At 73.7% G+C, this 114417-nt stretch carries 93 protein-coding genes; 33 read left to right on the top strand and 60 right to left on the bottom strand.

Translation table 11 applies throughout. The features are described 5' to 3' along the window. Positions 1–26 precede the first annotated feature (26 nt). Both ABT123_RS17220 and ABT123_RS17215 read left to right on the top strand, forming a co-directional pair. Positions 27–2777 (top strand): alpha/beta fold hydrolase, encoded by a 2751-nt coding sequence (locus ABT123_RS17220; protein ID WP_351314636.1) that lies wholly within the window; start codon positions 27–29, stop codon positions 2775–2777. Beyond that, a complete protein-coding gene (locus ABT123_RS17215; RefSeq protein WP_351314633.1) occupies positions 2774–3706 on the top strand; it encodes an ABC transporter permease in 933 nt (310 codons plus the stop codon). Before ABT123_RS17220 ends, ABT123_RS17215 begins: the two co-directional genes overlap by 4 nt. A 6-nt stretch (positions 3707–3712) precedes the next feature. On the opposite strand, the gene ABT123_RS17210 is transcribed toward ABT123_RS17215, so the two are convergent. Further along, positions 3713–3988 carry an ankyrin repeat domain-containing protein gene (locus tag ABT123_RS17210; protein ID WP_351314630.1) on the bottom strand — a complete coding sequence of 92 codons (276 nt, stop codon included), beginning with the start codon at positions 3986–3988 and terminating at the stop codon, positions 3713–3715. A gap of 105 nt (positions 3989–4093) precedes the next feature. After that, positions 4094–5068 (bottom strand): aldo/keto reductase, encoded by a 975-nt coding sequence (locus ABT123_RS17205; RefSeq protein WP_351314627.1) that lies wholly within the window; start codon positions 5066–5068, stop codon positions 4094–4096. 304 nt (positions 5069–5372) lie between these two features. On the opposite strand from ABT123_RS17205, the gene ABT123_RS17200 reads away from it, so the two are divergent. Beyond that, positions 5373–6467, top strand: a complete 1095-nt coding sequence (locus ABT123_RS17200; protein ID WP_351314624.1) for a substrate-binding domain-containing protein — start codon at positions 5373–5375, stop codon at positions 6465–6467. A gap of 24 nt (positions 6468–6491) precedes the next feature. Here the strand turns inward: ABT123_RS17200 and ABT123_RS17195 are convergent, their stop codons facing one another. After that, positions 6492–7286, bottom strand: coding sequence for a sugar phosphate isomerase/epimerase family protein (locus ABT123_RS17195; RefSeq protein ID WP_351314621.1), 795 nt, complete (start codon positions 7284–7286; stop codon positions 6492–6494). Between the two features lie 36 nt (positions 7287–7322). Next, positions 7323–8105, bottom strand: coding sequence for an MBL fold metallo-hydrolase (locus tag ABT123_RS17190; RefSeq protein WP_351314618.1), 783 nt, complete (start codon positions 8103–8105; stop codon positions 7323–7325). 253 nt (positions 8106–8358) lie between these two features. On the opposite strand from ABT123_RS17190, the gene ABT123_RS17185 reads away from it, so the two are divergent. Further along, positions 8359–9690: a glycoside hydrolase family 18 protein gene (locus ABT123_RS17185; protein ID WP_351314615.1), complete on the top strand. Its 1332-nt coding sequence runs from the start codon at positions 8359–8361 to the stop codon at positions 9688–9690. Positions 9691–9756: 66 nt separating this feature from the next. Further along, positions 9757–10962, top strand: coding sequence for a serpin family protein (locus tag ABT123_RS17180; protein ID WP_351314612.1), 1206 nt, complete (start codon positions 9757–9759; stop codon positions 10960–10962). 16 nt (positions 10963–10978) lie between these two features. Here the strand turns inward: ABT123_RS17180 and ABT123_RS17175 are convergent, their stop codons facing one another. The 3 genes from ABT123_RS17175 to ABT123_RS17165 form a co-directional block, all read right to left on the bottom strand. Continuing rightward, entirely contained in the window at positions 10979–11971 is a 993-nt protein-coding gene (locus ABT123_RS17175; protein WP_351314609.1) for a PfkB family carbohydrate kinase, read from the bottom strand. Next, a complete protein-coding gene (locus ABT123_RS17170; RefSeq protein ID WP_351314607.1) occupies positions 11968–12645 on the bottom strand; it encodes a bifunctional 4-hydroxy-2-oxoglutarate aldolase/2-dehydro-3-deoxy-phosphogluconate aldolase in 678 nt (225 codons plus the stop codon). The genes ABT123_RS17175 and ABT123_RS17170 overlap by 4 nt, the downstream gene beginning before the upstream one ends. 90 nt (positions 12646–12735) lie before the next feature. Further along, positions 12736–15231, bottom strand: a complete 2496-nt coding sequence (locus ABT123_RS17165) for a tetratricopeptide repeat protein (RefSeq protein ID WP_351314604.1) — start codon at positions 15229–15231, stop codon at positions 12736–12738. Positions 15232–15408: 177 nt separating this feature from the next. On the opposite strand from ABT123_RS17165, the gene ABT123_RS17160 reads away from it, so the two are divergent. Together ABT123_RS17160 and ABT123_RS17155 are read left to right on the top strand one after the other, a co-directional pair. Next, positions 15409–17175 (top strand): sigma-70 family RNA polymerase sigma factor, encoded by a 1767-nt coding sequence (locus ABT123_RS17160; protein WP_351314601.1) that lies wholly within the window; start codon positions 15409–15411, stop codon positions 17173–17175. 101 nt (positions 17176–17276) lie between these two features. After that, a complete protein-coding gene (locus ABT123_RS17155; RefSeq protein WP_351314598.1) occupies positions 17277–19850 on the top strand; it encodes a DEAD/DEAH box helicase in 2574 nt (857 codons plus the stop codon). A 281-nt stretch (positions 19851–20131) separates the two neighbouring features. Here the strand turns inward: ABT123_RS17155 and gad are convergent, their stop codons facing one another. Further along, positions 20132–21529, bottom strand: a complete 1398-nt coding sequence (gad, locus tag ABT123_RS17150; RefSeq protein WP_351314595.1) for a glutamate decarboxylase — start codon at positions 21527–21529, stop codon at positions 20132–20134. A gap of 247 nt (positions 21530–21776) precedes the next feature. Between gad and melC1 the strand changes: the two genes are divergently transcribed. Both melC1 and melC2 read left to right on the top strand, forming a co-directional pair. Beyond that, positions 21777–22208: an apotyrosinase chaperone MelC1 gene (melC1, locus tag ABT123_RS17145; RefSeq protein WP_351314592.1), complete on the top strand. Its 432-nt coding sequence runs from the start codon at positions 21777–21779 to the stop codon at positions 22206–22208. After that, a complete protein-coding gene (gene melC2, locus ABT123_RS17140; RefSeq protein WP_351314589.1) occupies positions 22205–23050 on the top strand; it encodes a tyrosinase MelC2 in 846 nt (281 codons plus the stop codon). The genes melC1 and melC2 overlap by 4 nt, the downstream gene beginning before the upstream one ends. On the opposite strand, the gene ABT123_RS17135 is transcribed toward melC2, so the two are convergent. Together ABT123_RS17135 and ABT123_RS17130 are read right to left on the bottom strand one after the other, a co-directional pair. Next, on the bottom strand, positions 23008–23748 hold the full coding sequence (locus tag ABT123_RS17135) for a response regulator (protein ID WP_351314586.1): 741 nt from the start codon (positions 23746–23748) through the stop codon (positions 23008–23010). The genes melC2 and ABT123_RS17135 overlap by 43 nt on opposite strands. Beyond that, the gene (locus ABT123_RS17130; RefSeq protein WP_351314583.1) at positions 23745–25391 is read right to left on the bottom strand and encodes a sensor histidine kinase; all 1647 of its coding nucleotides are present in this window, start codon (positions 25389–25391) and stop codon (positions 23745–23747) included. The genes ABT123_RS17135 and ABT123_RS17130 overlap by 4 nt, the downstream gene beginning before the upstream one ends. A 117-nt stretch (positions 25392–25508) precedes the next feature. Here ABT123_RS17130 and ABT123_RS17125 point away from each other — a divergent pair, with 117 nt between their 5' ends. Then, positions 25509–26909, top strand: a complete 1401-nt coding sequence (locus ABT123_RS17125) for a cation:dicarboxylate symporter family transporter (RefSeq protein ID WP_351314580.1) — start codon at positions 25509–25511, stop codon at positions 26907–26909. Between the two features lie 299 nt (positions 26910–27208). After that, positions 27209–29023, top strand: coding sequence for a S8 family serine peptidase (locus tag ABT123_RS17120; protein WP_351314577.1), 1815 nt, complete (start codon positions 27209–27211; stop codon positions 29021–29023). Here the strand turns inward: ABT123_RS17120 and ABT123_RS17115 are convergent. The 5 genes from ABT123_RS17115 to ABT123_RS17095 all read right to left on the bottom strand — a co-directional run bounded on the left by ABT123_RS17115 (position 29013) and on the right by ABT123_RS17095 (position 33285). Next, positions 29013–30476, bottom strand: coding sequence for an alpha/beta hydrolase family protein (locus ABT123_RS17115; RefSeq protein WP_351314574.1), 1464 nt, complete (start codon positions 30474–30476; stop codon positions 29013–29015). The genes ABT123_RS17120 and ABT123_RS17115 overlap by 11 nt on opposite strands. 87 nt (positions 30477–30563) lie before the next feature. Continuing rightward, positions 30564–31268, bottom strand: coding sequence for a (2Fe-2S)-binding protein (locus tag ABT123_RS17110; RefSeq protein ID WP_351314571.1), 705 nt, complete (start codon positions 31266–31268; stop codon positions 30564–30566). 35 nt (positions 31269–31303) lie between these two features. Further along, positions 31304–31717, bottom strand: a complete 414-nt coding sequence (locus ABT123_RS17105; RefSeq protein WP_351314568.1) for a VOC family protein — start codon at positions 31715–31717, stop codon at positions 31304–31306. 28 nt (positions 31718–31745) lie between these two features. Next, positions 31746–32969, bottom strand: a complete 1224-nt coding sequence (locus tag ABT123_RS17100; protein ID WP_351314565.1) for an MFS transporter — start codon at positions 32967–32969, stop codon at positions 31746–31748. A gap of 7 nt (positions 32970–32976) precedes the next feature. Beyond that, positions 32977–33285: an alpha/beta fold hydrolase gene (locus tag ABT123_RS17095; protein WP_502970977.1), complete on the bottom strand. Its 309-nt coding sequence runs from the start codon at positions 33283–33285 to the stop codon at positions 32977–32979. Positions 33286–33497: 212 nt separating this feature from the next. Here ABT123_RS17095 and ABT123_RS17090 point away from each other — a divergent pair, with 212 nt between their 5' ends. After that, complete coding sequence (locus tag ABT123_RS17090) at positions 33498–34187, top strand: GNAT family N-acetyltransferase (protein WP_351314562.1); 690 nt, start codon at positions 33498–33500, stop codon at positions 34185–34187. A gap of 52 nt (positions 34188–34239) precedes the next feature. On the opposite strand, the gene ABT123_RS17085 is transcribed toward ABT123_RS17090, so the two are convergent. Next, entirely contained in the window at positions 34240–35250 is a 1011-nt protein-coding gene (locus ABT123_RS17085) for a TolB family protein (RefSeq protein ID WP_351314559.1), read from the bottom strand. A gap of 135 nt (positions 35251–35385) precedes the next feature. Between ABT123_RS17085 and ABT123_RS17080 the strand changes: the two genes are divergently transcribed. Continuing rightward, positions 35386–36525 carry an alpha/beta hydrolase gene (locus tag ABT123_RS17080; protein WP_351314556.1) on the top strand — a complete coding sequence of 380 codons (1140 nt, stop codon included), beginning with the start codon at positions 35386–35388 and terminating at the stop codon, positions 36523–36525. Here the strand turns inward: ABT123_RS17080 and ABT123_RS17075 are convergent. Next, positions 36497–38005 (bottom strand): carboxylesterase/lipase family protein, encoded by a 1509-nt coding sequence (locus ABT123_RS17075; RefSeq protein WP_351314553.1) that lies wholly within the window; start codon positions 38003–38005, stop codon positions 36497–36499. The two genes, ABT123_RS17080 and ABT123_RS17075, sit on opposite strands and share 29 nt — an antisense overlap. A gap of 234 nt (positions 38006–38239) precedes the next feature. On the opposite strand from ABT123_RS17075, the gene ABT123_RS17070 reads away from it, so the two are divergent. After that, on the top strand, positions 38240–38527 hold the full coding sequence (locus ABT123_RS17070; protein ID WP_351314551.1) for a chaplin: 288 nt from the start codon (positions 38240–38242) through the stop codon (positions 38525–38527). Positions 38528–38608: 81 nt separating this feature from the next. Here ABT123_RS17070 and ABT123_RS17065 read toward each other — a convergent pair whose 3' ends face one another. The 5 genes from ABT123_RS17065 to ABT123_RS17045 all read right to left on the bottom strand — a co-directional run bounded on the left by ABT123_RS17065 (position 38609) and on the right by ABT123_RS17045 (position 43193). Then, a complete protein-coding gene (locus ABT123_RS17065; RefSeq protein WP_351314548.1) occupies positions 38609–39475 on the bottom strand; it encodes a tyrosinase family protein in 867 nt (288 codons plus the stop codon). 13 nt (positions 39476–39488) lie between these two features. After that, entirely contained in the window at positions 39489–39881 is a 393-nt protein-coding gene (locus tag ABT123_RS17060) for a tyrosinase family oxidase copper chaperone (protein ID WP_351314546.1), read from the bottom strand. 62 nt (positions 39882–39943) lie between these two features. Then, on the bottom strand, positions 39944–41044 hold the full coding sequence (locus tag ABT123_RS17055; protein ID WP_351314543.1) for an acyl-CoA dehydrogenase family protein: 1101 nt from the start codon (positions 41042–41044) through the stop codon (positions 39944–39946). After that, the gene (locus ABT123_RS17050) at positions 41041–42225 is read right to left on the bottom strand and encodes an acyl-CoA dehydrogenase family protein (RefSeq protein WP_351314540.1); all 1185 of its coding nucleotides are present in this window, start codon (positions 42223–42225) and stop codon (positions 41041–41043) included. The genes ABT123_RS17055 and ABT123_RS17050 overlap by 4 nt, the downstream gene beginning before the upstream one ends. Then, positions 42222–43193: an NADPH:quinone oxidoreductase family protein gene (locus ABT123_RS17045; protein ID WP_351314537.1), complete on the bottom strand. Its 972-nt coding sequence runs from the start codon at positions 43191–43193 to the stop codon at positions 42222–42224. The genes ABT123_RS17050 and ABT123_RS17045 overlap by 4 nt, the downstream gene beginning before the upstream one ends. Positions 43194–43429: 236 nt before the next feature. Here ABT123_RS17045 and ABT123_RS17040 point away from each other — a divergent pair, with 236 nt between their 5' ends. Beyond that, entirely contained in the window at positions 43430–44944 is a 1515-nt protein-coding gene (locus ABT123_RS17040) for a serine/threonine-protein kinase (RefSeq protein ID WP_351314534.1), read from the top strand. Positions 44945–45022: 78 nt separating this feature from the next. Next, positions 45023–45976: an SDR family oxidoreductase gene (locus tag ABT123_RS17035; RefSeq protein ID WP_351314531.1), complete on the top strand. Its 954-nt coding sequence runs from the start codon at positions 45023–45025 to the stop codon at positions 45974–45976. Positions 45977–45988: 12 nt separating this feature from the next. Here the strand turns inward: ABT123_RS17035 and ABT123_RS17030 are convergent, their stop codons facing one another. The 6 genes from ABT123_RS17030 to ABT123_RS17005 all read right to left on the bottom strand — a co-directional run bounded on the left by ABT123_RS17030 (position 45989) and on the right by ABT123_RS17005 (position 51798). Further along, positions 45989–46822, bottom strand: coding sequence for an enoyl-CoA hydratase/isomerase family protein (locus ABT123_RS17030; RefSeq protein WP_351314529.1), 834 nt, complete (start codon positions 46820–46822; stop codon positions 45989–45991). Between the two features lie 62 nt (positions 46823–46884). Further along, positions 46885–47655, bottom strand: coding sequence for a PIG-L deacetylase family protein (locus ABT123_RS17025; RefSeq protein ID WP_351314526.1), 771 nt, complete (start codon positions 47653–47655; stop codon positions 46885–46887). A 71-nt stretch (positions 47656–47726) separates the two neighbouring features. Beyond that, positions 47727–49058, bottom strand: coding sequence for an alpha/beta fold hydrolase (locus ABT123_RS17020; protein ID WP_351314524.1), 1332 nt, complete (start codon positions 49056–49058; stop codon positions 47727–47729). Between the two features lie 41 nt (positions 49059–49099). Next, complete coding sequence (locus ABT123_RS17015) at positions 49100–49342, bottom strand: hypothetical protein (protein WP_351314521.1); 243 nt, start codon at positions 49340–49342, stop codon at positions 49100–49102. 383 nt (positions 49343–49725) lie between these two features. Beyond that, the gene (locus ABT123_RS17010; RefSeq protein WP_351314518.1) at positions 49726–50811 is read right to left on the bottom strand and encodes an S-(hydroxymethyl)mycothiol dehydrogenase; all 1086 of its coding nucleotides are present in this window, start codon (positions 50809–50811) and stop codon (positions 49726–49728) included. Between the two features lie 54 nt (positions 50812–50865). Then, on the bottom strand, positions 50866–51798 hold the full coding sequence (locus ABT123_RS17005; RefSeq protein ID WP_351314515.1) for a LysR family transcriptional regulator: 933 nt from the start codon (positions 51796–51798) through the stop codon (positions 50866–50868). A 70-nt stretch (positions 51799–51868) separates the two neighbouring features. Between ABT123_RS17005 and ABT123_RS17000 the strand changes: the two genes are divergently transcribed. Further along, positions 51869–52789 carry a dihydrodipicolinate synthase family protein gene (locus tag ABT123_RS17000; protein WP_351314512.1) on the top strand — a complete coding sequence of 307 codons (921 nt, stop codon included), beginning with the start codon at positions 51869–51871 and terminating at the stop codon, positions 52787–52789. Here ABT123_RS17000 and helR read toward each other — a convergent pair. Then, complete coding sequence (helR, locus tag ABT123_RS16995; RefSeq protein ID WP_351314509.1) at positions 52776–54935, bottom strand: RNA polymerase recycling motor ATPase HelR; 2160 nt, start codon at positions 54933–54935, stop codon at positions 52776–52778. The genes ABT123_RS17000 and helR overlap by 14 nt on opposite strands. A gap of 225 nt (positions 54936–55160) precedes the next feature. On the opposite strand from helR, the gene ABT123_RS16990 reads away from it, so the two are divergent. The 3 genes from ABT123_RS16990 to ABT123_RS16980 all read left to right on the top strand — a co-directional run bounded on the left by ABT123_RS16990 (position 55161) and on the right by ABT123_RS16980 (position 58203). Then, entirely contained in the window at positions 55161–56261 is a 1101-nt protein-coding gene (locus ABT123_RS16990) for an NUDIX domain-containing protein (RefSeq protein WP_351314506.1), read from the top strand. Next, on the top strand, positions 56258–57319 hold the full coding sequence (locus ABT123_RS16985) for a phosphotransferase enzyme family protein (protein WP_351314503.1): 1062 nt from the start codon (positions 56258–56260) through the stop codon (positions 57317–57319). The genes ABT123_RS16990 and ABT123_RS16985 overlap by 4 nt, the downstream gene beginning before the upstream one ends. Positions 57320–57504: 185 nt before the next feature. Next, entirely contained in the window at positions 57505–58203 is a 699-nt protein-coding gene (locus tag ABT123_RS16980; RefSeq protein ID WP_351314500.1) for a transglycosylase SLT domain-containing protein, read from the top strand. A 30-nt stretch (positions 58204–58233) separates the two neighbouring features. Here ABT123_RS16980 and ABT123_RS16975 read toward each other — a convergent pair whose 3' ends face one another. The 3 genes from ABT123_RS16975 to ABT123_RS16965 form a co-directional block, all read right to left on the bottom strand. Continuing rightward, positions 58234–58764, bottom strand: coding sequence for a TerD family protein (locus ABT123_RS16975; protein WP_351314497.1), 531 nt, complete (start codon positions 58762–58764; stop codon positions 58234–58236). 43 nt (positions 58765–58807) lie between these two features. Further along, positions 58808–60406 carry a peptide-N4-asparagine amidase gene (locus ABT123_RS16970; protein ID WP_351314494.1) on the bottom strand — a complete coding sequence of 533 codons (1599 nt, stop codon included), beginning with the start codon at positions 60404–60406 and terminating at the stop codon, positions 58808–58810. An 80-nt stretch (positions 60407–60486) separates the two neighbouring features. Continuing rightward, positions 60487–61587, bottom strand: coding sequence for a hypothetical protein (locus ABT123_RS16965; protein ID WP_351314491.1), 1101 nt, complete (start codon positions 61585–61587; stop codon positions 60487–60489). 152 nt (positions 61588–61739) lie between these two features. Here ABT123_RS16965 and ABT123_RS16960 point away from each other — a divergent pair, with 152 nt between their 5' ends. After that, complete coding sequence (locus ABT123_RS16960; protein ID WP_351314826.1) at positions 61740–62555, top strand: glutamate ABC transporter substrate-binding protein; 816 nt, start codon at positions 61740–61742, stop codon at positions 62553–62555. A gap of 8 nt (positions 62556–62563) precedes the next feature. On the opposite strand, the gene ABT123_RS16955 is transcribed toward ABT123_RS16960, so the two are convergent. Beyond that, complete coding sequence (locus tag ABT123_RS16955; RefSeq protein WP_351314488.1) at positions 62564–64165, bottom strand: beta-N-acetylhexosaminidase; 1602 nt, start codon at positions 64163–64165, stop codon at positions 62564–62566. Between the two features lie 120 nt (positions 64166–64285). Next, positions 64286–65503, bottom strand: coding sequence for an MFS transporter (locus ABT123_RS16950; RefSeq protein WP_351314485.1), 1218 nt, complete (start codon positions 65501–65503; stop codon positions 64286–64288). A 175-nt stretch (positions 65504–65678) separates the two neighbouring features. Between ABT123_RS16950 and ABT123_RS16945 the strand changes: the two genes are divergently transcribed. Then, on the top strand, positions 65679–66131 hold the full coding sequence (locus ABT123_RS16945) for a MarR family winged helix-turn-helix transcriptional regulator (protein WP_351314482.1): 453 nt from the start codon (positions 65679–65681) through the stop codon (positions 66129–66131). Here the strand turns inward: ABT123_RS16945 and ABT123_RS16940 are convergent. From ABT123_RS16940 to ABT123_RS16925, 4 genes are all read right to left on the bottom strand, one after another. Then, positions 66121–66636: a hypothetical protein gene (locus tag ABT123_RS16940; protein ID WP_351314479.1), complete on the bottom strand. Its 516-nt coding sequence runs from the start codon at positions 66634–66636 to the stop codon at positions 66121–66123. The genes ABT123_RS16945 and ABT123_RS16940 overlap by 11 nt on opposite strands. Continuing rightward, positions 66633–67250: an RNA polymerase sigma factor gene (locus ABT123_RS16935; protein ID WP_351314476.1), complete on the bottom strand. Its 618-nt coding sequence runs from the start codon at positions 67248–67250 to the stop codon at positions 66633–66635. The genes ABT123_RS16940 and ABT123_RS16935 overlap by 4 nt, the downstream gene beginning before the upstream one ends. Positions 67251–67347: 97 nt before the next feature. Continuing rightward, complete coding sequence (locus tag ABT123_RS16930) at positions 67348–67770, bottom strand: LPXTG cell wall anchor domain-containing protein (protein ID WP_351314473.1); 423 nt, start codon at positions 67768–67770, stop codon at positions 67348–67350. Between the two features lie 114 nt (positions 67771–67884). Continuing rightward, positions 67885–68859: a helix-turn-helix transcriptional regulator gene (locus tag ABT123_RS16925; RefSeq protein WP_351314471.1), complete on the bottom strand. Its 975-nt coding sequence runs from the start codon at positions 68857–68859 to the stop codon at positions 67885–67887. 107 nt (positions 68860–68966) lie between these two features. Here ABT123_RS16925 and ABT123_RS16920 point away from each other — a divergent pair, with 107 nt between their 5' ends. After that, positions 68967–69416: a DUF3224 domain-containing protein gene (locus tag ABT123_RS16920; RefSeq protein WP_351314468.1), complete on the top strand. Its 450-nt coding sequence runs from the start codon at positions 68967–68969 to the stop codon at positions 69414–69416. Here ABT123_RS16920 and ABT123_RS16915 read toward each other — a convergent pair. Then, a complete protein-coding gene (locus ABT123_RS16915) occupies positions 69397–69765 on the bottom strand; it encodes a YbjQ family protein (RefSeq protein WP_351314465.1) in 369 nt (122 codons plus the stop codon). The two genes, ABT123_RS16920 and ABT123_RS16915, sit on opposite strands and share 20 nt — an antisense overlap. Before the next feature lie 105 nt (positions 69766–69870). Here ABT123_RS16915 and ABT123_RS16910 point away from each other — a divergent pair, with 105 nt between their 5' ends. Next, positions 69871–70917, top strand: a complete 1047-nt coding sequence (locus ABT123_RS16910) for a PHP domain-containing protein (protein WP_351314462.1) — start codon at positions 69871–69873, stop codon at positions 70915–70917. Here ABT123_RS16910 and ABT123_RS16905 read toward each other — a convergent pair. From ABT123_RS16905 to ABT123_RS16870, 8 genes are all read right to left on the bottom strand, one after another. Then, positions 70890–73385 carry a bifunctional serine/threonine-protein kinase/ABC transporter substrate-binding protein gene (locus ABT123_RS16905; RefSeq protein WP_351314459.1) on the bottom strand — a complete coding sequence of 832 codons (2496 nt, stop codon included), beginning with the start codon at positions 73383–73385 and terminating at the stop codon, positions 70890–70892. The two genes, ABT123_RS16910 and ABT123_RS16905, sit on opposite strands and share 28 nt — an antisense overlap. A 6-nt stretch (positions 73386–73391) precedes the next feature. Then, positions 73392–75566 carry a bifunctional serine/threonine-protein kinase/ABC transporter substrate-binding protein gene (locus ABT123_RS16900; RefSeq protein ID WP_351314457.1) on the bottom strand — a complete coding sequence of 725 codons (2175 nt, stop codon included), beginning with the start codon at positions 75564–75566 and terminating at the stop codon, positions 73392–73394. Continuing rightward, a complete protein-coding gene (locus ABT123_RS16895; protein WP_351314454.1) occupies positions 75566–76474 on the bottom strand; it encodes a hypothetical protein in 909 nt (302 codons plus the stop codon). Before ABT123_RS16895 ends, ABT123_RS16900 begins: the two co-directional genes overlap by 1 nt. 47 nt (positions 76475–76521) lie before the next feature. Further along, positions 76522–77034, bottom strand: coding sequence for a DUF6328 family protein (locus tag ABT123_RS16890; RefSeq protein ID WP_351314451.1), 513 nt, complete (start codon positions 77032–77034; stop codon positions 76522–76524). A gap of 41 nt (positions 77035–77075) precedes the next feature. Continuing rightward, positions 77076–77510, bottom strand: a complete 435-nt coding sequence (locus tag ABT123_RS16885; RefSeq protein ID WP_351314448.1) for a rho GDP-dissociation inhibitor — start codon at positions 77508–77510, stop codon at positions 77076–77078. 7 nt (positions 77511–77517) lie between these two features. Further along, positions 77518–78051 carry a type 1 glutamine amidotransferase domain-containing protein gene (locus ABT123_RS16880; protein ID WP_351314823.1) on the bottom strand — a complete coding sequence of 178 codons (534 nt, stop codon included), beginning with the start codon at positions 78049–78051 and terminating at the stop codon, positions 77518–77520. 91 nt (positions 78052–78142) lie between these two features. Further along, on the bottom strand, positions 78143–78355 hold the full coding sequence (locus ABT123_RS16875; RefSeq protein WP_351314446.1) for a bleomycin resistance protein: 213 nt from the start codon (positions 78353–78355) through the stop codon (positions 78143–78145). Next, complete coding sequence (locus ABT123_RS16870; protein ID WP_351314820.1) at positions 78352–78774, bottom strand: VOC family protein; 423 nt, start codon at positions 78772–78774, stop codon at positions 78352–78354. The genes ABT123_RS16875 and ABT123_RS16870 overlap by 4 nt, the downstream gene beginning before the upstream one ends. 80 nt (positions 78775–78854) lie before the next feature. Here ABT123_RS16870 and ABT123_RS16865 point away from each other — a divergent pair, with 80 nt between their 5' ends. Beyond that, positions 78855–79664 (top strand): SDR family NAD(P)-dependent oxidoreductase, encoded by an 810-nt coding sequence (locus ABT123_RS16865; protein ID WP_351314443.1) that lies wholly within the window; start codon positions 78855–78857, stop codon positions 79662–79664. A 9-nt stretch (positions 79665–79673) separates the two neighbouring features. Here the strand turns inward: ABT123_RS16865 and ABT123_RS16860 are convergent, their stop codons facing one another. Next, complete coding sequence (locus ABT123_RS16860) at positions 79674–80066, bottom strand: hypothetical protein (protein ID WP_351314440.1); 393 nt, start codon at positions 80064–80066, stop codon at positions 79674–79676. Between the two features lie 224 nt (positions 80067–80290). Next, positions 80291–82369 (bottom strand): SpoIIE family protein phosphatase, encoded by a 2079-nt coding sequence (locus ABT123_RS16855; protein ID WP_351314437.1) that lies wholly within the window; start codon positions 82367–82369, stop codon positions 80291–80293. Positions 82370–82538: 169 nt separating this feature from the next. On the opposite strand from ABT123_RS16855, the gene ABT123_RS16850 reads away from it, so the two are divergent. The 6 genes from ABT123_RS16850 to ABT123_RS16825 all read left to right on the top strand — a co-directional run bounded on the left by ABT123_RS16850 (position 82539) and on the right by ABT123_RS16825 (position 88188). Further along, positions 82539–83039 (top strand): hypothetical protein, encoded by a 501-nt coding sequence (locus tag ABT123_RS16850; RefSeq protein WP_351314434.1) that lies wholly within the window; start codon positions 82539–82541, stop codon positions 83037–83039. Between the two features lie 114 nt (positions 83040–83153). Then, positions 83154–83657: a (2Fe-2S)-binding protein gene (locus ABT123_RS16845; protein ID WP_351314431.1), complete on the top strand. Its 504-nt coding sequence runs from the start codon at positions 83154–83156 to the stop codon at positions 83655–83657. Further along, entirely contained in the window at positions 83654–84649 is a 996-nt protein-coding gene (locus ABT123_RS16840; protein ID WP_351314428.1) for an FAD binding domain-containing protein, read from the top strand. Before ABT123_RS16845 ends, ABT123_RS16840 begins: the two co-directional genes overlap by 4 nt. Then, entirely contained in the window at positions 84646–86820 is a 2175-nt protein-coding gene (locus ABT123_RS16835) for a xanthine dehydrogenase family protein molybdopterin-binding subunit (protein WP_351314425.1), read from the top strand. Before ABT123_RS16840 ends, ABT123_RS16835 begins: the two co-directional genes overlap by 4 nt. A gap of 154 nt (positions 86821–86974) precedes the next feature. After that, a complete protein-coding gene (locus tag ABT123_RS16830) occupies positions 86975–87790 on the top strand; it encodes a class I SAM-dependent methyltransferase (protein ID WP_351314422.1) in 816 nt (271 codons plus the stop codon). Between the two features lie 89 nt (positions 87791–87879). Continuing rightward, positions 87880–88188, top strand: a complete 309-nt coding sequence (locus ABT123_RS16825; RefSeq protein WP_351314419.1) for a WhiB family transcriptional regulator — start codon at positions 87880–87882, stop codon at positions 88186–88188. Here ABT123_RS16825 and ABT123_RS16820 read toward each other — a convergent pair. Genes ABT123_RS16820 through ABT123_RS16795 form a run of 6 tightly spaced genes read right to left on the bottom strand, consistent with a single transcriptional unit; the run spans position 88179 to position 94548 of the window. Continuing rightward, complete coding sequence (locus ABT123_RS16820; protein WP_351314416.1) at positions 88179–88334, bottom strand: DUF6131 family protein; 156 nt, start codon at positions 88332–88334, stop codon at positions 88179–88181. The genes ABT123_RS16825 and ABT123_RS16820 overlap by 10 nt on opposite strands. After that, positions 88331–88951 carry a hypothetical protein gene (locus tag ABT123_RS16815; protein WP_351314413.1) on the bottom strand — a complete coding sequence of 207 codons (621 nt, stop codon included), beginning with the start codon at positions 88949–88951 and terminating at the stop codon, positions 88331–88333. Before ABT123_RS16815 ends, ABT123_RS16820 begins: the two co-directional genes overlap by 4 nt. Positions 88952–89002: 51 nt before the next feature. Beyond that, positions 89003–90037: an NAD-dependent epimerase/dehydratase family protein gene (locus ABT123_RS16810; RefSeq protein ID WP_351314410.1), complete on the bottom strand. Its 1035-nt coding sequence runs from the start codon at positions 90035–90037 to the stop codon at positions 89003–89005. 45 nt (positions 90038–90082) lie between these two features. Next, positions 90083–91423 (bottom strand): cytochrome P450, encoded by a 1341-nt coding sequence (locus tag ABT123_RS16805; RefSeq protein WP_351314407.1) that lies wholly within the window; start codon positions 91421–91423, stop codon positions 90083–90085. A 9-nt stretch (positions 91424–91432) separates the two neighbouring features. After that, positions 91433–92416 carry a tellurite resistance/C4-dicarboxylate transporter family protein gene (locus ABT123_RS16800; RefSeq protein WP_351314817.1) on the bottom strand — a complete coding sequence of 328 codons (984 nt, stop codon included), beginning with the start codon at positions 92414–92416 and terminating at the stop codon, positions 91433–91435. Positions 92417–92463: 47 nt separating this feature from the next. Beyond that, positions 92464–94548, bottom strand: coding sequence for a SpoIIE family protein phosphatase (locus ABT123_RS16795; protein ID WP_351314815.1), 2085 nt, complete (start codon positions 94546–94548; stop codon positions 92464–92466). Positions 94549–95154: 606 nt separating this feature from the next. Here ABT123_RS16795 and ABT123_RS16790 point away from each other — a divergent pair. Further along, entirely contained in the window at positions 95155–95763 is a 609-nt protein-coding gene (locus ABT123_RS16790; protein ID WP_351314404.1) for a response regulator transcription factor, read from the top strand. Between the two features lie 72 nt (positions 95764–95835). Here ABT123_RS16790 and ABT123_RS16785 read toward each other — a convergent pair whose 3' ends face one another. From ABT123_RS16785 to lanKC, 4 genes are all read right to left on the bottom strand, one after another. Next, the gene (locus tag ABT123_RS16785; RefSeq protein ID WP_351314401.1) at positions 95836–98061 is read right to left on the bottom strand and encodes an ATP-binding cassette domain-containing protein; all 2226 of its coding nucleotides are present in this window, start codon (positions 98059–98061) and stop codon (positions 95836–95838) included. Further along, positions 98058–100070, bottom strand: a complete 2013-nt coding sequence (locus ABT123_RS16780; protein ID WP_351314398.1) for an ATP-binding cassette domain-containing protein — start codon at positions 100068–100070, stop codon at positions 98058–98060. The genes ABT123_RS16785 and ABT123_RS16780 overlap by 4 nt, the downstream gene beginning before the upstream one ends. A gap of 73 nt (positions 100071–100143) precedes the next feature. Beyond that, complete coding sequence (locus tag ABT123_RS16775) at positions 100144–100281, bottom strand: SapB/AmfS family lanthipeptide (RefSeq protein WP_150205781.1); 138 nt, start codon at positions 100279–100281, stop codon at positions 100144–100146. A gap of 36 nt (positions 100282–100317) precedes the next feature. After that, a complete protein-coding gene (gene lanKC, locus ABT123_RS16770) occupies positions 100318–102936 on the bottom strand; it encodes a class III lanthionine synthetase LanKC (RefSeq protein ID WP_351314394.1) in 2619 nt (872 codons plus the stop codon). Between the two features lie 536 nt (positions 102937–103472). Between lanKC and ABT123_RS16765 the strand changes: the two genes are divergently transcribed. Then, on the top strand, positions 103473–105740 hold the full coding sequence (locus tag ABT123_RS16765) for an MMPL family transporter (RefSeq protein WP_351314391.1): 2268 nt from the start codon (positions 103473–103475) through the stop codon (positions 105738–105740). 68 nt (positions 105741–105808) lie between these two features. On the opposite strand, the gene ABT123_RS16760 is transcribed toward ABT123_RS16765, so the two are convergent. Beyond that, positions 105809–114400 (bottom strand): non-ribosomal peptide synthetase, encoded by an 8592-nt coding sequence (locus ABT123_RS16760; protein WP_351314388.1) that lies wholly within the window; start codon positions 114398–114400, stop codon positions 105809–105811. Between the last annotated feature and the right edge of the window lie 17 nt (positions 114401–114417).

Raw genomic sequence — 114417 nt, 5'->3', positions numbered from 1 at the left:
GAGGCGCGCCCCTTTAGGGTTCCTGTATGAAACTCCGATTGCCGCGGCGCCGCCGGCACCGCGCGCTCGCGGGCGCCGCCGCGCTCGCCGTCCTGGCGGGTGCCGGTGCCTGGACCGTCGCCGCCTCCGATGACGCGCCCGCCGTGCGCCGCACGGACCAGGTGCTGGACATGTCCGGCACGGGCATCGACACCTCGTACTTTGTCGCCCCGGGATCCGCCGGCGCGGCGCAGGAGCGGCGGCCGGCCGTGCTGCTCGGCCACGGCTTCGGAGGCTCGAAGGACGACGTGCGGGCGCAGGCGGAACGGCTGGCCCGCGATGGGTACGCCGTGCTGACCTGGTCGGCGCGCGGTTTCGGCGACTCCGGCGGAAAGATCGGCCTGAACGATCCCGCCTTCGAGGTCAAGGACGTGTCCCGGCTGATCGACTGGCTGGCCAAGCGCCCCGAGGTACGGCTGGACGCCGACGGGGACCCCCGGGTGGGCATCGCCGGCGCCTCCTACGGCGGTGCCATCTCGCTGCTCGCCGCCGGCCACGACCACCGGGTGGACGCGATCGCCCCGCAGATCACCTACTGGAGTCTCGCGGACTCCCTCTTCCCCCAAGGGGTGTTCAAGAAGCTGTGGGCCGGGGTGTTCTTCACCACCGGATCGGCCGGCGGGGTACAGCTCGCCGGCCCGCCCTCCGACGGCACCGCCGCACCGCCCGGCGCGGCCCCCGCGGCCCCCGGCTGCGGCCGGTTCCAGCCGGAGCTGTGCGCGATGTACGAGCGGGTGGCGGTGGCGGGGAAGCCCGACGAGGAGGCGCGCCGGCTCCTGGAGGCGCGCAGCCCCTCGGCGGTCGGCGACCGGATCAAGGTGCCCACACTGATCGTGCAGGGCCAGGCCGACTCGCTGTTCCCGCTGGACCAGTCCGACGCCATGGCCCGGGCCATCGCCGCGAACGGAGCTCCGGTCGCCGTCGACTGGGCGGCCGGCGGCCACGACGGCGGTATGCGCGAGAGCGGCCGGATCGAGGCCCGGGTGACGTCCTGGTTCGACCGCCATCTCAAGGGCGACACCTCGGTGGACACCGGTCCGGCCTTCCAGGTCACCCGCACCGGCGGGATCGACACGACCAACGGCGAGATCCAGATCCGGGGGGCGGGCGGCGACCGCTACCCCGGTCTGACGTCCACGCCCCGCCCGGTCGCCCTGGCCGGCCGTGAGCAGAGCTTCGTCAACCCGGCCGGCGGGGCCCCGCCCTCGATGTCCTCACTGCCGGGCATCGGCGCGCAGCTCGGGGCGTTCGGCACCGGTCTCTCCCTCGACTTCCCGGGCCAGTACGCCCGCTTCGACTCCGCGCCCCTGGGCGGCGAACTCCGCATCACCGGCACCCCGACCGTCCGGCTGCGGGTGAAGTCGACGGCGGCCGACGGCTCGGCGGTGCTGTTCGGCAAGGTGTACGACGTGGGGCCCGGCGGGCAGCAGCTGCTGCCCAGTCAGCTGGTGGCCCCGGTCCGGGTGGAGAACGCGCAGAACGGCGCGGAGGTCGAGCTGCGGCTGCCGGCCGTCGACCATGCGGTGGAGGCCGGACACCGGCTGCGCCTGGTGCTGTCCGCCACCGACCTCGGCTTTGCCACGCCGGCGGCCCCGGCCCGCTACTCGGTGGAGGTGCTCGGTCCGCTGTCCGTTCCGGTCGCGAACGGGGTGCGGACCTCGGCCGCCGCGCTGCCCGCCTGGACCTGGGGGCTGCCGGCGGGGGCGGCGGTGCTGGCCGCCGTGCTGCTGACGGTCCGGCGGCGGCCCCGGCCGCGGCCGGGCGGGGCTCCGGCCGCGGGGGTGCGGCCCGGGCCGGACGCGGTGGCCGCGGGGGCCGACGTACCACTGGAGATCACCGGGCTGACGAAGCGGTACAAGAAGTCCAAGGACCGCTACGCGGTGCGGGACCTGTCGTTCCGGGTGGAGCAGGGGCAGGTGCTGGGTCTGCTCGGGCCGAACGGGGCGGGCAAGACCACCACCCTGCGCATGCTGATGGGGCTGATCGCGCCGGATGCCGGGGAGATCCGGGTGTTCGGGCATACGGTCCGCGCCGGGTCGCCGGTGCTGTCGCGGGTCGGCGCGTTCGTGGAGGGCGCGGGGTTCCTGCCGCATCTGTCGGGGCGGGCCAATCTCGAGCTGTACTGGCGGGCGACCGGCCGGCCGGCCGCGGACTCGCACATGGACGAGGCCCTGGAGATCGCCGGGCTGGGCGATGCGCTGGAGCGGGCGGTACGGACGTACTCGCAGGGCATGCGGCAGCGGCTGGCCATCGCCCAGGCCATGCTGGGGCTGCCCGATCTGCTGATCCTGGACGAGCCGACGAACGGTCTGGACCCGCCGCAGATCCGGGAGATGCGGGACGTGATGATCCGGTACGCGGCCGGCGGCCGGACGGTGATCGTATCCAGCCATCTGCTGTCGGAGGTCGAGCAGTCCTGTACGCATCTGGTGGTCATGGACCGCGGGCGGCTGGTGCAGGCGGGTCCGGTGGCCGAGATCACCGGCGGCGGCGACACCCTGCTGGTGACACCGGCGGAACGGGTCGCGGACGTGGTCGTCGAGAAGGTGGCCGCGCTGGAGGGAGTGGGGTCGGTGGCGAGGTCCGAGGACGGGCTCGGGCTGCTGGTACGGCTGGAGGGCGCGAGCGCGAGCGAACTGGTCGCCGAACTCGTCCGGCTGGAAGTGCCGGTGGCCGCGGTGGGCCCGCACCGGAGACTGGAGGACGCGTTCCTCACCCTGATCGGAGGAGCGGCATGAGTACGGTGGAGACACCCCCGACGGCGGGGGCGACGACGGGCGCGGCGACGACGGCCGGGGCGCCCGGGTCGGCAGGGGCCGAGACGGCACCGGGGTACGTGGCGAGCCGGACGCTGCCGCTGCGGGTGGAAGCGCTGCGGCAGTGGCGGCGGCGCCGGACCCTGGTGATGGGCGGGGTGCTGGCCGCCCTCCCCTTCATCCTGCTCATCGCGTTCGCGGTGGGCGGCGGCCCGGAGGACGACCGGAACGGGGGCGGCCGGATCACCCTCATCGACACGGCCACCGCCTCGGCCGCCAACTTCGCCGCGACCAGCCTGTTCGTCTCGGCGGGCTTCCTGCTGGTGGTGCCGGTGGCCCTGTTCTGCGGGGACACGGTGGCCTCCGAGGCGAGCTGGTCCTCGCTGCGCTACCTGCTGGCCTCGCCGGTGCCGCGGGCGCGGCTGCTGTGGAGCAAGCTGGTGGTGGCGCTGGGGTTCAGCCTGGCGGCGATGGTGCTGCTGCCGGTGGTGGCGTTGGGGGTGGGCGCGGTCGCGTACGGCTGGGGTCCGCTCCAACTGCCCACCGGCGGTGCGCTGCCGACCGGGGACATCCTGCCGCGGCTGGCGCTGGTGGTGGCCTTCGTCTTCGTGTCACAGCTGGTGACGGCCGGGCTGGCGTTCTGGCTGTCGACCAGGACGGATGCGCCGCTGGGCGCGGTCGGCGGGGCGGTCGGCCTGACCATCGTGGGCAATGTGCTGGATGCGGTGACCGCGCTGGGCGACTGGCGGGAGTTCCTGCCGGCCCACTGGCAGTTCGCGTGGGCGGATGCGTTGCAGCCGCAGCTGGAGTGGGGCGGCATGGTGAAGGGCACTGCGGTGTCGGTCTCGTACGCGGTGGTGCTGTTCGCGCTCGCGTTCCGGGGGTTCGCGCGCAAGGACATCGTGTCCTAGCGCGAATCAGTCGGAGGCTCCGGCGGCGCGCAGGGCCTCGGCGGTTTCCGGGTGCGGGCCGCGGATCGCCCAGGAGAGGGGGGTGTGGCCGGTGCCGTGGTCCTCGCGGAGGTTGGGGTCGGCGCCGTGCACGGCTGCCGCGTACAGCGGGGTGGTGCCGTCGGGATCGGGCGTCCCGGGCGGTGCGCCGGCCCGCAGCAGGGCTTCGGCCTCGGCGGTCCGGCCGAGCCAGGCCGCGGTGACGAGCCGCCTCGACAGCTTCTTCTGCCGCCTGCGGTTCACGGCACCTCCTGATGCGATGCTGGATGGGGGCGATCGGCCGCCGCGACGCCCCGGAACTCGTCCGGGAGCGCGCGGCGGAGCCGACGATTCGTCACGCGGGATCCGTCAGGCGGCGCCGCGGCCCGGCCCGAAGCCCGCGGCCTCGGCTATCGCGTCGACCGCGGCAAGGAGTTCGGCGTCCAAGGGGCGGTCGGCGACGGCCGCGTTGGCGCGGATCTGCTCGGCGGAGGTGGCTCCGGCGATCACCGAGGCGCAGCCCGGCTGGGCGGAGAGCCAGCCGATGGACAGCTCCAGCACGCTGCGCCCGTACTTCTCGCCGAGGTCGGCCAGGGCCTCGACCACGTCGAGCTTCTGCTCGGTGAGGTAGTCGTCCTCGCCGTGCAGCCGGGAGCCGGCCGGCACGGACGCGCCGCGGCGGATCTTGCCGGTGAGCAGGCCGTTGGCGAGCGGGTAGTACGGCAGCACGCCCACGCCGTAGTGGACGGCGGCCGGTACGAGTTCCCGCTCGGCGGTGCGCTCCAGCAGCGACCACTCGTTCTGCGCCGAGACGAACGGGGCGGCACCAATCTCGCGGGCCAGGTGGGCGGCTTCGGCCAGCTGCCAGCCGCTGAAGTTGGAGTGGCCGATGTAGCGGACCTTGCCCTCGGTGACGAGTTCGGTCAGCGCGGTCAGGGTTTCGGCGAGCGGGGTGGCCGGGTCGGGGCTGTGCAGCTGGTACAGGTCGATGTGGTCGGTGCCCAGGCGGCGCAGGGACGCCTCGACGGAGTGGCGGATGTAGCGCCGGCCGCCGCGGGAGCCGATGGCCGGGCCGTACTCCATGTCGACACCGGCATAGCCGAACTTGGTGGCCAGCACCACCTGGTCGCGGCGGCCCTTGAGGGCCTGGCCGAGGTGGCTCTCGGAGCCGCCGCGGGGGGAACCGTAGATGTCGGCGGTGTCGAGCAGGGTGATGCCGGAGTCGAGGGCCGCGTCGACGACCGCACGGGTGGCGGCGGCGTCGAGGGTCCGGCCGAAGTTGTTGCAGCCGAGACCGACGGCGGACACCTGCAGACCCGAGTGGCCGAGGGGGAGATAGCGCATGGGTGGGTTCCGCTCCTCACGTGTGGATGATCGACACGCTATCCCGTGCCTGTGCGGCGCCTCACCCGTGTTTTCGTCCGCGGGGCGGTCCGCACACCCGGGCGCGCGGCCACCGCCCTCTCGGTGAGGGCGACCGGCAACAGGCGTGACCTCCGCCACAGTTCGCGGTTCATGTCACTACTCGAGGATGACGAGGGTGGGGCGGCCGAGGCCGGGGGTGTCCCGGACCCCTCGACCGCACCGTCAATGACCGCGGTGAACATAATGAGCCGACCGCAGACCGGCAGCCACCCGAGGGGGTCCTTTGAGATCGCGCGTGGATCAGCGCCAGGCACAGGTACTCGCCCTCGTCCAGGTCCGCGGCAGCCTGCGGGTGACCGATCTCGCGGCGGAGCTCGGGGTCTCCCCCGTCACCCTGCGCCGGGACATCGAGGCGATGGCTGCCCGGGGCGAGATCCGGCGGCTGCACGGGGTGATCAGCCGGGTGGAGAGCCGGGTGGAGGGGCGGCCGGCCGCCGCTCCGGCCGGACGGCCCGCCGCGGCCCGGCGGGCCGAGGGCCTGGTGGTGGGCATGGTGGCACCGACGATCGAGTACTACTACGCCGATGTGGTGCGCGGGGCACGGGAGGCGGTCGAGGCGCGCGGCGCCCGGCTGACCGTGGGGCTGACCGGATACCTGCCGGGCGAGGACCGGACCCAGGCGGACCGGCTGCTGTCCACCGGGGCGGACGGGCTGCTGCTCACCCCGAACTGGGAGTCGGGGTCGGCGGCGCCGGGCGAGGGGGCCTGGACCGCGGAACTGCCGGTCCCGACGGTGCTGGTGGAGCGCTCGGCCCCGCCCGGGCACCCGGCCGCGGCCCTGGACCGGGTGACCTCGGACCATGCGCAGGGGGCGGCCCGGGCGGTGCAGCACCTGGCCGGACTGGGGCACCGGCGGATCGCGCTGGCCAGCCGGGAGACCCCGACCACGGCCCGGCTGCGGGCCGGTTACGAGGCGGCAGTGGGCGCACTCGGGCTGGCGCCGGCACCACCCTGGCCGCCGGCCGGAGCGGCCCCGCTGGGCGCGGCGGACCGGTTCGCCCGCACCCTGGCCTATCTGTGCGCGGCCGTCACCGAGGGCGGGGTGACGGCCGCGCTGATCCACAGCGATGCCGACGCGATCATGCTGATCCCGCAGTTGCAGGCGCGGGGCGTGCGGGTGCCGGAGGACCTGGCGGTGGTGGCGTACGACGACGAGGTGGCCGGGCTGGCCGACGTACCGCTGTCGGCGGTGGCCCCGGCCAAGCGCGAAGTGGGGGCGCGGGCGGCGGAACTGCTGCTGGACCGGCTGCTCCACGGGGACCGGAGCCCAGGCCAGCATCTGGAATTGCTGCCCCGATTGACCATCCGGTCGCGCTGATGCCGGACGGAGCCACGCGCTGACCTACTCCGCCTGAGTCTGCCGGGCGAGCTGCGCCAGGTGTTCCCGGCCGCGGGTGAGCTGGCCCGGCAGCTCGGCGGCATCGGGGTACCAGCGCTTCTCGTACTCCCAGCAGAGCCAGCCGTCCGGTGGCACGGCGGCCACCGCCTCGGCGAGCGGCAACACCCCGGCGCCCAGCGCGAGCGGGGTGAGTTCCGTCGCCGAGGCCACGTCCTTGACCTGGACGTATCCCAGGTGACCGGCCAGGGCCTGCCGGGAGTCGTCCGGGGATTCGCCGCCCAGCCAGGTGTGGAGTACGTCCCACAGCGCGCCGGCGGCCGGATGGCCGACCCGGTCCAGCACCCGGCCGGTGGCGGCTCCGGTGCGGTGCGAGTCGTGGGTTTCCAGCAGGATCCGCACGCCGTGGCGTTCGGCGAAGGGGGCCGCGGCGGCGAGCCGCCGCACCGCGTGGGCGTCGGCCTCCGCGCCGGGGAGGTGGCCGCCGCCGGGGAAGACCCGGACGAAGGCGGCGCCGAGGTCGGCGGCGAGGACGATCAGGGAGAGCAGTTCGGCGAGCACCGGGTCGTCATCGCCCGCGGCGGCGACCTTGGCGTACCCGGCGACGGTGAGCACGGTGATGCCGGCCGCGGCGAAGGTCCGGACGGCGGCGGCTCGGTCGGCGGTCGGGGTGCCGGGGTGCATCGGCTCCTCGTGGTGGGCGCGTAGTTCGACGCCGTCGAAGCCGTGCTCGGCGGCGAGGGCGGCGGTCTCCTCGACGGTCCGGCCCGGGACGCCGAGTGTGGAGAAGGCGTACTTCATGATCACTTCCTCGGATGCGGGAACGGCGGGCGGGAATCAGCTGGTGACCGTGCACCTCACCGTGAAGACCCGGCCGGGGGTGGCGTGGGTGACCGGGCCGGGGTAGCGGGTGCTGGCTCGGGAGACGGCCTGGTCCGGGGTGAGGGTGTGGCCGACGTGGGTGACGATCAGCCGGCCGGCACCGGCGGTCGCGGCGGTGTCGCCGGCCTGCTCGGCCGTGTGGTGACCCTCGGGCGTGCCATCGGCCTCGCAGAGCAGGACATCGCAGCCGGCGGCGAGGCCGGTGAGGGCGGGGCAGGGTGCGCAGTCTCCGGAGTAGACGAGGGCTGCGCCGTCGGCTTCGATCCGCAGGGCGAAGGCGGGCAGCCCGTGTTCCACGGCCCGGCTGGTCAGGCGGAGCCGGCCGAGGCTCGCGGTGTGGCCGTCGTACAGCTCGCGGATGGCGAAGGCGGACTCGACCGGGCTGCGGTCCGGGCCGTTGGTGAGGAAGTCCGCGAGCCGGGCGGCGATCCCGGGCGGGCCGAACAGCGGGAGCGGGGCGGCGCGTTCGATGTCGGCGTAGCGCAGGGCGTAGTAGGCGGTGAGGAGGTCGGAGCAGTGGTCGGCGTGCAGGTGGGAGATCCAGATGCCGTCGAGGGTGTCGAGGCGGGCATGCCGTTGCAGGGCGGCGAGGGTGCCGGGACCGGCGTCCACCCAGAGCCGGGTGCCGGCGTGCTCGACGAGGTAGCCGGAACAGGGGTTGTCCGGAGCGGGGTACGGGGTGGCGCTGCCCAGCACGGTGAGGTGGAGGGGGTGCCCCCCGGGAATCGGCGCGCTCATCGGCAGACTCCGTTCGGGACGAGGAGGCAGGACGCGGACACGGGACGCGGACACGGAACATGAGACCACGACGGGCGGGGCGCTGGGCCCGGCGACCCGTCCGAAGTCACCGGTCCGCTCTGGCCAGGCGGTCAGGCGGTGTGGAAGGGGAACCGCCCTCTTGACCCCCGCTGGTCCAGACCAATAGTTTCCGGCGTGGACCTTGCAACGCCCGCACGACGCATACTCCCCGCATCCTCAGCAAAGGAAGCCCATGCGCCGCAGCATGCTCGGCAGGCTGGCCGTCGCCGCCTGTTCCCTCTCCCTGCTGGCCGCCTTCGCGCCCGCCGCCAGTGCCGATGCCGGCGACGCCGAGGGAGCCGGCCACGGCCGCTCCCTCAAGCGCGTCGGCTACTTCACCCAGTGGGGCGTCTACGGACGCGACTTCCAGGTGCAGGACCTCGACACCAGCGGCACCGCCGCGAAGCTCACGCACATCAACTACGCCTTCGGCAACGTCGGTCCGGACGGCAGGTGCTTCACGGGGAACGTGCCGGGTGAGGCCGACGCCTGGGCCGACTACGTCCGGCCGCTGGATGCCGCGAACTCGGTCGACGGGGTCGCCGACGACTGGCAACAGCCGGTCGCCGGCAACTTCAACCAGTTGCGCGAGCTCAAGGCCAAGCACCCGCACCTCAAGGTGCTGATCTCGCTGGGCGGCTGGAGCTGGTCCACCCACTTCTCGGACGCCGCCCTCACCCCCGCCTCCCGCAAGGCCTTCGTCGCATCCTGCATCGACCTCTATCTCAAGGGGAACCTGCCGCAGGACGGCAGCCGCGGCGGCCCCGGCTCGGCGGCCGGCATCTTCGACGGCATCGACCTGGACTGGGAGTGGCCCGGCTCCGAGGGCGATTCCGACACGAAGTTCCGCCCGGAGGACAAGCGCAACTTCACCGCGCTGGTCCGGGAGTTCCGCAGCCAGCTGGACGCGTACGGGCGCACCCAGCAGCGGAAGTACGAGCTGTCGGCCTTCGTGCCGACCGCCCCCGCGAAGATCGACGCGGGCTTCGAGGTCCCCCGGATCATGCGGGACCTCGATTTCGTCACCCTCCAGGGCTACGACTTCCACGTGTCGGGCGAGAAGACCACCGCCCAGCAGTCCGCCCTGTACGCGCGGGGCGACTTCAGCGTGGACGGCACCGTGGACGCCTGGCTGCGGCGCGGGGCTCCCGCGCACAAGCTGGTGATGGGCATGCCGTTCTACGGGCAGGGCTGGACCGGTGTGAGCGGCGGCGGGGACGGCATGGGGCAGCCCGCGACCGGACCGGCCCCGGCCACCTGGGCGGCGGGGTACGAGGACTACAAGGCGCTGAAGAAGCTGGCCGAGGGCGGCTCCTACCAGGTCCACCGGGACCGGCGCGGCGGCCACGCCTGGCTGTTCGACGGCACCACCCTGTGGACATACGACGACCCGCAGGTGCTGCGCACCAAGTCGGCGTACATCCGTGAACACGGCCTGGGCGGGGCGATGTTCTGGTCGCTGGACGCGGACACCGCGGACGGGGAGCTGATGACCGCCGTCGACCGGGGCCTGCGGGGCCGCTGAACCGGCGCCGCCGGGCCGCGGGAATGCCCCGGCCCGGCGGTGCCCTTACCCCGTACCCTGCCCGGCATGAGAACGACGACGATACGAGCGGTCAACCGGCTCACGGCCCGCTGGGCCCGCGAGGCGGCCGACGCAGAGGGCGGGACGGTGGTGACGGCCGCCGGGCTGTGGCCGCTGCTGGCCCTGCTCGCGGACGGTGCGGACGGCCCGGCCCGCACCGAACTGGCGGAAGCGCTGGGCATACCCGCCGAGGCGGCGGCCGAGGCGGCCCGCGAGCTGCTCGCCGGACTGGCCGGCGTACGGGGCCTGGAAACGGCCACCGGCCTGTGGGCGCGGCGGGACCTGCCCCTGGAGGAGCCCTGGGCGGCCGGCCTGCCGCCGGGCACCCGCGGGGAGTTGACCGGGTCGCCGGACACGGACCGGGCAGTCCTCGACGGGTGGGCGGCGGAGCGGACCGGCGGGCTGATCGACCGGATGCCGGTGCCGGTGTCCGCGGACACCCTGCTGGTGCTGGCCTCCGCGCTCGCCCTGCGGCTCACCTGGCTCCAGCCGTTCACCGAGCGCCCGAAGGAGATCACCGAGGGCCCCTGGGCGGGACAGGTGGTCCGGGGCCTCGGCCGCTGGACCTCGCTGCTGGACCGGGTGCGGGTTGCCGACACCACCGCCGGTCCGCTGACCCTGCTGGAGGTGGTGGGCGATGGCGGGGTCGACGTCCATCTCGTGCTGGGCGAGTCCGCCGCCCGCCCGGGCGAGGTGCTGGCCGCGGGCATCGCAGCCGTGACCGGGTACGGGGACGGCATCGGCGCCGCCGCGCCGGTGGCCGGGTCGGCGCTGCCGGAGGGAACTCCCGGTCCGGGACTGGACATCCGTACGGAGCAGTCGTACACCCCCGAGCCCCGGCTGGCCGTGCAGACGGTGGCGTTCTCGGTCGAGGCCGAGCACGATCTGCTGCCGCAGGCGCGGCTGTTCGGCTTGGAGAGTGCCACCGACCTCCGCTTCGGGCACTTCCCCGGCATCAGCGGCAAACCCCTGGCCGTCGGCGCCGCGGCGCAGTCGGCACTGGCCCGGTTCCACGCCGAGGGCTTCGAGGCGGCGGCCGTCACCGCCGTCGCCATGGCGCCCGGCGGCGCACCGCCGCCGCGCCCGCGCTACCGGACCCGCCGGATCGGCCTCGTCGTCGACCGCCCCTTCGGCTTCCTCGCCGTCCACCGCACCTCGAAGCTGGTCCTGGCGGCGGGCTGGGTCACCGACCCGCTGCCCGGCTCCTGGTGAGTCCGGCGCGGACCGGTCACTCCGGGCCGGCTCGCATCCGGGCCAGGGCGGCCGTGTCCGCGAAGGCGGGAACGTGTCCCGTGCCGCCGCGGCCGGACACCGAGAGGGAGGCCGCGGCCACGCCGTAGGCGACGGCGTCCGCGAGGGTGTCACCCAGGGCCAGCCGGGCGGTGGCGGTGCCGGTGAAACAGTCCCCGGCCCCGGTGGCGTCCACCGGGGCCGGGTTGGCCGGGACCGGAAGGTAGCGGGCCCCGGTCCCGTCGTGCAGCAGCAGCCGTCCGGGGCCGGCGGTGACCGCCACCGCGCGGGCGCCCAGCCGGCGGTAGCGGGCGGCGGCCTCCGCGGGGTCGTCGGTGCCGACCAGGGCCAGGGCGTCGGCGGGGCAGGAGGTCTTGAGGAGTCCGGTGCACGGGGCGATCCGGGCGAGCAGCTCCCGGGCCTCGGTCCGGCCGGTCAGCCGGGAACGGAAGTTGGGATCGTACGAGAGGTGCCCGCCGGCCCGGTGCACGGCTTCGGCGGCGGCCAGCACGGCCTCGCAGCTGCTCGGCGAGAGCGCCCCGGTGATCCCGCTGGTGATCAGGGCCGGGGTGCCGGTGAGCAGGTCGTGCCAGGACTCGACGTGGGCACGGGAGAGGGTGGAACCGGCGCTGCCGGTGCGCCAGTAGATGAAGGCGCGGTCGTCCTCGGTGTCGGCGGAGAGCAGATAGGCGCCGTTGGGGCGGGGGGCGCGGCGTACGTGGGCGATGTCGATGCCGAGTCCGGCGGCCCGGTGCAGCAGGGGCTCGCTCAGTTCGTCGTCCCCGACCACGGCCAGCAGGGCGGTGCGGGCCCCGGCGGCGACGGCGGCGGCTGCGGCGTTGAGTGCGTCGCCCGAGTAGGAGATCCGGGCGCCGGTGCCGTCGACGGCACCGCGCAGGGCGGTGCCGGCCTGGATCTCGACCAGGACCTCACCGAGGACGAGCACGTCGTACGGCCCCGCGTGCGCAATCCCCTGCGCGACCCCGCTCACCGCCCGGCCTCCGCGGTACGGCCGGACCGGCAGCCGCACCCGCAGGGCACGGCCAGGCCGGCGAAGAGGGCGGCCAGTTCGGCGGGGCCGGCCGGCAGGCCGCTGCCGATGCCGACGGCCCCGGCCCCCGCGTCGAGCCAGTCCCGGACCTCGGCGGGCCGGATGCCGCCGGTCGGCAGGATCAGCGCCGCCGGCAGGACGGCGATGAGGGAGCGGATGAACTGCGGTCCGCCGACGTGGGCCGGGAACACCTTGGCGGCGCCGGCCGCCCGGACGGCCGAGGCGATCTCGCCGGGGGTGAACCCGCCCTCGATGAAGACGGCGTGGCGGCGCCGCGCCACCGCACGGACCTCGGGGGCGGGGTGGGGCGAGACGAGGAACCCGGCGCCTGCGTCCAGCGCGGCCTCGGCCTGCGCGGCTCCGGTCACCGTGCCGACCCCGATCAGGGCGGGCCGGCCGTGGGCGTCGGCCAGCGGGACGGTGCGGGCGACGGCCTCGGCCCAGCCGGGGGTGGAGGTGGTCAGTTCCACGGCGCGGCAGCCGGCGGCGAGGAGGGCGGTGGTCCGCCGGACGGCCTCGTCCGTGTCGGCGGTGCGCAGCACCGGCAGCAGCCGCTGGGCGGCTATGACCGCGTACGGATGGCAGGACGAGCAACCCGACAAGGAGTCCGACAAGGAACCCTCCCTTTTGTTCCATGGAGTGGAACTGGGCACCGCGTACCGGAACTTGCTGGTACAGACCATACGCACCGGCCCTGCGCGCGGCTACGGCCGCTCCGGCTCCGCTGCTCTGAGGCCGGCCAGCAGCTCACGGGCCAGCCGGAGGTGGCGGTGGCCGGGCTCCAGGACGCGTTCGGCCTCGTACAGGGTCCCAAGGAGCAGGGCTCGGGCCTGGGCGGGCCGGCCGCCGGCGGCCAGGGCCCGGGCCCGTTCCAGCCGGGCGTAGAGGGCGTGCGGGTGGTCGGCGCCGAGGAGCCGGGTGCGGTCGGCGGCGAGGGATTCCCAAGCGGCGGCAGCCTCGGCGGTGTGGCCGGCCCGGGCGGCCAGGGCTGCTTGGCTGGCCCGGATGGCGAGGGTGTGCGGGTCGTCGGGGCCGAGGCTGCGCAGGGCGTCGGCGAGCAGCTCGTCCAGCCGGCGGGCCGTCTCGGCGGGGCGCTGGTCGCCGTACCAGATCAGGCTGCGCCGGGTGGCCAGCACCTGGGCGTGGTCGGCTTCCTGGACCCGCAGCCGGTCGGCGAGCAGCCGGGCCAGTTGCCGGGCGGCCTCGGCCCGGTCTCCGGACTCGCCGGTGAAGTAGGCCAGTTGGTGCCGGGCCGCCAGGGTGTCGGGATGGTCCGGGCCGAGGACTGCGGAGGTGTCGGCGACCAGGGCGGTGAACCGTTCGGCGGCGGCGGGGGCGTCCCCGGCCTCGCCGGTGAAGTAGGCCAGCTGGTGCCGGGCGGCCAGGGTGTCGGGGTGGCGGGGGCCGAGCCGGGCCTCCCGGCGGTGGGCGACCCCGGCGAGGTCGGCCGCCGCGCGGCGGGGCCGGCCGGCGTCGCCGACCGCGATGGCGAGCAGGAAGTCGGCTCCGGGCACCCGGCCCCGGCGGGCCTTGGCCAGGGCCTGGGCGGCCCGGGCGAGCCGGGATTCCTGGTGGGCCAGCAAGCCCATGTCGTAGGCCTCGGCGGGCTCCACCCGGGCGAGCAAGGCCTGCCACAGGTGGTCGGGCACCGGAGCCAGCCCCGGGTCTCCGAGCAGGTAGTCGAAGGCGGTGTAGCCCTGGGAGTAGTTGCCGATCAGCAGGCCGCTGGTGGCGTAGGCGGCGGTGCAGGCCCAGGCCATGGCGTCCGCGAAGGGCTCCGGCTGGAGGTCGCCGCCGCCGCGGGCGGTCAGGTACGGCGGGTGGAGGTCGCGGAGCCAGTCGCGGCTGACCGGGCGGCGCAGTCCGGCGCGCCGGCAGTCCACCGCCGCGGCCACCAGCGCCGCGCCGCGCGGATTGGCTCCGGGCGCCCAGGCGTTGTGCCAGGAGGCGAGCAGTTCGGGCCCGGCGGCGAGTACTTCGGCGATGCCGAAGCGGTCACCGGCCCGCAGGGCGGTGCCGATCCGGGGGTCGTCGGCGTGGGCGGCGGCCCGGCGGCGTTCCTCCGGGGTCCAGTGCCGGTCCAGCCGTACGACGGCGGCCAGGTGCAGCACCTCCCGCTGGGCCCGCCAGGCGTCCCGGTCGGAGCCGGTGAGCCGGCTCTCCTCGCGGGCCTCGTAGCGGCGGTACTCCTGGGAGCGCAGGGTGGCGATCACCACGCGCCGGCCGGGGGGCCCGGCGAGCAGTGCGGCCAGCCGGCCGGGGTCCAGGCCTTCGGCGCCGAGGAAGTCCTCCAGGTCGTCCAGCCAGAGCACCGCGCGCCGCCGGCGCGCGGCGGTGCGTAACGCCTCCGGCAGGGCGGCCCGGTTCAGCGGGCGGACGAAGGCGTGCCGTGGGTAGAGCATGCGGGCCACCTCGTAGGCGAGCCGAGTCTTGCCGGCCGTGGACTCCCCCACCACAAGCACAAACCCGGACCGGCCGAGGGCCTCACGCAGCCGGGGTTCGGCATCGCGCCGGATGTAGACGGGCGAGGTGGAAGAGCCGGGAGTGGCGGGTGCGGCGACGGAACCGGCGGAACGGCCGACGGCGGCCGGACTCCGACCCGTGGCCAGGCTGCCGGCCGGGCTCCGACCCGCGAAGCGGCCAACGGCCCGAGTCAGGCCCGCTAAGCGGCCAGCAGCCCGACTCGGGCCCGCGGCGAGGCCGCCGGCCGGGCTCGAGTCGGCGGGGTGGGCGCCGGCCCGGCTCCGGCTCGCGAAGCGGCCGACGGCCCAACTCGGGCCCGCGGAGCTGCCAGCGGCCGGACTGCGGCCCGCGGCGCTTCTGCCGCCCGGGCTCCGGCCCGCGGCGAGGCTGCCGGCCGGACTCCGCCCCGCGGCCAGGCCGCCGCCCGGGCTCGGGTCCGCGGGGTGGGCGCCGGCCTGTTCGGGGCGGTGCAGGCGGGCCGTACGCGGGATCCGGCCGCCGGGCGTGCGCAGCAGCGCGCCGCGCCTGGTCGCGGTGGCTTCAGCCGGGTTGAGCCGTTCGGCGGCCAGCCCGGACAGCGTGGTCACGGCCGCGCCGATGCCGGTGGCCCAGGCCCCGGAGGTCCACAGCGAGGCGAGCCCGAGCGCGCCCGCGCCCAGTCCCACCGCCGCGAGATACGCCGGCCAGCCGCGCGCACGACCGGTCTCCCGCCGTCCCCGTACGAGCAACACCGGCATGCCGCCCCCCACACGCGTCCCGTGGCCGCCGCTCCTCATTCTGACCCTGCGTGCGCGTTCGGTACCCCGTCCGGTCCCCATCCAGTCCGACAATCCGATAACTGTTATCCGGGACCCTCTCGACGGTCTCCCAGGTATTGGGCATCATCGACCGGCGCCACGGACAGGGATCATCACATGAGCACAGAGCACGGCACGGCAGCACTCACGGCACTCGTCGCGGCAGCCCGCGAGGGTGATCCGCGGGCCCAGGACGAGCTCGTCAGCACCCACCTGCCGCTCGTCTACAACATCGTCGGGCGGGCCCTGGGCGGTTCCTTCGATGTGGACGACGTGGTCCAGGACACCATGCTGCGGGCGCTGGACGGGCTCGGCGGCCTGCGCGCCCCGGAGAGCTTCCGGTCCTGGCTGGTGGCGATCACCATGAACCGGATCCGGGCGCACTGGCGGGAGCGGGAGTTCGGCCCGTCCGGCCTGGAGGGCACCGAGGAACTCGCCGACCCGGGGGCGGACTTCGTCGACCTGACCGTGGCGCGGCTGCAGCTGGCCGGACAGCGGCAGGAGACCGCCCGGGCCACCCGCTGGCTGGAGCCGGACGACCGGGGGCTGCTGTCGCTGTGGTGGCTGGAGTGCGCGGGCGAGCTGAGCCGGCCGGAGGTCGCGGAGGCGCTGGGGCTGTCGCCGCAGCACACCGCGGTCCGGGTGCAGCGGATGAAGGCGCAGCTGGAGGCGGCCCGGGTGGTCGTACGGGCGCTGGACGCGGTCCCGCCCTGCGAGGACCTGCGGCCGGTGCTGGCGAGCTGGGACGGCCGGCCGTCGGCGCTGTGGCGCAAGCGGATAGCGCGGCACGCGCGCGACTGCGTGCGCTGCGCCGGCCTGTGGAACGGCCTGGTCCCGGCGGAGGGCCTGCTGGCCGGCCTGGCCCTGGTCCCGGTGTCGCTGGCCCTGCTGTCGGGCGTGCGGTCGGCCGTCACCGGGTTCGCTCCGGCCGGCCTTGCGGCGTACGCCGATCCGGGCGCGGCGGCGTACGCCGGTCCGGGCGGGGCCGGGTACGCCGGTCCGGACGCAGCGGCGTACGTGGCTGCGGGCGACGCCGGGTACGCCGTCACGGGCAGCCCGGCCGACGGCCACGGCACCGCCGAGGCCGGGCGGCACCGCGCGGGCGACGGCCGGGACGGCGTCCGCGGCACAGCCCGCAAACGACGGCAGAACCGGCGCCGGGCGGTCGGCGCGGCGGTGGTCGCGGCCTGCATGGCGAGCGGCGGCATCTGGTACCTCGGCACCGGACCGGGGGACGGCGAGGACGAGGCCGCTTCGTCCCCCGCCTCCCCGCTGGCCGTGCTGACCGCGCCGGACGCCTCCGCCGAGGCCTCGCCCTCCGGCTCCGCCTCCGTCTCGCCGTCCGCCTCCGCCTCCGCCTCGGCCTCCGCCGGCACGAGCGCATCCGCCAAGGCCGGCGCGTCCGCCAGCCCGAGCCCGGTCAAGACCGCCGGCCCGGGCAAGACCTCCGCCAAGCCCGCCCCGCGCCCGTCCAGCCCGCGCCCGGCGCCCCCCGCCCCGCAGGGCACTGCGGCCCAGGTGGTGGCCCTGGTCAACAAGGAGCGGGCGGCGGCCGGCTGCGGTCCGCTCAAGGACGACCCCCAGCTGCGGGCGGCTGCCCAGGGCCACTCCGACGACATGGCGGACCGGGACTTCTTCTCGCACACCGCCCCGGGCGGCAGCGACCCCGGCGACCGCACCACCGCGGCCGGCTACCGCTGGTCCACGTACGGCGAGAACATCGCCAAGGGCCAGCAGACCCCGGAGCAGGTGATGGATTCCTGGATGAACAGCTCCGGGCACCGCGCCAACATCCTCAACTGCTCCTTCAAGGACATCGGCGTGGGCATCCGGAAGGGTTCCGGCGGGCCCTGGTGGACCCAGAACTTCGGTGCCCGGATGTAGGCCCCGCCCCGCCGCGCGGCCTGCGCCTGTTCGCTTCGTTTTCGGGGCAGGATGGAGACTGGAGCCGAAATGGCTGATCACCGTGGGCGGGAGCGGAAAACATGGCGAGGAAGCAGCTCCGGCCGCACCAGCGGGAGGCCGTCGACGCGGTGCTCCGGGCGCTGGAGCCGCCGCCCGGCCGGCCGCTCCCGGCGGGCGGGCTGCGCACCCAGGTGATCATGGCCACCGGGTCCGGCAAGTCCCTGGTGGCCGTGCGGTCCGCCGAGGAACTGCGGGCGGCCCGGGTGCTGGTGCTCGTCCCGTCGCTCGACCTGCTGGTGCAGACCGGTGCCGCCTGGCGGGAGGGCGGCCGGTCCGGGCGGATGGCCGGGGTGTGCTCGCTGCGCGCCGAGGACGCGGGCTTCCCCACCACCACCGATCCGGCCGAACTGGCCGCACTGGTTTCCCGGTCCGGGCCGGCTGACCGGGTCACGGTCTTCGCCACGTACGCCTCCCTGGGCCTGGGCACGCTGGAGCGGGCCCACCGGGCCGGGCTGCCCGCCTGGGACCTGGTGGTGGTGGACGAGGCGCACCGCACCTCGGGGCGGATCGGCAAACCGTGGGCGGTGGTGCACGACAACCGCCGGATCCCGGCCGCCCGGCGGCTCTACATGACGGCGACACCCCGGGTCTGGCGTGACCCCGAAGGCGCCGACGGCACCGCGGAAGCCACCGGCGCGGGGCCCGGGGCCGGGCGGGGCGAGCTGGTCGCCTCGATGGAGGACGACCCGGACGGGCCGTTCGGCGCCCGCTGCCACACTCTCTCCCTCAGCGAGGCCATCGACCGACGCATCTGTGCGCCGTACCGGGTGGTCTGCGTGGACGTCACCGACCCCGGCTTCCAGGCGGCCGTGCTGCTGGGCCCCGACGGCCGCTCGGACGCGGTGCGTGGCCCCCGGCTGGCCGCCCTGCAGACGGCCCTGGTGAAGGCGGCGGCCGAACAGGACTTCCGGCGGACCCTGGTCTTCCACCACCTCACCCGCGAGGCCGAGGCCTTCGCGGCCGGACTGCCGGCGGTCGCCGCGCGGCTGCGCCGGTCGAGCCGGGCCGTCCGGCCCGCCTACCCGCGGACCGTGTGGGCCGACTGGCTGTGCGGCCGGCACCCGGCGGCACACCGGCGGCGGGTACTGGACGCGTTCGCGGACCCGCGGGTGGCCGACCGGGCGTTCCTCGGCAGTGTGCGGGTGCTGGGCGAGGGGGTGGACACCCGGGAGTGCGACTCCGTGTTCTGGGCGGACGTCCGCGGCTCCATGCCCGATCTCGTACAGGCGGTGGGGCGGGCGCTGCGGATCCGGCCGGGCGAGGGCAAGGTCGCCTCGCTGGTGGTGCCGGTGCTGCTGGGCCCGGGCGAGACGCCGGAGGCCATGCTGACCTCGCGGGCGTACGGAAGTCTGGCCCGGGTGCTGGAGGCGCTGCGGGCGCACGACTCCCGGCTGGTGGAGGCCCTCGCCCAGCCGCAGGCGCAGAGCCGTACGCCCAAGCCGGCGCGGGAGTCCGGTGCAGGGGCCGGCGGGGCCGGCGCGGGTGCCGGAGCCGGGCCCGGCGGGGTCAGTCCGGAGGCGCAGGGCCTGCTGGCCTTCTCGGCTCCGCGGGATCCGGCCCTGCTGGCGGCCTTCATCCGGCTGCGGGTGCTGCATCCGGAGCGCGAGCACTGGCGGCGCGGGGTGGCGGCGGCGAGCGTCTACCGGAGGCTGGCCGGGGACCTGCGGGTCCCGTTCGGCTTCCGCGCACCCGCGCCCGGCACGGGCGGGCCGGGCTCGGGCGGCCCGGCTAGCCCGGCAGGCTCGGGCGGGCTCGGCGCGGGTGGCCCGGCTGGGCCGGCCGGCCCGGGGGCGGCGGAGTGGCCGGCCTCGCTGGCCGGGTTCCCGCTCGGCCAGTGGATCGCCGACGCCCGGCGGACCTACCGGCGGGGCGCACTCGGCGCGGAGCGCATGGCCTCGCTGGACGTGCTCGGCATGGTGTGGAGCCACTTCGACGTGGCGTTCGACGAGGGGCTCTCGGCCGCCCGGGCCTGGGCGGCCGAACACGGCCATCTGCTGCCGCCGGCGGACGCCACCTGGAACGGGGCTCCGGTCGGGATCTGGATGAAGAACAACCGCGCCGCCGCCCGCCGCGGCGACCTCCCGGTGGAGCGGCGGGAGGCGCTGGAGGAGATCGACGCGTCCTGGTGCCCGGCCTGGGACATCTCCTGGCAGCGGGCCTTCCATCTGACCCGGGCTCATCTGGCGGCGGGCGGCTCCGTGCCGGCCGGCCCGGGCGAGGCCGTGGTGCAGGGCGAGGACCTGGGCGCCTGGGTGCGTGCGCAGCGGCTCGGCTGGGAGCGGCTGGGCTGGGCCCAGCACTGGCTGCTGGAACACACCCTGGGGCTGGCCCCCGCGACGGAGTCGGAGCGCCCGGAACCCCGCCGCAGCCAGGCCGAGAAGTGGGCGGCCCAGCTGGCGGCGGCCCGGCAGTTCCGGGAGCGCGAGCAGCACCTGCGGGTCCCGCGCGGCCATGTGGAGCGGGTGGGCACGCGGGACCTCCGTCTCGGCGCCTGGATCGCCAACCAACGCACCCGCGCCGCCTCACTCCCCCCAGACCGGGTCCGGGAACTGAACGCCCTCGGCATGCGCTGGTCCGTACGCGCGGAGCAATGAGGCGCGTGCGGGCCCACTGGGGGGCCTGGCCGGGCCGGCGGCGGCCGGTGACGGCCAGGAGCACCGGTGCAGCGCGGCACGGCCGGGCCAGTCAGGCCACAGCCAAGCCGCTCAGGACACGAGCGGGCCTGCGGGGCACAACCGTGCCAGCCCGGCACGGGCGAGCCCGGCTGGCACCGCCCGCTCAGCCCCGCCGAAGCGGCCGGCGCGACGCGGCGCCGCCCTCCGGCCGGCTCCGGGCGGCCTCGGTCAGCCCGGCCGCCCCCGCCGCGCGCCCCGTCTCAGTGGTGGAAGCCGGACTGCCGTGGGGTGTCTGCGGCCGAGCCGCGGGGGCCTGCGGTTTTCAGGTATTCGATGGCTCGGCGCATGTCCTCGACCAGCAGGGCCATCTGGTCGCGGGTCACCCCGTGCCGGACGAGCACACGCTGGATGACGGTGTCGTCGCGGTCGGCGGGCAGCGGGTACGAGGGGACCTGCCAGCCGCGCATCCGCAGCCGGTCGGAGAGGTCGTACAGGTTGAACCCGGCGCCCGCCGGGTCGGTCAGTGCGTAGGAGACGGCGGGGAGGGCGCCCTTGCCGTCGTACAGCAGGGTGAAGGGCCCCAGTTCGGCGATCCGGGCGGCCAGGTACTGGGCGGTCTCGGCGCAGGCCTGCTGGACCCGGCGGTAGCCGCCGTGGCCGAGCCGCAGGAAGAGGTAGTACTGCGCGATGATCTCGCCGCCGGGGCGGGAGAAGTTGAGGGCGAAGGTGGGCATGTTGCCGCCCAGGTAGTCGACCCGGAAGACCAGGTCCTCGGGCAGCAGGTCGGCGGTGCGCCAGACGATCCAGCCGACCCCGAGGGGGGCGAGGCCGTACTTGTGGCCGGAGGTGTTGACGGAGGCGACCCGGGGGAGGCGGAAGTCCCAGACCACGTCGGTGTGGAGGAAGGGGGCGACGAAGCCGCCGCTGGCCGCGTCCACGTGGATGGGGACGTCCCAGCCGTGTTCCGCCTGGATCCGGTCGAGTTCGGCCGCGATCTCGGCGACCGGTTCGTAGTCGCAGGTGTAGGTGACGCCGAGGATGGCCACCACCCCGATGGTGTTCTCGTCCACGTACTGGGCGAGCTGGTGCGGGCGCAGCCCGGTGGCACCGGCCTCCACCGGGACCTGGCGGAGTTCCACGTCGAAGTACCGGGCGAACTTGTCCCAGCAGATCTGCACCGGGCCGCAGACCAGGTTGGGGCGGTCCACGGGCTTTCCCTCGGCGCGCCGGCGCTCGCGCCAGCGCCATTTGAGGGCGAGTCCGCCCAGCATGGCGGCTTCGCTGGAGCCGGTGGTGGAGCAGCCGGTGGCCGCGGTGCCGGACGGGGCGTTCCACAGGTCGGCCAGGATGTTCACACAGCGGGCCTCGATCTCGGCGGTCTGCGGGTACTCGTCCTTGTCGATCATGTTCTTGTTGAGGCAGACGTCCATCAGCCGGCGGACCTCGTCGTCCGACCAGGTGGTGCAGAAGGTGGCGAGGTTTTGCGCCGCGTTTCCGTCGAGCAGCAGTTCGTTGCGGAGCAGTGAGTAGACGACCTCGGCGGGGGTGTGCTCCTCGGGCATGCGGTACTTGGGCAGTACCCGGCCGCTCATCGGGGAGGCGAACACGTCCGCGTCGGCGTCCAGAGCGCGAGGATCCTTCATCTCATGAAGTGCCATAGGTGGACTATATGGGACATTTCGCAACAGAGGCTTCCGGTCGACTCCGTGGTGCGAGCCCGTTCATGAGGACCCCCAGATTCCGGAGGATTTACGGCCAGGTAGGCTCAGGCCGCAAGATCTTCCCGTCCGGGCCACTGGAGCCGGTGCGGACGGGAAGATCCTCAATCTTGTTCTATGGGCAACATATCCGCGGATGTCCGGATCTACGCCAACTGCCCCACGGGTCCTGGTACTTCTTCCCCTCATGAACATGATCACCAGACGTCGGGCACTCGGTACCTCGGCCGCCACCCTCACGGCCCTCGGCCTCGCCACGACGGCCCACGCCGTTACCCTCGGCCACACCGCACCCTCCTCCTCTCCCTCCCCGGCGCCCGCCCCCGCCCCCGCCGCCACCCCGCCGGGTGCGGTCGACGAGGTCTACCTCGGCCGCCGGATACAGATAACGCCCGCCTCGACGGGCGGGCACGGCGGTCACCACGGCGGCCACCACACCCCCGGCGGCCCCACGGTCCGGATCGACGGACGCGAGCTGCATGTGATGCGCAACGCCGACGGCAGCTGGATCAGCGTGGTCAACCACTACGAGACCTTCACCGAGGTCCGCGGGCTGGCCCGGGCCGCTGTGCGCGAGCTCCAGGGTGCCGCCCTCGTCCCGTTCGGCGGTGCGGTATGACCGTCCGCAAGAACCAGGCCACGCTGACGGCCGCCGAGAAGAAGAGCTTCATCGCCGCCCTGCTCGAGCTCAAGCGCACTGGCGTCTACGACCGCTTCGTCACCACCCACAACGGGTTCATCATGGGCGACACCGATTCGGGCGACCGGGTCGGCCACCGCTCCCCCTCCTTCCTGCCCTGGCACCGCCGCTTCCTGAACGAGTTCGAGCAGGAGCTCCAGAAGGTGGACCCGGCGGTCGCCCTGCCCTACTGGGACTGGACGGCCGACCGCACCTCCCGCTCCTCCCTGTGGGCCGCCGACTTCCTCGGCGGCACCGGCCGGGCCCGCGACGGCCAGGTCATGGACGGGCCGTTCGCCTACTCCACGGGCGCCTGGAACATCAACGTCCGGGTGGACGGGCGCTCCTACCTGCGGCGCGCGCTCGGCAGCGGGGTCGCCCAGCTGCCCACCAAGGCCGAGGTGGACAACGTCCTCTCCATGGCCGAGTACGACATGGCCCCCTGGAACAGCTCCTCCGGCGGCTTCCGCAACCACCTGGAGGGCTGGCGCGGCCCCAACCTGCACAACCGGGTGCACGTCTGGGTCGGCGGCCAGATGGGCACCGGGGTCTCCCCCAACGATCCGGTGTTCTGGATGCACCACGCCTACATCGACAAGCTGTGGGCGGACTGGCAGGCCCGGCACCCGCAGTCGCCGTACCTGCCGGCGGCGGGCACCACGAACGTGGTCGACCTGCACGACACCATGCGGCCGTGGGGCGATGTCACCCCCGCCGACATGCTGGACCACCGGAAGTTCTACACCTTCGACACCGAGCCGGCCTCCGGCACCCAGCGGTAGGTCAGCTCAGGGCGCCCCACCTGCCCGTACCGGGGTGCGCGTACCGCGCGCCCGGTGTCCACCAGATGCTCCAGGTAGCGGCGGGCGGTGATCCGCGACATGCCCGCCGCCTCCGCGGCCCCGGCCGAGGTGAGCCCGTCCGGGGCCGCCCTGAGCAGGGCGCAGACCCGGTCCAGGGTGGGCGCGCTCAGCCCCTTGGGCAGAGCAGCCGGGCGGGGTGCGCGCAGGGCGGCCAGTGCCCGGTCCACGTCGTCCTGGCCGGCCGCCTCGCCCGCGCCCGCGGCGGCGCGGTACTCCGCGTAGCGCAGCAGGCGCTCGCGCAGGGTGGGGAAGGCGAAGGGCTTCAGTACGTACTGGACCACGCCGAGCGAGACGCTCTCCCGCACCACCGCGAGGTCCCGGGCCGAGGTCACCACGATCACGTCCACCGGGTGCCCAGCGGCCCGCAGACCGCGCGCGAAGCGCAGCCCGTGGCCGTCGGGCAGGGTGAGGTCGAGCAGCAGCAGGTCCACCGGGGTGCGCTCCAGCACCCGGGCCGCCTCGGCCAGCGAGTGGACGGCGCCGACGGCCGTGAAGCCGGGCACCCGGCCGACGTACAGGGCGTGCGCATCGGCGGCGACGGGGTCGTCCTCGACCACGAGCACCCGCACCGCGGCCTCGCCGGGCACCGCCCGGCCGCCGCCATTGTCGCCGGTCATCCGCGGCCTCCTTCGGGTGTACTCGTGCCTGCGGCCGGCCGTGCGGCCGGGGCCGGGGACGGCACGGCTTTCGGTACCGCTATCGGCAGTCGGACGATGAACTCCACTCCCCCGCCCGGGACTTCCGCAGCGTCCACCGTGCCCCCGTGCCGCTGCGCGGCCTGCCGGACCAGGGCGAGGCCCAGGCCCCTCCCCTCCCCCTTGCCGGACCAGCCGCGCCGGAACACATCGGCGCCGGCGGGCAGCCCGGGCCCGTTGTCCGCCACCCGCAGCAGCAGGTCTCCGCCGTCGGGGCGGGCGGTCACGGTGATCCGCGCGCCCGGGGTCCCGGTCAGTGCGTCGACAGCGTTGTCGATCAGGTTACCCAGCACGGTGACCAGGTCCCGGGCCGGCAGCGCCCCGCATCCCGCGGTCAGCCGCCGGCTGTCCGCGGTGACCACGAACTCCACCCCCCGTTCGTGCGCCTGCGCGGCCTTGGCCAGCAGCAGGGCCGCCAGCACCGGTTCGTCCACCGCGGTGAGCACCTGGTCGGTGAGGGCCTGGGCCAGCTCCAGTTCGGCGGTGGCGAAGTCCACCGCCTCGGCGGTGCGGCCGAGTTCGACCAGCGAGACCACGGTGTGCAGCCGGTTGGCCGCCTCGTGGGCCTGGGAGCGCAGGGCCTGAGTGAAGCCGCGCTCGTGGTCCAGTTCGCCGGTCAGCGCCTGGAGCTCGGTGTGGTCGCGCAGGGTCACCACGGTGCCGCGCCGGCCGCCGCCCGCCACCGGTGCACTGTTCACCACGAGGACCCGGTCGGCGGTCAGATGGACCTCGTCCACCCGGGGCCGATCGGCCAGCAGGGCGCCGGTGAGCGGGGCCGGCAGGCCGAGGTCCGCGACATTGCGGCCCACCACCTCGCCCCGGACCCCGAGCAGCTCCCGTCCGGCGTCGTTGACCAGGGAGACACGGCGCTGCCCGTCGAGCATCAGCAGTCCTTCCCGGACGGCGTGCAGCGCGGCCTGGTGGTAGTCGTGCATCCGGCTGAGCTCGGCGGCGTTCATGCCGTGGGTGTGCCGGCGCAGCCGGGCGTTGATCACATGGGTGCCGGCCCCGCCGAGGGCGAGGGCGCCGGCCGCGACCCAGCCGAGCGCCGTGAGCTGGCCGCCGAGCCGGTCGCTGATCGCGCGGACCGTGATGCCGGCGCTGACCAGGCCGGTGATCCGGCCTCCGTCGCGCACCGGGGTCACCACGCGGATGGAGGGTCCGAGGGTGCCGGTGTAGGTCTCGGTGAAGGTCCTGCCGTGCAGGGCGGGCCCGGTGTTGCCGAGGAAGCGCTCGCCGATCCGGCGGGGGTCGGGGTGGGTCCAGCGCCGCCCGTCCGGAGCCATGATCGTGACGAAGTCCACGCCCGCGCCGGTGCGGACCTGCTCGGCGTACGGCTGGAGCACGGCCGTGGGGTCGGGTCCGCGGACGGCCTCACGTACGGACGGGGAGTCGGCGACGGCACGGGCGACCGCGCGCGCCTGGCGCTCGGCGGCCTCTTCGGCCTGGCGGCGCGCCGTGGCGTACGCGAACACCGCACAGCCGGCCACCACCACCGCGACCAGCACGACCTGCATGGCGAACAGCTGTCCGGCCAGGCTGCGCGGACGGGGGATGCGGAACATGGCGTTCAGTGTGCACCGGACCGTGAACTCAATGAACGCAAGGGTGACCGGGGTCACAGGACTGGGCGATGGTCTCCCGGAACGCATTCGCAATACCAAGCAATACCAGGAGGCAACGTGGCCGCCCGCCGGGACAGAACCCACTATCTCTACATCGCGGTGATCGCCGCGGTGGTGCTCGGCGTCGTGACGGGCTTTGCCGCGCCCGGCGTGGCCGTCGAGCTGAAGCCGCTCGGCACCGGCTTCGTGAACCTGATCAAGATGATGATCTCGCCGGTGATCTTCTGCACGATCGTGCTGGGCGTCGGCTCGGTCCGCAAGGCGGCCAAGGTCGGCGCGGTGGGCGGGCTGGCGCTCGGCTACTTCATGGTGATGTCGACCGTGGCGCTGGCGATCGGCCTGCTGGTGGGCAATCTGCTGGAACCGGGCAGCGGCCTGCACCTGACGGAGGCGGTGCGCAGCGCGGGCGAGGCCCAGGCGAAGGCGGGCGGTGCCGAGTCGACGGCGGACTTCCTGCTGGGGATCATCCCGAAGACCCTGGTGTCGGCCTTCACCGAGGGCGAGGTGCTGCAGACGCTGCTGGTGGCGCTGCTGTGCGGGTTCGCGCTCCAGGCCATGGGGACGGCGGGCGAGCCGGTGCTGCGAGGCATCGGGCATGTGCAGCAGCTGGTCTTCCGGGTGCTGTCGATGATCATGTGGGCGGCGCCGGTGGGCGCGTTCGGGGCAATCGCGGCGGTGGTCGGCGCCACCGGCATGGACGCCCTGAAGTCCCTCGCGGTGATCATGCTGGGCTTCTACGCCACCTGCCTGCTGTTCGTGTTCGTGGTGCTGGGCACGCTGCTGCGGGTATGCACCGGGATCAGCGTGTTCGCACTGCTGAAGTACCTGGGCCGGGAGTTCCTGCTGATCCTCTCCACCTCCTCCTCGGAGTCGGCGCTGCCGCGGCTGATCGCCAAGATGGAGCACCTGGGGGTGTCCAAGCCGGTCACCGGCATCACCGTGCCCACCGGCTACTCCTTCAATCTGGACGGCACGGCGATCTACCTCACGATGGCCTCGCTGTTCATCGCGGAGGCCATGGGCGATCCGCTGGCGCTCGGCGAGCAGATCTCGCTGCTGCTGTTCATGGTGATCGCCTCGAAGGGCGCGGCCGGGGTGACCGGTGCCGGGCTGGCGACCCTGGCGGGCGGCCTGCAGTCGCACCGGCCCGAACTCGTCGACGGGGTCGGGCTGATCGTGGGCATCGACCGGTTCATGAGCGAGGCGCGGGCCCTGACCAACTTTGCGGGCAATGCGGTCGCAACGGTGCTGGTGGGTACCTGGACCAAGGAGTTCGACCGCGCACGGGCGACCGAAGTCCTGGCGGGCCGCCTCCCGTTCGACGAGGCCACCCTGCTCTCCGACGGCCATGGCCACGGTCCCGGCCCGGACGGGCACGGGGACGGGGACGGGGACGTACCCAAGGAAGCGGGCCCGTCCGACGCGCCCGCCGAGGCCAAGGACCCCGTCCGGGTCTGATCCCCGCGGCTCCTCCGCAGGCGGCCGGCCGACCCGAACGGCCCCCCGCGGAGACCTCGGTGCACCGCCCCTTCCCTCCTCGCAGGTGCACCGGCCGGCCGGCCGGGCAGGGCGCGCCCCCATGGCGCCCCGCCCGGTCGGCTTTGCCCGTGAACGATCATTTTCGGCCAGTGGGACAGTAACTGACGTGCGCCGAAAGGTACTTCCGCCCAGGCGCATCTTTCTGCCATCTTGCGTCCACCACTCGTTTCGTACGACCCGGTAGGTGCCATCCGCACTCCGGGTCCTCGGAGGACGCATTGATACCCCACATATCCAGCCGCCCCCGACGCAGCCTCGCGGCCCTGGCCGCGATCGGTGCCGCCCTGACCCTCGCGGCTCCGGCCGCATTCGCCGACACCGCTCCCGTCTCCCCTTCCGGTGCACCCGCCGCGGCCTTCCGGTCCGCGGCACCGGCCGCACCGGCCGCGCCGACCGCCCAGAGTGCGACCTGGGCCGCCGGCACCCGCGCCTACCTGGTGATCACCGCTCCCGGTGACACCTCGGCGGTACGCTCGGCCGTCACGTCCAACGGCGGTACGGTCTTCTCGTACTTCGACGCCATCGGCGTGATCGTGGCCCACTCGGCCTCCGGCACCTTCGCCACCACCATGCGCGGGGTCTCCGGCGTCCAGCAGGTCGGCGCCACCCGCACCTCGGACGTGCCGGCGGACGCCTACAACCCGGCCCTGCCGGCCAACCCGGCGCAGTCCGCGGCCCCTGCGACGGAGCCGGTCCGCGCCGACATGAGCCAGATCAAGGCCGACCAGGCCTGGGCCGTCACCACCGGCTCGCCCTCCGTCAAGGTGGGCATCCTGGACACCGGCGTGGACGACCAGCACCAGGACATCGCGCCGAACTTCAACGCCGCGGACTCGGTGTCCTGCGCGTACGGAAAGCCCGACACCCGGGCCGGTGCCTGGCGGGACGTGGACCAGCACGGCACCCACGTGGCCGGCACGGTCGCGGCGGCCAAGAACGGCAAGGGCGCCATCGGCGTCGCCCCGGGGGTGAAGATCTCCTCGGTCCGCATCGCCGAGCCGGGCACCACGCTGTTCTTCCCGGAGAACACCATCTGCGGGTTCATGTGGTCCGGTGACCACGGCTTCAAGGTCACCAACAACAGCTACTACACCGACCCGTGGCAGTTCAACTGCCCCGACAACCTGGACCAGGCCGCCATCCTGGAGGGTGTGGGCCGCGCCCAGAAGTACGCCGAGGGCAAGGGCTCGCTGCAGGTCGCCGCGGCCGGCAACGCCAACTACAACCTGGCGAACAAGACCACCGACACCGCGAGCCCGAACGACTCGACCCCGGTGACCCGCACCATCACCAACGCCTGCCTCGACATCCCGGCCGAGCTGCCGGGCGTGGTCACGGTCGCCGCGAACGGCTCCGGCACCACTAAGGCCTCGTTCTCCAACTTCGGCCGCGACATCATCGAGGTGTCCGCGCCCGGCGAGGGTGTCTACAGCACCGTTCCCGGCGGCAAGTACTCCTCGCTGAGCGGTACGTCCATGGCCTCGCCGCATGTCGCGGGCGTGGCGGCGCTCCTCGCGAGCGTGAACCCCTCCCTCACCCCGGCGGACATCCGCGCCCGGCTGGCCACCCAAGCCAATGACATCGCCTGCCCGTCCGACAGCCGTTGCACCGGCACCACCGCCAACAACAGCTTCTTCGGCGAGGGCCAGGTCGACGCGCTGAAGGCGGTCGGCGGCTCCACCCCGCCGCCCGGGAAGTACTTCGAGAACACCGGCGATGTCGCGGTCGGCGACAACACCACGGTGGAAAGCCCGATCGCGGTCACCGGGGTGACCGGCAACGCGCCGGCCACCCTCAAGGTGGGCGTGGCCATCCAGCACACCTACATCGGTGACCTGAAGGTCGACCTGGTCGCCCCGGACGGCACCGTCTACACCCTGCACAACCGCACCGGCGGCGGAACCGACAACATCAACCAGACCTACACGGTCAACGCCTCCGCCGAGGTGGCCAACGGCACCTGGAAGCTGCGCGTGAACGACAACGCCAGCCAGGACACCGGCAAGATCGACGCCTGGAACCTCACTTTCTGAGGGTTTCCGCCAGCCAGTCGAACACCAACTCGCAGTGCTGCTGCGGGGCCATCGGGGAGCAGTGCAGCTGCGCCCCGGTGGCCCGGGTGAACTTGTAGTACGCCTTCGGGGCCCGCAGCAGGTCGAACATCTGCTGCGGCTGCCCGGGGTAGAAGACCTCGTCCTCGTAGTCGAGGACGAGGGTCGGTGCCTTGATCCGCGGCACCACGCGGGTGATGTCGAGCCCGATGGCGACCTGGGCCGGGGTCCACAGGTCGGTCAGTACCTGCCCGGCCCGGGCCTGCCGCAGGGCCTCCCTCGAGAAGATCTCGAAGCGCTTCTTCACCGTGAAGGCCAGCTGCGGGGTCAGTTCGGGGACCACCTCCTCGTTCCAGATCCGGTTGGTCTCCTCCTTGTCGGGGGTGACGATCTCCCGGAGTTCGGCATCGAAGCCCAGCCAGGGGCTGACACAGCCGGGCTGGCAGACCACGGCGGCCAGCCGGTGCTCGAAGGCGGCGGCCCGGGCGACCAGGTTGCCGCCCATACTGAGGCCGGTGAGGGCGATCCGCCCGCTGTCGACGTCCTTGCGGCCGTCCAGCCAGTCGACGAGCGGCCCGACCACCTGTTCCCAGCGGGTGGTGAACGGCATCTCGTGGACGAAGAGCATCTCGCCCTGGCCCGGGCCGTCGTAGACCAGCGCGTTCCAGCCCCGGTCGAGGGCCGCGCTCACCCCGTAGGTCCACATGTCGACGTTCTGGCCGTCGCTGCCGTTGGTGAGGATCACCGTGGGCCGGGGCTTCTCCGGGCCCTCGGGGCGGAAGAACCACACCGGGAGTTCGGTCCTGCCGTAGGGGACCCGGGCGCGGACCGCGGGCGGGGTGCACAGCTTGGCGAAGGTGTCCCAGGCGCGGCGGCCGGCCCGGTAGACCTCTTCCTCGTCGCCGGGCGAGTCGGTGCCGAGGACGTAGAACAGCGACTGGGCGTAGTACTGGGCAGCCCGCAGGGAGCGGAACCGGCGGGTCTGGGACGGGGTTTCATGGCCCTGCCGGGACCTGTCGGGGGACGGCGGCGGAGCGAGCAGCCGGTCGCCCCAGCGGCGGAAGGTGTCGCTGAAGGTCTGCTCGGACAGGCCGGCCGCGTTGATCGCGTTGACGATGGTGAGCACCTCGCCGACCTCCGAGGCGTGCATGCCGGCGCCGCCGAGGGCGAGGAGGCCGGCGAAGTTGAAGCCCGGATCGGCGAACAGGGTCATGGCCCCGGGGGTGGGGCCGGTGCCGCCCCCCTTCGCGAAGCCGGCCGGCGGCTTGGGCGCGGCGGCGACCACGGCGGTACCTCCCAGGGCGAGGGCCCCGGCCCCGGCGGCGAGACCGCCCAGCGCCGTGCGGCGGCTGAGGCGGGCGTTCGGCTCCTTCGCGGACTGCGGGGTCGCGGTATTCGGCGTGTGCGGGGTGTTCGGGGTGCGCGGGTTGCTCATGCTGCGGACCGTAGGAGGTGGTGGGGGCGCGGCACGGCCCGCCACACCCGCCGCTGCTCCGAACGGCCCCCGTCCGCCTCCCCCTTCTCAGCTCCGCCGGTTGGTCGTCCGCTGCCGGGTCCGCAGCACACAGTCCCCGCAGAGGCCACCGCCGGGCGCCCGGTAGTAGAGGCAGCAGCTGCGGCGGACGAAGGCCGCACCGAGGCCCTCCTCGTGGACGAAGGTGCCGGTCCCGGCGAGCGGGCCGTCCGCCAGGAGCCCGGCGACGGCGCCCGCGGCGGCCCGCTCCGCGTCCGGCATCCGGTTGGTGAGCTCGCGCAGCGCTCCGACCAGCCCGGAGGCGGAGTTGCCGCGCAGGGTCTGCGGCGAGACCCGGTAGCCGAGGTGCAGGGCCTGCTCCAGGGGCGCGAGATGGCCGAGGACGGTCTCCCCGAGCTCCGCGCCGGGCCGGGACCCGGGTTCGGGCAGCCACAGCTCCACCGAACTCCCCTCGGGCAGCCGCCACCACACCCGTACGGGGTCCAGGTCGGGGGTCCGGCCGCTCAGCGCCACCGCCCCGAGGCCGAGGGACCACATCCGGGCGGCCAGCCCGAACTGCAGCGTGGACGCGGCCACCCGCGGCTCCGCCCCGCCCATCCGCCGGCCCACCTCGGCCACATAGCCGGCCAGCACCGGGCCGCCCCCGTAGAGCTCGGCCAGCGTCCGGAACCCACCCCCGGGCGGCGGCTCCGCCCCGCAGCGCACGGCGAAGAACGGCCCGACCCGGCCGAGCCGGCGCAGTGTCTCTTCCATACCGGAGACGGTACCCAGGTGCCTACGCGGGCTTGCTACGCGGGCTCGTCAGGGCCCTCGGGACCCAGCATGTCGAGGTAGTGCGGGTTGGTCATGATGCCGAGGACGTTGCCGAAGGGGTCGGTGACCGAGGCCGTGACGAAGCCCGCATCGCCCCAGGCCGTGACCGGCTGGTACTCCTCGGCGCCGAGGTCCAGCAGCCGCTTCAGGGTCGCCTCCAGGTCGTCCACGTGCCAGTACGCCACCGCCCCGGCGGGACCGCCGGCCGCGCCCGGCGGGGCGTACTTGGCGTCGACCAGGCCCAGCTCGTGCTGGTGGTCGCCGATCCGGAACTCCGCGTAGCCGGGGCGCTCGAAGTACGGGCCGAAGCCGAGCAGTTCGGTGTACCAGCGGATCGCGGCGGGATGGTCCGTCGCCCAGAAATTGATCGTGGCCAGTCCGCGCAGCACGGCGGTCCTCCTCGGCGATGACAGCATGTCAGGCCGACCCTACAACGGCGCTCCCGGCCGCCGCGGCCCGCCGGACCGCCGGGCCCATCGCGTACGAGGCGGCCACGAAGACCCCGCCCAGCAGCAGCCAGCCCGGGATGCCCCAGAGCAGCAGCAGCGAGGTCAGCAGCAGCGGGCCCAGGGTGCGGGCCACCGGGACGCCGGTGCCGAAGAAGCCCTGGTACTGGCCGATCCGCTCGGCCGGGGCCAGCGCGAAGCCGATCTGCCAGGACCCGGCGGACTGCCGCATCTCCCCCACCACTTGGAGGGCGGCGCCCAGCACCAGCAGCACACCGGCCGCCCACCACGAGCCGGGCAGCGCCGACAGGCCGAACACCGCGCAGGAGGCCAGCATCACCGCCCCCGAGCCGCGCACCGCCGCCCGCGCGCTGTCGAGGCCGGTGACCGGGCGGGCCATCCGCACCTGGAACAGCATCACGGCACCGGTGTTCAGCACGAACAGGGCCGACACCAGCCAGCCGGGGGCCTGCGTGCGCTCCACGATCCACAGCGGGACGGCGAGGCTGAGCAGCGGCATCCGCAGCAGCAGCACCGCGTTGAGCAGGGTGACCAGCGCGTACGGCCGGTCCCGGAGCACCGCGAGCCGGGGCTCCCCGGCCGTCCGCACCGGGGCCGGGGCGACCGCCGGCAGCCGCAGCAGCACTGCCGCGCACACCAGGAAGCTCAGCGCGTCCAGCACGAACACCGCCCGGTAGGCGGCTGCGGTGTCGGCGCCCAGCGCCAGCCCGCCGACCGCCGCCCCGAGCGCCAGCCCTGCGTTCAGCATGGCCTGGAGGTGGGCCAGGACCCCGGTGCGGCCGACGGGCGGGACCAGCCCGGCCAGCAGGGCCTGCCGGGCGGCGGCCAGCCCGCACTGCGCGGTCGCGTACACGCAGGCGGCCAGCAGGAAGGGCCAGAAGGAGCGGATCACCAGGAAGGAGGCGACCGAGGCGGCGGTGGCCAGGGCCAGCAGCACCGAGGTGCCACGCGGGCCCCGGCGGTCGGCGAGCGCCCCCAGCGGGACCCCCGCCACCGAGCCCACGGCCCAGGCCACCGTCAGCCCGAGGCCGATCTGGGCGGGCGAGAGTCCGACCACACGGGTGAAGTACAGGGCCGAACATACGTAGTAGGCGCCGTCGCCGACGGAATTGCTCAGCTGAGCGACGGCCAGCCGGCGCGGCGCTCCGGGCGGGGGCAGGATCCGTATCGTCACCCCCTGATCACACCAGGGTCATGGCCCACCCGGCAGGTCCATTTCGCCGCCGTTCGAGTGGGCCATTTCCGGGCCGTGCCCAGGCGGGCGATCTGCCCGCCCATGGACACGCCGCGACCACCGTCCGGCCGATGCCGAGGCGGTCGAGGAGGGCGGCGAGATCGGCGGCGAAATCGGCGAGCAGCGTCTTCCCGGGTACCGCCGGGCTCTCCCCGTAGCCCCGCAGGTCAGGGGCGATGACACGGTATCCGGCGGCCGTCTGTGCCGCCGTCTGGGGGTGCCAGAAAGTGCGATTGAACGGGTGTCCGTGAACCATCAGTACGGGCGGTCCGTCCCCCGGACCGGCCTCGTCGTAAAACTGTGTCGTGCCGTTCTCAGCAAGGGGGTTCATGTGATCACGGGAAGGAGCTACATTGAGCCACTCGCGTTCACCTGACCGCCTGTTCCCTTTCATCCGTGTTTTGCCCGGGAACCGCTGTCCGGAGCGCACACTGTGCAACCACCCACCCGCCTAGAAGGACCGGCGCCGTGCCCGTACCCGTACTCCTCGCCGGCCGCACCGTGCGGCTCGAGCCCCTCGCCCCCCACCACACCGAGGCCCTGGCCGTGGCCGGGGCCGAGGATCGTACGACTTACGCCTTCACTCCCGTACCCCACGGTGTGCAGGCGTCCCACGAGTACATCCACCGTGCCCTCGCCGATCAGGCGGCGGGGCGCTCGCTCCCCTTCGCCGTGGTGAGAGCCAAGGACGGGCGTGTGGTCGGGTCGACCCGGTTCCTGGAACTCGACTACTGGCAGGGACCGCTGGTGTGGCCCGCCGTTCCCGGCGTCCCCTACGGGGATCCGGTGACGGCGATCCCCGATGCCGCCGAGATCGGGAACACCTGGCTGTCGCCGAGTGCCCAGGGAACCGGCATCAACACCGAGGCGAAGCTGCTCATGCTCCGCCACGCCTTCGAAACCTGGGGGGTCCGGCGCATCTCGCTGCGTGCGGACGCCCGGAACGCCCGCTCCCGGGCCGCCATGGAGCGGCTCGGCTTCACCTCCGAAGGGGTCCGCCGGGCTCATTCGCGGGGGCTGGACGGTGCGGTGCGCAGTACGGCCTTCTACTCGGTCCTGGACGAGGAGTGGCCGGCCGTACGGTCGATCATCGAACTGCGGGTCGCCGCCCGGACCCCGGCCCGCCGGCGCCGCCGCAAGACGCTCGTTCCGGCGTAACGGTCCTGCGCCCGCTGATGTCCGCTGCCGCGGGTGCTCCTGCCCTCCTCGCTCATCTCGGGCCGAGGAAGGCGGGGGCCAGGGCCGAGGACATCAGCCGGCGGGGAGACCCGCTCCCGTCGGCCGGTACGGCGTACAGATCGGCGCCGAAATCCCCGGGCAGCGAATACACGACGGTGTTCGCGTCCGTCCACACCACCTGGTCGTCCACGCTCCGCTGCTCGCCGAGCGGGGTCTCCCGGCCGGAGGCGAGGTCCAGGGCGTACAGCCGCCACGGCGCCTCGGCGGGCAGCCCGGCCACCCGCTTCTTGAACACGATCCGGGTGCCGTCGGGCGACAGGGAGGGGCACTCCACGTTCTCGCGGACCGTGCTGACGGTCCGCGCGGCCAGCTCGCCGCGGACCAGGTGGGTCTTCCCGCCGGTGGCCAGGGTCGCGTAGAAGGTCTGCTCGTCGGCGGCGAAGGTGACCCCCCAGAAGTTCACGTCGGCGGCGCGGTACACCCGGCCGTCCTTGTGGATCGTGAACTCCTCCAAGGAGGCCTCCAGCCGGCCGCTGCGCAGGTCGAGCACCGAGGTGCGGGTGGAGAAGTTCGTCCCGGCGTACGAGTCACCGCCGACGAACACCGTCCAGGCGGCCAGCCGCCCCCCGGGCGAGACCCGGGCCCGGGTCGGAATGCCGGCCGCCGGATGTGCCGCGATCTCCTTCAGGGAGACGTCGAGCACCGCCACCCGGCCACCGGACTGGAGGCAGATCCCGGTGCCCGCGGCGGCGTGGAAACGCAGGCAGTTCACCCCGGAGGCGGTCCGCGGGCCGTCCGGGCGGGCGGCCGGCACCGTGGTGAGCTCGTCCCGGTGCGGGCCCCAGGCCATGTTCCGGAAGGCGATGCGCTGCTCGCCGCCGAGGTCGAGGGAGACCGGGCCCCGGGTGACCGCCGGGCCGCCGTCCCGGGCCCGGGTCTTCTCCTCGGCCCGTTCGGCGGCCCGGAGCACGGCGATCCCGGCCACCGCCGTGAGCAGGGCGACGGCTGCGAACAGGACGAGTAACCGGCTGCGTGTCGTCATGACGGGCAAGGTATTGCCTCGGTCATGCCAAGAGAAGGAAAAGGACGGAACCCGACGGAACCCGGCGGCCCTGATCGGCATCCTCGATCGGGAAGCACTTCACGCACAGCCACGTACAGCCGGAGAACAGGGCAGATGTCGTATCCCTACCAGCAGTCTGAGCAGTCCGAGCAGTTTGAGCAGGCCCCGCGGTCCGAGCCGCCGGAGGGGCGCAGGCGTCCGTCCCGAGTCCGCCGCTGGGTGGTGGCCGGTGCCTCGCTCGCCGTGCTCGGCCTGGGGGCCGCGGCGGTGATGACCTACTTCGAGATACCCCCGTTCACGGACAAGGGGGACCCGGTCTCCTTCGGACAGGCCCCGGGCGGCGGCGGCCGGGCGGGCGGCACCGGCCAGTCCGCCGACTCCAAGGTGCTGATGCCGACCGGACCGGCGGCCTCCTTCAAGAACACGATGACCCTGGACGACGGCACCCATGTGGCCGTCACCGAGCTGGACGGCAAGAAGTCCGGCTTCAAGGGCAAGGTGTGGGTGTGGGCGCCCAAGGAGTACGGCGACCCCCAGTACGCGAACAGCGGCTTCCCCGTGATGATCGCCCTGCCGGGCGGTGCCGGATACCCGAAGAACTACTGGATGGGCACCGACCTCGGGCTGCAGAAGAGCATCAGCCAGTGGCACAAGGAGGGCAAGGGCAAGCCGTTCCTGCTGGCCATGCCCGTGCTGAACCCCGGCCCCGACGACAAGGGCATCTACTGGGACGGCTCCGACATACCCGGCGAGCCGAAGATGGGCAGCTGGCTGACCGAGGACGTCCCGGACCTGATGAAGGCGAACTTCCGCACCATCAAGTCGCGGGACGGCTGGGCCTTCATGGGCTCCTCCACCGGCGGGTTCGCCGGGCTGAAGGCCGTGCTGAAGCACCCGGACCGGTTCAAGGCCGTGATCGCCTCCGGCCCGGACATCGTCCCGGATTCCCCGCTGTGGAAGGGCCACGAGAAGGAGAAGGCCGAGAACAACCCGGAGCTGCTGGCGCAGGAGCTGATCCGGCGCAAGGGCCCGGACGTCTACCTCGCCTTCCAGGTCGGCACCGACGAGAGCAACAAGAAGACCCTGCCGGACGTGCGGAAGTTCATCGCCACCTACGGCAAGGGGCCCATCCACACCGACCTGAACGTGATCCAGGGCGGCCGGCACAACGCGAAGACCTATGTGCCGGCGATGGGGCAGCAGGCCATCGAGTTCATCAGCAAGGTCATGGAAGGACCCGTTCCGGCTTCGTAGCGCCGCCCGGCCCGTCCTGCCAGTCCTGCCCGTACTCGGCCACCGGCCCGCCGAACACCCTCGGCGGGCCGGAGCCGTCCCAGGCGGCCCAGCCCGGGTTCCCGGTGGCGGCGAAGGACACCCAGGCCGCGTGCATGGTGTCGGCAAGCTCCTGCGGGGTGTCCGGGCCGGCCAGCCAGGCCGCCTCCGGCACCGCGAGGGTGTCGAACACAAAGCCGAGTTCCAGGGCGTGGCAGCTGCCCATGCCGGGGACGCCGGAGGGCCAGCCGAACTCGTACACATAGCCCGGGGCGGTGCGCCGGGTGTCCGCGAGCCGCCGCAGCGGATCCCGCAGCAGCCGGTCCGTGATCAGCTGTCCGGCGAGCTCCCCGGGGCCGGCCGCCGGATGCACCGTACGCAGCGCCCGTACGGCGGCCCGGTCCTTCCCGGTGCGCAGCCGGGCCAGCGCGGGGGCGAGCGGGCCGAGCCGGTCCAGGATCCGCAGGGTGCCGGTGGGCGCGAGCCACAGCCGGTACTCCTCCGTGGTCCAGCCCAGCAGCAGGGGAATCCGGTCCGAGAGCCGGTCCGGGCCGGCGACGGTGAGCGCATCGAGCGGGTCGGAGGGCACCGAGCCGGGGTCGGTGACCAGGCCGAAGGCGGGCCCGCCGAAGAGCAGGCCGGAGCGCTTCAGCACGGCAGCCTGGGCGGTGAGCAGGACGGACCGGTCGACGGCGGCGAAGGCCGCGGCGGTGGCGGGCACCTTGAGCAGGGAGGCCATCCGGCGGACCATGGTCCGCACCCGGTCGCGCGGCAGCACCTCGGGGGCCCCGCTCTGCAGGACGGCCCGGGCGAAGAGACCGGCGGCACGCGGGGCGGCCAGCAGCGCCCCGACGCTGATGGCTCCGGCCGACTCGCCGAAGACGGTGACCCGGGACGGGTCGCCGCCGAAGGCCGCGATGTTGTCCCGGACCCACTCCAGGGCGGCGATCTGGTCCAGCAGGCCGCGGTTGGGCGGGGCATCGGGGAACAGCCCGTAGCCGAGCACCCCGAGCCGGTAGTTGAGCGAGACCAGCACCACGCCGTCCCGGGCGAAGGACGCCCCGTCGTAGACGGGGACGGCGGAGGAGCCCCGGGTCAGAGATCCGCCGTGGATCCAGACCATGACCGGCAGCCGGGCCGACCGGGCCGGGTCGGGGGTCCACACATTGAGGTTCAGGCAGTCGTCGCCGGGCACCTCGGGGTCGGGGAGCAGCCGGTCGAACGGCGGCGGATTGGGCACCTTGGGCGCGGTGGGGCCGAACGCGGTCGTCTCCCGTACGCCGTCCCAGGCCGCCGGGGGCTGCGGGGCGGCGAAGCGCAGTGCGCCGACGGGCGGGGCGGCGTACGGGATGCCGCGGAACACGGCGACCCGCCGCCCGGACCGGGCCTCGGCCTCGTACCGGCCGCCGACCGTGCCGTGCCGGGTGACCACCCTGACCAGGGAGCCGTCCGCCTGTGCCATCGCCTTCTCCTGCCGTGTCGTGTCGCGTCGTGTCGCATCGTGTCGCGCCGGGTTGGTGCGGTGCCGGAATATGCCTGAAGACCATCCTGCGGGGCCGGTGGGGCGGGCGCACCTGCGGGGCCGGGTTTCACCGGGTAGGCCCAGCGGCCGTGACCCCTGGGCGGCAGCGGCGTTGTATGCCATGTCAAATGCCGCAGTCCTTGCGGCAGCCCCACATCTCACAAGGAGATCTTGATGTCGCGTATTGCGAAGGCAGCTGCTCTCACCGCTGCCGCCGGCTCCGTTCTGGCCGCCGGTGCGGGTGTGGCCGTCGCCGATGCCGGAGCGCACGGTGCGGCGGTCGGCTCCCCCGGTGTCCTGTCGGGCAACCTGGTCCAGGTTCCGGTCCACGTGCCGGTGAACGTCTGCGGCAACACGGTGAACGTGATCGCGCTGCTGAACCCGGCGTTCGGCAACACCTGCGTGAACGCGTCCGGCGAGGAGAAGAAGGACCACCACACCTCCGGCGGCTACGGCCACTGAGCCAGGCCGCACCGGAAGGGCCCCTGCCGTGACCGGCGGGGGCCCTTCCCCTTGCCCCCTCGTCCGCCTCCGGTACCTGCGCTACGCCTCGTAGCGGTAGATGCCCTGGTGGCCGAGGAGGTCGTGGGGCGGGACGTTCCAGGGCGGCATGGGTTCGTTCAGGGCGATCACCCGGCCGTACTGGAGGTCGTACCGCTCCAGCGGGGCGGCGGGCAGGTAGCCGGAGCGGGGGTGCTGCTTCTGCCAGCGGTCCCAGACGAGGTCCACGAAGGCGTGGTGCAGCCAGAACACCGGGTCGTTGGGGGCGGTGCCGCCGGTCATATGGCCGCCGATCCACTGGTGGACCTTGTTGTGGTTGCGCCAGCGCTCGCTCCGGGGGGCGGCCCAGCCCTCCAGCTTGTTGCGGAAGCCGCCCGCGGAGGCCGTGGAGTCCCACGGGTCGGTGTCGTACACCGGGTCGTCGATCGCCCATTGGAGTTCGGCCGCGGTGGGCAGGGTGATCGGATTGCGCGGGCGGCCGAGGTTGCGGGTCAGGAAGCGGCCCTCGGTGATGCCGACGGTGATCGGCCAGTTGCCCTTCGCGTGGGCGAAGGGGCCGGTGGTCACCTGGCGGTCGGATGCCCGGCCGGTGCCGCCCATGAAGTCCTCGGCCCACAGGGAGGACGCCGGGGTGCGGTCGGTGGTCCAGTCCCAGTAGGGGATGGCGAGGCCCGGGTCGAGCTCGCGCAGCTTGTTCTCGAAGTCGAGGAGGTAGCGGCGGTGCCAGGGGAAGAAGGACGGGGACATGTGGCCGACCCGGAGCCTGCGCTCGCGGTCCGGGACGAACCAGCGGTCGTGGGTGCGGACGAACTGGTCGTAGGTGCCGTTCCGCTTGAGCTCCAGGAGCGCGGCGACGAACCCCTTCTTCTGGGCGCGGGTGAGGTTCTTCTGGTTCTGCCGGGTGTACACGGGGCTCCTCCGCTCAGCCGTGGTGGGATACGGCGGCTGCCAGCCGGGCCGTGCCGAGTTCGTCGACGGCCGCGCGGGCGAGCTCCAGGGGCGTGGCGAACGACTCGAAGTGGTTGACCCCGCTGAGGTAGCTGCCGTCGGCGCGGCGCATCACGTGCAGCGGGCGGCCGTCGATCCGGACGCCCGCCGCGTCCACGGCGATGTGCCGGCCCCGGTACGTCTCCTCCAGGACCGGGACGGGTTCCCGGTCGGGGGCCGTGGCGGGCCGGGGCCGCCGGGCCCGGAGCAGCGGTCCGAGGGCGGCGGTGGTCCCGGCGAGGACGGCCGCGGTGAACGCCGTACGCAGGAGCGTACGGCGGGTGAAAAGGCCGGCTCCGGTTGCCGGTCCGGTTGACGTCGGGTTCATACCGCACTAACGCGAGGCGGGGGGTGAGGTCACCTCTTCGGGGTGGTGGCGACGGCCACGGGTCAGGGGGCCGCCAGGTCCGCCAGGTCCGCGAGGAGGGTGCGGTGGTGGCCGGCGGTGCCGAGGGCCAGCGAGTCGGCCTTGGCGCGCTTGAGGTAGAGGTGCGCCGGGTGTTCCCAGGTCATCCCGATGCCGCCGTGCAGCTGCACGCATTCCTCGGCCGCCCGGACCGCTACGCCGGAGCAGTAGGCCTGGGCCACCGATACCAGCAGGGGTGCGTCGGCGGCGCCGGTGGCAAGGGCATCGGCGGCGGCGCGGGCGGCTGCCCGGGCGGAGGCCACGTCCAGCCAGAGCTGGGCGAGGCGGTGCTTGAGGGCCTGGAAGGAGCCCACCGGGCGGTTGAACTGGTGCCGGGTGCGGAGGTGGCCGACGGTTTCGGTGAGGCACCAGTCGGCCAGCCCGAGCTGTTCGGAGGCGAGCAGCCCGGCCCCGGCGAGCAGGCCGCGGGCGACCGCGTGGCGGGCGGTGGCCTGGTCGGCGAGGAGAGTGCCCGCGCCCGGGTGCGGGGTGACGGTGGCGAGCGGGCGGGTCAGGTCCAGCGGGGTCCGGTCGGCGCGGGTCGCCTCGGCGGCGGGGACCGCGTACAGGCCGGTGTCGGCGAGCACCAGGAAGGTGTGGGCGGCGACTGCGTCCGCGACGGCGGTGACGGGGGTGGTCGGCGGACCCGCGGGCAGCGGGCCGCCGGGGCCGAGGGTGAGCGGCAGCGCGGGCACGCAGACGGTCCGGCCCGCGGCCAGCTCGGCGAGCAGGGCGGTGGCCTCGGCCGAGGCGGGGGCGCAGGCCAGCAGGATCTCGGTGGCCACGACCGCGCTGGTCAGGTAGGGGGCCGGGGTCACGGACCGGCCCAGCTCCTCCAGCACCACGGCGGCCTCCCGGTGGCTCGCGCCTTGGCCGCCGAGCTTCTCGGGCACGAGCAGGCCGGCCGCGCCGATGCCGGCGGCGAGGGTGTCCCACAGCTCCGGGTCGTACGGGCGGTCCTGTTCGAGGCGGGCCAGGACGGCGGCGGGGGTGCTGCGGTCGGCCAGCAGGGACCGTACGGCGGCGCGGAGTTCGTCCTCGGTGTCCGAGTAGAGGAGACCGGCGGATGCGGCAGTTGCGGTCATCGGGCGAGGTCCTTCCAGGGGAGGTCCTTGTCGTCGCGGGGTTCGGACGGCAGGCCGAGGACCCGCTCGGCGACGATGTTGAGGAGGACTTCGCTGGTGCCTCCTTCGATCGAATTGCCCTTCGCCCGCAGGTAGCGGTAGCCGGCGTCGCGGCCGGTGAAATCGACCAGTTCGGGGCGGCGCATCGTCCAGTCCTTGTACAACAGGCCTTCCTCCGCGAGGAGTTCCACTTCCAGGCCGCTGATCTCCTGGTTGAGGCGGGCGAAGGTGAGCTTCATGCCGGACCCCTCGGGCCCGGGCCGGCCGGCCGCGAGCTGCTGGCGCAGCCGTTCGGCGGCGAGGCGGGCGACCTCGGCCTCGGTCCAGAGGGTGAGCAGCCGGTCGTGCAGGGCGTGGGTGCGCAGTTCGGGGCGGGCCCGCCAGGCGGCGGCGACCGGGGCGATCATGCCGCCTTCGCGGGGGATCCGCATGCCGCCGATGGAGACGCGTTCGTTCATCAGGGTGGTGCGGGCGACCTCCCAGCCCTGGCCGACGGCGCCGAGCCGGTGGGTGTCGGGGATGCGGACGCCGGTGAGGAAGACCTCGTTGAACTCGGCCTCGCCGGTGATCTGGCGGAGCGGCCGGACTTCCACGCCGGGGTCGGTCATATCGCAGAGGAAGTATGTAATGCCCTGGTGTTTGGGCAGGTCGGGGTCGGTGCGGGCGATGAGGATGGCCCAGCGGGCGGTGTGTGCGCTGGAGGTCCACACCTTCTGGCCGTCCACCACCCAGTCGTCCCGGTCGCGGACCGCGCGGGTGCCGAGGGCGGCGAGGTCGGAGCCGGCCCCCGGTTCGCTGAAGAGCTGGCACCAGACTTCCTCGCCGGCCCACAGGGGGCGCAGGAAGCGCTGCTTCTGCTCCTCGGTGCCGTAGGCGAGGATCGTGGGGGCCGCCATGCCGAGGCCGATGCCGATCCGGCGCGGGTCGTTGTCGGGGGCGCCGGCGGCTTCGAGTTCAGCGTCGACGACGGCCTGCAGGGTGCGCGGGGCGGCCAGTCCGCCAAGGCCCTCGGGGTAGTGGACCCAGGCGAGCCCGGCATCGAACCGGGCCCGCAGGAACGTGGCGCGGTCGGTGCCGGCGGGCGGGTGGGCGGCGAGGAACTCGCGGGTACGGGTGGCCAGTTCGGCCGCAGTGGGACTCATCGGGCCGCTCCTGCGGACGGCAGGACGACCAGCCGGCCGGTGGTGCTGCCGTCCGCGAGGCGCTGGACGGCGTCGGCGGCCCCGGAGAGCGGGACGCGTTCGCTGACCAGGGGCTTGATGGCGCCTTCGGCTGCGAGGCGGGTCAGTTCGGTGTGGCAGGCGCGGACTGAGCCGGGGTCCTTGGCGGCGTACAGGCCCCAGTGGAGGCCGAGGAGGGAGTAGTTCTTGACCAGGGCGTGGCTGAGGGCGGGGGTGGGGATGGTGCCGCTGGCGAAGCCGACGATGACGATCCGGCCTTCGAAGGCCACGCATTTGGCGGAGGCGGTGTGGGCGTCGCCGCCGACCGGGTCGTAGACCACGTCGGCGCCGCGACCGCCGGTGAACTCCTTGACCCGGGCGGCGATGTCCTCGGCGGTGCGGTCGATGACCAGGTCGCAGCCGAGTTCCTCGGCGGTGCGGACCTTGTCCTTGCCGCCGGCCACACCGATGACGGAGGCGCCGGCGGCCTTGCCGAGCTGGACGGCGGCGCTGCCGACGCCGCCGGCCGCGGCGTGCACGAGGAGGGTTTCACCGGCCTGCAGGGCGGCCCTGCGGTGCAGGCCGAACCAGCCGGTCTGGTAGCCGATGTGGAGGGCGGCGGCCTCGGCGTCGTCGAGGGAGTCGGGGGCGGGGAGCAGGGCGGCCTCGGGAGCGGTGACGTACTCGGCGAACCCTCCGTACGGCAGGCTGGGGTTGGCGATGACGCGGCGGCCGTCCTCGGTCTCGCCGCAGATCTCCACGCCGGGGGTGAAGGGCAGCGGCGGACGGATCTGGTACTGGCCGCGGCAGAGCAGGGCGTCGGGGAAGTTGACGTTGGCCGCGCGCACCCTGAGCTTCACCTCGCCCTCGCGGGGCTCGGGCTCCGGGGCCTCCTCGAGCCGCATGACCTCGCGGGGCTCGCCGTGGGTGTGTACTCGCCATGCCTGCATCCGGGGCCTCCAGCCGCCGTCGAGGGATCACGCTCAGCGCGCATACTAAGCGGTCGCTTGCCGCCTTGGGAACAGTACGGGCCGCACGCGGCGCGCGCGGGCCGACCCGGCGGGCGGGGCCGGGCCTGTCGGGCGGCGGTCCAGACCTGGGCTTCCGCGCCGCCCGGGCTGGCGGCCGGGCGGTGAGCTGGATAGTCTCCCGCCCCGGTGGGTCGGGCAGTACGGGGGGATCGGGCATGACGGTGGGCGCTGACCTGGAGGCAGGGGATCCGCGGCAGGTGGGGCGGTACCGGATCGTCTCCCGGCTGGGTGCGGGCGGTATGGGGCAGGTGTACCTGGGGTGGTCCCCGGGCGGGCGTGCCCTGGCGGTGAAGGTCGTACGGCCGGACCTGGCGGGGGAAGACGGCTTCCGGCGCCGGTTCGCACGTGAGGTGGCCGCCGCCCGCCGGGTGAACGGCGTCTTCACGGCCGCCGTGGTGGACGCCGATCCGGACGGGGATCCGCCCTGGCTGGCCACCGCCTACGTCCCCGGCCTGTCCCTGGGCGAGGCCGTGACCGCGCACGGGCCCTGGACAGAGGGCTCCGTGTTCGCGCTGGGGGCGGGGCTGGCCGAGGCGCTGGAGGCGATCCACGCGGCCGGGGTGGTGCACCGGGACCTGAAGCCGACGAACGTGCTGCTGTCGACGGACGGGCCGCGCGTGATCGACTTCGGGATCTCCGTCGCCGGTGCCACCGGGGCGGACAAGGTGACCAGGACCGGGGACATCATCGGGACCCCCGGTTTCATGGCTCCCGAGCAGGCGACCGGAGGCCCGGTCGGGCCGGCCGCCGACATCTTCGCGCTGGGGGTGGTCCTGGCCTGGACGGCCACCGGCGAAGGCCCGTTCGGGTCGGGCCCGGCCCTTGTGGTGGCCTACCGTGCCGTGCACGAGGAACCCGACCTCGCGCAGCTGCCGGCCGGGCTGCGTGATGTGGTGCGACGCTGCCTGGCCAAGGAGCCGGAACGACGGCCCGGCGTGACGGAACTGCTGGAGCTGCTGACGGCGGCGCGCGGCGACCGCCCCGACCGGCTCTCGGTGCCCGAACAGTGGCTGCCGGCTCAGGTCGCCCGCGCCGTACGGAGCACGACCGCGCCGGCGGGCCCGGAGCCCACGGTGGTGGATCCGTCTCCGGCTCCCGAGCCGAGACCTGAGCCGGCACGGGAGCCGGGTGACCGTGCGACGGCCGGTCCCGGCGCCGCCGGGTCGGCCTGGCCGCGCCGGGCCGTGATCGCGGTCAGCGCCGTGCTGTCCGCCGCGGCCCTCGCCGTCTCGGTGGTGCTCTACGCCAACTCCCAGCGGGAGGACCGGGGCACCGGGTCCAGGGCGGGCGCGGGGCCGGTCGTCCCGTCCGCGAGCGGCACGCCCGGCACGACGCCCACGCCGTCACCCGGGGCCGAGCTGCCCAAGGTGCCGGTGACCTTCGTCCTCCAGGGGTACGTCCGCAGTGAGCGGGACCGGGACTCCGACAAGCTCGGCGAGTTCAAGGCCGGCCGTGGCCACGTCTACTGCCGCACCCGGGGCGGGAACGTCAACGGCCTCGGCAACATCTGGAACTCCTGGTGGCTGTTGACGGACATGGGCCCGACCGGCAGGCAGGGATGGGTGTCCGCCTATTACCTCAACGGCGACGAAGAGGCCAAGGCAGCGGACGGCTCCGATGTCCCCGACTGCCCCGGCAGGGTCCTGGACCGCGCCGCGACCGGCCGCTGAACACCCGTGCACGAGCGGGTCGTACGTACACGGCCATGGCCATGGCCATCTGCGCCCGTGCGCGCTATCGATGCCCGCATGACTGACACGGAACATCCGGACGGCGGAAGCGACGGAAGCCGCGGAAGGGCCGGGGGCGGCGACGGGCTGCCGGGACTGCCCGCACCGCCCCCGCCGGGGACCTCGGCGCTCCCCGCCGGCACGTACGCCGGGCAGCTGGTGCTGGTCACCGGCGGGGGTACCGGGCTCGGCCGGGCCGTGGCCGCCGAGTTCGCCCGGCTGGGCGCGGACCTGCTGATCGTGAGCCGGAACGAGGAGCGCCTCCTCGCCGCCCGGGAGGAGCTGGCGGCCGTGCCGGGCGCGGGCCGGGTGTCGGTCGCCGTTTGCGACATCCGCGATCCGGAGCAGGTGGGTGCGGCGTTCGATGCCGCCGACCGCCTTCCCGATGTCCTGGTGAACAACGCCGCCGCCAACTTCCCCAGCCCCGCCGAGGACCTCTCCCCCAACGCCTGGCGGGCGGTGGTGGACATCACCCTCACCGGCACCTGGTTCACGACCCGCGAGTTCGGCCGCCGCCACCTGGCCGCCGGTACACCCGGCTCCATCATCAACGTCGGCGCCTCGTACGCATGGACCGGCGGCCCCGGCTTCGTCCACAGCGCCGCCGCCAAGGCCGGGGTGAAGAACCTGGTGGAGACCCTCGCCGTGGAGTGGGGGCCGTACGGGATCCAGGTCAACGGCCTGGTGCCGGGGCTGATCCCGCACGAGGACATGACCGCCGATATCCGGGCCGGACTCGACCGGGCGGCGGCCCCCGGGGACCGGGATGCCCGGCAGCCGGCGCTGCGGGTCGGGCTGCCCCGCGAACTGGGCTGGGCGGCCACCTTCCTGGCCTCCCCGTACGCCCGCTTCATCACAGGCCACACCCTGGTGGTGGACGGGGCAAACTGGCAGCGCCGGTCCCTGGTGAACCCCGAGGTGGTCACGGTCCGCGAGCAGCTCGGGCGGGAGGCAGGGGGCTCGTCACACTGACCGCGCCCGCCGTCAGCCGCCCGTGAAGTGCGGGGGGCGGCGGGCTGCCTTGGCCGTGTAGCCCTCGCGGCAGTCCTCCGAAGTCAGGGTGAGCGCGGCGGTCATCGCGACCCGGTCCAGCGCGGCGGGCAGCGCGGCATCGGCGTACGCGTCCACCGCCCGCTTGATCCCCTGCACGGCGAGCGGCGCATTGGCCGCGATCTCGGCCGCCAGGGCCTCGGCCGCGCCGTCCAGCTCCGGGCGCGGCACCACCAGCTGGACCAGGTTGAGCCGTTCGGCCGTGCCGGCGTCGATCCGGCGGCCGGTCAACGCCAGCAGTTTGGCCCAGCCGGCCCCGGCCTCACGGGCGATGCGGAGGTCGCCGCCCGCGTCCACCGCGACGCCCAGCCCGGCCTCGGGGAGGGCGAACACCGCGTCCTCGGCGGCGATCCGGATGTCGGCCATCAGGGCCAGTTCGAAGCCGAAGCCCAGGCAGTAGCCCTGCACCGCCGCGATCACCGGCTGCGGCAGGCTCGCCAGCACGGCGAAGCGCTCGTGCACCCAGCGGATGCCCTCGTAGTAGTTCCGGGTGCGGGCCGCGGGCGTGGCCCCGGTGATGGCGCCGCCGGGGGCGGTCACATCGATGCCCGCGCAGAAGGCGCGGCCCTCGGCGCGGAGCAGCACCGCCCGGACCGTGTCGTCGAACCGGATGCGGTCGGCGAGCAGTCCCAGCTGCCGGGTCGACTCCCAGCTCCAGCCGTTGAGCTTGTCCGGCCGGCAGAGGGTGAGGACCGCGATGCCGTCCGCGATGTCGAGACGGATGCGTTCCTCGCCCTCGGCGATCTCCGTGGACAACGTGTCGATCACCCGACGCCCCTCCCCGCAACAGCACCACATCTGACGAAGTGTCAGATTATGCAGGGGTGCGGTCAGCGGGGGAAGACCTCGAACGTCACGGCCGGCCGGCCGCCGAACCGGGCCGAGGCCTGCTGGGCGTTGCCGGTGAGGAAGGTCCGGCAGTACGTCTCCGGATCCTCCTCCGTGAGCACCTCGATATAGGCCCGGTGCTCCATCAGGGACTTCACCGAACGCTCCAGCCCCGGGCCGGCGTCCGCCGCGTGCGTCGGCGTACTCGATCCGGCCACCGCCACCCAGCGCACCCCGCCCCACGGCTCCAGGCCCTGCTCGGCGATGAGTTCGGGGAAGATCCAGCGGTTGCCGGCGTCCGCCGCCGCGTCCAGGGTGGCCCGGCCGACCGCCCGGTGGTCCGGGGTGTTCCAGTAGCCGCCCGGTCCGGTCCCCCAGATGTCCCGGTGGTTGAGCGTGATGACCAGCTCGGGGCGGTGCCGGCGGATCGCCGCCGCGATGTCCCGGCGCAGGTCCAGCCCGTACTCGATGACTCCGTCCCGGTGGTCCAGGAACTCCACCTCGGACACCCCGACCACGGCGGCGCTCGCCCGCTGCTCGGCCTCGCGCAGCGGTGCGCACTCCTCGGGCGCGATGGTGTCGATGCCGGCCTCGCCCCGGGTGGCCAGCAGGTAGACGACCTCCCGGCCGCCGTCCGTCCAGTCCGCGATGGCCGCGGCGCAGCCGTACTCGAGGTCGTCCGGGTGGGCGACGACAGCGAGGGCGCGCTGCCAGTCCGTGGGCATGGGGGCGAGCTGGTCCGGTGCCTGTTCCTGTTCCGTGTGCTCCGTCATGATCCGCAGAATAGGCGACCCGGCCGGGCGCCGGGCCGATCTCACCTACTCACGGCCGGCGCCCCGCCGGCTCAGGCCTCGTCGCGGACCAGGGCCAGCAGGCGGTCCAGGACGCGGGTGCCGCCCGCCCGCACCCCGTCGTGTTCGAACTCGTCGGTGATCCAGGTGCGCAGGCCGCGGACGGCCCGCGCGGTCTCCAGCGAGTGGGCCGTGTCCACGTACATGTCGTCGTGGTAGACGGCCGCGGCCACCGGCACCTCGTTGGCGGCGAGCCGGGCCGGGTCGTAGAGGGGGGTCCAGCCGGTGCGGGCGGCGAGGAGTTCGGCGGTCTCGCGGAGCGGTTCGAGCGCCGGATCGGTGGTGAAGTGCCAGGGGTGGATGGTCTCCCCGGTGAAGAGGAGCGGCTCGTCGCCGGCCGCCAGGGTGGCGGCGGCGTCGAAGCGGGGGTGTGCGGCGCGGACCCGTTCGGCGGCCCAGCCGGTGGGGGCGGCCGGGTCCTGGGCGTAGATGGACTCGTGGAGCAGCGCGTAGAGGGGGTGTCCGGCGAAGGACAACTGGCCGCGCACACCCTCCAGGAAGGCGTCGGAGAGGGCCGGCCCGGCGGGGGTGGCGACGAACGCGTTCTCCAGCAGGTAGTGCAGCTGGTGACTGCCGTCACCGGTGCCGAGGAGCATGCCGAGGGACTGGAAGGCCTCGACGGTGAACCGGTGGCCGCCGGGGAGGGCGGCGGGCTGCTCGGCGAGGTGCGCGGCGATCCGGCGGGCGCGGTCGACGTCCATCGGGTAGCGGGCGTAGTGGGCCCGGTTCTTGCGCTCGATGCGGGGGAAGGCGGCGGCGTACACCTGGTCGGCGGTGGCCGTGAGGCCGGGCAGGCCGCCGGTGATCAGGGCGGTGGCCAGGCCTTCGGGGGCGGTGGAGAGGTAGTGGGTGGTGCAGAATCCGCCGAAGCTCTGGCCGAGTACGGTCCAGGGGGCGCCGCCGGTCAGGGCGGGCCGGATGGCCTCGCAGTCGCGGACGATGGAGTCGGAGCGGAAGTGGGCCAGGTACTCGGCCTGTTGGGCGGGGGTGCCGCGGAGCGGCAGGGTCTGCCGGTTGGCGGGGGTGGACCGGCCGGTGCCGCGCTGGTCGAGGAGGAGCACCCGGTACTCGGTCAGGGCCCGGTCCAGCCAGGCCTGCCGGCCGGTGAACCGGCGGGCGCCGAAGCCGGGTCCGCCCTCGAGGTAGAGCAGCCAGGGCAGGCCCTCCGGGTCCTTGCCGGCCGCGGTCACTTCGCGCGCGTACAGCTCGATGCGGTCGCCGCTGTCGGGGCAGTCGTGGTCGAGCGGCACCTCGAAGTGGTGGTCGGTGAGGACGACTCCGGGCTGGCGGTAGCGGGTGGCGGCGGGGCGGTGGCTGCTGGTCACGGGTGGTCCAGGGGTGCGGTGGGGCGGGCGGTGCGGCGAGTCTAGTACGGGGCTCCAGCCGCCCCGGCGGCCTCCCGTCCCCCGTGCCGTACGCCGCGGGCGGCGAAGCTGCCGATACGGATCGCCGCCCGGCTGCGCCATGAGCGCGGCGCGGTGCCGGACCGGGTGCCGGCCCGCATCGCGCCGATCGCCGCCCGGCAGGCCTCGGCCGGCGGACCGGCCGCCTGCGGCAGCATCCGCCCCGGGGCCCGGGGCGGCGCCAGCGCCTGGCGCGCCGAGGCCATCGCGCTGGGCCTGGACCTGATCAGGCCCAGCCGCACGGAAGTCGCTGTGGCCAGCGGAGCTGCCCGTACGGATCCCCGGCCGGCTGCGCCGGCAGCCCGGCGCGGTGCCGGACCGGATGCCGGACCGCATCGCGCCGATCGCCGCCCGGCATGCCTGGGCCGGCGCACCGGCCGCGACGGGTTCGCTATCGGGGAGGGCGCGGCCCGGGCCGGAGGTGGTCCGCGGTGCGGCGCGCCGCGGCCGGGTCCCGGCCGCGGCGGCCGACTCGTTCGGCTTCGGCGGCCACAGCGCCTCGCTGGTGTTCACCTCGGCCGGCTGGCCGCGCTGTGCCCGCCCGGGGCGCAGCCGGGCGCAGCGCGGAAGGGACCTCAGGCGGGACGGGTCAGAGCTGGACTACCGAGCGGAGGACTTCGCCGCGCTCCATGCGGGCGAAGGCCTCTTCCACCCCGTCCAGCGCGATCGTCTCCGAGACGAACGCGTCCAGGTCCAGGCGCCCCTGCAGGTACAGGTCGATCAGCAGCGGGAAGTCCCGCTCCGGCAGGCAGTCCCCGTACCAGGAGGACTTCAGCGCGCCGCCCCGCCCGAACACGTCCAGCAGCGGCAGGTCCAGGCGCATGTCCGGGGTCGGGACGCCGACCAGGACGACCGTGCCCGCCAGGTCGCGGGCGTAGAAGGCCTGCTCGTACGTGTCGGGCCGGCCCACCGCCTCGATGACCACGTCCGCGCCGTTGCCGTCCGTCAGCGCACGGATCGCCTTCACCACGTCCTCGCTGCGGGCGTTGACCGTGTGGGTGGCGCCCAGCCCGGTGGCCCAGCCCAGCTTGCGGTCGTCCAGGTCCACCGCGATGATCTTCGCCGCCCCGGCCAGCCTGGCGCCGGCCACGGCCGCGTTGCCCACTCCCCCGCAGCCGATGACGGCCACCGTGTCGCCCCGCCCCACATTCCCGGTGTTGAGGGCCGCGCCGAGGCCGGCCATCACCCCGCAGCCGAGCAGGCCCGCCGCGGCCGGGGAGGCGGCCGGGTCGACCTTGGTGCACTGGCCCGCCGCGACCAGGGTCTTCTCCGCGAAGGCGCCGATACCCAGGGCGGGAGAGAGCGGGGTGCCGTCCTCCAGGGTCATGGGCTGAGTGGCGTTGTGGGTGGCGAAGCAGTACCAGGGCCGGCCGCGCCGACAGGCCCGGCAGGTCCCGCACACCGCACGCCAGTTGAGGACCACGAAGTCGCCGGGGGCCACGGAGGTGACGCCCGGGCCCACCGACTCGACCACCCCGGCTGCCTCGTGACCGAGCAGGAAGGGGAACTCGTCGTTGATCCCGCCTTCCCGGTAGTGCAGGTCGGTGTGGCAGACCCCGCAGGCCTTGACCTGTACGAGCGCCTCGCCCGGGCCCGGGTCCGGGACCAGGATGGTGGTGGTCTCCACCGGTGCGCCCTTGCTCCGCGCGATGACTCCCCGAACCCGGTGCGTCACGTCGTTCCCCACGTCGTTCCCCGCTCTGCTCGATCCTTGCCGGACCGTCGAACGTTACTCCGGCGGGAGTTCGGGCGGTACGGCCCCGCGCAGGGCCGCGCCGAAGGCCGCCACGGCCGGGTGGCCGGCGGCCCCGCTGCGGAAGGCGATCCGGGTACGCCGCTGGAGGCGCAGCCGGGTGAGCCGGACGGCCGGATCCCGGTCCCCCGGCCGGGCGATGCCGAGCTGCGGTACGAGGGCGACGCCCTGGCCGGCCGCCACCAGGGCGAGGACGGTGGCGAACTCGTCGGCCTGGTGGCGGACCCGGGGGGTGAAGCCGGCCGCCTGGCAGGCCCGTACGGTCATGGTCCGGCACAGCGTGCCGGGAGTGGCCGTGATCCAGGGGGCGTCCTGCCGACGGCGGAGGACCTCCGCGTCCCGGGCCTCTTCCGGTGCACCGGGGAGGCCGGCCGGGTCCGCGGGTTCGGCCAGGTACATGGCCTCGGCGTACAGCGGCTCGGTGGCGAGGCCCGGCTCCGGTGGGGCGGGGACGAAGTCGTAGACGTGGACGAGGGCCACGTCCAGGTCGCCGGCCCGCAGGGCGTGCGCGACGGCCGCCGGGTCGGTCTCGCAGACCATCGGCTCCAGGCCCGGGTGGCGGCGGGCCAACGAGACCAGCGCGGCCGGGACGATGGCCCGGGTGGCGGTCGGGAACGCGCCGATCCGCAGCACGCCCGCCAGGCCCTCCCGCGCCTCCGCCAGCTCGGCCTCGGCCCGCTCCAGGCGTTCGAGCACGGCTTCGGCGTGCCGCACCAGGTTCTCGCCGGCCGGGGTGAGCCGGACCCGGCGGCCGGTCCGCTCCAGCAGGGCCAGCCCGGCCTCCCGTTCGAGCACGCCGAGCTGCTGGGAGACGGCCGAAGGGCTGAAGGCGAGGGCCTCGGCAACGGCGGCGATGGTGCCGCGGCGGGCGAGTTCGCGCAGCAGGCGCAGGCGTCGTACATCGAGCATCGGATCAGCTTACGTTTTGCGTAAGAAACGCGAACTGGATTTGACGGTCGCGGCGGGACAGGCTCGGGACATGGCACAGGACACCGCCCTGCGGGGCATTCACGTACCGCTCGTCACCCCCTTCGATGCCACGGGCGCGGTCGCCGCCCGAGCCCTCGAACGGCTGGCCTGCGAGGTACTCGACGCCGGCGCCGCCGGGATCGTCGCGCTCGGGACCACCGGAGAGGCGGCGGCGCTGGACGCAGCCGAACGCGACCTGGTCACGGAGGTGTGCGCGCGGGTCTGCCGGGAGCGCGGCGCCTGGCTGACCGTCGGCGCCGGGAGCAGCGACACCCGGACGAGCGCGGCGGCCCTGGCCCGGCTCGGCGAGCGGCCGGAGGTGCGGGCGGCGCTGGTGACGGTGCCCTCCTTCGTCCGGCCCTCCCCGGACGGGGTACTGGCCCACTTCGAGCGGCTGACGGCTGCCAGCCCGGTTCCGCTGATCGTCTATCACATCCCCTACCGGACCGGCCTGCCGCTGGACGCGGGCACCCTGCGGACGCTGGGCGCGCTGCCGGGGATCGCCGGAATCAAGTACGCGGGCGGCGGCATCGGCCCGGAGACGGTGGCCCTGCTCGGGGACCTGCCGGAGGGGTTCACGGTGCTGGCCGGCGATGACGCGTACCTGGTGCCGCTGCTGGCCATGGGGGCGGCGGGCGGCATTCTGGCCTCGGCCCATCTGGCGACGGAGCGGTTCGTGGAGCTGGCCGCCGCCTGGGAGGCGGGCGAGGTGGGGCGGGCGCGGGAGCTGGGGCACGCGCTGGCCCGGCTGTCGGCGGCGGCGTTCGCCGAGCCGAACCCGACGGTGGTGAAGGGGGTGCTGCACGCGCAGGGCCGGATTCCCACCCCGGACGTACGGCTGCCGCTGCTGCCCGCCGGGGCGGCGTCGGTGGCGGGGGCGCTGCGGCGGATCGCCGAACTCACCCCCGCCGCCGGGGTCAGGGTGTCCTGAGGATGACGAGCTGCCGGGTCGCGCGGGTCATCGCGACATAGCGGTCGACGGCTCCTGCCGTGCCCGTTCCGAACGTCTCCGGGTCGATGAGGACAACCAGGTCGAACTCGAGGCCCTTGGACAGTTCCGGTGTCAGCGACCGGACGCGGGAGGTCGCCGGGAAGGTGTCGGTGCCGATGTCACCGGTGCTGATGACGCAGGCGGTTCCTTCGGCATGTGCGGCGAGCCAGGTCTCGAGGACCGAGTCCAGGTCGGCAACGGATCCGTGGCCGACGGGGATACCGCTGCTGCGGATGGAGGTCGGCACATTGGCGTCCGGGAGCGCGGCGCGGATGGCCGGCTCGGCCTCCGCCATGACCTCCTCCGGCGTGCGGTAGTTGACGGTCAGGGAGGCCACGGTGATCCGGTCGAGCCCGACCCGCTCGAGGCGTTCCTGCCACGACTCCGTGAACCCGTGCCTGGCCTGGGCGCGGTCACCGACGATGGTGAAGCTCCGGGACGGACAGCGGAGCAGCAGCATCTGCCACTCGGCGTCGGTCAGCTCCTGGGCCTCGTCAACGATGATGTGGGCGAACGGGCCGGCGAGCAGGTCCGGTTCGGTACCGGGCAGCGCGCTCCCGTCGATCAGGGTGTCCTGAAGGTCCTGTCCGCGCAGCATCGTCACCGCGCCTTCGCCGTCGTCGTCGGCCTGCAGCAGGCCGTCGATGACGTCGGCCCGGCGCGCGCGTTCGGCGGCGACGGCGGCCTCGTGCCGGCGTTGGCGTACGGAGGCCTCCGGGTCGCCGAGCCGCTGCCGGGCCGCGTCCAGGAGCGGCAGGTCGGACACCGTCCAGGCCTGGGCGTCCGGGCGCTGCAGTGCGCGGACCTCGTCGGGGCCGAGCCAGGGAGCGCACTTGCGCAGGTACGCGGGCACCGACCACAGGTCGCCGACGAGGTCGGTGGGTTCGAGCATCGGCCAGGCGCGGTTGAGGGTCCCGATCAGCTCCCGGTCCTGCAGCAGCGACCTCCGGAGCTGCTGGGGCGGGGCGTCGCTGTCGTCCTTGTCCATCAGGATCGCAAGCAGCTCCTCCCGGATCTGGTCCCGCGCCAGATTGTGCGGAGTGCCGGGCTCCACTGCGGCGAACGCCGCCGCCCAGTCCTCGGCGCTCAGCCAGATGTCGGACCAGTGGCTCGAGACCGTCATCCCCTCGGTGGGCGGCTCCTCGTAGATACGGACGGCCGGTTCGATCGCCTTCACCAGGTCCGCGGAGGCCTTCAGACGGGCGACGTCCGGGTCGGTCTCGACCGCAGCTGCGGCTCCCTCGGTGACGAGGTCGCGCACGATGCAGGTCTGCACGCCCTCCTCGCCGAGGCTGGGCAGGACATCGGCGACGTAGGCCAGGTAGGGCCGGCTCGGGCCGACGAACAGCACGCCGCCCCGACGGTGGCCGAGGCGGGGGTCGGAGTAGAGGAGGTGGGCGGCGCGGTGCAGGGCGACGACGGTCTTGCCGGTGCCCGGACCGCCGTCGACGACGAGGGCGCCGCGGGATCCGGCCCGGATGACGGCGTCCTGGTCGGCCTGGATGGTGGCGAGCACGTCGCGCATCCGGGCCGACCGGTTGCTGCCCAGGCTGGCGATGAACGCGGACTGGTCGTCGAGCGCGGCGTGCCCCTCGAGCCCCTCGGCGGTGAACACCTCGTCCCAGTAGTCGCTGATCCGGCCGCCGGTCCAGCGGTACCTGCGGCGGCTCGCCAGACCCATCGGGTTGGCGTGGGTCGCCGCGAAGAACGGCTCGGCCGCGGCGGAGCGCCAGTCGAGCAGCAGCCGGCGCCCCGTGCTGTCGGTGAGGCCGAGGCGGCCGATGTAGACGGGCTCGGGGTCGTCCGCACTCACGATGTGTCCCAGGCACAGGTCCAGGCCGAAGCGGCGCAGGGTGCGCAGGCGGCCGGTCAGGCGGTGGATCTCCGCGTCCCGGTCCATCGCCTGCCGGCCGACGCCGCCGGGCGCCTTGCGCGTGACCTCGAGGAGGTCGGACAGTTCGGCGATCGACTGCTCGAGGCTCTCCGAGATGGCCGCGAAGTGCCGCTCGTCGCCGGCGGTCAGCGCCGGGTCGGCCTTGGACGAAAGGCGCTCGGGCAGGTCGAACGCACTTGAAACAACACGCACTTCGCGTATCCCCCGTGATTTCTGCAGGTCTTGATGATCTAGGTGCGCGATTCTGCCCGACGAGCGGGGCCTTGCCGCAAGCCCCCCGGTGCGCTATAAGTTGAGAGTGGCAAGGAGTGGACATCCCTCCTTGCCTTTTTTGTTTTTGGGACCGTGACAGAACGGGTGCTGTCGGCGTTGGACCGGTGCCACCCGTTCCGACCCGGTCCCGTACAGGAGCCGCCCGTGCCCGCGCCCGCATCCCCACCCCCACCGGGTCAGCCCGGCCGGCAGCCGACCGCGGAGGAGGTCCGGGCGTACTACGCGGCCCGGCCGTCGCCGCTGGTCGCGGCGACCGGGATCGTCCTGGACGATGCGGGCCTGGTGCTGCTGCTGACCCCCTCCTACAAGGAGGGCCTGGAGCTGCCCGGCGGCACCGTGGAGGCCACCGAGACCCCCGAGGAGGGCCTGGCCCGGGAGCTCGGGGAGGAGCTCGGACTGGACGTACCGGTGGGCCGGCTGCTCGCCGTGGACGCACGGGCGCCGGGCGAGCTGGGCCGGTCCCTGGTGGCGCATGTGCATCTGGTCGGGCCGCTGTCCGCGGAGCAGGCGGCGTCGATCCGGTTCGCCGACGGCGAGGTGGCCGAGGCGAACTGGCACACCCCGGAGGAGGCGTGCCGACTGCTGCCGGAGCGGATCGCGCCGCGGCTGCGGGCCGGGCTGGCCGCGCTCTACGCGGGGTCGATCGCCCACCTGGTCAACGGGGTGCCGCAGCCGGGCTCCCCCGCCGCGCTCGACCCGGAGCGGCGGGCCGCGCTGGAGCATGCCAACGCGCTGGACTCGGCCAGTCACCGGGCCAACCGGCCGAAGGCCTTCACCGCCGCGCACATGCTGCTCACCGACCGGTCCGGCCGGGTGCTGCTGGTGCAGCCCGCGTACGGTGCGGGCGGCCGGTGGCACCTGCCGGGCGGCGGGGTGGACAGCGACCTCGGGGAGAGCCCGCGCGACGGGGCGCGCCGCGAAGTGCGGGAGGAGCTGGGGCTGGAGGTGGAGCCCGGCCGGCTGCTGGCGGTCAACTGGGCGAGCCATGCGCCGTATCCGGCCCGGGTGGCGTTCACCTTCGACGGCGGGATCCTGGACGACAGCACGCTCGGGCAGATCAAGCTGCCTCCGGAGGAGCTGCGGGAATGGCGGCTGGCCGGGCAGGAGGAGCTGGGCACCCTGGTCCGGCCGAAACTGCGGCGGCGGATCGAGTCCTGTCTGACCGCGCTGCGGGAAGGGACCGGGCCCCTGGAGCTGTACGCGGGCCGGCCCTGGACCGGCCCGGGCCCGGACCAGGCGCCGTGAACGAGGGGACGGCCGCGCTGCTCGCCCGGGCGTACGGCCTGGTCCCGCGCGCCGTGGAGCCGGGCCCCGCCGGCACCGAAACCGTCAACCACATCGTCACCGAGGCCGGCGGACGCCGCTGGTTCGTCAAGGCCTACCCCCCGGGCGCCGTCGATCCGGTGGCCGTGGAACAGGCCCTGGAACTGGGCCGGTTCGCCGGCCGGGCCGGGGTGCCGGTGCCCGAGGTACGGGAGACCCGGGACGGCCGGCTCCTCGCCTGCGCCCCGCCCGGTGGCAGCCCGGCCGCCGTCTCGGTCTCGGCGTACGTGGCGGCGGCGGAGACCGCCGAGGGCGGGCTGCACGGTGGCCGCTGGGCCGCCGTCGGCCGGACGCTGGCCCGGCTGCACACGGCCCTGGCCCGCCACCCGGGCGGCCACGTCCGGATGGCGCCGGCCACCGTCGTCCACGACCCCGAGGCCCGGCGGACCCGGCTGCGCCGGCTGATCGAGCGGTACGAGGCACGGCCGCGCGAGGGCTTCGAGGGGTGGGCGCTGGACACCGCGCGGGACCGGCTCGCCCTGCTGCCGCGGATCGACGAGCTGGCCGCGGCGCTGCCGGACCGGCTGACCGTCCAGGCGGTGCACGGCGACCTCGCCTCCCCGAACCTGCTGCTGCGCGGGGAAGAGGTGGCTGCGGTCGTCGACTTCCGTCCGCCCGGCCCGCGGGCGGTGGTCTGGGAGATCGCCCGGATCGGCTGCGATCCGCGGACGGTGGTCACCCGGGAGGACTGGCCGGCCGGCCTGGCCCGGCTGATCGCCGCCTACCGCGCGGCCCGCCCGGGCTTCCCGGCCGCCGAACTGGCCGCCGTACCGCGGACCGCACTCTGCGCTCTGGCCGGCTCGGTCTACCCGTTGAACGAACCGCTGGACCACCCGGAGTGCGTCACCCACTCCCTCCGCACCTACGCCATGACCCGCGACCGCACCATTGCCCTGCTCCTGGAGCGCCTCCCGGAGGCAGAAAGGGCGGTTACCGAAGCCATCCGGGCCGGGACACAACTCCCTTTGCAGCACGGCTGACTTGTCTCCCAAAAGGGATCATTTCGCTGTCCGTTTTGCTCCGCTATAGCAATACAAAACCTGTTTTAAGATTTGATCAGTGAGACCGGTCATAGTGCGTAATTCATCTCTTGTTTCGGCCGGTCTGGCTCGTTTACGGTCACCGCAATCCCGATGGGTCACCCGAAAACCTGAGGAATTGCGCCATGACCGGAAAAGGCAAGCACCGTCGCCCCAAGAACAACCCGCTCACCCGTGGATTCCTCCTCGCGGGGGCCGGCGGCGCCGCTCTGGTTCTGCCGCTCGTCGGAGCCACCGGGGCACAGGCCGCCGTAGCGCCGGCAAAGGCCGTCGGCATATATTCCGTGGCGGTCGGCGACACCCTTTCGAAGATCGCCGCGAAGTACGACGTGACCGGCGGCTGGAAGAAGCTCTACGAGGACAACCGCACGGTGATCGGCAACGACCCGTCGGCGCTCCGCCCGGGGATCAAGCTCACCCTGCACGGCAAGGCCCCCGCCGCGTCCGCCCGGGCCGCCGAGTCGGCCCGGGCCGACCGAACCGCACGCAGCACCCCGCTCTACGCGAACAACCTCGACGGCTGGATCAAGGAATCCCTCGCCATTATGGCGAAAAACGGCATTCCGGGCACCTATCAGGGCATCCACAAGAACATCATGCGCGAGTCCAGCGGCAACCCGCGGGCGATCAACAACTGGGACATCAACGCGAAGAACGGCATCCCCAGCAAGGGGCTGCTCCAGGTCATCGACCCGACCTTCAAGGCGTACCACGTGCCGGGCACCTCGTTCGACTCCTACGACCCGGTCGCGAACATCACCGCCGCCGCCAACTACGCCGCCGCCCGTTACGGCTCGATCGACAACGTGAACGGGCCCTACTAGGCAAACCGGCCGAGCCGGGCCCGGTCCGCCTCAGACCGCGCCCATCAGGCGGGTGAACTCCTCCGGGTCCGCGGTGAATCCGTGGACCGCCGGACGGAGGGTCCAGCCGCCGGAGGCATCACGGGCGAACTCGACGACCGTGGCCGCCGAGGCGGTGGCCACGGACGCGAAGTCGTCGGACCCGAGATCGGTGTGGCCCTCCCGGATGCGGAGGGCCGTGCCCGCGATGTCACCGAAGGTCTTCGTGCCGTCGCCGCCCTGGATCACCACACCGACCACCACCCGGGCCAGCGCGTCACTCATCCGGTCCAGTTCGAGGGTCATCACCTCGTCGAAGCCGAAGCCCAGCCCCGTACGGCTGTCCCGGTTGAGGGTGATGGTGCCGTCCGGGGACCGGCGGCCGAAGTGGACCAGGTGGACCGGGGCGTCATAGAGGCCGTCCGCCGCGTACACCGCGGCGACGATGTCGAGATCATTGGCCGGACTGCCGGCCGGGCTCGGGTCCCACTTCAGTGCGACCTCGACCTTGGCCAGGCTCTTGCGTACACCGCTGCCGCTCATCGAACTTCCCCTCCTCGACCGGTCGTTCCACCCTACTCCCGCTTCAGCAGCGCCGGCGGTCTTCGGTGACCGTGCCCTGGGCGGTGGCGACGGTCCGGTCGTAGCAGCCGGCCGTGCCGTACCGCCGGTACCGCTCTGAGCCGGTGCCGACCGCGTGCCGCTGGTCGCGGGGGACGCCGGTGGTGTAGGTGGCGTCACCGGTGTAGCGGTGGTCCAGCCGGTCGACGGACACCTGGCGGCCGTCGCGCAGGGTCAGGGTGTCCGCCCGGTCTCCGAGGGCGAGGACGGTCCGCAGCCGGTCCCCGGCGCCGAGGGTGGTCTCGCCGTCCATGGTGTAGGTGCGCTGGGTGCGCGTGGTGGTGCGGCCACTGGTCACGGTCTCCCGGTCGGTCCAGGTCGCCGTCAGCGCGTCCCGGCTCTCGCCTTCCGTCCAGCGGTGCACCGAAGTGTTCGCAAGCGTACGGGTGACGGTGGTCGTGATCCGGCCGCGGGAGGTGTCCAGGTAGCCGGCGACGGTCAGGCCGTGTCCGCCATGGGTGTCCAGCCGGTGCTCCGGGCCGGCCGTGTGGACCGAGGAGTTGGCTGGTTCGGTCGCCTCGTGGCGGGTCAGTGCGCCGGTGACGACCTGCCGTGCCTCGTCCTGCCACAGCAGTACGTTCACGGGGGTGCTCCAGCCGGTCTGCCCGGCCGGTACCCCGGCCACGGACACCTCGATCCGGTGCGGGCGGCCGTCGTTGAGGAGTCCGGCGAAGGGGGTGAGGTCGTAGACCACCGGCTGTACGTCGAAGGCCCGGGGTGCGGGGGTGACGTACCAGAGGAAGGGGTTGGACCAGCCGCCGGTCCAGACGGTGGGGAAGGGCGCGGCGATGCCGGCGAGCCGGCCGTCCACGGCGATCCGGACCTCGCGGTAGGGGCCCTGGGCCGCCTTGCAGGAGTACGGGGCGGCGTCCGGGACGGTCAGGTACCAGTACTCCTCGCAGCCGCCGCCGGAGCCGGTGGCGTACACCTCGGCGAGGATGCGTTCGGTGTTGCGCGGGGTGGTGAGGGTGTCGCCGGTGAGCGGGAGCACCCGGTCGGGGGTGGCGGCGGGCCGGACCGGGCCTTCGGCGGCGTGGAAGGTCAGGGTCGCCTTGACGTCGATGACGCCGGTGTAGGTGTCGTTGACGACGTTGCCGATGAGCATCTCGACGGGCTGCGGGCGGCTGAGGACGTCGCGGTAGCGGGTGACGTCCTTCTCCACCGACCAGGTGATGCCGTCGGGTGAGGGCTGCGGGGTGGAGGTGCGGAGGATCTCGACCCCGCCGAGGGTGAGGTTGCCGAGCCGGTCGTACTGGCGGCCCTTGACCTTGCCGTCGAGCCGCAGCACCACCTTGGCCCAGGGGCCGGCGCAGTCGGCGGGCGGGGCGTAACTCCCCTGGTACGGGGTGAAGTCGCGGAACTGTGCCTCGGCGAGGGTAAGGGTGCAGGACCGGGTTGCGGGCCTGTCCACGGGCGGGGCGGCGGTGAGCGGGTCGTGCCAGTCACTGCCGAACTCGGGCGGCGGGGGCGGGGTGTCGGCCGCGGCCGGAGTACCCGTACCGAGCAACGAGCCTGCCGCGAGCAGGAGTCCGCCCAGCAGACCCGTGATCCTCTGTCGTCTCATGGCCCCGCAGTGAAGCGCGGGCGGCCCCCGGCAGCCAGGCGGCGGGCCGGCGGATGGCCGGTTCCCGCCCCCTCAGGCCGTCACCAGTTTCCGTCGGTCACCGGCTTCCCCGGCGGTACGTCGCCCAGCGGCTTGACCTGGCCAGGGACGGGCGGCACCCACGGGGTGTGGTCCTCGCCGAGCCAGTCGCCCACGGGCTTGACCTGGCCGAGGGTGTCGCTCGGGGCGAGGTCGGCGCCGTCCTGGTCGTAGTAGTCGAACCAGGGCAGCCCGGCCCGGGTGTAGGCGGCCCGGTCGACCGGGGAGGGCGGGGCCGGCTCGCCGGTGATGCGCTGCCACTCGGGCGGGGTCACCAGGTGGACGAAGACGCGTCCGGCCGGGTCCGCCGACCAGTCGGACAGCGGCCGTTCGTCCTGGTAGACCTCCTGCTTCATGGAGCCGCCGACGCCCAGGCCCATGGCCGCGGGCGCGGCAGCGGGGGCTCCGGGCGGCGGTACGGCCATCGGCGCCGCTCCGTAGCCTCCCGGCGCCATGGCGGGCATGGGCGGCGGGCCGCCGGGGGCTCCGGGTGCGCCGCCGGGGCCGCCGCCGTACGCCGCCCGCGCCCGGGCCCGCTGCTCCTCCTGCCGGGCCGCGAGCCGGCGCTGCTCCTCCCGCCATTCGGCGAGCAGCGGCCCGGACAGCGGGAAGGCCTGGAGCTGCACCCCGCCGGTGGTCTCCTCGCCCGTGACCTGGCCCTCCACGGTGGCGCCCAGCCCGAGCGGCACGGCGACGAACTGGCGGACGGTCCCGCTGCCGGAGTTGATGCCGTCCAGCCACGGCTGCCGAGGCAGCACCACGTAGTTCTGCGGGCGCCGCGCCAGCCGTCCGGTCCACCGCTCCCCCGAGACGGCGCACACCTTGCCCACCCCGATCTGCAGGGCGGCGGGCTCGCGGCTGCCGCCGAAACTCAGCCACATCGCCTCCCTCAGGTACACCGGCAGGATCACGCCGCCGCGGGCCCGCCACTCCTCGGGCACCGGGCCGGGGCAGTCCTCGATCCGCCGCAGCGGGAACTCCCCGATGCCCGGTGGCAGCGGATGCGTGCCCGACTCCGGCAGCCGCAGCGTCCGGATGAACCGCACCTGTACCCCGCCGCCCAACAGCAGGGCATTCCCCTCGATCCGTACGGAACCAGCCATCCTCGTGCCTCCGCTCCCCGCCCGCCACGGCCGCAGGATCTTCGGCCGAACCGGATCGTTATCCTCAAGTTTTCCTCAGAACTAGTGACGCTGCGCGCATGGCCTTTCTAGCTTCCTCAAGAACCCCCCATTCGATCGATCGAAAGTCCATGATGAAGGTTTCCAAGGCCGGTGCGGTCGCCGCAGTGACCGTACTCGTCCTGACCGCTTCCGGGTGCGGCAAAGACGCCGAAGACATGCCCAAGATCTCCATCGGGATCAAGTTCGACCAGCCGGGTCTCGGGCTGCGGGAGCCCGGAGGCAAGTTCACCGGATTCGATGTGGACGTGGCCCGCTATGTCGCCAAGGAGCTCGGCTACACCCCGGACCGGATCGAGTTCAAGCAGGTCTTCAGCTCCGACCGGGAGCTGATGCTCCAGTACAACGAGGTCGAGTTCATCGTCGCGAGCTACTCGATCAACGAGAAGCGCAAGGCGAAGGTCGACTTCGCGGGCCCCTACTTCGTGGCCCACCAGGACCTGCTGGTCCGGAGCACGGAGACCGGCATCACCAAGGCCGAGGACCTGAACACCAAGAACCTCTGCTCGGTCACCGGCTCCACCTCCGCCGAGAACATCCGGACCAAGCTCGCCCCGAAGGCGCAGATCACGGAGGTCGGCGGGTACTCCGAGTGCGTGACCGCGCTCAAGGAGAGCGTCCTGGACGCGATGACCACGGACAACGCGATCCTCGCCGGGTACGCCGCCCAGGAGATCAACCAGGGCAAGTTCAAGCTCACCGGCCTGAACCTGAGCAACGAGAAGTACGGGATCGGCCTGAAGAAGGGCGACACCGAACTCCAGACGAAGATCAACGCGGCACTGCGCAAGATGTTCCAGGACGGGTCCTGGGAGAGCTACGTCAAGACCCACTTCGGTGCGGTGAACTACAAGCACGAGCCGGCCCCGGCGATCACCGAGGGCAGCTGACCGGAAGGTCAGGGGGCGCGGCCGGCGCGGTCGACCAGGGCGGTGAACTCGTTCCAGGTCGGCTTCGGCGGCCGTTCGTCCCACACCTTCTGGGACAGGGCGGCCAGCGGCAGCCGGATCCCGTCGGCCACCTGGGCCTGGGTCTGGGAGCGGGCCAGGTCGGCCCAGACGGCGAGCCGGGCGCCGAGGATCTGGTCCTGGTAGCGGGCCGGCACCGGGGTGGTGCCGCGGAGTACCAGCGGGTTCCACTGCTCGTAGATCCGGCGGCCGGTGGGGTAGGTGAACTCGTTGGGTTCGCCGAGTACGTAGTACAGGTACTCGTCGTTGAGGTTGACCACCTTGCGGCCCTCGGCCAGGTAAGGCAGCGGCGGCCGGGCGCCTATCTCCTTGCCGGTCCAGTACTCGGCCTGGATGTCCCGGGCGGGGCGGGCTATGCCGCCCCCGAAGAAGCCGTCGTTCCAGGCCTTGAGCTGTTTGCCGGACGGGCGGACCACGTCCGCGCGGTCGTTGAGCCAGCCCGTGGCCAGGTCCTGTACCCGAGCCCCGGCCCCGTACCGCTGCTGGGCGGCCCGGGCGAGCTGCGGGAAGGACGCCTCGGGGTTGCTCCGGGTGAGGGCTTGGTATTCGTCGGCCCCCAGGTGCCAGGCTCGGGCGGGGAACAGCGGCTGGTATTCGCGGAGCAGTTCGTCGACGAGTTTGCCGGCGGCCGGGTTGGAGATGTCCACGGCGCCCGGGACGGCGCGGCCGTTGACATCGCGCAGCTGGAGCTGCGGGTGGGCCTTCAGGACGGCGCCGAGGTGGCCGGGCGAGTCGATTTCGGGGACCACGTCGATGTGCAGGCTCTTGGCGAGGGCCACGATGCGGCGGACCTGGGCCTTGGTGAGGTGCGGGGTGGAGACGATCTCGGGGTGACTGGTGGATTCGATCCGGAAGGCCTGGTCGTCGGAGAAGTGCAGGCCGAGCTGGTTGAGTTTGAGATCGGCCATCTCGCGCAGCCGGTTCTCGATCCAGTCGGGGGTGAAGTGTTTGCGGGCGATGTCGAGGTTGAGTCCGCGCTGGGGCTTGGCGGGCCGGTCCTTGATGGTTCCCTCGCCGAGTGAACCGTCGGTCCGCACGGCCTGTTTGAGGGTGCGGGTGCCGTAGAACACGCCGGCCTCGTCGGGGCCGGTGACGGTGGCCTGCCCGTCGCGGACGGTCAGGGTGTACGACTCGGGGGTGCCGGAGCCTGGTGCGCCGAGGGCGAGCCGGACGTCGCCCCGGCGGGGCGCGGCGGTTCCGCCGAAGCCCAGTCCCATCTCGCGGGCGAGCAGCTGCCCTTCGTCGGTGAGGCCGGGGCTGTTCGCGTCGACCACCACCCGGGCGCCTTCGGCGGGCCGCCAGCCGGGGCCGCGGGCCGGGGTGTGCTCGCGGACGGCGGGGACCGTGTCCGGGGCCGTGGACAGCGGGTACGTGGGCGAGGGCGTCGGCGCGGGGACCGGCGCCGGCTGCGGATCGCCGGGGGCCAGGGCGCTGCCGGGGGGTGCGGTGGTCCGGCCGGGGGCGGCCGGGCTGCGGGGGTCGTCGGGGCCTGCGCCGCTGCTGCAGCCGGGGACGGCAAGGGTGAGTGTCATCGCGACGGCTGCCGTCGCGATGAGCCGGTTCCTCCTGTGCTTCCTGGGCTGCCGCATCATCATGCACCTGTTCCCCCGTACCAACGTGCCACGCGGCACGGGAGGGCGCGACCCGGACGGTCAGTGCGGGGCCGGGACGGGTGCGGGGGTCGCGGAGGGTGCCCCGGCGCCGGCGATGCGGCCCGGCCGGTGGCCCGTACGGCGTTCCAGGGCGCCGGAGAGCACGGCGAGGGCGAGTGCCGCGGCGGCGAGGGCGGCGCCGACCCAGTTCGGGGCGGTCCAGCCGAGGCCGGCCGAGATGACCAGCCCGCCGAGCCAGGCGGCGAGGGCGTTGCCGAGGTTGAAGGCGCCGATGTTCATGGCGGAGGCGAGGGTGGGGGCGCCGGCGGCCTGGTCGAGGACCCGCTTCTGGAGCGGCGGGACGGTCGCGAAGCCCAGGGCGCCGATGAGGACCAGGGTCACGGCCGCGCCCGCCTTGGTGTGCGCGGTGAGCGTGAAGAGGGCCAGGAGCAGGGCGAGCGCGCCGAGCGAGGCGTACAGCATGGGCATGAGGGCGCGGTCGGCGAACCGGCCGCCGATGAGGTTGCCGGCCACCATGCCGAGGCCGAGGAGGACCAGCAGCCAGGTCACGGAGGTGTCGGCGAAGCCGGCGACCTCGGTCATCATCGGGGTGATGTAGGTGATGGCGGCGAAGACCCCGCCGAAGCCGAGCACGGTCATTCCCATGGCGAGCAGTACCTGGACGTTCTTGAAGGCGGCGAGCTCGTGGCGGACCCGGACGCCTTCGGGGCGGGGCAGTTCGGGGACCAGGCGGGCGATGCCGAGCAGGCCGAGCACGCCGAGGGCGGCGACGATCACAAAGGTGACGCGCCAGCCGAGGTGCTGGCCGACGAGGGTGCCGAGCGGGACGCCGACCACGTTGGCCACGGTGAGGCCGGTGAACATCAGCGCGATGGCGTCGGCCCGCTTGGCGGGGGCGACGAGTTCGGCGGCGACCACCGCGCCGATGCCGAAGAAGGCGCCGTGCGCGAGGGAGGCCACCACCCGGCCGGCCAGCATGACGCCGAAGGCGGGGGCGAGCGCGGAGAGCAGGTTGCCGGCGATGAAGAGGCCCATCAGCAGCATCAGCATGCGCTTGCGGGGGATACGGGTGCCGAGGACGGTCATCAGCGGGGCGCCGAGGACAACGCCGAGGGCGTATCCGGTGACCAGGAATCCGGCGGTGGGGATGGTCACGCCGTAGTCGGCGGCGACCTCGGGGAGGAGGCCCATGATGACGAATTCGGTGGTGCCGATACCGAAGGCGCCGATGGCGAGGGCGAGCAGGGCGAGGGGCATGGGGAGTGTCCAGTGTCCTTGGCGGGGCCGCGGAAGCGGGCTTTACTTGCATCCACATTAATTGCATGCGCGGGATACTTGCAAGCGCGGGCTATCGCGGAAGTGTCCTATCCTGGAGGCACCGCGACGCATGCAGAAGATGCGTGACGCAGGCAGAAGACGAAGGAGCCGGCCCATGACGGCGACGGACAGCGCCCTGACCGCCCTCTCCCAGGGCTGGTGCGCCCTCTCGCTCCTGCACGGCCGGATCGAGGCGCACATCGAGCGGGCCCTGCAGGCCGGGCACGGCCTCAGCGTGCGCGAGTACTCACTGCTGGACGTCCTCAGCAGGCAGCACGACGGGCCGGGCGGCCACCTGCAGATGAAGCAGGTGGCCGACGCGGTGGTACTCAGTCAGAGTGCGACCACCCGGCTGGTGACCCGGCTGGAGGAGCGCGGCCTGCTGGCCCGCTACCTGTGCCCCACGGACCGGCGGGGCATCTACACGAACGTGAGCGAGGCCGGGCTGGCGCTGCTGGCCGCCGCCCGGCCCACGAACAACGCGGCGCTCCGCGAGGCCCTGGACGCGGCGGCCCGGAACCCGGAGCTCGCGCCGCTGGTCACGGCCGTGGAGCAGCTCAAGGCGTAGCGCTCGGCGTGGCCGGGGGCGGCGAACCGCCCGGCCGGCTCGGCACGGCCGAAGAGCCGGGCGGCTGCGGCCGGGAGGTCTCGGGCGTGGGCGCAACGGCCGGGCCCGACCTGGGCGGGCTCGACGCGGCCGGGGTCGGCCGGCTCGACGCGCCGGGGTTCGGCCGGCTCGACGTAGCCCGACTCGGCTCCGAGGGGCTCGGCACCGGGCCGGTGGTCGTGGCGGGCGGGCCGATCTCCGGCGGGGCGGCAGGGGGCACCGGGCGCGGCGCCGGGCTCTGGTCCGGGCCGGCCAGGAACAGGTACCCGGCCACGGCGGCAGCCGCCGCCGCGGGCACCGCCAGCGGCAGCATGAAGCGCCGCCACCGGATCGCCGGGAGCCGGCGCAGGTGCGGGCCCGGCGGGTCGGCGGGGCGCAGGTCGCGGACGGTGACCGCGTCCGCGCGGGCCGCGAACGCCTGCCGCAGCCGCCGTTCGATGTCCACGGGGTCTTCCGTCTCCGTCATACCCGTCCCTCCAGGATCCGTTCCAGCGCGTCCAGCGCCCGGCTGGCGTTGGACTTGACCGCACCCCGGCTGATCCCGAGGGTGTCGGCTATCTCCGCCTCGCTGAGCTCGGCCCAGTAGCGCAGGACCAGCACCTGGCGGCGGCGCGGGGTGAGCCGGCCGAGGGCGGCGAGCACCTCGCGGTGTGCCTCGTCCAGGACCACGCGCTCCTCCGCGGAGGGCATCTCGCCCGGGGCGGGCGGGGTCCAGGCGCGGGCGGTACGGCGGCGGCGCAGCACCGACCGGGAGGTGTTGACCACGGCGGTGCGCAGGTAGCCGAGCGCGTTGTCCACCTCGCTGATGTGCTCGCCGTGCCGCCGGTAGAGGGCGGTGAAGGCGTCCTGCACCACGTCCTCGGCGGTGGCCAGGTCGTCGACGAGCAGGACGGCCAGCCGGACCATGCGGAGCCGGTGGGCGTGGTAGAGCTCGCTGACGGTGGGCGGGCGCGACGGTTCCCCGACGGCGCTGCCCACGCCGACAGGGCCGTACGGGTCTGCGTACGGGATTTCGGGCGCGGGCGGGCGCTGCGGTGCGAGCCGCTCGCGCCGCAGCAGCCCGCCCAGCAGTGCGCGCATGCCAAAGGCCCCGCCCCGCCACGCCCGGCGGAAACCGGGCGTGGCGGGACGGAGCGGCAGTGCGGGGTGCAGCACAAGGCTCCTCGGGTGGTGCACGTCAGCGGTGGGCGCGGCGCCGCACGGCGTAGAGCGCGCCGGCGCCGACGGCCACCAGGCCGGCCGCGCCCGCACCGAGCATGGTGTTGGTGGCGTCGGCCCCAGTATGCGCGAGCTCGGGTGCACCGGAGGCGGGGGCCGGGGCCGGGGAGCTGACGGCCGGACCGGGGGCCCCGGTCTCGCTCGGCGGCGTGCTGACGGACGGGGTGGGCCGGGTCGGCGGGGTGCTGGGGACCGGCGTCGGCGGCACGCTCGGCCGGGCGGTCGGCGCGGCACTGGGGGTGGCGCTCGGCGGCACGCTCGGCATGGCGCTCGGCGCAGCCGAGGGCTTGGCGGACGGCCCGTCCGCAGCGAAGGCCGGTCCGGCCGTGGCGGCCAGCGCTCCGACGGCGGCGAGGACCACGCCGGCCCGCTTCAGGTTCATCAAGGTGCTCTCCCAGTTCGGGTCGAGGGCGCCGGACTGCGCCCCTTCACCCCCGCACGACGCGCGACTTCCCGGGAGGTTGCCGCGTTCCCGAAAATATTCTTTCGGCCGGTGTCAGCGGGGGGCGGCGCCGTAGCGGGCGGCGAGGAGGGCGGTCGCCTCGCGCATGGCCGCCCTGAGCGCGGGCGGGGCCAGGACCTCGGCCTCCGGGCCGAGGCGCAGCAGGTCGGACACCGCGACCGGGTCCGATTCGACGGGCAGGTCCACCTCGGCCCAGCCGTCCGGGTCCGCCGGGCGGGCCCCGGCCAGCGCGCGCACCCCCGCCGCCCCGAACTGCATCGGCAGCAGCTTCCGGGCCTGCGGCGACAGCCGTACCCGTGCGGTCTGCCGGTAGCGGGCGGCCTCCAGCCGGCCGGCGGAGTCCTGCCAGTACCCGGCCAGGTCGAAGCCCTCGGGGCGGTCGAAGGACTCCTGGCCCACCGTCACGGACAGGAAGCGGGACACCCGGTAGCTGCGCACCGACCCGTCCGAACGCGCGACCAGGTACCAGATGCCCCCTTTCAGGACGAGGCCGAGTGGCTGCAGCTCCCGGTGCACCTCGCCCCGCCACCGCCGGTAGTCCGCGTGCAGCACGCGCTGGTCCCAGACGGCCTGGGCGATCCGGGCCAGCTCCGGAACCGGGTCGGCGTCCCGGAACCAGGCCGGGGCGTCCAGGTGGAACCGCTCTTGGATGTGCCGGACCCGGCCGGCCAAGCCGGCCGGCAGGGCCGCCTCCAGCTTGAGGCGTGCGGTGGCGAGGTCGGCGCCGAGGCCGAGTTCGTGTGCGGGGCCGGGTGCTCCGGCGAAGGAGAGCGAATCGGCCTCGGCGCCGGTCAGTCCGGTCAGCCGGGTCCGGTAGCCGTCCAGCAGCCGGTAGCCGCCGGCCGGTCCGCGGTCGGCCACGACGGGGACGCCCGCGGCGCCGAGGGCTTCGACGTCCCGGTAGACGGTGCGGACCGACACCTCCAGTTCCGCGGCGAGTTCGGGCGCGGTCATCCGGCCGCGGTTCTGGAGCAGCAGGAGGAGGGAGATCAACCGGTCGGCACGCATGGGCCATTGTCGTCGGCCTGCCGACGTACCTGACAAGAGGTGTCAGGTATGCCGCCCAGCATGGTCCGCGGAGACCCCCTCCCCCGCTCGTCGAGAGGACACCCCCCATGAACACGAACACGACCGCGGCCACCCACACCGACGGCCGGTTCGGCTTCGCCGACTGGGCGGAGGAGCCCGTCGGGGAATCGAACGGCGTGCTGCCGCGCCTCGCCCGGGCCACCGTCACGAACACCTTCTCCGGCGGCATCGAGGCGGCCGGCACCCGCTGCAGCTACACCATTGCGTACGTCGGGGAGTCCGTCGGGACCTACGCCGGGATGGAGGTCCTGACCGGCAGCGTCGACGGCCGCAAGGGCTCCTTCGTCCTGGAGGAGCGCGGCGGCTTCGACGCCGAGGGGACCCGCTGCACCTTCGAGGTGGTGCCGGGCTCGGGCACCGGCGAGCTGACCGGCCTGCGCGGCAGCGGCGGCTTCACGTACCGGCACGGCGAGGTCTCGGTCGCGTACACCTTCGACTACGAACTCCCCGGGGAGGTCAGCTCTCGGGGGCAATGACCACGGCGGTGCCGTAGGCGCACACCTCGGTGCCCACGTCGGCGGCGTCGGTCACATCGAACCGCATCATCAGCACGGCGTTCGCGCCACGGGCCCGGGCCTGCTCGATCAGCCGTTCCATCGCCTGGTTGCGGGTCTCCACCAGGGTCTTGGTGAGTCCCTTGAGCTCGCCGCCGATCATCGACTTCAGGCCTGCGCCGATCTGGCTGCCCAGGTGGCGGGAGCGGACGGTCAGACCGAACACTTCGCCGATGACCTGCTGGACCCGGTAGCCGGGCACGTCATTGGTCGTGACGACCAGCACCCCGGCCTGGGTGCCGGGGCCGCCGCCGTAGTCCTCGATTCCCATGCCACCCACCTTGCGGCCACCGCCCGCCGCCCGCATCCGGGACCGGCCCCGCTGCACCGTCCACCCGCCGGTGCGATCCTGAGAATCACCGGGAGGTGAGCTCCGATGGATCCGGTGGCGGCGTTGCGGCGGATCGCGTTCCTGTTGGAGCGCGCCCAGGCGCCCACGTACCGGGTACAGGCCTTCCGTACGGCCGCCGCCCGGGTCGCGGAGATGGCCGAGGGAGAGGCCGCCGAGCGGGCCGCGGCCGGGACGCTGGAGGCGGTCAAGGGCATCGGGCCGAAGACGGCCGGGGTGATCGCGGAGGCGCTGGCCGGGCGGATCCCCGAGTACCTCCAGCGGCTGGAGGAGGAGGCCGACCGGCCGTTGACCACCGACGGCCGGGGCGAGACGCTGCGGGCGGCGCTGCGCGGGGACTGCCATCTGCATTCGGACTGGTCGGACGGTGGCAGCACCATCGAGGACATGGCCGCGGCGGCGGCCGGGCTCGGGCACGCCTGGGCGGCCCTGACCGACCACTCACCGCGGCTGACGGTGGCCCGGGGGCTGTCCCCGGAACGGCTGCGGGAGCAGTTGGACGTGGTGGCGGCACTCAACGGGACCTGGGCGCCGTTCCGGCTGCTGACGGGCATCGAGTGCGACATCCTCGACGACGGTTCGCTGGACCAGGAGCCGGACCTGCTGGACCGGCTGGACGTGGTCGTGGTGTCGGTGCATTCGAAACTGCGGATGGACCGGCGGGCGATGACCCGGCGCATGGTGGCGGCGGTCCGTGATCCGCATGCGGACATCCTGGGGCACTGCACCGGCCGGCTGATCACGGGCCGGGGCCGGCCGGAATCGGAGTTCGACGCCGAGGAGGTGTTCGCGGCCTGCGCGGAGGCAGGCACCGCGGTGGAGATCAACAGCCGCCCGGAGCGGCTGGACCCGCCGCGGCGGCTGCTGCGGCAGGCGGTGTCGGCGGGCGTGCTGTTCGCCGTCGACACCGATGCGCATGCGCCGGGGCAGCTCGGCTGGCAGGTGTACGGGTGCGCCCGCGCCGAGGAGTGCGGGGTACCGGCGGAGCGGGTGGTCAACACCTGGCCGCTGGAGGAGTTCCTGCGCTGGTCGCGGGGCGGTGGCGGTCAGGGGTCGGTGCGGACGTCCGTGTAGATGCCGAGGTAGCGGTAGCCGCCGGAGGCCACGCGGTAGAGGTGGGCGGTGCGTTTCCAGGTCAGGGCGTGGGTGTTCACATCGAACTCGAGGGGTTTGGCCAGGCCCTGGTAAGGCGTGCGGAAAATCCGGCGGGCCAGGCCGGCGCGGTCGCGGCCCTCGCCCTCCAGGCCGGTCAGGGCCGCGGCCTGGAAGCCGACGGCGTCGTAGGCCTCGGTGGCCCAGCGGGCGGGCGGTTCTCCGTACGCGGCCCGGTACGCCGAGACGAACGCGGCGGCTGCCGGGACCGCGAGCGGGTCGGTGAAGAAGGAGCCGATCACCCAGCCCTCGGCGGCAGGTCCGGCCGCAGTGAGGAAGGCGGGCTCCATGATGTGCTGCACGCCGACGCGGGGGCCGGTGAACCCGGCGTCGGCCAGGGTGCGGGCCAGCTCGGCGGCGCGCTGCGGGGAGGTGCCGGCGAAGACGACGGCCTCGGCGCGCTGCGCGGTCAGCTCCCGCACGGCGGGCCCGAAGGCCGCGCCGCGCGGCACCCGATGGCCCGTCACCTCGGCACCTTCGGGCGGGGTTTGGCTCAGGCTCCGGACCAGCTGCCAGGCGGTGTCGCCGTCCTCTTGCTGCTCCACCACGGCGATGCGGCGGGAGGGCCGGACCGTGCTGAGGTAGTGGATGACGGTCAGGGAGAGCTGGCTGTCGTCGGGGCGGGTGGTGCACAGGGTGCGCGTGTCCGCCATGGGGCGCTCGGGGGTGTCCACCGAGACCGTCAGGAGGGGGAGGTCCGCGGCGTGGCAGGCGGCGGCGAGGCCGACCACGGCCGCCGGCCAGGTGGGTCCGACGAGGCCGATCACGGCGGGGTCGGCGGCCAGCTCCTTGACCGCCTGCTCGGCGCGGGTGGCGTCCCCCCGGTCGTCCACGACCCGTAGCGCGAGCCGGAAGGGGGCGTCGGGGCGGGCGTTGTGCTGGGCCACGGCCAGCTGCATGCCGCGCTCGTGGGCCTGGCCGGTGGCTTTGCCGGGGCCGGTGAGATCGGCCTGCAGGGCCAGGGTCAGGGTGGGTCGGTCGGGGGGCGGCGGAGTTGCCGTGCCAGAGCCGCGTCCGCGGGTGCCGAGCCAGACGGCCGGTGCGGCTGCACCTACGGCCAGCAGGGCGCCGCCGGCGACGAGGAACCGGCGGCGGGTGAGGGACCGGGGTGTGGCGGCTTCGGCGGCCGGCGGGTCGATCCGGGTGGGCTCCGGGGCGGGCAGGTCCAGGGCGCGGGTGGACCGCTCGGCAATAAGCCGCCGCAACCCCCCGGGCAACCAGTCGCCCCCGACCTCCCCGGTCCCGGGTTCGCCGATTCCCGACCGGGCAGCCGCCGCGCCCTCGGCAGCGGTCCCGGGGTCCGGCGCGTCCTCCGGGGCGGCAGCCCCGCTGCGGTCCGCCTGCCCGCCCCGGTACCGGGTGACCGTCTCCGCATCCGCGCCCTGCCCGGCCCCGGCCGGCTCGGTGGAACCGGACCCGCCGTCCGGGCGCGTGCCCGTACCGGCGTCACGGGTCACCGCATCCGCGTCCGCGCGCTCCGGGGACCCGACTGGTCCCGCGGCGGCCCGGCCGTCCCCGACGCGCTCCCGCCCGGCGGCAGCCGCCGACACCCCGGCGGAGCCGGAAAGGCGCACGCCCGCATCCGTGGCCGGGGTCAAAAGGGTGGTCAGGGCAAACGGAGTCGGGCGGGAGGCCGGGGTCTTGGACAGGCAGGCTGTGACGGCCGGGCGTAGGGGCTCCGGGAGGTCGTTCAGGTCGGGGTCGTCGTGCACCGTACGGAAGACCACCGCCGCCGGATGGCCGCCGCCGAACGGGCCGCGGCCGGTCGCCGCGTACACCAGGACGCAGCCCAGGGAGAACACGTCACTCGCCGGCGAGGGTTCGGGCCCGCCCGTGCGGGCCTGTTCCGGGGCCAGGTACCCCGGGGTCCCGATCACCGCGTCCACGGCCGTCAGGGTCGGCGCCCCCGCCTCCCGCGCGATCCCGAAGTCGATCAGCCGCGGCCCGTCCAGGGCGAGCAGGATGTTGCCCGGCTTGACGTCCCGGTGGACCAGTCCGGCGGCGTGCACCTCGGCGAGTGCCTCGGCGAGCCGGGCGCCGAGCGTGCGGACGGTTCCGGCGGGCAGCGGACCGTACGCGCCGACCGCCTCGGACAGCGAGGGCCCGGGGACGAACGGGGTCGCCAGCCAGGGTTCGCGGGCGTCCGGGTCGGCGGCGACCACCGGCACCACCCAGCGTCCGGACAGCCGTCCGGCGGCCTCCGCCTCGCGGCGGAACCGGGCCCGGAAGGCCGGGTCGGCGGCATGGTCGGCCCGGATGACCTTGACCGCAAGCAGGGTGCCCGCCGGGGAGCGGCCGAGGTAGACGGTGCCCATGCCGCCGGAGCCGAGCCGGCCCAGCAGCCGGTGTCCGCCGACCGTGGACGGATCGGCGGGGGTGAGGGCGCGCACCGGCCGCTATCCGGCGGCCGGGGCGGTGGCCGGTTCGGTGGCCCGGCCGGTGTAGCGCAGGCGTCCGCCCTCCACCCGGTGCCCGAAGAACAGGTTGCCCTTGACCTGTTGCATCGTGTCGAAGGCGAAGTCCCGGGTCAGGCCGCGGTACGTGCCCTGGGTGAGGGCGGTCAGCAGTTCGGCGCGGGCCGGCCGGCCGCCGCCCTGCGCGCCGGTCACCAGCCGGTCGATGACGAGCCGGGTCGCGTCGTAGGCCTCGGCCGTCCACACCTCGGGCGCCGAGCCGTACGCCGCCTGGTGCGCCCGGGCCACCTCGGCCACCTCGGGGGCGTCCGGGCCGGTGTACGGCGCGAAGACCTGCCAGCCTTCGGCGGCGGAGCCGGCCGCTTCGAGGAACTCCCGGCCGATGATGGTGTAGTCGGCGGCCCGCGGGCCCTTGAAGCCCGCGGCGGCCAGCAGGGCGGCGGCCTTGGCCCCGCCGGCCGGCGAGCCGGTGTAGAAGAAGCCGTCGATGCGCTGCGCGAGCATGTCGTTGATCACCGGGGCCAGGTCGCGGGTGCCGCGCGGGACGACCCGCCCGTAGGCAGTGGCTTGGGGCGCGAAGATGCTGAGGGTGCGGCCCATGAGCTGGGCCGTCTGCCAGCTGTCCGTGTCCCCGTCGCGGTCGCAGAGGATGCCGATCTTGCGGACTCCCTGTTTCCCGGCCAGTTGGAGATTGACAGCGGCGGACTGGGCCGCGGCGATCGGGCAGCTCTGGATGAGGCTGCGCCGGTCGGTGACGCTGTAGCTGGTCGCCAGGGCCGACACGCTGATCAGGGGGACGCCGGCCTCGCCGTACAGCTCCAGGCAGGGGATCACCGATTCGTTGCCGGTGGGTCCGATCACCGCGAACAGGTCGCGGTTGCCGATGAGCCCAGTGGCGGCGGCAGCGGAGCGGTCGGCCCGGCCGGCGTCGTCGGCGGTGGCGACGGCGAGCGTGAAGGGCTTGTCCTGCCGGGAGTTGAACTCGGCGACGGCCAGCTGCACCCCGCGTTCCTGGGCGCGCCCCATGTGCTGCCGCGGTCCGGAGAGGTCCGCCTGTACGCCGATCACCCAGGCGCGCGGGGCCGGTCCGGCGGCCCGGTCGGGCTTGTCGTCCTCGCGCAGGGTCAGCCAGCCGGCGAGGCCGCCGCCCGCGGCGAACGCGGCCCCGCCGAGGACCAGGCCGAACAGGCGGCGCCGGGAGGGGCCGGCCGGAGCGGGTTCCGCCGCGGGGGTGGCCTCCGGGTCGGCGACGGTCTCGTCGATGCCGGGCAGCGCGAGCAGAGCGGCGGCCTTGTCGGCGATGGTGGCGACGACCGGGTCGGGCAGCCAGTCGGTGCCCTCGCCGGGGGTGTCCTCGGTGAGGGCCTCCTCGAGTTCGCGGGTGCCGGGGCGGATGTCGGGGTGTTTGGCGAGGCAGGTGCGCAGCAGCGCGGTGAGTTCCGGGTCGGCGAGGAGTTCCGGACCGAACTCGGGCTCGTCGTGGACGGTGCGGTAGAGCACGGCGTCCACGGCGCCGGTGCCGAAGGGCAGCCGGCCGGTGGCCGCGTACACAAGGAGACAGCCGAGCGAGAACACGTCTCCGGCCGGTGCGGCGGGGCTGCCGCCGGCCTGCTCGGGCGGGAGGAAGCCGGGGGTGCCGATGACGGCGTCGGTGGAGGTCAGGACGGTGTGCTCGCCGCCGCGGGCGATCCCGAAGTCGATGAGCCTGGGCCGGTCCATCCCGAGGAGGACATTGCCGGGTTTGACGTCCCGGTGGACGAGGCCCTGTTCGTGCATCACCGCGAGGGCCCGGGCCAGGGCCTTGCCGAGGATCCGTACGGCGGGCAGCGGCAGCGGCCCGTGGGCGGCGACGGCCTCGGCGAGGGAGGGGCCGGGAACGAAGGCGGTGGCCAGCCAGGGCTCCGCGGCGTCCGGGTCGGCGCCGGTGACACGGACCGCCCAGGGGCTGTCCACCTGGGCGGCGATCTCGGCTTCGCGGCGGAAGCGGGCCCGGAAGTCGGTCTCGTCGGCGTACTCGGCGCGGATCACCTTGACGGCGGCGAGGGCCCCGTCGTCGGTGCGGCCGAGGTAGACGACGCCCATGCCGCCCGCGCCGAGCCGGCCGAGGAGGCGGTAGCCGGCGATCCGGGACGGGTCCGAGGTCTGCAGGCGTTCCATCAGCCGGCCGCCTTTCCGAGCTGCTGCTTGGCCTGCACCATCAGAGCGCTGGTGCCCTGGACGACATACTGCTGGAGCTCCTGGGGGGTGTAGCCGGGGGCGCCCTTGATGGCGACGGCGATCGTGACGGGCCCGAACTGGCCCTGGGACCAGGTGTAGTGCTGCGGTGCCTCGCCCTTCCCCGGCCCGGCCCCGGTCGTGCTCACGTACTCGCCGGACTCGGAGAAGGCGTCCTCGGTCCAGCTGTTCATCTGCTCGCCGAGGTAGAGGACGCCGCCCCACAGCTTCCGGAGTTCCTCGCCCTCCCGGAGGCGCTGGGTGGGGCAGCGCAGGACCTCCTCCATGGCGCGGGCGGTCTCCCAGCCGGATTCCTCGCGGTTGTGGTGGATGGTGACGGTGGTGTTGATGCGGACCCGGCCGCGGTTGCCCTTGGCGGGGATGTGGAAGTACTGGGTGCGGGTGGCGAGGACGTCGGCGGGCAGGCCGGCGGTCTGCCAGACGCAGTCCCGGTCGAGGACCGGCCAGCGGTCCGGGTCGCTCTCGAAGGGGGTGCTGCGGACGACGTCCGGGCCGAGGGCCCCCTGGCCGAGGGCGATCCGGCCGAGCAGCGCGCGGGCCTCGGCGGCGTTCTTCGGCTGCTTCGCCTCGTCGACCGCGGGCACCAGCGGGAAGCCGGACGGGCCGGCACTCGGCTGGGCAGGGCTCGGCTGCGCGGCACCGCCGGGGCTGCTCGGACTGCTTGGGCTGCTCGGGCTGCCGGTGCCGGGCGGGCTGCCGGATGTGCCGGACGCGGTCGGTTCGCCCCCGTCCGAGCATGCGGTGAGCAGCAGCAAGGCCGCCAGTGCGGCGCCGCAGCCGCGCAAGGCTGCGCCGCGCGTGCGTGATCCGTATGTTCCCAGTCCCCCCACGGGCTGATCGTACCCACCAACTCGGCTGTGTCGTAGGGAACTTGCCCTCACCGATCCGGTGGGCCGCCGTCCTCCGTGCCGTCCGCGCGGTTACGGGCCCAGAGGGGAATGACGAACCACCACAGGGCGAACCAGCCGGCCATCAGCAGCATGAGCCACAGGGCCAGCACGTTGTGCAGCACCACCCGCAGGATGAGCAGGAAGGCGGAGGCCATCGTGCAATAGAGCAGGACCAGTCCGACGACGGTCAGCCGGGAGGCCCAGGCCACCGTCTCGGGCTTGCGGGTGCGGCCGGCCACGAGCCGGTGGAAGGAGACCGGCCCGACCAGCGCGCCGACGGTGCCGGCACCGAGGACGACCGTGATCACGTAGATGGCCCGGTCCACATTTCCGAGCTCGGCGAATCGGGGCTGGAACACCACGGCCAGCAGGAAGCCGAAGAGGATCTGGACGCCGGTCTGGGCGACGCGCAGCTCCTGCAGGAGCTCGCTCCAGCGGCGGTCGGCCTGCTCCAGCGGGGTTTCGTCCCGCCCGGGGTCTTCTTTCTTCGGTTCGCCCATGCCGGTTCTTCTGCCCCGGATCCCGTCGCACATCTCGCTCGTTACGCCGCCCGAGCCCCTCGGCGCCCGTGGACCAGCCGCGGCTGGTGGACGATCCGGAAGCTGTGGCTCTCCCTCGACAGTTCCCGGCCGTCACCGTCCGTGAAGACCCCGGTCACGTCGTACACCCCGACGGCCGCCCGCCCCACCGGCAGCCGCTCGGCCGGCAGGTGCACCTCGTACGGGCCGCCGGCCCGGAAGCTGCCCACCGGGATCTGGTTCGAGGACACCAGGTAGCCCTCGCGCCACCGGGTGAGGGTGAAGCTCAGGCCGTCCACCTCGCGGAGCAGACGGAAGGAGAGCGCCACCGTCACGACAGCGCCCTCCGGAAGCTCGAAAGGCCCGGCATCCCTGCCGTCGAGGGGGACGGTGACACGTCCGAGCTCGTCCGACATCAGGGCCACGTCCACCAGCTCGAAGACCTCGTTGTTCGGCACGGCCGGCTCACCTCCGGAATTCCTGGACCAGGGCGGAGCAGAACGCCGGCAGGTCGTCCGGTTTGCGGCTGGTGACCAGGGTGCCGGGCGCGGCATGGCAGACCTGGACCTTCTCGTCCACCCAGGTGCCGCCCGCATTGCGGATGTCGGTCGCCAGGCTGGGCCAGGAGGTCAGGGTTCGGCCCCGCACCACGTCGGCCTCGACCAGGGTCCACGGCGCGTGGCAGATGGCCGCCACCGGCAGGGCCAGACCGAAGAAGTGCCGGACGAACGCCACCGCCTTCTCGTCCATGCGGAGCGCGTCGGGATTGACGACTCCGCCCGGCAGCACCAAGGCGCCGAAGTCCTCGGCGGTGCTGCTTTCGACCACGTCGTCGACGGGGAAGGTGTCGCCCTTCTCCAGGTGGCGGAAGGCCCGGACCTCCCCCGGCCTGGTGGAGACCAGCCGGGGCTCCCAGCCTTCGGCGCGCACCGCCTGCCAGGGTTTCTCCAGCTCCACCTGCTCGACGCCCATGGGCGCCATCAGGAACGCCACCCGCATGAGGCTCACGTCCTCTCGCCGTTTCCCCCTGCTGCGCGGCTACCCGCTCGGGGCCGCGGCATGCCGAAGGAACGGTCCGGGACCGGAGCCACTACTTCAAGAGCGCTTCCATGTGGTGCGCGGCATCGTCGGATGCCTCGGCGGGTGTCCGGCCCTTCTCCCGGGCGACCATGTACGCGGCATACCAGTCCCACCAGTCGTGCGCGGGGGCGGATGCCTCGAACGGGCCATGGTGCTCCGCCGTCTCGTGCAGAAGTTCTGCCAGCGCGGCTACGTCCACGGCAAAGGCCTCCTGACTCGTCACCGTCCGGGCAGTCGCTCCTGCACCTCTTGGAGCAGCCACCCGTTTCCGTCCGGGTCGCTGAACGAGGCGTAGGAGGCGTAGCTGCGGCCGTCCGGGTCGCGGCCCTCGACCTGTACGGCGGCGCCGGTGTCGTAGACCCTGTGGAAGATCTCGCTCACCTCGGCACCGCGGCTGATGAGGTCAGCGCGGGCCTTGTCGAGGTCGAAGACCACGAGGTAGCCCTCTGCGGATCCAGGGGCCGCGGAGCTGACCCCGCGACCGAAGATGATCGAGCATTCCGACCCGGGCGGCGTCAGCTGAACGATCCGGAATTCCGGACCGGCCTCGAAGTCCGCATCGAGCCGCCATCCCAGGCTCTGGTAGAAGCGCAGGGCACGGTCGACGTCGGCGACAGGGATGATGTGGACCTCGATCTTCATATCCACGGTCGGCTCCCCTCTACGTCTCCACGTTAGACCGAGGACGGCTAAGCCGCCGGTCGGCGGGTAGCCGCCCGGTTATGGACACCACACAGACCCGACGCCCGCTGGCCGTGGTGACCGGCGGCTCCAGCGGCATCGGTTTCGAACTGGCCCGCGAGTTCGCCGAGCACGGCTATGACCTGGTGATCGCCGCGGAGGACCCCGGACTGCACGATGCGGCGGCGCGGCTGCGGACGCACGGGGGCGCCGTGCGCGCCGTACGGTGCGATCTGGCGGCCTTCGACGGTGTCGAGACCCTGTACGGGGACCTGCACGCGCGGGGCCGCCCCATCGCCGTCGCGGTGCTGAACGCGGGGGTCGGGCAGGGTGGCGGGTTCCTGGAGACGGAGTTCGCCGACCAGGCCCGGGTGATCGACCTGAACATCGTCTCCACCGTGCACCTGGCCCGGCGGCTGCTGCCGGAGATGGCGGAGCGGGGGCAGGGCCGGATGCTGATCACCTCGTCCGCGGCGGCCGGCCGGCCCGGTCCCTTCCATGCGGTCCAGAGTGCCTCCGAGGCCTTCCTGCGCTCCTTCTCGCTGGCCCTGAACAGCGAGCTGAAGGACAAGGGGGTGACGGTCACCGCGCTGCTGCCCGGAGCCACCGACACCCGGTTCTTCGTGCGGGCCGGCCTGCTCGGCACCCGCCTGGGCCGGTCCCGGAAGGTCTCTCCGGCCGTGGTGGCCCGCCAGGGCTACGCGGCGGTGATGGCGGAGCGTCCGCGCCGGGTGGCGGGCGGTGCGCGGACCCGGCTCGGGGAGCTGCTGGGCCGGCTGCTGCCGGAGCGGGCCCGTACCGCGCTGCACCACCGGTGGGCCGAGCCCGGCGGGGGCGTGCACCGCCTGTGACGGCCCGGCTCAGCAGGGGCCGTCGGCCAGGGCCCCGGCCAGGTCCCGGAGGATGTCCGGGGTGTGATTGGTGACGATGCGCCCGCTCCAGGTGTCGCAGAGCGCAGGGACGGTCAGCGTTCCGGCGTAGTGGTGGCCGGTGGCCTCGTACGCCCGGCGCAGTGCGGCGTGTCCGGCGGGCGAGGCCTGCGGTGATCCGAGGAGGACCACCGGTACGGAGTCGCCGAGGCCGAGCCGGGCGTGCAGCTGCGCCACCGCGCGGGAGGCGGGACAGTCCACCGAGAGGTAGAGGCGGTAGCGGCGCGGGGCCGGGGAGAATCCGGCTCCGATCCGCCCGCGCAGGAGGGTCGGCGAGGCGGCGGCGGGCAGCGCGGTGGTGACGGTCGTGGGCATGGCAGACATGGCTCTCCTCGATACGGGCGGCAGGCAGACTTTGTCGGGGCTCTCGCGTCAGCGGGAGGGGCCGAAAGCGCTGCACACGCGCAGGAGATCGATGTGGAGGCGTCGGGTCAGCCACCAGCGACGGGGGATCCGCGTCGCCTCGTGCACCGCCCGGGTCATGTCCACGACGCCCAGTCTCGTGACGCCGCTGAGCTCCGTCAAGAACGCCGACAGCCGCGATACCTCTACGCCCGGCGGACCCGGGCAAGGACGAGGACCGTGTCGTCGGTCGCCGTGTCGGGCAGCCGGCGCTCGAGGATGCGGTCCGCCGTCTCCTCCAACGTGCCCGAGCAGTCGCGCAGTTCCTCGCGCAGGGCGTCCAGGCCCGCGTCGATGTCCTGCCCCCGTGCTTCGACCAGGCCGTCGGTGTAGAGGGCCAGAACGGCGCCCTCGGGAAGGTCGGCCCCGGCCGACCGGAAGGGCACCCCGCCCACCCCGAGCGGGACGCCGAGCACCTCGCCGATGGTCTCGACGGTGCCGTCCGGGAGGCGCACCAGGGGCGGGGGGTGGCCGGCGTTCGCGATGCGGGCGTGCCCGGTGTGCGGGTCGTAGCGCAGACACAGGCAGGTGGCCAGTTCGATGCCGGACTCGCGGGCGAACACGTCGAGTTCGGCGAGCAGGTCCTCGGGTTCCGGATTCCTGCGGGCCAGTGCCTTGGCGGTGATGCGGAGCCGGCCCATGGACGCGGCGGCCGGCACCCCGTGTCCCATGACGTCGCCGACCACCAGGGCCACCCGGTCTCCGGGCAGGCTGATCACGTCGTACCAGTCCCCGCCGACCTCGGTGAGCCGGCTGCCGGGGCGGTAGCGGTGGGCGAGGGTGACGTACGGGCTGACGGCCAAGGCGTTGGGGAGCAGGGCGCGTTGCAGGGTGAGGGCGATGTCCTGGACCCGGCTGTAGAGGCGGGCGTTGTCCAGGCAGAGCGCGGCGCGGGAGGCGAGTTCGCCGGCCAGCCTGAGGTCCTGTTCGGTGAACGGCGTCCGGGCGGCGGACCGGCCGAACAGGGTGATTCCCTGGACCGTGCCCCGGGCGATGAGCGGGGCGATGACGAGGGAGGTCAGTCCGCTGTCGAGGAGCAGCCGGGCGCGGTCCCGGTGGGCGACGGTGCGGGTGGTGAACTCCTCGTTCACCGGGACGAGGAGGGGGCGGCCGGCGCTGAGCGTGTGGTGGATGCCGGAGCCCGGCGGATAGGTCACCCACTCCAGTCCGTGGACGAGTTCGACGGCGGGCGGCGGCAGGACCGTGCCGGAGGCGATCCGGTGGGTGAGCAGCGGCAGCTCCGGGTCGAACGGTTCCGTTTCGTGGATCCACTCGACCAGTTCGACGACGGCGCCGTCGCAGAAGTCCGGTACCGCGGCGTCGACGAGCTCGCGGGCGGTGACGTTCAGGTCCAGGGTGGTGCCGATGCGGGCCGCGGCCCGGTCCAGCAGTGCCAGCCGCTGCCGGGCCGCCGTGGCGTCCAGCAGGGCCTGTTCCCGGTCGGTCACGTCCACCAGCAGCCCGCCCACTCCGCGCCGGGTGTCGCCCGCTCCGCTCAGCGGGAAGAGACTGACCGAGCGCACCTGGTCGCGGTCGGGCCGGCCGGGGGTGCGCAGTCCCACCAGGGCGCTGACCACGGACCGGCCCTCCTCGGCGACGGACCGGAGCATGCGCTGGTAGGCGCCGTCGTCGGAGGTGATCATGATGTCGGTCATCCGGCGGCCGAGGTGGTCCTGGAGGGGCAGTCCGTCCATGTCGGCCAGCACCTGGTTGAGGTGGACGTACCGCAGGTCCTCGTCGAGCATCACCAGGCCGATCGGGCAGGTCTCGAAGAGTGCGTCGAGGAAGGCGAGGTTGGTCTTCACCCGGTCGAGTTCCTTGCTCTGGCTGGCCAGGCCCATGACCACGGAGTCTCCGCCGGATCCGGTCACCGGGAAGACCCGGAACCCGCAGTCGAAGACCGTGCCGTCCCGGTGCCGGACGGGCAGCCGGACCCGCCAGTAGCCGAGGGTCCGGCCGCGCTCCGCCAGGTGTGCGGCGGTGTCCGGCTCGCCGGCGGGTGGATCCGGGAAGAGGTGCGCTGCGGGCCGGGCGAGCACCTCCTCGGCCTCGTGGCCGAAGAGGCTGCGGGCGCCGGGCCCCCAGTAACAGACCCGGTCGTGCCCGTCGATGCCGAAGACGGCGACGGCCACGCGCTCGAGCAGGGATCCCGGTTCGGACCGAATCGGACCAGGATCCTCCGCGCCCCCCGGCCGAGCGGCTGGCACCACCCATTCATCATGCATCCCGGTTACTCGCGGGGAAACACGACATGTGGCCGCCGTTTCGGACAAGGCGGCTTTCCAGCCAGTTCTTTGACGTGCGCCTGACAATTCAAGACCCCTGTGGGACTCTCCGGGCACACGCACCTCGCACGACGGAAACCCCCACACTGACGTGGCACGGAGGAGCGACATGAGGCAGTTTTCGTACGCCACCGGGCTCGCCGCACTGGTCATCGCGGCCACCCTCACCACGACCGGCACCGCCACCGCCGCACCCGGTCCCGCCGCCGACCTCAAGGTCGACGGCGTGATGGCGGTCGCGGGCAACAGTTGCAGCTGGACCAATGCGAGCACCAGCGCCAGCCCCCCGAGCGCCCTCACCGTCGACCGCACCACGGTCAACCAGCCGGGCGGCAACCTGGCCTGCGGCGGCGGGATCGCCGCCACCCTCAACAACAACCCCGGCTTCACCTTCGACGGGGCCACGGCGCGGACCGACCTGATCGACATCACCGGGCGGCAGTCGTTCATCTCCTGTCGCTACAAGGCGACGAACATCCTGTGGGACCTCAACACGACCACCGGCAAGTACGTCAACCGGGCCTTCACCGCCACCAAGACCTCCGGCAGCTTCCTGTGCCCGGGCTCCGTCACCACCCCGGCGGGGGACGCCTCCATGCTGTTCCACTGAACGCGCCTTCACACCGCCCCGGTCCCCGGACCGGGGCGGTGTGCCGTTCCGGGTCCCGGCCCGGCGCTGCCGCTTAATAGGAGGACAGCGTTCCGTCGGATGGAGAGGCCCGCAATGGCCGAGGTACGGCTGCACGTCAACGGCACGGTCCGGACGGTCGAGGTGACACCCCAGGTGAGCCTGCTCGACGCGCTGCGCGAGCGGCTCGGCCTGACCGGCCCGAAGAAAGGGTGTGACCAGGGCGCGTGCGGCGCCTGCACGGTGCTCGTGGACGGGGAGCGGATCTGCGCCTGCCTCGCCCTCGCCGTCCAGTACGAGGACCGTGCGATCACCACCATCGAGGGCGTCGCCGACGGCGAGGACCCGCACCCGCTGCAGACGGCCTTCATCCGGCACGACGGCCTCCAGTGCGGCTACTGCACCCCGGGCCAGATCTGTTCGGCGATCGGCATGCTCGCCGAGCACGCCGCGGGCGCGCCCAGTGCGGTGACCGCGCATCCGGCCGAGGTGCCCGAGCTGACGGACGACGAGATCCGCGAGCGGATGAGCGGCAACCTGTGCCGCTGCGGGGCGTACAACGGCATCGTCGACGCCATCCGGGAGGTGGCCGGGCGGTGAGGCCGTTCGCCTATCTCAGCGCCCCGGACGTGGCCACGGCGGTCGGCGCGATCGCCGAGCACCCCGGCGCCAGGTTCCTCGGCGGCGGGACCAATCTGGTCGACCTGATGCGCCAGAACATCGAGCGGCCGGACACGGTCGTCGACATCAGCCGGCTGCCGCTGGACCGGATCGAGGAGCTGCCGGAGGGCGGCCTCCGGATCGGCGCGCTGGTCCGCAACAGCCGGCTCGCCGCCCATCCCCTCGTCCGCAGCCGCTATCCGGTGCTCTCCCAGGCCCTGCTCGCCGGGGCCTCCGCGCAGTTGCGGAACATGGCGACGGTGGGCGGCAATCTGCTCCAGCGCACCCGCTGCCCCTACTTCTACGACACCGCCGCGCACTGCAACAAGCGGGAACCCGGGGCCGGTTGCGATGCGCTTGACGGTTTCCAGCGCTCCACCGCCGTCCTCGGCACGAGCGAGCACTGCATCGCGGCCCACCCCTCCGACCTGTGCGTGGCCCTGGCCGCGCTGGACGCGGAGGTCGAGGCCGAGAGCGTACGGGGCGTACGGCGCATCCCGCTCACCGGGTTCCACCGGCTGCCGGGCGGCACCCCGCACCTCGAGACGGAGCTCGCCACCGACGAGCTGATCACCGCCGTCGAGCTGCCGGCCCTCCCCTGGGCGGCGAACTCCCGCTACCGCAAGGTGCGCGACCGCGCCTCGTACGCTTTCGCGCTGGTGTCGGTGGCCGCCGCCCTGGACGTCCGGGACGGCACCGTGGCGGGGGTCCGGCTCGCGCTGGGCGGGGTGGGCACCCGACCCTGGCGGGCCCGCGCGGCCGAACGGCTGCTGACCGGGGCGCGGGCCGGCACCGCGGCCTTCACGGAGGCCGCCGAGGCCGAACTCGCCGGAGCGGTGGGGCGGCCCGGCAACGCCTTCAAGACCGAGCTGGCGCGGCGCACCGTGGTCGCCACCCTGCGCCGGCTCTCGGCGGACGGGAGTCCCGCATGAGCCGCAGCGTCGGCCGGGGCGTCGACCGGGTCGACGGCATGGCCAAGACCACCGGGCGGGCGGCGTACTCGGTGGACATCCCGTACGAGGGGATCGCCTACGCGGCGCTCACGTATGCGACCGTCACCCGTGCCCGGATCACCGCCATCGACACCCGGGAGGCCGCGGCCGTCCCCGGGGTCCTCGCGGTGATCACCCATCTGAACGCGCCCGCCATGCACCCGCCGGCCAAGCCGAACCCGCTGCGGATGGAGACCTTCGCGAGCGGCAGCTCCGTCAACTACCTCAACACCGACGTGGTGCACTGGAACGGCCAGCCGGTCGCGGTCGCCGTCGCCGACACCCTCGAAGCCGCCCAGTACGCGGCGGAGTCGGTGGCGGTGGAGTACGCGCTCCTCCCCCACACCGTGGATTTCCCGGCGGAGCAGTCGAACGCGGTGCCGCAGAAGGGCGGCCTGCTCCAGCACCCCGACGGCCGGAAGGGCGATGCGGACGCGGCCCTCGCCGCCGCGCCCGTCTCCGTCGACCTGCGGTTCGGCACCCCCCGGCACCATCACAACGCGCTGGAGCCGCACGCCACCACCGCGCTCTGGGACGGGGACCGGCTCACCGTGCACGACGGGTCCCAGAACTTCGCCTGGACCCGGGCCCATCTGGCGGCGAAGTTCGGGGTCCCGGTGGCGGGGGTCCGGGTCGTCTCCCCGTACGTGGGCGGTGCGTTCGGCGGCAAGACGGTGGTCTGGCCGGGCACCATCCTGGCGGCCCTCGCGGCCCGGGTCACCGGCCGTCCGGTCCGCCTCGCCCTCACCCGCGAGGGCGTGTACCGGGCGACCGGGGGCCGGCAGCCGTCCGTCCAGCGGGTCGCGCTCGGTGCGGAGCGCGACGGCCGGCTGACCGCGCTGATCCACACCAGCACCGCCCCGGTGGGGCGGATCGGCGGCACCTCCGAGCAGATCACCTCGGTCGCCCGCCATCTGTACGGTGCCGAGAACATCCACCACCAGCAGCACGTGCTGGAGCTCGACACCCTGTCCAACATGGTCATGCGGGCACCGGGCGAGTCGATCGGCAGTTACGCCCTGGAGTCGGCGGTGGACGAACTCGCCTGCCGGCTCGGCATGGACCCGGTCGACCTGCGGATGCGCAACGAGCCCGCGCGCAACCCGATCGACGGCACGGCCTTCTCGCACCGGCGGCTGCGCGAGTGCTTCACGGCCGGCGCCGAGTCCTTCGGCTGGTCCGCGCGGACCCCCGAGCCCGGCTCTATGCGCGACGGCCACTGGCTGATCGGCTGGGGCACGGCGGCGGCCTACCACCCGGCCTGGCAGTTCCCGGCCTCGGCGACGGTGCGCCTGAACGCCGACGGCACCGCCCTGGTGCGCTGCGCCTTCCACGAGATGGGGATGGGCGCGGCCACCGCACAGGGCCAGATCGCCGCCGACGCGCTCGGGCTGCCCTTCGAGGCCGTCACCGTCGAGTACGGGGACACGGAGTTGCCCGTCGGGCCCGGCGCGGGCGGGTCGGCCCAGACCGCGAGCGTGGCGGAGGCGGTGCTGGCGGCCTGCGCGAAGCTGCGGAAGGCGGTCGGGCGGCCGGCGCCCGGGGAGTCGTACGCGCAGGTCCTCGCCCGTACCGGCCGGGGTCACGCGGAGGCGGCCGTCGGCTCGGACACCAGGATCGGCAAGGCCGTCGGGCAGGCCCGGTTCCTGGGGAAGCTGCTGAACGACCGGCGGCGCTGGGTGCGGGCGGCGTCCGGGGCGCAGTTCTGCGAGGTGCGGGTGGACCCCGACACGGGCGAGGTGCGGGTGAGCCGGTGGACGGCGGTCTTCGACGTCGGCCGGGTGGTCAACGCCAAGACCGTGGCGAGCCAGTTGCGCGGCGGCATCGTGATGGGGATCGGCCTCGCCCTCTCGGAGGAGACCCTCCTCGACCCGCGCAGCGGACGGATCGTGAACCCGAGCCTGTCCGACTACCACGTGCCGGTGCACGCCGACGTACCGCCGATCGCCGTCCGGTGCCTCGACGATCCCGACCCGACGATGCCGCTCGGGATCGTCGGGGCGGGTGAGGTCGGGATCACCGGGGTCGCGGCGGCGATCGCGAACGCCGTCCACCACGCCACCGGCAGGCGCGTCTGCGAACTGCCCATCACCGTGGACACGCTCCTGTGACCGGGACCGACTCTCGCGAACCGGCCACGGTCTGGCCGGATTTGGCGGGTTTCCGTGCTGTTCCTGCCGCGTCGTTCAGTAACGTCAAGAAGCGTCAGGAGTCATCGAGAAGAGCCTGACCGACCTGTAGACGCACAGAAGCCGGAGTCACGACGTGCCGACCGCCGACAGCAGCCACTACGCCGACGAACTCGGCCGCACCAACCCGGCGGAGGCCGCCCGGCTGCGTGCCCTCGCCGAAGCCCTCGACCCCGACACCTTCCTCCGTCTCGAAGCGGCCGGTCTCGGGCCGGACACGCGGGTCCTGGAGGTCGGGGCCGGCACCGGCACGGTCGCCGCCTGGCTCGCCGAGCGCTGTCCGAGCGGGCATGTCACCGCCACCGACCTCGACGTCTCCCACCTGCCGGCCGGGCTCCCCGAACACGTCCACACCCTCCGTCACGACATCGTCGAAGACCCCTTCCCCGACGGGTCCTTCGATCTGATCCACGCCCGCTGCGTGCTGATGCACCTGCCGGAGCGGGAGCGCGTGGTGGAGCGGATGCGCGGCTGGCTGGCCCCCGGCGGAACGCTTCTGCTGGAGGAGATCGTCCACTTCCCGGCCGCGCAGATGCCGGCCGGCGACCCGGTGCGCCGCTCCGTCGAGGCCGCCTGCGAGCTGCTCGCCTCCTCCTACGGCATGGAGGTGGAGTGGGGCCTGCGGGCAACCTCCGTGCTCCACCGGAACGGCTTCGAGGACATCACCGCCGACATCACCCTGCCCGCGCTCCGCGCCGACGCCGCGATGACCGAGTGGTGGATCCAGACCCTGACCGCCCTCGGCCCGCGGCTGCGCGAGACCGGCGGCATGTCCGGGGCGGAGATCGACACCGCACTGTCCGTGCTCCGCGATCCGGGGCACCTGTCGTTCCCGCTCGGTGTCGCGGCCATCCGGGCCCACCTGCCGCTCTCGGACCCCGACAGGCCCTGACCGGCCGCCCGGCCCCGCCGGGGAGGTTTGGGCCGCGCCCTGACGAGCAGGCGCGTAACCGACGCCCCCTCGCCCGGAAGGAACCGGCAATGTCCCGTACGTCTGCGTCTTCTTCTGCTACGTCTGCCTCGCACCTGCCCGGCCCGGCCGAACAGGACTGGGCATGGCAGGCGGACGCGGCGTGCCGGGGGCTCGGCTCCCGCAGGTTCTTCCACCCGGCGGGCGAGCGCGGTGAGGCCCGCATCGCCCGCGACCGGGCGGCCAAGCGCATCTGCGCCGGGTGCCCGGTGCGGGCGGAGTGCCTGCGGCACGCACTATCCGTCGGGGAGACGTACGGGGTCTGGGGCGGGCTCACCGAGGAGGAACGCCGGGGCCTGGCCGGCCGGCGCTACCAGTAGTGGTTCCGGCCGCCGACCGCGTGGCCGAGCGCTCCCAGGATCCACAGGATGGCCCCGATCACGATCAGGATGATGCCGATGGTCCACAGGATGGATATTCCGGCTATGTAGCCGACGATCAGCAGGATGAGTCCGAGGATAATCATGACGGCCTTCGATCTGTTCGACCTGGTCGATCCGGTGTGGCGTTCCGGCGGAGGTCCGCCGTGAAGACCTCGCCGGCCCGGCGCAGGCGCATCGCCTCCAGGCTCCGCACCTGGTCCTCCGCCCGGGCCAGCAGACGGTCGAGTTCGGCGGTGTCGAGGCGGTCGTCGCCGACCGCGACGGCGCGCAGTGAACGCCAGCAGGCCGCCTTGCCCTCCACGCCCAGGCGCATCGCCTCGAGCTCCAGGACGTCGCTCAGCGGGGAACGGGAGAGGATCCTTCCGTTGAGCTTGAGCCGCCCGGCCAGTTCCGCCAGCCGGCCGACGGCTTCCCGGAGGTTCCGCACCGGGACGCCGAGGTCGTGCATGATCCGGCGCAGGCTGTCCTGGTCCTCTGCGATGTCGCGGGCCAGTACGGCCAGCTGCGGACCGAAGTCGGTGTCGCGGTGGACGTCGGCGATCCGGCGGATGAGCCGGACCCCGCCGCCGGACCCGGTCAGGTGGTCGTTGAGGTAGACCGTGAGCAGGGCGGGCCGGGCGGTTCGCGTGGCGGATGCGCCATACGTTCCCGATCTGCCGAATCTGCCAGGTCTGCCGGATATGGCGGATGTGGCGTTCATGTCCGGCGCCTACCCGGACCGGCCGACATGAATCCCCCGGCCGGGCCGGGTTCAGGCGGCCAGCGGGGCGGTGGGCATTCCGGCGCCCTCGCGCAGGCCCACCAGGAACTCCTCGACAGCCTGTACCGCCGTGTGGCGGGGCTGCCAGCCCAGTTCGGCTCGGGCCCGGGAGCAGTCCATCAGCGGCAGCCGGAGGACGGCGTCGAACAGGTCGGGAGAGGCGGGGGCGAGGTGGAGCCGCCAGGCGGCGGCGAGGGCCGCCCGTACCGGGGCCGTCGGCAGGGGCAGGCGGCGGGCGTGGAGGAGGCCCGCCAGGACGTTCGCGTCCAGCGGCGGGTCGGCCGCCAGGTTGAAGGCGCCGCGGACGGGCCGGGTGACGGCCGCCATGAAGGCGGTGGCGGCATCGTCGGTGTGCAGCGCCTGGAAGGTCAGACCGGGCAGATCGGGAACGGCCGGGATCAGGCCGGGGCGGACGAGCCGCCCGGGCAGGAGCCGCCCGGCGAAGATCCGCCGCTGTTCGGAGGCCGAGGTCCGCTTGAAGAGGAAGCCGGGCCTCATCCGTACGACGCGCAGGTCGGGGTGGGTCTGCTCGAAGGCGTCGAGGACGCGTTCCAGGTACGCCTTCTCGCGGGTGTAAGCGGCCTCCGGCCAGCCGTGGGTGGGCCAGGACTCGTCCACCGTACGGTCCTTGGGGCCGGGCGAGTACGCGCCGACGGAGGACGCGTACACCAGGGCGGGCACGCCGGCGTGGGCGGCGGCTTCGAAGACGCGCAGGCTGCCGAGGACGTTCGTCCGCCAGGTGGTCTCCGGACGGTGGGTCGGCTGGAACTTCCAGGCGAGGTGGATCACGGCGTCGGCCCCGGTGAAGAGGGGCGCGAGGTCGGGACCGCCCGGTTCGATGTCGGCGGCGACCCAGGCGGTCTTGGCGGGCCGCCAGTCGGGGGCCCGGCGGGCCAGACCGAGGACGGAGGCGACGGCGGGGTCGTCGGCGCAGGCCTGGACCACGCTGGTCCCGACGTTCCCGGTGGCGCCGACGACCACGATGCGCAGGCTGCCGCCGGGGTCCATGGGGGCCGGCCGGGTCATCGTCCGGCCTCCCGGTCGGCGGCGGGGGCGGGGCTCCGCCGGTGGTCAGGCGTGGTGCTGGAACCGTGAGGCATGGTGACTCCTCGGCTGTCGGGTGGCCGGCTGTCGGGCGAGGTCGATGAGGAAGCCGCTGCGGGGCCGCGTGGGGATCCGGCCCAGCGGGATGGACAGGTCCTGTTCGGGCACGGTCGCGGCGGCGGGGTCCAGGTCCGCCAGGGCCCGGGAGAGGGTGCCGAGGAGGGCGACGGTGATGTCCTCGCCGGGGCAGCGGTGGCCGGTGCGGGCGTCACCGCCGCCCTGGGGGATGAGTGTGTCGCGGGCGGGCTCGCGGCCGAGGAAGCGTACGGGGTCAAAGCGGTAGGGCTCCTCCCACAGGTCCGGGTCGTGGTGGTGGCCGTAGACGTCGAGGAGGATCACGGTCCCGGCGGGAATCGGGGCGCCGTCGAACGCGGTGTCGCGGGCGGCCAGTCCGCCGACGAAGGGCACGAACGGGTAGAAGCGGCGCACCTCGTGGGCGAAGGCCCGGGCGTGCCTGGGACCGCCGGTCCGCAGCAGGTCCCGCGCGGCGGGATCGCGGTGCAGGGCGTGCGCGGCGAAGACGGCGAACCAGGTGACGGCGACCGTGGGGCGGATGATGTTCAGCAGTTCCACGGCCGCCGTGCGCGGATCGAGCGGGGTGCCGTCCGGCGTACGGTGCAGGGCGACCGTCTCCAGGGCGGAGCCGGCGAGGCCGGCGTGCCGGGACGGGGCGAACGGGCCGTCCCGGTGCGGCCCTTCGTCGCGGACGTCCAGGACGGCGCGCACCAGGGCGGCTTCCTGGCGGCGCCGGGCGCGGACGGCCCGCCGGTGCCGCGGGCCGGGGGTGAGGAAGCCGTCGACCATGGCGGTGCAGTCCTCGGCGATCTCGCGGGCGGCATCGTCCGGGACGGGGAGGCCCGCCCAGTCGCAGACCGCCTCCGCGAGGATCGTGCTCACCTCGTCGAAGAGGACCACCCGGCGGCCGGCCCACCCCGGTACGGCGGCGTCCCAGTCGGCCGCGACGCGGTCGGTCAGTGCGGTGACGCCCGCCTGGGACATGAGCAGGGAGACGAACAGCTCCTTGCGGGCCCGGTGCGGCGCCCCGTCCAGGGTGTGCACCGCTCCCCTGCCGAAGAGGGTGTCGGGCACCGGCCGCGGCAGGGCGCCGTGGCGCAGGACGTGGTCCTCGTCGTAGAAGAAGGCGACGGCGGCCGGGCCGTGCAGGAGGACCGCCGGACGGCCCAGCAGCCGGGTCCGGACGAGCTCCGCGCCGTGGTGGGCCCGCCGCAGGTCGGGGGCCCAGGCGTAGCCGTGGGCCAGCAGGGACACGGTGCCGTCGGTCAGCGGGAAGGACGGGAGGGAGGACATGCCGCGCGCCTACCCGGGCGGGCGGAGCCCATTCCCGCCGTTCCCGGCCGTGCGGGCCTCGGCGATCGCGCGGGCCGCCGACCTGGCCGCGCCGACGAGGACGACCGCCCAGGCCGCCACGGAGATCCAGAGGAGCACCCCGCCGGGCGTGGACAGCCAGGGGATGTCCGCCGCGTCGCCGACGGAGAGGACCGCGACCGCGGTCATGCCCAGGGGGAAGACGGTCGCCCAGCGCCGTACGTCATAGTGCGGCCGGAGCCACCGGATCTCGGCGACCGCCAGCAGGGCGTACCAGGCCAGGTCCAGGACGAGGACCAGCAGCGTGAGAGCGTGGATCAGCTCGTGGAGCAGGCCGGTGAACTCGGGTGCGGCAACGAGTTTCGAGCCGGCGACCGCGGAGATGGCCATCGCTCCGCCTGCAACCCACTGGTCGCCCGCGCCGGTGCGGACCTGGGCCAGGTCGAACCGGGCGAAGGCGAGTCCGTAGAGCAGCAGGCCCCCGGCGAAGGCGGTCAAGGCCACCCAGGCGAGCGGGCTCGCGGGCAGGGCGTGGGCCAGGGTGCCGGACAGCACCGCGATCCCCTGGGTGGCGACGCACACCAGGAAGACCGCCCCGGGCATCTTCCGCTTGCGGTGCCGCAGTACGCCGGGCAGCAGCACCAGCCACAGCACCGCCGCCAGGACCAGCAGGGCCACGGCGAGCGGCTGCCGGCCGAGGAGGGACAGGCGGGTCCCCAGGACGGTGGTGGCCGCGACGGCGGTGAGCGCCGGCGGGGTGTCGGCCTCGGCGGTCCAGCGGGCGGGCGTGCGCAGCAGCCGTACGGTGAAGTCCGCGGCGAGCCCCAGCCAGGCCGCGAGGGCCAGGACCAGGGCCACCAGGGAGAGGGTCTCGTGGCCGATCAGGTGCAGGCCGACCGAGATGATGCCGGTGGCCATCACCGCGGAGCCGGCCGCGGGCGGCAGCGCGGACCACCAGGCGAACCAGGCGAGCAGGGCGGAGGGCGTGCGGTGGGTGGGGGGATGGGCGCGGGGTTCTTCGTTCACGGCTCCGGTCCGGTGTGCTGGGTGCCGATGCGGGCGATCAGGAGCGCGACGTCGTCGTCCGCGGAGACGGGCACCAGATGGGAGACCAGGGTGTCGCACAGGCGGGTGAGGGAGGGGCCGGGACGGGTGAGCAGGTGGGTGAGTTCACTCAGGCGCTCGTCGATGTCGCTCGCGCGGGTCTCCACCAGCCCGTCGGTGTAGAGGACCAGGAGGCTGCCCGGTTCCAGGAGGACATCGGCGGTGGTGAAGTCGATGCCGCCGATGCCGAGCGGGGCTCCGGTCGGCAGGTCGAGGATGCCCGCCGTGCCGTCCGGGGTCACCACGACCGGCGGCGGGTGCCCGGCGCGGGTGATGCGGCAGTGGCCGGTGGCGGGGTCGCAGACGGCGTACAGGAAGGTGGCCAGCATCGGGTGGGCGAGGTCGGCGAGGGTCTCCTCCAGGTGCTCCAGCAGGTCGCCGGGGGCCAGGTTGAGGCGGGCCAGCGCGCGCACGGTGGCGGACAGCCTGCCCATCACCGCGGCGGCTGCGGTGCCGTGGCCCATCACGTCCCCGATCAGCAGGGCGACGGTGCCGTCGGGCAGGGGCACGACGTCGTACCAGTCGCCGCCGACTTCGTTGACGTCGCTGGCGGGCAGATAGCGGTGGGCGACCTCGATGCCCGGGGGCGGGGTGATGTGCTGGGGGAGCATGCTGCGCTGGAGGATCACGGCGGTGTCGTGCTCGCGGTGGTAGAGGCGGGCGTTGTCGATGCAGACGGCTGCGCGGGCGGCCAGCTCGCCCGCGAGCGCGACGTCGTCCGGGCCGAAGGGGCCGCCCGGGCCGGTCCGGTGGAAGGTGGCCAGGCCCAGCACCACGCCGCGGGCGGACAGCGGCGCCATCATGACGGAGTGCACGCCGAGCCGCAGCAGTTCCTCGGACGTGCCCAGGTGACGGGTGGTCAGGACGGCGTCCCGCGCGTCGAGCCGGTCCAGCACGAAGGGCTGACGGTCCACCAGCGGCTGGGTGAAAGGTGCGGAGGACGGGAAGGGCAGGGTCCGGCCGAGGGGCGCGAGCGCGTGGGCGACCGGGGAGTCGGTGAGCGGCGCTTTGCCCAGCCGGCGCAGGGCCGCCCCGCCGACCAGCCCGACCCCGGGATCGCCGTCGGCGGCGAGGGTCTCGAGGACGTCCACGGTCACGACGTCGGCGAGTGCGGGGACGGCCGCATCGGCGAGTTCCTGGGCGGTGCGCTCCACCTCCAGCGTGGTGCCGATCTTGAGGACGGCCTCGTTGAGCAGGGCGAGCCGGCGGCGGCCGGCCTCGGCTTCCAGGTGGTCGGTCTGCTGCTCGGTGATGTCGATGATGGAGGCGGCGAGGCCGACCGGCTGGTCCGCCGCGTCCTCCAGGCGGACGTAGGAGCAGGACCACACCCGGTCGGTCCGGGGGTCGGCCGGGGTCCGGCCGGTGAGGCGGCTGTCCAGGACCGGCTCCCCGGTGGCCAGGACGCGGCGCATCACGACTTCCATCTCCGTCACGTTCACCTCGGGCAGCACCTGCAGCAGGCGCCGTCCCTCGTGGGCGGCCTCCGATACGCCGGTCATCGCCTCCAGGGCGGGGTTGACCCGCAGGAACCGCAGCTGGGTGTCGAGCACGGCGATCCCGACCGGGGAGCGGGCGAACAGGCCGTCCCACACCACCGAGGAGCCCCTGATGCGGCGGGCACCGTGGGCATCGGCCGCGAGGACCTGCACGGTGGTGCCGGTGTGCCGGCTCGGGACCGGGCAGGCCCAGATCTCCAGCTCCATCGGGTGACCGTCGCGGTGCCAGGCGGTGACCGAGCCCATCACGCCGCGGCCTTGGACGGCCGACTCCCACAGGGACCGGCCCAGGCCCCGGCCCGCACCGGGATGGAGCAGGTCGGCGATGTGCCGGCCCACCACCTCGGGCGGGGCGTAGCCGAGCAGGTCCTGCGCGCCGGCGTCCCAGCGCACGATCGTTCCGTCCGCGCCGGTCGCCAGCAGCGCCATCGGCACCGCGCCCAGCCACCCACCGGCGTCCCTCGCGGCACCGCTGGTCACGTCCTGGGTCGGCTCGCGCTCATCCATCGTCGCCACCGCCGGATCCTTCGGCTCCTTCAGTATGGGCACTCCGGCACGTCATCAGCGCGCCGGACGGGCTCGGGCGCGCCGGACGGGCCGGGGCGCGTCGTCCGGCCGCCCCGCTGTGCGCCCCGGCGTACGCCGACCGCGCGGACGCCACCCCCGCGCGCCGGTGGCGGTACTGCGCCCCGGCCGGGTTCGCGCCATGTTCCCGGCCGCCGCGCGCGCGGCGGCCACGGCACGAAGGGGACCGATGGGGAGCGATGGGGACGACCGGCGTCCGGGTGCGGGGGTACGGGCGGATCCGGGCCCGGTCCGTCCCGGCCGCCGCCCCGGCCGTCGCCCGGCGGGAGCATGCCCAGGCCATCGGGGGCGGAGCGTACGGCTCCGGAGCCGTACCGCACGGCCGCACCCCGGACCGGTCCGGTGAAACGTCCCTCCCGGGGGCTCCCTTGGCCGGAAGCACACGCTCTGCGCCCCCCGTGCCCCGACCGTCGTATTCCCGGGGGCCGATCGTGGGCAGCGGGATGGGGTCGTCACCATCCGGCATCACCCCGCAACACCCCGCAACACCCCGCAACCCCCGAACCACGCCGACCGAGAAGGACAGCCATGACCAGGATTCTGGTGCTCCACAGTGTCAACCTGCTGAGATCAGCTCTCACCGCGCTGCTCCGCGCGGAAGGGCCCTTCGATGTCGCGGCGGCGGCCTGGACCCGAGCCGAACAACAGGCCGAATCCTTACAACCCGATGTCTGCGTGGTGGACGTCGACTGTCCGGGCGCGTCGGCCGTCCTCGACGGGGACGGGCCGGCCCGGACGGGGGTCCTGGGCCGGAACACGGCACTGCTGGTGCTCGCGACGGCGGCCCGGCCCGGCTCGCTGCGCCGGGCGTTCCAGGCGCAGGCGCACGGCTATGTCGACAAGGACGGCTCGCCGGGGCGCCTGGTCCAGGCCATCCACAAGGTCGCGGGGGGCGAGCGGTCCGTGGACGCCTCCCTGGCATCCGCACTGCTGGAGAACGGCAGCACGCCGCTGAGCAAGCGGGAGCGGAGCGTCCTCGCCCGCGCCGCCGACGGGGACTCCGTCGACGAGATCGCGCACGCCCTGCACCTGGCCCGGGGCACGGTGCGCAACTACATGGCCTCCGCCGGCCGGAAGGTCGGCGCCCGCAACCGCGTCGACGCGATACGGATCTCCCGGCAGGCCGGCTGGGTCTGAGCCGCCGGGACCGCCGGGGCGCCCGGGCAGCCCGGGGCGCCCGGCCGTCCGGCCGTCCGCCCGTCCGGGCCCTCATCCCTCGTGGTCCACCCAGAGGCCGGCCAGGTCGCGATAGGCGGGCGAACGCTCCCGCACCTCCTCGTGGGTGCCGCATACAGCGTGCGAGTCCCCGTCGAGCACCAGCACGCGGTCCGCGCGCAGCGCCGAGGAGATGCGGTGGGCCACCACGACCAGGGTGCCGGGGCGGGCGGCCAGGGCGCGCTCCGCCCGCTCCTCGGCACGGGGGTCCAGGTGGCAGGTCGCTTCGTCGAGCAGGAGCAGCGGGGCGGGCGAGACGTAGGCCGCGGCCAGGGCGAGGTGCTGGCGCTCGCCCTGGGAGAGCCGGGCGGGGTCCACCGGCCCGTCCAGGCCACCCAGCCGCTCCACGAGCCCCTCCGCCCCGAGGGCCGCAACGGCCTCGACGAGCCGGTGGTCCGCGGCCGGGGCCGGGCGCAGGTGGTTCAGGTTCTCGCGTACGGTCCCGGTGAACACGTACGCCTCCTGCGGCAGCAGGGTACGGCGCGGGTCGGGCCCGGGCGGCCCCGGTGCGGCAGGTTCCGGGCGGGCGGGCCGGCCAGCCAGCAGGACCGCACCGCGGTCGGGCTGCACCTGCCCGGCCAGCAGGGCGGTGAGGGTGGACTTGCCGATACCGCTGGGCCCCACGACGGCCAGGTGTTCGCCCGGCGCAACGATGAGATCGAGCTCGCGCAGCACCGGCCGGGCGCGCGGCCCGTACGCGAAGGTGACGGAGCGCAGTTCGGCGGCGGGTGCAGTGGGTGCGGGTGCACCGGGTGCGGGTGCGGCGGGTGCGGGTACGCCCGGGGCAGGTACCCCCGGAGCGGGTACCCCCGGAGCGGGAACGCCCGGAGCGGGAACGCCCGGGGCGGGAACGCCCGGGGCGGGTACCCCCGGGACGGGAACCCCCGGGGCGGGTACCCCCCGGGCGGGAACGCCCAGGGCGGGTACCCCCGGGACGGGAACCCCCGGGACAGGAACGCCCGGGACGGGAACCCCCGGGGCGGGTAACCCCAGGGCGGGTACCCCCGGGGCGGGTACGCCCGGGGCGGGTAACCCCAGGGCGGGTACCCCCGGGACGGGAACCCCCGGGACGGGAACCCCCGGGGCGGGTAACCCCAGGGCGGGTACCCCCGGGACGGGAACCCCCGGGGCGGGTACGCCCGGGGCGGGTACGCCCGGGGCGGGTACGCCCGGGGCGGGAACCCCCGGGGCGGGCGTTTTGGGTGGAGCCGGTGCGTGTGGCGGCGGGGGCTCGGTCGGGGCGCGGCCGGGGGGCGGGGTGGTGAATCGTTCGAGTACCACCAGGAGGCGGGTGCCTGCGGTGCCGAGTGCTGCCATCAGGCTGTGCAGGGCGGGCAGCAGTGCTTGGAGCAGGTACGTCAGGGCGCCCGCCAGTGTCCCGGCGCTGACCCCCCGGCGGAGCAGCCACGGTGCTGCGGCCAGCAGCAGGACGACCGGCAGCCGGCCGGCCAGCCCCAGCGCGAGGGTGCGCAGGGCGGCCCAGCGGGCCAGCCGGTTCCCCAGCCGTTCCGCTTCGGCGATCAGGGCTCCGGTCTCGGCCGTCATCTGGGGTGCGGCCCCGCAGGCGACCACGTCCCGCAGGCCCGCGGCCAGCGCACCGGCCCGGGCGGAGAGCGCCTCGTCGTTGTCGAGCCAGGCGCGCTGGGCGGCGGCCATCGGGGCCAGGGTGGCGGCGAACGCCGCGAGCCCGAGCAGCAGCGGGACCAGTACGAACACCAGGAGCACCGGCGCGAGGGAGGCCAGGCCCACCAGGGCACCCAGCGCGGTGAACACGAACGACCGGGCCGTCAGGAGGAGTCCGGCGAAGGAATCCCTGGCCATTTCCGCCTGCTGGGTCAGCCGGGACACCGCGGCGGTGTCCGCAGCCCGGGCCGCCCGGGCGGGCCGCGCCACCGCCGTGTCCAGTGCGCCGGTCACCGCGCGGCGCACCAGCCCGTCCCGGAGCGGCTCGACGAGCGCGGCGAGGCCGGCGAAGACCCCGCGCATGGCGGGTGCGCCGAGCAGGGCCGCCGCCGCGGCCACGGCGAGCCAGATCGCGCCGGTCCGGGGGGCTCCCGCGAGGAACCCGTCGTCGAGGGCGCGGGCCACCGCGTATCCGCCCAGGAAGGTGTGGGCGGACTCCGCGAGGGAGCAGCCGGCGAGTACGGCGAGCGCGCGCCGGCGTCCGCGCAGGAACCGGCGGGCCTCCGGGGCGACCCGGTGGAGCGGTCCGGGCGTCATCGCACGCCCTCGGCGGCCTTCGCCGGCCCGGCGGCCTCGGCCGGCTCGGTTGTCGGGCCGGCCGCGAACACGGCCCGGTAGTGCGGGTCCTGCCACAGGTCGCGGTGGGGTCCCACGGCCCGTACAAGGCCCCGCTCCAGCCAGACCACCACGTCGGCGCGGGCGGCGCTGGACACCCGGTGGGCCACCGTGATCCGGGTGCCCGGCCGTACCTCGGCGGCGAGGGCGCGGTCGACCTCGCGGGCGGTGACGGTGTCGAGGCTCGAGGTGGCGTCGTCGAGGATGAGCAGCCGGCCGGGCCGGCAGAAGGCGCGGGCCAGGCCGATCCGCTGGGCCTCGCCGCCCGACAGCGGGGCCTCGGCGAGCGGGGTGCCGTACCCCTCGGGGAGCCGGCGGATGAAGGAGTCGGCGCGGGCGGCGCGGGCGGCGGCCACCACCGCCTCGGGTCCCGGCGGCGGGCAGACCCCGAAGGCAATCGCCGACCCGACTGTGTCGCCGAAGAGGGCCGGGCCGGCAAAGGCGTACGTGACCTCGCGGCGCAGTTCCGCGGCGCCGAGCTCCTCCAGCGTTACCCCGTCGAGGCGGACCCGGCCGCGGTCGGGAGCGGTGAGCCGGCCTGCGACGGCGGCCAGGGTGGACTTGCCCGATCCGGAGCCGCCGACGACCACCGCCCGAGTGCCGCCGGGGAGGTGCAGGGTGACGCCGCTCAGCACGTGCACGCCGTCCCGGACCACGGTGACGTCGTCCAGGTCGAGCGTGCCGATGGCGGGGCCGGCGTCGGGGCCGGGGCCGGTGCCCGGGCCGGGCAACCGGGCCGTGCCCTGGGCCAGTTCCGGCAAGGCGAGGAGTTCGGCGGTGCGCCGTGCGGCCGTACGCCCCCGTACCACGCCGGCCAGTGCTCCGGTGGCCGCGCCGAGCCCGGCCGCGAGGGCGGCGTACCGGGCCCCGGCCACCAGGTCGCCGACGCCGAGGGCGCCGGAGGCGAGCCGGAACCCGGCCACCGCGATCACGGCGTACAGCAGGAGCGGGAGGAGCGCGGTGCTGCGGGCGACGGTGCCGCCGTAGACGCGCCACATGCTGCGGCCGGCGGCCGAGAGTTCGGGCAGGGTCCGCAGGATGCGTGCGCGCTCACGGTCCGCCGTGCCGGCGGCGGCGATGGTCCGCGCGCCGCCGAGCGCCTCGGCGAGCCGCCGGGCGATGCCGAGCTGGAGCTGCTGGTAGCGGGTGACGCTGGCCGCCGAGTCGCGGGCGAAGGCCCGCAACAGCGCGAGCAGCAGCGGCAGTCCGGCGAGGAAGGCCAGGGCGGTCCACAGGTCGATGATCAGGAGGGCGATGACACCGCCGATCGGGGGCAGCAGCGCCACCACGCCACCGGCGGCGGTGGCGGGCACCGTACCGGCTTCCGTGGTGTGTGCCGTGAGCCGGGCGGCGAGGTCGCCGGGCGGGAACCGGGCTGCGTGGTGGGGAGCGGCGGCCAGCAGCCGGTCGAGGGCCCGGCGGCGGAGCCAGGCGGTGGAGCGGGCTCCGACGGTCCCGGTCAGGCGGGCCGCGACCGCGTCGAGGAGGACGTCGGCGATGATGAGCGCGGCGCACACGGCGGTCCAGGCGGGAGCGGAGGCATCCCGTGCGAGCAGCAGGTCCAGGGTGTGGCCGAGGAGGGCCGGTTCGGCCAGCGCGGTCGCGGCCGAAACGACGGCACAGCCGACAAGCGCAGCAACCGCCCCGACACCATGCCGCGCAGCCCCGACAAGCGCCCGATCGGCAACCCGCGCGGCGTCCTCGCCGGCGGCGAGGTCGGCGGCGGCCCGTGCGTCGCCCCGGTCCGAGGCGGGGCTATCGGCCCGGCCGACAGAGCAGTCGGCGGCCGACTCGGCGGCGCGTCCATCCACGCCGTCGGCGGCCCGTGCGTCGGCCCGGTCACGGGCGGGACCATCGGCCCGGTCGGCGGCGCCAGCGGCGCCAGCGGCGCCGTCGGCGGGTCGTGCGGCCGGCAGGGGGTCGGTGGTCATGCGTGCGCCTCCCGGTCCGCGGCCCTGCGGGCCCGGCCGGTCCGCGGGGGACCGGCCGGGCCGCATGGCGCGACTAGTTACAGGTGGTGATGCTCAGGCTGCTGTCGCCGCAGAGCAGCAGGCTGGCGCGGCTGCCGCCGCCACCGGTGAGGCCCGCCTCGGTGGTCTCTTCCTTGATGGTCTCCATCGACTGCAGGTCGAGAAGGGTCATGTCGATTCCTTTCACTCGTGGTGCGTGGTCGGTGGGTCACGATCCCGTGCGGGACCGGCTTTGGGGCCGCGGAAGCGGCGGAAGGAACGGCAGCTGGGCGCGGACCGCCGGAGCGGCGCTGCCGAGGGCGAGCAGGATGCCGGCGGTGCCCGTGGAGAGGTCCATGGACAGCCGCATCAACTGCTCACCGGGGAAGGCCAGATGGCCCTGGTACGGCACGGCGTGCCGGGCGAGCGCCTCGATCTGGCGGTCGATGTCGGCCCGGTCGGTGCCGGGCCCGGTGCAGGTCGTGCGGGCCAGGTACAGCACCATGCCGGCCGCGCCGCGGAACAGGCCGGGCTGGGCGTAGAAGGTGGCTTGTGCCGCCCGTACGATCTGCCCGCGCGCCTGCTCGAAGGACTCGTCGCGGGCGTGCTGGAGGTAGTCGTCGAGGACCATGCCGATGCCGACGCTGCCGGCGCCGAGGTACGGCATGGTGCGCCAGCCCTCGTCGACCTGAAGCGTGCCGTAGGCGCTGGTCACGCAGGCGCCGAGGTCGCGGCGCAGGCATGCGGCGGCGAGGTCGAGCAACTCCCGGTCGCCGAGCCGCTCGTAGAGGCGCAGGAAGAGCAGGGCGGGCCCGGAAGCTCCGTAAAGCAGCCCGGCCTTCCGGCCGCCCGGCGCGGAGCCGTCGGCGCGGTCGGTCCGGACGGTGCCGGCCACGAGCTCGGCGCACTGCAAGGCCGCGTCGTGCAGCCCCGGTTCGCCGGTCGCGGTACCGAGCGCGTCGAGGGCGAGGCCGATGCCGGCGAGCCCGCTGTGCAGGTCGGGGGCGGCGGCGTCCCACGGCTGTTCCGTGATGCGCTCGGCCAGTTCCAGGGCCCGCCCGGGATGGCCGAGCCGCTCCAGGGTCCAGGCCAGACCGGCGAGTCCGTCGTAGAAGCCGGGCGGGGTGCCGGAGGCGGGGTCCTTGCTGCGGTCCAGCAGCCACTCCTCCGCCTCCGGCCACGACGGGCGACCGGTCTCGGCGAGGGCGTAGAGCACGCCGGCCGCGCCGTAGCCGACGCTGAGGCCGCCGCCGGGGTGGGCGAACTGCGCGATGTCCCCCGGGAAGAAACGGTCCTCCCGGTCGGGCGTGGCGGAGGCCGTGATCGCCGCGGCCAGGGAGTCCCGGCTCGCGGGCCACTCCCCCGGCCGGACCGGCAGATACGGCTGGGCGGGCAGGTGCCCGGGAGAGCCGTCCGGGCCGGCGAGGATCTCCTCGACCGCCTCGTCCAGAAAGGCCCGGGGTACGGGGAACTGCTCGGCGGCGATCGCCGCGAGATGAGCCGCCTTGGTGCGGTCCATCACGAGCAGGCTGGTCAGCGGCAGGAAGAGGGCGAGGCGCAGGCAGGCGAGCGCATAGCGGTCCACGGAGAATCCGCGCCGGTCGGCGGGTGCCACGAAGGCCGGGTTGGCGACGGTCTGGCGGGAGCCGTCGGCGCCGTCCGCGGCGGCCTCGAAGTCGAGCAGGAACACCGTCGGGTCACCCGAGCCCTCGCCCTCGCCGTCGTCCTCCCGCACCATGATGTTGAACAGGTGCAGGTCGTTGAAGACGATCCCGCGGGCGTGCACGGCCGCCACCGCCTCCGTCACCTTGCGGTGCACGGCCAGCGCCCACCGGGTGTAGGAGGCGAGTTCGGCCGGGTCGGGATCCGCCTCGATCAGCGGGTGGCGGCGGGCGAAGAAGGTGTTGAGCGGTTTGCCGTCGAGGTACTCCAGTGCCAGGAAGTGGTGTTCGCCGACGGTGAAGGCCTCCCGCACGGCGGGTACGCAGTCCAGGCCGGCCAGCCGCTCCAGCGCGTCCTGCTCCCGGTGCAGCCGGGTCACCGCGTCCGCGCCGTCGGCGGCCAGCCCGGCGTACGGCCGTGCCTCCTTGAGCACGACGCGCTCGCCGGTGCGGCTGTCGCGGGCCAGGTAGACCCCGCCGCCGTTGGAGAAGTGCAGGGCCCGCTCGACCGAGTACGGGAGGTCCGCCAGGGTGAGAGCGGACCGGGCGTCCAGATGGGGCTGGAGGAACTCGGGCGGGGTCACCCACTCCGGCAGCCGGAAGACGGGTCCGCGCGGGTCGGGTACGAGCCGGCCCTCGGGGTCCTCGATGGCGGGGACCAGTTCGCCCCGCTCGTCGTGGCAGTGGCGCAGGGTGAAGCTGCCGTAGCGCACGTACACCGGCCCCCGGCCCCAGCGCAGATCGCTGAGGATGTACGGGCCGGGCTCGCCGCCGAGCAGCACGTCGAGGTCCTCGGCGATGCGCCGGAACTCCTCCGGATCGGCCGGGTACACGGTGATGAACTTGCCGGCGCCGGCCCGGTCGGCGTACTTGGCGTTGCGGTTGTGCAGGAGGTGGCGGCTGGGCACGAACTTGAAGGCGATGCGCCGCGGGACGCAGTAGTCGCGTACCCGGTCGAGGACGGACTCCGCGTTCTCGAGCGTGGCGGACACGTGGATCTTCCAGCCCTGTGCGGGCAGTCGGTGCTCGACGGGCCGCCATGCCAGCCAGTCCCCGGTGCGGTGCGACTGCCAGCCCTCCGGAACCGGGGCGGTCCCCGCCGCGTAGCCGCTGTCCTCGCTGCGCCGGTACGGCGCGTCGTAGAACCAGCGGTCGGCGTCGCAGAACACCGCGTACCCCTTGTTCACCCCTGCTCCCTCGGTTGGCGACGGGATGACGGTGTCACGGTGCCGAGGGGCCTCGGTAGTCCCGTTTGTCATCGACGGGATGTGCGCTACGCACGCGTCACTTCGGGATCGTTTCGCCCTCACTGGACGGACGAGGGGCCCCATCAAGAAGCCGTCAGTGGGGTGTCAGGGATGCATCAAAGCTGCCGCCGGTGAGATTCCGCCGACTCCTGTGGCGCTCGCCCGCGCCACAGACCGATGCGATGGCGCCACGATGGCTCAATCCTGGCGCAAGGGCGACGCCTTTTGACACACGGCCCCAACACGGGAGGACAGGGCCTTGGACCTCGTGTGACGCTACCGAAGGAGCGCTTCCGGATGGGCCGGTGGCGCCCGCGTGGCGCCGGACTGGCGCCACTATCTTGCGTTGGCGCCAAGATGGCGCCATAGTGGTGTCACGCAGTCCGAGGCGCGCACGCCTCCCGGACCCGTCGCCGCGCGCACCGAGAAACGGTGCGCGAACCCTCCACTGCCGATCCGACAGGAGCCTGTTCGTCGTGGCTACATTCCTCTACAAGCTGGGCCGCCTCGCCTTCCGGCGGCGAGGCTTGACCGCCCTGCTGTGGGTGCTGATCCTCGGCGGGGTGGGTGTCGCCGCCTCGTCCGCCCCGCCGCCTCCGGCCGACACGTTCTCGATGCCCGGGACCGAATCCCAGAAGGCCTTCGACCTCCTCGAGGAGAAGTTCCCGGCGGCGAGCGCCGACGGCGCCATCGCCCGGGTGGTCATCCGCGCCCCCAAGGGCGAGAAGATCTCCGGCCCCGAGCGGAAGGCGGCGGTCTCCGGGCTGGTCTCCGACCTGACCAAGGCCCCTGAGGTGGGCTCGGTCACCGATCCATACACGGCCAACGCCATCAGCAAGGACGGCACCACCGCCTACACGGTCGTGACGTACAAGATCGCCGGCACCGCGCTGACCGACAAGGAACACGACGCGCTCACCGCGGCGTTGGACAAGGCCCGCGGCACGGGCCTGGCCGTCGAGGCCGGCGGTGACGCCATCAAGATCGAGGCGGAGCTGGGCGGTGCCGAGGGCATCGGCATCCTCATCTCGGCCGTGGTCCTCCTGATCACCTTCGGCTCCCTGATCGCCGCGGGCATGCCCCTGCTCACCGCCATCATCGGGGTCGGCGTCGGCCTCAGCGGCATCCTCGCCCTCGGCAGCACCTTCGGCCTGTCGGCCACCACGTCCACGCTGGCCATGATGATCGGCCTCGCCGTCGGCATCGACTACGCCCTGTTCATCATCTCCCGCTACCGCTCCGAGATCTCCGAGGGCCGGGCGCCCCAGGAGGCCGCCGGACGCGCCGTCGGCACCGCCGGATCGGCGGTCGTCTTCGCCGGACTCACCGTCATCATCGCCCTGGCCGGCCTCGCCGTGGTGAACATCCCGATGCTCACCAAGATGGGCATGGCCGCGGCCGGCACGGTCGCCGTCGCCGTCCTGATCGCGATCACCCTGGTCCCGGCGCTGCTCGGCTTCGCACCGGTCAAGGTACTGCGCCGCATCGACCGCAAGGCGGTCACCGGCAAGGAGCTCTCGGCCCGGCAGCGGCGCAAGGCCGCCAAGGCGGCGGCCAAGCAGAAGCCCAACCTGGGTACGCGCTGGGCCCGTTACGTGCTGCGCCACCCCGTGTCCGTCCTGCTGGTCGGCGTGCTCGGCCTGGGCGCGATCGCACTGCCCGCCGCCAGCCTGGAGCTGGGGCTGCCCGGTGAGGGCACGATGGCGCCGGAGACCACCCAGCGCAAGGCCTACGACATGCTGTCGGAGTCCTTCGGCCCGGGCTTCAACGGCCCCCTGACGATCACCGTGAGCGCCAAGGACGCCACAGCCGCGGCCGGTTCGGCCGGCCAGGCCCTGGTGAAGGTGAAGGGCGTCGAATCCGTCTCGCCGGCCACGGCCAACAAGGCGAACGACACCGCGATCCTGAACCTCGTACCGACCACCGGGCCGACCGACCACGACACGGAGGAGCTCGTCCGCTCCATCCGCAACAGCGTGAGCGGCATCGAGAGCAGCAGCGGCGCGGACGAGATCCTCGTGACCGGCCAGACCGCGATGTTCATCGACTTCTCGAAGACCCTCGACGACGCGCTGGTGCCGTACCTCGCCCTGGTGGTGGGCCTGGCCTTCCTGCTGCTGGTGCTGGTCTTCCGCTCGATCCTGGTCCCGCTCAAGGCGGCCCTCGGCTTCCTGCTGTCGGTCAGCGCGGCGCTCGGAGCCGTGGTGGCGGTGTTCCAGTGGGGCTGGCTCGCCGACCTGTTCGGCGTCAAGGCGACCGGCCCGGTGGTCAGCACGATGCCGATCTTCATGATCGGTGTGGTGTTCGGCCTCGCAATGGACTACGAGGTGTTCCTGGTCAGCCGGATGCGGGAGGCGTACACCCACGGAGCGAAGCCCCGTGAGGCGGTCGTCACCGGCTTCCGCTACAGCGGCCGGGTGGTCAGCGCCGCCGCCATCATCATGATCAGCGTGTTCTCCGGGTTCATCACCGAGAGCAACGACCTGATCAAGATGATCGGCTTCGCCCTGGCCTCGGCGGTCCTCTTCGACGCCTTCGTGGTCCGCATGGCCATCGTGCCGGCCCTGTTCGCCCTGCTCGGCAAGTCGGCCTGGTGGCTGCCGAGGTGGCTGGACCGGCTGCTGCCGAATGTGGACGTGGAGGGCGCCAAGCTGGAGGGCAGCCACACCGCCGGCAAGGAAGACCCGGTGGCGCGGGCGCTACGCAAGGCCAAGGAGCCCCACTACACCGGCTCCCGCTGGTAAGCAGGCGCGCCGCTACGCCGAAGGGGCCGCCCCGGCTGTTCACACAGCCGGGGCGGCCCCTTCCGCCATCAGCCGATGATCATCCGGGACACCAGGTCGGCCTGGTCCTGCACGAAGTAGTGGCTCCCGCCCGCGACCACCTGGAGTGACACCTCCTCCGCGTAGTGCTCCCAGGCGAGGTAGCCGCCCGCGACAGTGTCCGTCGCCGGGTCCGCATCACCGATGATCACGTGAATGGGGGCCTTCAGCCGTTCCCACTCCCCCACGCTGTCGATCAGGAACCGGATGCCCTCGCGCATGTCGTGCCGCAGGACGCGCAGCACGTGCTGCAGATCCCGCTCGTCGAATGCGCGCTCGAACCCGCCCAGCGAGACCAGGAACGCGTGCAGTTCCTCGTCGGTGCTGTCGAGCGCGGATTCGAGCGTGTCGGGCGTCGTGGACGCGGCGAACGCAAACGCCGCGATGTCCCAGGGCGCTCCCAGATGGATCCCCGACGGGACCAGGCCGCGGTCCTCCAGCCCCCGGGCCACCAGCACCGTCAGCAGCGTGCCGGCACAGTGCCCGTACAGGCTGAACGGCCCCTCCACCGAGGCGGAGATCTCCTCGACCAGCCGCTCCTGGCACTCGGCCCTGTCCACCATGGGCTGGTCGGGCAGCACCGGGTCGTGCCCCGGCAGGGCCACGGTCCACAGGTCGACGTCCGACGGCATCTGTGCGGCCAGCGGCTGGTACACGGTGGCGCTGCCGCCGCCGTACGGAATGCAGATCAGGCTGTGCCGGGGGCGCTCGCCCGCCGGCCGGTCCGGGGTGAGCCGGTGCAGCCAGCGGTGCGGTGCACCGTCCTCGGGGGCCGACGCCAGGTGCTCGGCGAGGCCGCGCGGGGTCGGGTTCTTGAACAACTCGATCACGGACAGCCCCTGGCCGATGGCGCGGGCGAGCGTCACCGCCTTGAAGGAGTCGCCGCCGATATCGAAGAAGTTGTCGTCGATGCCGATGCCGTCGATGCCCAGCACCTGGGTCCAGGCCTCGACGATCCGACTCTCCAGCTCATTGGTCGGCGGAGCCGCCGCTCCGCCCCGGCCGCCGATGAGAGCGGGGGTGGGGGCGGGCAGTGCCTTGCGGTTCAGCTTTCCGTTGCCCGTCAGGGGAATCGCGTCGAGCAGGACATAGGCCGTGGGGACCATGTAGGCGGGCAGGAACGTCCGCAACTCGGCGCGCAGCTCTGCCGGTTCGGGGGATTCACCGGCGGCGGGCACCACGTACGCCGTCAGTACGCTGTCCCCGACCGCGTCGGCACGCACCAGCACCCGTGCCTCCGCCACGCCCGCCTGCCCGATCAGCGCCGCCTCGATCTCTCCCGGTTCGATCCGGAAGCCGCGGAGCTTGATCTGGTCGTCCGCCCGTCCCAGGTACTCGAGTTGGCCGTCCCGCGTCCAGCGGGCCAGGTCGCCGGAGCGGTACAGGCGGCTGCCGGGCGGGCCGAACGGGTTGGGGACGAAGCGCTCGGCGGTCAGGTCGGGACGGTTGAGGTAGCCGCGGGCCAGCTGGCCTCCGGCCACGTACATCTCTCCCGCGACACCGGCCGGAACCGGCCTGCGGGCCCCGTCCAGCACATGCACCTCGAGGCCCGGAAGGCCGATGCCGATGATGCTGCCGGACTGCTCCTTCACCAGGCGCTCGGTCAGCACGCGATGGCTGACGTGCACGGTGGTCTCGGTGATCCCGTACATGTTGACGAGCACCGGCGCGTCCTCGGCATGGCGCTCGTACCAGGCGCCGAGCTGGGCCAGGTCCAGTGCCTCGCCGCCGAAGACCACGTAGCGCAGCGCGAGTTCGCCGCTGAGCTCCGGAGACTCCCGGTCCGCGCGCATCAGCTGGTAGAACGCGGACGGCGTCTGGTTGAGGACCGTGACCCGCTCCCGCACCAGGAGGGCGAGGAAGTCCTGCGGGGAGCGGCTCACCTCGTACGGGACCACCACCAGCCGGCCGCCGTACAGCAGCGGTCCCCACAGCTCCCACACCGAGAAGTCGAAGGCGTACGAGTGGAACATGGTCCACACGTCGTCCTCGCGGAAGCCGAACAGGCCCTGGGAGGCGGTGAACAGGCTCATCACGTTCAGGTGCGTGACGGCCACGCCCTTGGGCCGGCCCGTGGACCCCGAGGTGTAGATCACATACGCGGCATCGGTGGCGCGGGACGGGGTGGTGTGCTCGGACCCGTCGAGGTCGTGGCCCGGCAGCGCCGCGAGTGCCTCCTCCGTCGCCGGTTCGGCCAGCGCCAGACGCGGCACGCCGCTGTCCGGGATCCGGTCCGCGACGGCCGCCGTGGTGACGACCAGCTGCGGGTTCGAGTCCTCGAGGATGTACGCGATCCGGTCGGCCGGGCTCTCCGGGTCGATCGGGACGTACGCGGCCCCCGACTTCACGATCGCGAGCAGCGCGACGACCAGGTCGGCCGAGCGGGGCAGGGCCACGGCCACGAACTGACCGGGCCCGGCACCCCGCGCCGCGAGCAGGCGCGCGAGCCGGTTCGCCCGGGCGTTGAGCTCGGCATAGTCGAGACTCACGTCCTCGCAGGTCAACGCGGGCAGACCGGGGGTCCTGGCCGCCTGCGCCTCGAATGCCGCGGCCAGCGTGACCTCGGGCACCGGGCCGCCGGCGCCGCCGGCCCGGGCCCACGCCGCCAGCTCCGACCGCTCGGCCGCATCCAGCACGTCCACCCGGTCGACCGGCACCGCCGGGTCGGCCACGGCCTGCTTCAGCACGCGGACGAAGCGGTCGGCGATCTGCTCGACCGAGGCGCGGTCGAACAGATCGGTGGCGTACTCGATCACGCCGTCCACCCGCCGCCCGTCCCCGGTGATGGACTCCCCCAGGTTGAAGAGCAGGTCGAACTTCGACACCCCGGTCACGGCCGAGACGAACTCCGCTTCCAGGCCGGGGAGGTCGAACCCGGACCGGGGGACGTCCTGCCAGGCCAGCATCACCTGGAACAGCGGGTGGTGGGCGGTGGAACGTTCCGGCTTGAGTACCTCCACCAGTCGCTCGAACGGAACGTCCTGGTTGCCGTACGCCGACAGCGCCTTGTCCTTCACCTGCCCCATCAGTTGCTCGAAGGTCGGGTTGCCCTCCAGGTCGGCCCGCAGGATCCAGGTGTTGGCGAAGAAGCCGATCAGGTCGTTGAGGGCCTCGTCGGTACGGCCGGCGATCGGGGAACCGATGGCGATGTCCTCGCCCGCGCCCAGCCGGTGCAGCAGCACGGTCAGGGCCGACTGCATCACCATCGAGACGGTCACGTCCCGGCTGAGCGCCAGCTGCTCCACTGCGGCGAGGGTTTCCCCGTCGATGGTGAAGTCGATCATCTCGCCGCGGTGGCTGAACTTCTCCGGCCTGGGGCGGTCGGTGGGCAGCTGGATCGGGTGCGACATGTCCGCCAGTTCCGTGCGCCAGTACTCGGACTGCCGGGACAGGACACTGGTGGGGTCGGATGCCTCGCCGAGCAGCTCACGCTGCCAGAGCGTGTAGTCGGCGTACTGGACGGGCAGTTCGGCGAACTGCGGTGCCCGGCCCGCACGGTGTGCGGCGTAGGCCGCCGAGACCTCCCGCATCAGCGGGGCCATCGACACCCCGTCGGTCGCGATGTGGTGGATCACCAGGCACAGGATGTGCTCATCCGGGCGGATCCGCAGGATGCGGGCCCGCACCGGAATCTCCGAGGCCAGGTCGAACCGGTACGTGGCCACCTCGGCGACGGCCTCGGAGGCGCGCTCCGCGGCCACCACCAGCACGGGAACGTCGAGGACCGCCTCCGCCACGGGCACCACCACCTGCATGGGCACCCCGTCGGCGTCTTCCACGCACACGGTGCGCAGGACCTCGTGCCGGGCCACCACGTCGCGCAGTGCGGCGACGAGGGCGTCGGCATCGAGCTCGCCGGTGAGGCGCAGGCTGAGCGGGATGTTGTAGGTGGCGGAGGGCCCCTCGAGCTGGTCCATGAACCACAGGCGGCGCTGTGCGAAGGACAGCGGGAGCCGCTCGGGACGTTCGGTGAAGCGCTCCAGGGGGCGGCGCAGCGGGGTGCTGCTGCCATCGGTCAGGTGCGCGGCGAGCTCGGCGATCGTCGGCGATCCGAAGACCGCCTTGATCGGTATCTCCACGCCGAGCTCGGTACGGATCCGGCTGACGATGCGGGTGGCCTTGAGGGAGTTGCAGCCCAGGGCGAAGACGTTGTCGTCGATCCCCACGGCAGCCTGCTCCAGGCCCAGGCCCAGGACTTCGGCGACCACGTCGGCCAGGACCTTCTCCTGGACCGTACGCGGCGCCCGGTAGGCAACGCCGACGAACTCCGGCTCGGGTAGCGCCGCCCGGTCCAGCTTCCCGTTCGGCAGCAGCGGCAGCCGGTCGAGCAGCACGAACGCCGACGGGACCATGTACTCCGGCAGGCTGCTCGCCGCGAAGGTCCGCAGGTCGTCCACATCCACCGGGGCCGACACGACGTACCCCACCAGCTGTCCCCCGTGGGCGACGACTGCGGCTTGGGCGACGGCGGGGTGCGCGGTGAGGGCCGCTTCGACCTCGCCGGGTTCGATGCGGAACCCGCGGATCTTGATCTGGGTGTCGCTGCGGCCGAGGTACTCCAGCTGGCCGTGCGTATTCCACCGCGCCAGGTCGCCGGTGCGGTACATGCGCGCGCCGGGCGTGCCGAACGGGTCGGCGACGAAGCGCTCGGCAGTCAGGCCGGCCCGCTCGAAGTAGCCGCGGGCGATGGTCCCGCCCACGTACAGCTCACCGACTGCGCCGGCCGGGGCGGGCTGCAGCCCGGGGCCGAGAACGTAGGCGCGCATGTTGCCGAGCGGCGAGCCGATGGGGGCACTGCCCTCGCCGCCCGCGACGGTGTGAGTTGTAGCATAGAACGACTCGGTCTGCCCGTAAGCATTGACCACACGCACGCCGGGGAACGCATCACGGACCCGCGCCACCAGACTCGCCGGCAGCGCCTCACCCGCGAATACGAGCGTGTCCACACTCGTCGCATCAGTCAGCAGGTCTACGAGCTCCGCGAACGCCGACGGGACAGTAGAAATGATCTGACCGTCGAACCCTCCACGCTCACCGAGCACCAGCACGTCACGGACCATCTCGATGGACCCGCCATGGCACAGGCTGGTGAAGATCTCGAACACCGACACATCGAAGTTGACGGACGTACTCGCCAGCGCCCGACGCCCCGGCCCGGCCTCGACAGCCTCGGCCAGACGTGCCACACCGTTGACCACGGTGGCATGGCTGACCGCGACACCCTTCGGCGTCCCGGTCGAACCCGACGTGTACATCACGTACGCCAAGTCCTCGGGACCGGTCACCACACCCAGATCCCCGGCCTCACCCACAGCCAGATCGACCGCGTCCAGCAGCAGCACCGCAGCGCCACTCTGCGGCAGAACCGACAGCGTGTCCGCATCGGTGAGGATCACCTGCGGCCGGGCCTCACCGAGGATGAAGTCCAACCGGTCACTCGGGTACTTCGGGTCCACCGGCACATACGCGCCACCGGCCTTCAGCACCGCCAGCAACCCCACGACCAGGTCCGCCGAGCGAGGCAAGGCCACCGCCACCACGGAACCGCGGCCGATGCCCCGGCCCGCCAACACCCGCGCCAACCGGTTCGCCCTCGCATTCACCTCCCCGTACGTCAACTCCACCCCGTCGCACACGATCGCGACGGCATCAGGGGACGCACCGGCCTGCCGCTCGAACAGCTCCGAAACCGACACCTCAACCACAGGGGCGGACGTGTCGTTCACCAGAGCCAACCGCTCACGCTCACCCGCCTCCAGCACATCCACCCGACCCACCGGAACATGCGGATCCACCACCAACTGCCGCAGCACGCACGCCAGCCGAGCCGCGATCGTCTCGACTGCCGCCCGTTCCAGCGCGGTCGGCTGGTACTGGAGGTTCACCTGCAAGTACGGGTCGGCACCGACCATCACGGTGAGCGGATAGTGGCTGCCGGACATCGCGCGGAATCCGGCCATGGAGATCCCGCCCGCGGTGTGGGCTTCGGCGATCGCAGCCTGATCCACCGGGTAGGACTGGAAGACCACCAGTGTGTCGAACAGTTCCTTGAGCCCCGTGTCCTGCTGGATGTCGGACAGTCCGTAGTGGTGATGGTCCAGCAAAGCCGCCTGCCGCTCCTGCAAACCGGTCAACACCTCAGCGAGCGTCTCACCCGGCGTGTACGCCACCCGCACAGGCAGCGTGTTGATGAACAGGCCCACCATCGAGTCGACGTCCGGGACCGCCGGCGGCCGGCCCGAGACCGTGGCACCGAACAGCACGTCCGCGCGCCCCGTCAGCTGCCCCAACAGCACGGCCCAGGCACCCTGCACCAGAGTGTTGACGGTGACACCCATCTCTGCGGCACGGCGCGCCAGCGCCCTGGCGTCCTCCGCCGACAAGGGGGTGCTCACCTGCCCGATGGCCGAGGTCTCCGCAGCCGCGGGCGCTTCGGTCAGCAACAGGGTCGGCTCTTCCACACCGGCGAGTTCCGCGGCCCAGGCCCGGACAGAGGCATCGCGGTCCTGGCGTGACAGCCATGCCAGGAAGTCTCGGTACCCGCCCCGAACCCTCGGCTGCGCGCTCAGCTCGCCGGCAGCCCCGTAGAGACGCAGGATGTCCTGCACCAGGATCGGGAACGACCACCCGTCGAAGAGCACATGGTGTGCGGTCAGTACAAGTTCACAGTGATCAGGGCCCATCCTGACCAGGGACAGCCGGAGCATGGGAGGCGCGACCGGGTCGAAGTGCGCGGCGTGGTCCTCGACGAGGAACCGCTCGAACGCCTCACCGCGGGCCTCCTCGCCCAGACCACTCAGGTCGATTTCCTGCCAGGGCAGCTCGACGCCATCGACCACGATCTGGACCTGGTGGCCCTCGGACGTGGTGACGAACGCGGTACGCAGGTTGGGATACCGGTCCAGCAGCGCCTGCCCCGCCGCCCGCATCCGCTCCGCGTCCACCGGGCCCGCGATGCGGAACGCCAGCTGCATCTGGTAGGCGTCGAAGTCGTCTTCGTTGAGCAAGGCGTGGAACAGGAAGCCGGACTGGAGGGGGGTGAGGGGCCAGACGTCGGAGAGGGAGGGGTAGCGCTGCTCCCAGAGCTCGATGTCCTGCTGCTTCACTCCCACCAACGGCAGATCCGACGGAGTGAACCCACCCGCGCCCGGAGTCGCCGCATGCCGGGCGATCGCCTCCAGTGCTTCGCACCACAGGTCCGCCAGCTCCTGCACTTCCTCACGGGTGAGCACACCAGTGGCGAATCCGATCACGGCCTCGAACCGAGAGCCCTGCTCGGTGTCGACCACTGCCGAGTTGATCTCGACGGTCGACAGAGCCGGCATGTCGGCGTTCAGGTCCGCGGTCACGGCTTCGGCGCCCGACAGCTGGGTCCAGCCGAGGCCGCGCAGGTCTTCGGGCATGTCGGTGGCGGAGAACCGGCCCAGGTAGTTGAACCCGATCTGCCCGGTCCCGTACTGCGCCAGCTCGGCGCCGGTCTCATCGTTCAGGTAGCGCAGGAGACCAAAGCCCAGCCCCTTGTCCGGAACAGCCGACAACTGCTCCTTGACCGCCTTCAGCACACCGCCCGCAGCCGGGCCGCCGGCCAACGCCTCGTCCAGATCGAACCCGGCCGTATCCAACCGCACCGGGAACATACTCGTGAACCAGCCGACCGTGCCCGACAGATCCGCACCCGGCACGACCTCCTGCTCACGACCATGCCCCTCCAACTTCACCAACACCGACGACTCCGCCACACCCCGCACACGACGCCACTTCGCCACCGCGACACCCAGCGCAGCCAACAGACCGTCATTCACACCACCACGGAACACAGCCGGCGTCGTCGTCAACAACGCCTCCGTCACAGCCGACGACACACCCACCCGCACCCGATCAACCGTGGACATCACATCCACCACCGGATCCAACGCCCGCGACCCCAACAACGGATCCGGCCCATCCAGCACCGACCGCCACACGCTCAACTCAGACACCCGCTCGGGACTACGGGCCTCCTCCAACAGCGCATGAGTCCAACGCCGCACCGAAGTGCCGACACCGGGAAGCTTCGGCGTCGCCTGGCCGTCCCTGACCTGCCTCCACGCTTCGGCGAAGTCCGGCAGCAGGATCCGCCAGGACACCCCGTCGACGACCAGGTGGTGGAGTGCGATCAGCAGACGACCTGTGCCCTCTTCCGTCCGGAACCAGACGAACTGGGCCATCACCCCGCCCGTCGGATCCAACCGGCCGACCGCTGCGTCCAGTTCGGCAGCGGCCAGACGCTGCCATTCCGTGCCGCAGGTGCCGTCCCAGGCGACCCGGTGCACCAGCGCGGGCACATCGACCGTGCCGACAGGATCGATACGGAGGCTGCCGCCGCCCTCCCCGTCGAGGACAAGGCAGGAACGCACGACGTCATGCCGGTCGATGACCGCCTGCAGGGTGGCGTACAACTCGTCGGCGCCGATGCCATGCGGCAACTCCAGCGCGAGGGTCATGGCGAACCGGTCGTAGCCGCCGCCCAGTTCGAGCATGTACTCCGCGATGGGAAGCAGCGGCACCACACCCGTGCCACCACCTTCGAACTCCTCCAGCACGGCAGCACCACCGGCAC

The sequence above is a fragment of the Streptomyces sp. NPDC002054 genome (assembly GCF_040296685.1).
GTDB lineage: Bacteria > Actinomycetota > Actinomycetes > Streptomycetales > Streptomycetaceae > Streptomyces.
Note: the sequence above shows the minus strand (reverse complement) of the source record. Positions and strands in the feature narration are given on the sequence as shown.

Excerpts from the sequence above, each read along its gene's own strand:
- ABT123_RS17220 (WP_351314636.1), top strand. The coding sequence starts at position 27 with ATGAAACTCCGATTGCCGCGGCGCCGCCGGCACCGCGCGCTCGCGGGC.
- ABT123_RS17215 (WP_351314633.1), top strand. The coding sequence starts at position 2,774 with ATGAGTACGGTGGAGACACCCCCGACGGCGGGGGCGACGACGGGCGCG.
- ABT123_RS17205 (WP_351314627.1), bottom strand. The coding sequence starts at position 5,068 with ATGCGCTATCTCCCCCTCGGCCACTCGGGTCTGCAGGTGTCCGCCGTC.
- ABT123_RS17195 (WP_351314621.1), bottom strand. The coding sequence starts at position 7,286 with ATGAAGTACGCCTTCTCCACACTCGGCGTCCCGGGCCGGACCGTCGAG.
- ABT123_RS17190 (WP_351314618.1), bottom strand. The coding sequence starts at position 8,105 with ATGAGCGCGCCGATTCCCGGGGGGCACCCCCTCCACCTCACCGTGCTG.
- ABT123_RS17185 (WP_351314615.1), top strand. The coding sequence starts at position 8,359 with ATGCGCCGCAGCATGCTCGGCAGGCTGGCCGTCGCCGCCTGTTCCCTC.
- ABT123_RS17180 (WP_351314612.1), top strand. The coding sequence starts at position 9,757 with ATGAGAACGACGACGATACGAGCGGTCAACCGGCTCACGGCCCGCTGG.
- ABT123_RS17165 (WP_351314604.1), bottom strand. The coding sequence starts at position 15,231 with ATGCCGGTGTTGCTCGTACGGGGACGGCGGGAGACCGGTCGTGCGCGC.
- ABT123_RS17160 (WP_351314601.1), top strand. The coding sequence starts at position 15,409 with ATGAGCACAGAGCACGGCACGGCAGCACTCACGGCACTCGTCGCGGCA.
- ABT123_RS17155 (WP_351314598.1), top strand. The coding sequence starts at position 17,277 with ATGGCGAGGAAGCAGCTCCGGCCGCACCAGCGGGAGGCCGTCGACGCG.
- gad (WP_351314595.1), bottom strand. The coding sequence starts at position 21,529 with ATGGCACTTCATGAGATGAAGGATCCTCGCGCTCTGGACGCCGACGCG.
- melC1 (WP_351314592.1), top strand. The coding sequence starts at position 21,777 with ATGAACATGATCACCAGACGTCGGGCACTCGGTACCTCGGCCGCCACC.
- melC2 (WP_351314589.1), top strand. The coding sequence starts at position 22,205 with ATGACCGTCCGCAAGAACCAGGCCACGCTGACGGCCGCCGAGAAGAAG.
- ABT123_RS17135 (WP_351314586.1), bottom strand. The coding sequence starts at position 23,748 with ATGACCGGCGACAATGGCGGCGGCCGGGCGGTGCCCGGCGAGGCCGCG.
- ABT123_RS17130 (WP_351314583.1), bottom strand. The coding sequence starts at position 25,391 with ATGTTCCGCATCCCCCGTCCGCGCAGCCTGGCCGGACAGCTGTTCGCC.
- ABT123_RS17115 (WP_351314574.1), bottom strand. The coding sequence starts at position 30,476 with ATGAGCAACCCGCGCACCCCGAACACCCCGCACACGCCGAATACCGCG.
- ABT123_RS17110 (WP_351314571.1), bottom strand. The coding sequence starts at position 31,268 with ATGGAAGAGACACTGCGCCGGCTCGGCCGGGTCGGGCCGTTCTTCGCC.
- ABT123_RS17095 (WP_502970977.1), bottom strand. The coding sequence starts at position 33,285 with ATGGTTCACGGACACCCGTTCAATCGCACTTTCTGGCACCCCCAGACG.
- ABT123_RS17085 (WP_351314559.1), bottom strand. The coding sequence starts at position 35,250 with ATGACGACACGCAGCCGGTTACTCGTCCTGTTCGCAGCCGTCGCCCTG.
- ABT123_RS17080 (WP_351314556.1), top strand. The coding sequence starts at position 35,386 with ATGTCGTATCCCTACCAGCAGTCTGAGCAGTCCGAGCAGTTTGAGCAG.
- ABT123_RS17075 (WP_351314553.1), bottom strand. The coding sequence starts at position 38,005 with ATGGCACAGGCGGACGGCTCCCTGGTCAGGGTGGTCACCCGGCACGGC.
- ABT123_RS17070 (WP_351314551.1), top strand. The coding sequence starts at position 38,240 with ATGTCGCGTATTGCGAAGGCAGCTGCTCTCACCGCTGCCGCCGGCTCC.
- ABT123_RS17060 (WP_351314546.1), bottom strand. The coding sequence starts at position 39,881 with ATGAACCCGACGTCAACCGGACCGGCAACCGGAGCCGGCCTTTTCACC.
- ABT123_RS17055 (WP_351314543.1), bottom strand. The coding sequence starts at position 41,044 with ATGACCGCAACTGCCGCATCCGCCGGTCTCCTCTACTCGGACACCGAG.
- ABT123_RS17050 (WP_351314540.1), bottom strand. The coding sequence starts at position 42,225 with ATGAGTCCCACTGCGGCCGAACTGGCCACCCGTACCCGCGAGTTCCTC.
- ABT123_RS17045 (WP_351314537.1), bottom strand. The coding sequence starts at position 43,193 with ATGCAGGCATGGCGAGTACACACCCACGGCGAGCCCCGCGAGGTCATG.
- ABT123_RS17040 (WP_351314534.1), top strand. The coding sequence starts at position 43,430 with ATGACGGTGGGCGCTGACCTGGAGGCAGGGGATCCGCGGCAGGTGGGG.
- ABT123_RS17035 (WP_351314531.1), top strand. The coding sequence starts at position 45,023 with ATGACTGACACGGAACATCCGGACGGCGGAAGCGACGGAAGCCGCGGA.
- ABT123_RS17025 (WP_351314526.1), bottom strand. The coding sequence starts at position 47,655 with ATGACGGAGCACACGGAACAGGAACAGGCACCGGACCAGCTCGCCCCC.
- ABT123_RS17015 (WP_351314521.1), bottom strand. The coding sequence starts at position 49,342 with ATGGCCTCGGCGCGCCAGGCGCTGGCGCCGCCCCGGGCCCCGGGGCGG.
- ABT123_RS17005 (WP_351314515.1), bottom strand. The coding sequence starts at position 51,798 with ATGCTCGATGTACGACGCCTGCGCCTGCTGCGCGAACTCGCCCGCCGC.
- ABT123_RS17000 (WP_351314512.1), top strand. The coding sequence starts at position 51,869 with ATGGCACAGGACACCGCCCTGCGGGGCATTCACGTACCGCTCGTCACC.
- ABT123_RS16980 (WP_351314500.1), top strand. The coding sequence starts at position 57,505 with ATGACCGGAAAAGGCAAGCACCGTCGCCCCAAGAACAACCCGCTCACC.
- ABT123_RS16975 (WP_351314497.1), bottom strand. The coding sequence starts at position 58,764 with ATGAGCGGCAGCGGTGTACGCAAGAGCCTGGCCAAGGTCGAGGTCGCA.
- ABT123_RS16970 (WP_351314494.1), bottom strand. The coding sequence starts at position 60,406 with ATGAGACGACAGAGGATCACGGGTCTGCTGGGCGGACTCCTGCTCGCG.
- ABT123_RS16965 (WP_351314491.1), bottom strand. The coding sequence starts at position 61,587 with ATGGCTGGTTCCGTACGGATCGAGGGGAATGCCCTGCTGTTGGGCGGC.
- ABT123_RS16960 (WP_351314826.1), top strand. The coding sequence starts at position 61,740 with ATGAAGGTTTCCAAGGCCGGTGCGGTCGCCGCAGTGACCGTACTCGTC.
- ABT123_RS16955 (WP_351314488.1), bottom strand. The coding sequence starts at position 64,165 with ATGACACTCACCCTTGCCGTCCCCGGCTGCAGCAGCGGCGCAGGCCCC.
- ABT123_RS16950 (WP_351314485.1), bottom strand. The coding sequence starts at position 65,503 with ATGCCCCTCGCCCTGCTCGCCCTCGCCATCGGCGCCTTCGGTATCGGC.
- ABT123_RS16945 (WP_351314482.1), top strand. The coding sequence starts at position 65,679 with ATGACGGCGACGGACAGCGCCCTGACCGCCCTCTCCCAGGGCTGGTGC.
- ABT123_RS16940 (WP_351314479.1), bottom strand. The coding sequence starts at position 66,636 with ATGACGGAGACGGAAGACCCCGTGGACATCGAACGGCGGCTGCGGCAG.
- ABT123_RS16935 (WP_351314476.1), bottom strand. The coding sequence starts at position 67,250 with ATGCGCGCACTGCTGGGCGGGCTGCTGCGGCGCGAGCGGCTCGCACCG.
- ABT123_RS16930 (WP_351314473.1), bottom strand. The coding sequence starts at position 67,770 with ATGAACCTGAAGCGGGCCGGCGTGGTCCTCGCCGCCGTCGGAGCGCTG.
- ABT123_RS16925 (WP_351314471.1), bottom strand. The coding sequence starts at position 68,859 with ATGCGTGCCGACCGGTTGATCTCCCTCCTCCTGCTGCTCCAGAACCGC.
- ABT123_RS16920 (WP_351314468.1), top strand. The coding sequence starts at position 68,967 with ATGAACACGAACACGACCGCGGCCACCCACACCGACGGCCGGTTCGGC.
- ABT123_RS16915 (WP_351314465.1), bottom strand. The coding sequence starts at position 69,765 with ATGGGAATCGAGGACTACGGCGGCGGCCCCGGCACCCAGGCCGGGGTG.
- ABT123_RS16910 (WP_351314462.1), top strand. The coding sequence starts at position 69,871 with ATGGATCCGGTGGCGGCGTTGCGGCGGATCGCGTTCCTGTTGGAGCGC.
- ABT123_RS16900 (WP_351314457.1), bottom strand. The coding sequence starts at position 75,566 with ATGGAACGCCTGCAGACCTCGGACCCGTCCCGGATCGCCGGCTACCGC.
- ABT123_RS16890 (WP_351314451.1), bottom strand. The coding sequence starts at position 77,034 with ATGGGCGAACCGAAGAAAGAAGACCCCGGGCGGGACGAAACCCCGCTG.
- ABT123_RS16880 (WP_351314823.1), bottom strand. The coding sequence starts at position 78,051 with ATGCGGGTGGCGTTCCTGATGGCGCCCATGGGCGTCGAGCAGGTGGAG.
- ABT123_RS16870 (WP_351314820.1), bottom strand. The coding sequence starts at position 78,774 with ATGAAGATCGAGGTCCACATCATCCCTGTCGCCGACGTCGACCGTGCC.
- ABT123_RS16865 (WP_351314443.1), top strand. The coding sequence starts at position 78,855 with ATGGACACCACACAGACCCGACGCCCGCTGGCCGTGGTGACCGGCGGC.
- ABT123_RS16860 (WP_351314440.1), bottom strand. The coding sequence starts at position 80,066 with ATGTCTGCCATGCCCACGACCGTCACCACCGCGCTGCCCGCCGCCGCC.
- ABT123_RS16855 (WP_351314437.1), bottom strand. The coding sequence starts at position 82,369 with ATGCATGATGAATGGGTGGTGCCAGCCGCTCGGCCGGGGGGCGCGGAG.
- ABT123_RS16850 (WP_351314434.1), top strand. The coding sequence starts at position 82,539 with ATGAGGCAGTTTTCGTACGCCACCGGGCTCGCCGCACTGGTCATCGCG.
- ABT123_RS16845 (WP_351314431.1), top strand. The coding sequence starts at position 83,154 with ATGGCCGAGGTACGGCTGCACGTCAACGGCACGGTCCGGACGGTCGAG.
- ABT123_RS16835 (WP_351314425.1), top strand. The coding sequence starts at position 84,646 with ATGAGCCGCAGCGTCGGCCGGGGCGTCGACCGGGTCGACGGCATGGCC.
- ABT123_RS16825 (WP_351314419.1), top strand. The coding sequence starts at position 87,880 with ATGTCCCGTACGTCTGCGTCTTCTTCTGCTACGTCTGCCTCGCACCTG.
- ABT123_RS16820 (WP_351314416.1), bottom strand. The coding sequence starts at position 88,334 with ATGATTATCCTCGGACTCATCCTGCTGATCGTCGGCTACATAGCCGGA.
- ABT123_RS16815 (WP_351314413.1), bottom strand. The coding sequence starts at position 88,951 with ATGAACGCCACATCCGCCATATCCGGCAGACCTGGCAGATTCGGCAGA.
- ABT123_RS16810 (WP_351314410.1), bottom strand. The coding sequence starts at position 90,037 with ATGACCCGGCCGGCCCCCATGGACCCCGGCGGCAGCCTGCGCATCGTG.
- ABT123_RS16805 (WP_351314407.1), bottom strand. The coding sequence starts at position 91,423 with ATGTCCTCCCTCCCGTCCTTCCCGCTGACCGACGGCACCGTGTCCCTG.
- ABT123_RS16795 (WP_351314815.1), bottom strand. The coding sequence starts at position 94,548 with ATGGATGAGCGCGAGCCGACCCAGGACGTGACCAGCGGTGCCGCGAGG.
- ABT123_RS16790 (WP_351314404.1), top strand. The coding sequence starts at position 95,155 with ATGACCAGGATTCTGGTGCTCCACAGTGTCAACCTGCTGAGATCAGCT.
- ABT123_RS16785 (WP_351314401.1), bottom strand. The coding sequence starts at position 98,061 with ATGACGCCCGGACCGCTCCACCGGGTCGCCCCGGAGGCCCGCCGGTTC.
- ABT123_RS16780 (WP_351314398.1), bottom strand. The coding sequence starts at position 100,070 with ATGACCACCGACCCCCTGCCGGCCGCACGACCCGCCGACGGCGCCGCT.
- ABT123_RS16775 (WP_150205781.1), bottom strand. The coding sequence starts at position 100,281 with ATGACCCTTCTCGACCTGCAGTCGATGGAGACCATCAAGGAAGAGACC.